Genomic DNA, 115,343 nt, shown 5'->3' with positions numbered 1-115,343 from the left:
AAGATGTTTGATCTGACCCTAAATGAATAAAAATATTTTCATCATAAAAACGTTCCCAAACTTCTACAATATTTCCAATGTAAGCAATAGAAACAACCTCTTTATTCTCTTGTGCTTTTTTAGTTCTATCAACTAAATCGTCAATAGAGTCAATTAAAACGTCTACCCAGCCTTGTGTATGTCTTTTGGTGGCAGCTGCAGCATTAACTTCTGCACAAATAGTAATGCAACCAGCTATATTACCAGCTTTTGGTTGTGCGCCACTCATACCGCCCAAACCAGCAGTTAAAAATATTTTTCCAGAAGGTGTTTCATTAGGTTGCAGTACTTTTCTAAAGGCATTCATAACTGTAATTGTGGTTCCGTGTACAATACCTTGTGGGCCAATGTACATATAAGAACCAGCAGTCATTTGTCCGTATTGCGTTACACCAAGTGCATTGTATTTTTCCCAATCATCTGGCTTAGAATAGTTAGGAATCATCATACCATTAGTAACAACAACTCTAGGTGCATCTTTGGTAGAAGGAAAAAGTCCCATTGGATGACCAGAATAGATATGCAGAGTTTGTTCTTCTGTCATTGTTGCTAAATATTGCATAGTTAACAAGTATTGCGCCCAATTCTGAAAAACAGCACCATTACCACCATAGGTAATAAGTTCCTCAGGATGTTGTGCAACTGCAGGGTCTAAGTTATTCATAATCATTAATTGCAATGCAGCAGCTTGTGGTGTTTTTGCTGGATATTCTGATATTGGTCTGGCATAAATATCATATTTGGGCTTAAACCTAAACATATAAATACGTCCATAACTTAGGAGTTCATTAGCAAACTCTTTTGATAATTCTGCGTGCCAAGCAACAGGAAAATAACGCAAGGCATTTTTTAGAGCCAATTTTTTTTCGTCTAAAGAAAGAATGTCTTTTCTTTTTGGAGCGTGATTAGCATTTGTGGTGTAATTTTTTTTTGTAGGTAATAGAGATGGAATACCTTGCAGAATTTGAGATTTAAAATCCATTTTTTATATGTTATAATGAAGCTGAATTCGTTATTTTTTTAAGCTATTTTAGTTCCTTTTTTCCAAACCATATTTGGTTTTAGTTGCCCTTGTTGGTATAAAATTTCTTTATAGTTTGCTGTTGGAAAAGCAATAAAATCTGCCATAAAGCCATTTTCTAACGTGCCTCTATCCTTAAGGTCTAAAGCAGCAGCAGCCCTAAAAGTAATGCCAGACAACACCTCTGCATTACTCAGTTTTTGAAAAGTTCCTAAGATTGAAGCTTGGGTAAGTAAATCTCCCATAGGAGCAGAACCTGGGTTATGGTCACTGGCAATAGCTACTGCACCGCCAGCATCTAATAATTTACGGGCTGGTGTAAAAGCACAACCTAAACCAATACTTGCTCCAGGTAAAGCTGTAGCAATAACATTGCTTTTTGCTAAAATATGTATTTCTTCTGCAGTGCTTGCTTCTAAATGGTCTGCACTTATAGCATTAAAATCTACAGCCACTTTGCTACCACCTGTAGAAAACTGATCTGCATGTACTGTAATTGTAAACCCCATTTCCTTTGCTTTTTTAAAGTAAGGTGCAATTACTTCTGCTGTAAAAGCACCTTCTTCAATAAAAGCATCAATTCTGGTTGTTAAACGTTCTTCTTTTAAAAGGGGGAAAAGGGAGATGCTTATTTCTTCTAAATACTCAGTTGCGGTACCATTATAATCTTTAGGGTGCATATGTGCAGCCAAGCAAGTAGAAATTAAATCGGCTTTAATTTTATTGTCTACATTTTTAATAGCACGCAACATTTTAAGTTCTTCGTAAACAGACAAACCGTAGCCACTTTTTACTTCTATAGTTGTTACACCATTTTTTAAATGTTTATTTGCTCTTTTGGTAATACCCTCTTCTAATTCTAAAATACTAGCTTTTCTGGTTTGTGTAACGGTATCCCAAATGCCGCCGCCAGCTTTAGAAATTTCTAAATAGGTTTTGCCTGCATTACGCATAGCATAATCATTAGCTCTGGTGCCACCAAAACAAATATGTGTATGTGAATCTATAAAACCAGGCAAACAAACGCTATCGCCTTTAACTTCTTCTAGTAAAGTATTTTTAATGTCTATTTGTTTTAATAAGTCTTTGTACGGACCAACAGCAACTATAGTATTGTTTTTAACTATAATACCACCATTTTTTATGACTACCAATTCTTCATCTGTAACGGCTCCTTTAACGGCAATGCCTGTCATTGGTAATAGTTGTGTAAAAGGGCCAATAAGTTTTTGTTTCATATTAGTAGTTTTCAAATTCGTTAGCAAATGGAATCTCCATTTCTAAATTTTCTCGTTCTTTTACCTCTTCAATAGCTTTTAAAATGGTTTGGTTTTGTATCATTTGTATTCCTGCCTCAATGTCTGTTGCAAAGACACGGTCTTTATCAGCAAAGGCAACTTTTTCTCTAATTTTTTTATGTACTTCTTCTAAAAATAAGCCCGATTTTAATGGCTTTCTAAATTCAAATGCCTGTGCAGCAGTTAGCATTTCTATAGCTAATATTTTTTCTACATTGCCAATTACTTGCAAAGCTTTTCGTCCGCCAATAGAACCCATACTTACGTGATCTTCTTGTCCTAAAGACGTTGGTATACTATCTGCGCTAGACGGAAAACAAAGACCTTTATTTTCACTAGCCAAGGCAGCAGTAGTGTATTGCAATATCATATAACCAGAGTTAATTCCGGTTTCATTCATCAGTAATTTAGGCACTCCAGGACTATTACCTTCTAAAGCTAAGTATATTCTTCGGTCAGATATGTTACCAACTTCAGATGCTGCTAAACAAGCATAATCTAATGCCATAGCTAAAGGCTGGCCGTGAAAACTACCGCCACTAATTGTTAGTTCTTCATCTATAATAATAGGGTTGTCTGTAACCGAATTTAATTCAATCTCTAACAATTCTTTTAAATGCAACCACGCATTTCTAGATGCTCCATGCACTTGCGGAATGCAGCGTAAAGAGTAAGGGTCTTGTACACGATTGCAATTGGCATGATCCTCCATTATCTCAGACCCCTTAAGCAAACGTTTTACTTTTTTAGCAACATATAAATTACCCTTAAAAGGTCGTAATGCGTGCAGCTCATTATAAAATGGTTTAATTGAACCTTGCAAGCCTTCAATCATCATTGCACCAATAATATCTGCTTGGGCAAGGCAACTTTGTAATTTGTCTACCACTTTTACTGCGTGTGCAGCAATAAACTGTGTGCCATTAATTAGTGCTAAACCTTCTTTAGGACCTAAGTCTAGGCTTTGCATTTCTGTTTTTTCAAACAAAGAAGAGGCCTCTATAACTTCACCTTTATAATCAACCTTACCCAAGCCAATTAATGGTAAAAATAAATGAGAAAGTGGAGCCAAATCACCAGAAGCACCAACAGAACCTTGAGCAGGCACAACAGGAATAGCATCAGTATTTATATGCCATAAAATACGGTCTAAAGTTGCTTCTGCTATACCAGAATACCCTTGTGCAAGACTATTCATTTTTAAGATAAGCATAAGTTTAGCAATCTCTTTATCTATTGGTTCTCCTACACCAACACTATGACTTTTTAAAATATTAGTTTGTAATATTTTTGTTTCTTCTTTAGATATTTTAGTAGTACATAAAGGTCCAAACCCCGTATTTATACCATAAACAGGATCTCCATTTTCTACAATGTTAGCAACAGTTTTACTGCTGTTTCTTATTTTAATACGAGAAAAATCTGAAATTAACCCTTTTGTAGTGCCTCTTGCAATTGAAAGAGCAATACCAGCCGTTAAATGATCTTCTCCAAAATTAAAAGTCTTAGGTGCGTTACGCATAGCATATATTTTAATACCATAAAATTATTGATTATGTTTGATGATTACCAATATCATATTTATCAATAATTAATAACTATGAGTTATCAAATAGAGTTGCGCCATTTTCATTATTTTTTAGCTGTTGCAGAAGAATTGCACTTTAGAAAAGCAGCAGAACGTTTATTTATATCACAACCCGGATTAAGTAGGCAAATAAAACAAATGGAAGAAATTCTGGAAACACAACTTTTTATAAGGAATAAAAAAAAGGTCACCTTAACAGCTGCCGGAGTTTACTTAAAAGATGAAATAGAATTTATTTTAAATCATTTAGAGTTAACAAAACGGCATATAAAATTGGTAAGTCAGGGTAAGTTTGGAGAGCTTAATATTGGTTTTTTAGGCTCTGCTATGCAAACTGTAATTCCGGATTTGTTATTGAAGCTAAAAGATGCTTTCCCAGAAATCAATACAAGTTTAGAAGAGCTCTCTAATAACGCACAGTTAAATGCAGTTTTAAAAGATGGTTTAGATATTGGTTTTGTACGTATGGTTAGGGTGCCAAAGGGCTTGTGTATTAAACCTGTATTTAATGATACATTTTCTGTGGTTGTTCCAGCAAACCATAATATTACAGCAGCTAATTTTAAAGGAATGAAACAGTTTGAAGGAGAAAACTTTATTCTGTTTTCTCAAGATTACAGTCCGTTGTATTATGATACAGTAATGAGTATTTGTGAAGATGCTGGGTTTACGCCAAAGGTGTCTCACAAGTCTGTGCATGCGCAAACTATTTTTACATTGGTAGAAAACAATTTGGGAGTTGCTATTGTACCTACTTCTTTGCAACAAGGTTTTAATATGAATGTAAAATTTATAGAACTTAAAAAAATACCACAACGAGCTGTATTATCTGTTATTTGGAAAGAAGATAACAGAAATCCGGTTTTAAAACATTGTATGCAGTTGTTATTGGGTGATAAAAAATAGATATAAACAATTAACAAATACTTTTAAAACGCACATTGTCTTAACTTATATATTTGTAATGCTTAAAATTGAATTATGATTTTTGATATAATAAAGAAGAGAAGATCTGTGTTTCCTGCACAATACAATAGTAAACCAATAGCTAGAGAATTAATTGAAAAAGTATTGGAGGCTGGTAATTGGGCACCATCGCACAAAAAAACAGAACCTTGGCGTTTTAAAGTAATACAAGGAGAAACTAGAGCAAAACTAGGAATGTTTTTATCCTTAAAATATATGGAAAATGATCCTAAGCCCAAGCAGTTTAAGGTTGAAAAACTAATAAACAATCCGCAAAAGGCAGGAGCAATAATAGCTATTTGTATGCAGAGAGACCCTAATGAGTCTGTACCAGAATGGGAAGAAGTTGCGGCAACAGCAATGGCTGTACAAAATATGTGGCTTGCCTGTACAGATTTAGGAATAGGTAGTTATTGGAGTTCTCCTGGCTTAATAAAACATATGGGAGAATTTTTTGCAATGGAAGAAGGGGAGGCTTGTTTAGGTTTCTTTTATATGGGTTACACAGATGATGAATTACAAGAAGGAGAAAGAGGAGCAGTTAAAGATAAAACAGTTTGGTTGTAAGTTTAAAACAGTGGAAAAAAAATACAAATCATTTAATGAAACATTTTGCTACGGTTTTAAGAACTCAAGCAAGAGGAAAGCAAACAGAACTAACAATAGATAAAACTATTACAAAGTATTTGTCACGAAAGGAACTGATTGAAATTATTAAAAAGAAGTTCAATGGTTCTATTTCAAAAGAACATAATTTGTTGGAACTAGAAAACTAAGAATTTTAACGCTTATTGGAGACGAGTTATTTATTACTCTTTTGTAACTGAGAAATAGAGCAAAGAAGGCATTAAAACAACACCTCCTGTTTCTATTAAATTGGAAGATAATAAAAAGAAGAAATCAAAAAGCTACTTGCTAAGCCGGACTCTAAAAAATAGATTATGGAAGAATTTTTTAGATTTTTTTAATACTAAAGAGAAAGCGATTGATCATGCGATGTGGTTAAACTTCAAATACCGAATTGCTAAAATTAAGTTTGGAGTCATTCATGGACCTGAAAACAATTGGGCAGTATTAGAAGAAGCAACTGTTGAAGAGATGGAGATGCCATTTTTGAAATAATCACGACTATTGATGGCGAATTATTACGCTTTATCATCCAAACTAAATTGGCACTTTCAGAAGTAAGTCTAATTTTTAAAAATACAAGCACTAAAAAGTACCTTTGAATACAATTTTTGAGTTTTTTTTTGTTTTAAGGGCTGATTTGAGATTATTCGTTTATTTTTTCTTGTTTTGGATGCTCTGTGGAGCTGTGTATTCCAAGGTTTTTTTTCTAATAGTTTACTTAGGCTACTTCTTGTAGTGAAGCTGCCATACGTCTACCGATTTCTAGTGCGTTAGAGGTATGGATGCCGAAGAATATCCATAGTGTTTCGGTCTGTTTGGTTCTAGCCTTGATTTTCTTTAGATAGTAGGTGTTCTTTTTCTTTGCCAAAACTACATTCTAGCCGTGTTGCTCTTTCTTTTTGGATCATCGTTGCCATTTGCTTTCTTTGCTTCTCGTGTTTTCCTGCTCTTTCTTTTCTTTTAAAGTCTGTTTTGATGTTGTATTTAGTGGTAAACCTCCTGTTTTTATTTGTTGCGGAAATGGCATCTGCCCCTGTTAGTAGGGTCTTGGCTCTTGTTAATCGTTGAGCCTTAAAAATAGTGTCCAGAAAACGGTTGCCCTTATGAAAGGCGTTGAAGTCCAAATGCTCAATAAAACTAATACCATCGATTTGATATTTGTTTACTTTTGCACCAAACTCTACAGGCTTTATTTCTTTGCTACGAACAATTGGGCGCAGATAGTCTTTGGCGATACTAACAATACGTTCTTTTTGTTTTTCTCCTGTATGGAAGATTTGGTGCTGATGCACATATATCTTTTTAATGGTTGACTTACGCCTGTGATTCATCTTTGGCATTTGAAGGTCATAATGTTTTTCTAAAGTATCTAGTTTACCATTAATCTTGGCAAGAAGAAGAAGAAGAAGAAGAAGAAGAAGAAGAAGAAGAAGAAGAAGAAGAAGAGGAAGAAGACTTCGGTCTAGACTCTTGTGTTTTTATTTTGTCTTACGCCGCATTTTACTATAAGATATATCTTTTCTTCCATTTCAGATACTTGGTTTCGAGTGTTTTTATCTTTACAGATTACCTTTATTTGGCAATAACTCTTGTAAGCTTCCCTTAAAACCGAACTGTTTAAAAGAATAACCTTAACTTTAGACAGTATTATGAATAAAAGTAAATTTTCACCGCAACAGATTGCAAAGATTTTAAAGGAGTTCGACAAAGGAAAGAGTGTCGACCAAATAAGCCGAGAGCACGGCGTAAGCCCCGCTGCTTTTTATAAGTGACGTTCCAAGTATGCAGGAGTGAATTCTAAAGAATTAAAACGACTCAAAGAACTTGAACAAGAAAATTATAGGTTAAAACAAATGTATGCAAGTTTAGCTCTAGATCACCAGATGGCCAAGGTGATCATCGAAAAAAAGCTTTAAAACCCTGCCGTAAACGAAGAATCAGCAAAGAGCTTGCTCATTACGGTATCACTAGGGCGTGCCGTGTCCTAGGAATGAGTAAGAGCGTTAATTATTACACCCCGATACCTAAGGATGATTTTGAGGTAGAACAAGTCTTGCAAAAGAAGATCAAAGAGCATTCTGCAGAAGGATTTTGGAAGGCTTACGACCGCTTGCGCGAAGAGGGCAAGCCATGGAACCATAAACGTGTGCACAGGGTTTATGTGTCACTAGGGCTTCCCATAAGAAGAAAAGCAAAGAAACGCTTGCCAGCACAGGTCAAAGCACCTTTGGACGTGCCAAATGAACTTAACCATACCTGGAGTATGGATTTTGTAACGGATGTCTTAGAAAACAAAAGACGATTTAGAGCGTTTAATGTCATCGATGATTTTAACAGGGAGGCGCTCCATATAGAAGTAGACTTTTCATTGACCAGTAGCCGAATCGTTTGGGTGCTCAACCATTTGATTAACAAAAAGGGAAGCCTAAAAAAATGCGAATGGATAATGGCCCAGAATTCATTGCAGAGATTGCTTCTAGGTGAAGCGAGATGCACGAGATAGACAACCCGGAAAGCCAATCCAAAACGCCTTTATAGAGCGTTTTAATGGAAGTTATAGGCGTGGATTCCTGAACAAATACATATTTGAGAATATCGACCAGGTAATGGAACAAACACAGATATGGATTGATGATTACAACAATCATAGGGCACACGATGCCCTGGGAAAAATCCCTCCAATTAAGTATGCACAACTTAATTCTCTTGAGGCTAGCCTCAAGAGAATTAAAAACAGTAATTTTAAACCAGTTTTAGAAAATTAAGCAGTTCTAATATGGGGAAGCTTACACTCCAACCTACCGCTTCCCACAACAATTTCTCATTGGTCGGATACCTGCGTTCACTCTCATAACAGGTGGCGTCAATTACAATACTGTGGTGGTCGTTTACATGTCCTCGCCAAGAATCAAATAGTGTTTGCTGAATTTTTTCAATATTTAATTATTTGCCAAGTTCACAACGAATTTTACTCACTATTTTGTAATTGGTCAGCCGATTGCAGCCTAGATTGATACCACAAAAAAAATGATAATCGATATTACCATTAAGCTGCTCAACCATACGCTTGTCAGGATATACAGTATAATGTTTTAAAATCATCAAGGCTATTTTACCTTGAGGGCTGAAGGTGCAGATTGGACCTTTAGTGGCATCTTTTAGACCAAAATCTGATACCAATTTACCCCAAGGTATGGCAGAATAAATCTTGCACAAATCACTTTCCACAAAACGATTGAAAAATAATTCAAAACCTTCGCTTGGTGTAATAAATGATAAAGTGTGCTGAAAGTTGTCAAATCTGCGTATCTTGTCCATAAATATTTAAGATAATACCCCGTTTTTAGAGCTGTAGACTCATATTTGGGGTTTTGTTTATCTAAAAATACGATTTAATTACTTAATTATCAAATGTTTGAGCTGTTTATGAAAGTGCCTGTCAAGTGTTTGAATTATTTAAGAAAGTGCCTAAATTACCACTAGATAAATTAATTCGTTATGAATTGGCTGGTCGTGGTTATAATGAAAATCATAGGTGGATTGGTTTTGATAAAGTTTCTGATATGTGGTTGAAATAATTGAATACGAAACACTTCTTTTTTAAAAGTGTTTTTAATTAGCAGTTACGATTTCTTGCTTTAAAAAATCTATGAGCAAATTTTTAATTTCATCAGAATCATTAATTACAAACCCATTCTTTTTTAACTTTATTAATATTTCCTTAAAAGTATTCTTACCATCAACTAATTTCAAAATTTGAATTACAGAATCAGCTCCACTAAAATTTCCGTTTGGCAATTTAAGGTTAACTTCATTTTCCTTTATTCCATCTTTTATTACACCTTTTCTTTCATAAGATATAGGTTCTTTAATACTCAAAACCGTATCATCATTTACTTCTATATCCTCTTTTTTGTTTTTTTGAGCTATAAAAAACCAATTTCTATATACTTTGTATGATATAGAGTTAGAGTCTTCCAGATGTGGTGTTTCAACAATTTTATCAACTAGTGTTGTATACCCCTTACTTTCAAAAAACTGCCTAAATTCTTCGGCAGTCAACATTTCTCTCTCATCAGAAAAGAAATAATCCAAAGGGCCAAAATGAATAAACAAACCATTATCAGATAATTTGTCATTAATTTGCTGAAACCATAGTTTAAGCGCTATAACATCGGTAAAATATATTGAGAATATAGCATTTACCGATTTATTTTCGAAAGGAAGGTCTAACACATCTGACACAAAAGCTTCGAATTTGTTTTTAACTTTGTTGAGTTTTTCTTTTGGAATTTCAGCTATATATTTTTGTGCTACATTTTCTAATCTATGAGTATTTTTTTCATGAGGATTATAAAAATTTATTAATTCACCGTTCAATAATTTTTGTAGGTGCCAAATCATAGAAAATGATTTATCAGTAGCATATATTTTTTTATAAACATTTTCGAATTCAAAAGCGATCCTACCTACTCCGCAACCAAGAAATAACGAATTATTATTTTCAAATTTAATTTTAGATAATTCTTGTTTTATAGGATCAATTGTTGTTTTTAATTGTTCTTCTGCTTCTGGCAAGAAACACCAATCTCGTCTTAAATAAATAAAGTCTTTTAATGTTGTTTGAGTATTATTGGTAGAATTAACTTTAAGATTTTCATATGCAGTAATACTAACATTACTTTTTAATGTAGATACAATTTTATTTACGTTTTTGGCATTTTGACTGTATGCGTCATTAAGTAAATTAAAATATTTTTTTCTTTCAGTATTCTCTTGATATGACTTGTATTTATTGAGTCTACTAATTAAGTAGTTTAAATGGTTTTTATATAGAAAATAAGATTCAGCATAATAAAAAGATAATTGATATTCATTAAGATATATAGAAACACTGTCAAGTGTATTGGTTTTGGTTAATAACATATATTGGGTTTATTTAATAGCTAAAAAGCCTTCGAATGAAACATATTTGAAAACACTGGTAATGTCTGTAAAACCAGCCCTTGTTAATAAATCTAAATTGCCTTGAGTAGAAAAAGGCTCTAAAACCCCTTTTAAGCTTCGGGTTTTTGATATAATTTCTTCCTCGGTATAACCTTGCTCTAATTTATAGTCAGTATATAATGCAGTCATCATATCTTGAAACCGTGCATCACAAGCTCTTACTTTTTCAAATAAAATAAATGCACCTCCCCAATTGAGAGACTCGTATATTTTATCAAAAACTAATTGTCGTACTCTAGGTTTTATAAATTGAATTGTATAATAGGATACAATTAAGTCGGATTTTTCTAGCTCAATATTCAATATATCATCACAGATAAAAGACACATTTGCAATGCCATCACACTTTTTATTGGCAACATCAACCATTTCTAGAATTGTATCTATCCCAATGAAATTTACTTTTTTTTGACCATTGTGCCTTGCCAATTTTCTCGTGAGTTCTCCAGTGCTACTACCTATTTCATAACATTTAGAATTATCTGCGACAAAGAAATCACTTAATCTACAAACCAAGTCATGACCTTCTTTATACATAGGTACAGACTTGCCAACATGATTATCAAAGTTTTTTGGAACTTCTCCTGCAAATGACCAATCAGCGTTTTTTGTATTAATATTATCTCCTGTATTCATAAGCTAATTATATTAAATTAGGATTTTGGACTAAGATTTCAATATCTTCTTTTAAAGGGATAGTTCTTTTAGATAAATTCATCCATGTATTAACATTATATTTCCATAGTTCATGGCCAACATTTTGAATATCATCTATACTATTAGGAATAACACCTTGACCTAATAGTATATTGTCAACACCTTTAAGTCCAAAAAGAGAGTCAACAAAGTCAAACCTTAAACTATCAGAAAGGGAGTTGTTCAACATTTGGAGAGGGCCATCAGATTTATATAAATCCAAAATGTGCTGATATTTTGAAACATCAATTTCATTTCTGCAAAATTCCCAAAAGGGAGAATCAAATTTTTTATTATACTTGTAATGTATTGACAAAAACCATTTTAAGTAGTCCCACTTATTTGCAATATGCCTATTTAAATGCCCTTTTAAAGTGCCAGTTCTGTCATTTATTAAAGCATCAAAGCTTTTTGTTAATATTTTTATATGCTCCGTAATCATATGTATCCCTGTTGACTCAAGCGGTTCTACAAAACCATATGAATTCCCAATAGCAGCAACATTACCTTTTATAAAAGAGTTATGCCTTCCTGATTTAAACCTAATGACTTTATAATCTGTTAAATTTGGATATTTTAATTTTAACTCATCTATAATATCATTTTCTGATGAAAGCTTAGAAGAATAAACATACCCTCTATGATCCGAATCTCTTAAAGGTATATTCCAACACCATCCATTTTTCATTGACTCAGCATAAGTATAAGGTTTTATTTCCCCTTTATGATTGACATTAAAAGATATTGCGGTATCTGTTATTAAATTATCATTATAGCTAAAATATTGAGAGTCTAATTTATCTATTAATAGGGACTTGAATCCAGAGCAATCTAAATAATAATCACATTGAAGTTTTTTTCCGTCACTAGTGATCAAGGAACTGACCTGATTATGAGAGTCATTTAATATAACTTTATCAATAGTATTTTGAAGTCTAACAACCCCCAATTCTATTGCTTTATTTTTTAAATAGGTCACGAACTTCCTATTCTCTAAATGAAATGCATATCCTATTCTCCTAGGGTTGGTTAAAGAATAAAAATCCTTTTCATTCTTTCTTAAAATAAAAGAAGAATCTTGTGACATTAGAATTGAGGTTAACGATCCATGATCAATATTTCCATTTATATAACCAGAAACTAAATCATGCTCCCCAAAAGGGTAATTGAACGTATAATCTCCTGATTCTCCCCAATAAAATTTAATACCTAATTTCCAAGTAGGTTCAACTTTCTTATAGAAATCCAGCTTATCCAGCTTAAGATCCTTGAAAAGAAAATCTACTAGATCGGGAGTAGTGGCTTCTCCCACTCCAATTATAGGGATTTTTTCAGATTCAATTAACGTAACTTCGAGTTCAGGATGTTTAGTTTTTAAAGATATTGCTGAAAGATAACCAGCAGTACCGCCACCTACTATTGCAACGGTTTTATTTAAAGTTGATTTATTTAGTAGCTTGAATCTAAAATCTTTTTTTGAAGCATTAATGAAATTAATGTCTTGTATTAATTGAGAATTCTTTTTTTTCTCATAAAAGTCTTCCTTAATTTCTAAAATAGGGTAAACAAATCTCTCATCAAAATTTGATTCTTTTATATTGTAAATCTCTATTTTGTTTATCGAGTTTTTATTCTGTGAAACGTTTTTAAACTCATTAATTTTCTCTGCTAATTTTTGTGTTAGTTTATGTATTCTTTTTATATAAAATTCCTCTCCCAAAATATCTTTAAATAACGGTAGTTTAAGCTTTAATTTAGAATTTATGTCCTCACACTTTTCCTGATAAAGGAAAAACAAAGCCGAATCAAGACCGCTGGTATTATTAGGGCTATAGATAGGTCCAATCAGAATCTTATCGCATTCAAAAGCAGACACAAATAGAATTGTTGTATCTGGTAGGTGTTTTCTAATGTTGGCGCATGTGTTTAAAACACTTTCAAGGTTTTCATTTTGAACAAACCAAATAATTAGATCGTTATTTTTGACGCAACCTAAATCTTTTGTTAGACAGCATGAAAAATTATACTTTTCTTGAAGTTGTTTAATTATACTTTGGCAAATTTTAGATTCTTCGTATTCTATGAAATGTATTGTCATTTATCTTGTGTATTTAATTTTATAGTACTAAAATTTTACTTTAATTAATTTAGTTAAAGATCCCAAACACAAGATAAAAATAATTCCATTTACCAGAGTTAAAAAAAGAGTGTTTTCTCCATATATTGTATTAATTTCTTCTGAACCATAGTTAATAAAGTATTTAGTTAATATTAATGAAGAAATGTTAAATACAATATGAAATAGTATAGGAAAAAAAATATTCTTTGTTCTATCATATAAAAAACAACAGATTATACCAAACACAAAAACACTAAGCATTCTAGTTGGGTTTAAATGTATAACAGAAAAAAAAACACTTGAGATAATAGCTGATAGCAAAAAGGAATATTTTTTTTTAAGATATTTAAAAATGAATCCTCTGAAAATTAATTCTTCAAATAAAGGAGCAATAATCACCGCAGATAATATCACATAAATACTTGGCATTTCCCGTTGTATACTTCCAAGTTCTGAGAAAGTCAAAAAATTAAAAAAATGATAAGAGGGATAAGAAATTCCTATTTGGTAAGAAAAGGAAATAATACACACGCTAAGGAGTAAAAAAAAGTTTATTTTTTTTAAAAAAAGAATTTTTGTGTTTTTAAAGAAGAACTTTTTTGCCAAAAAAAAACCAATATATTTGGTAGCAAACTCAATATCAAATAATAAAAACTATTTTTTCCAAAATATTCGTTTATTAAAAAAGAAGATAAACCTATAGCTATCAAATAGGTTGTAAAAAAAATGATTATGTGTGATATTTTAAATGATATATTATTTTTCAAGAAGTTGAATGATTTTTCAGTTATAAAATTACTATATGCTATATACTACATCCTACATCCTTCCAAGCATATAGTAATTAATAACTTTTAAAGTTTACTGTTATGAATGATCATCATCACACCAAGCATAATGCCAAGCATCAGACCAAACTCCCATACTATCTTCAAAACTGTTAGCTGTATTTTCATAAGTACAATGACATGCGCCTAAAATACCTCCAGACAATTCTTCCAGTTCTTGTTTTTGATTTTCAGCTTTGACTTTGAAAGCTTCTAAATTAAGTCTACTCATAAGTTAAAAAAATTAATTAAACTATTTGATTTTTTGATATTTAAATCGGTTGCAATATATTATAATTTATTAACATCTTTAAATTTTTTATAATTAAAAACATAAGGTTGATTAGAAATATCATATTTAAACAACAGAGATTTATTTCTGTTTTGTATTTCCTCATAGGTTTTATTGAAAAATGTATACCAAGCTAAGCCTTCTTTTTTGTATTTTTTTTTATGATTAAACTTGTTAATGGCAGCAGAGAATCGATTCATATTACTTGTAAAGCGACCTAGTAACTCAAAATGTTTGTCTTCATCAAATATTTTTTCATTAATGCATCTTTCCATACAAATATTGATATTAGTTTGTGTAAAAAGACCATGAAAACGGTCATATAAAACAAATCCTTTATCGCTTTCCTCTTTAGTAAAAAAAGACAAATCGGATGTATGAGGCATATTAAATAGCTCTTTTTTATCTAAAGTTAATGCATTAAAAAAGACATGGGCACATTGATGCATAATATTGTCTAAAAAGAAAACTTCGTTATAATCATCTTTTACATTGAAAAAAGCAATACCATGCGCCTGAATAGTAGCAAAAGAATTGGCTTCCCCTTGATAAAAAACAACTTTTTTAATATATGTTTTAACAAGATTGTAATATTCTGGGTATACTTGGCTAATAACTTCTAATGCATTATTAAAATGTTCAATATGCTTAATGTATAAATCTTCACTAATTATAATGTCTGTTATTTTTCCTTGTTCATTAACATATAAAGGTTTCAACAAAGGATGATTACATTTCAAAAATTCAATACCTTCTTTGTTTTTGGTCAATGGTTTCAATCTAAACTCAAGAAGTTTGTTGTCTTCATCTGAGAGATGAATGGAATCTGATATATATTTAAGTTGAACTTTTTTAGGATATTTTTTATTGAGTTTAATATATCCCAGATTAGGCAAATAAATTATTTGTTCATCTATAGCAGTTGTATAGGTTGTGTTTAATGTTTCCCTATTTTTACTAAGGCTAAAAATAAGCACATCAATCCATTCATCGTATTTACTATTAATACAAGAAAATAATAGCGGCTCCGAAAAAATAGTATCATCATAAAAATCTAGTTTATCGAAAATAGTGCCATCTTTTTGATACAAAATCTTTTTCAAAGTATCTATAACTTTTAAATGGTGATTGTGGTATTGTGTGAAAAAATCCATAGTTAATTAAAAGCTTTTGTTAATGTGTAAACAAAACGTTCTATTAAACGTAAATCCTCAGTAATAATTTCTGCATTGCCATCTATCTTTTGCTTGAATGTAATTTCCTTATTAAAGGTTGTATTTAACCCTTCTGATAAATTTACTTTAACTAAATAAAAATCTTCATTAGGAACATCAGAAATATTAGTTACAGAACCTAGTAACACTCCAAACTGATTTTCTGGAAACCCCAATAATTTAATATTAACGGTTTGCCCTAACTTAACTTTACCTGAGTTTATAATCGGCATTTTAGCAATTCCAAAATAATCATGTTCGCTGTATTTGGGTATAATTGATATTAATTTTTCTGAAGATTCTACATATTGATTATTTGTGAAGTAGTTTAAATAATTAACTTCACCAGAAACCGTACCAACTAACACATGTTTTTTAATCCATTCAACATAAGACAATTCAGTTAACTTTATAGCTTCCAAAATATCTAATTCAGAATTTAAATGACTTTCATCTTCGGTATGTTTTAAATTGCCACCTTGGCTCAATAAAGAAGCTTTTTGAGCTCTAATTTGAGTAATACTTGATATATTACCTTGAACAGACCTAATTGCTTGTAAGTACCTCAATTTTATCGATTCATATTCTTGCAATGCAATAACCCCTTTATCTAATAAATTTTCATGCCTATCTAAATCTATTTTAGCGACTTCTAGTTCTTTTTCAGATATTTCTTTATCTCTTATTGCTCCATTAATAAGACTATTGTATTGATTAACTCTTAAATTATTTAGTTGAGATTGTGTATTGTAATTTCCATCTTCTTCGTGATGTTTAAATTTTGAAACTGCCTTGACTAAGCTATTATAATTTGATTGGATTTCACCTACATCTAAAATTGGAAAATCAATTCCGTGCATTGATTCTAAATCATAATTTAGAGCCTTAATATTTTTTAAAATAGTATCCAATATTTTTATATGTCTAATATTAGCATTGCTTCCTATTATGGCTAACCACTCATTTTTTTCTGCAAATTCCTTGTTCGATTTTAATATAGAATCTATCTTACCTTCAGTTTTTGTTGCCAAATAAATAGGTGGATTATTAGTTGTAATAACCACCTCTGATATAACTACATCAGGATATTTAATAAACCAACTTAATAAAAGAATTAAAAAAACAAAGGCTAAGAAAAAAGTATTTCCCCAACTAATAATGCTATTAGGTGGAGTTTCTAAAATTTCTTTTACAAAATCACTTCGTTCATCCAAAAAATCTATTTTCTTCATTTATTTTCCTAATTCTAATTGGTTTTTTACAAGTCTAAAATAATATCCTTGCTTCTTAATTAAGTCTTCGTGTTTACCAATCTCTACAATCTCACCTTTATCTATAACTATAATTTGGTCTGCATTTTTAACTGTACTTAATCTATGAGCAATAACAATAGCCGTTCTTTGTTTTATATAATCATCTAAATTACTCATTATTGTCTTCTCATTATTTGCATCTAACGCACTCGTTGCCTCATCAAAAAATAAAAACTCCGGAGATTTATAAACAGCTCTTGCAATTAAAACACGTTGTCTTTGACCACCACTTAAACTTGTACCACTAGAACCTGCTGGTCCAATTCTAGTATTGTATCCTGCTGGTAAACGTTCAATCATATCTTCAATATTTGCAATTTGAACAGATTTTATAAGTTTAGCTTTATCTATAATGCCTTCAGAACTTGATTCTGTAATGTTTCTAGCCACTGTGTCTGTAAATATATAGCCATCTTGCATAACAACACCACACAAATCCCTCCATTTAGAGGATGAAATATTATTTAAATTTGAATTACCCAACATAATTTTTCCTTCTGTTGGATTATAAAGTTTGAGTAACAATCTTAATAACGTAGTTTTGCCGCTTCCACTTTCTCCAACTATTGCGGTAACTTTATTGTATGGAATAGTTAAGTTGATGTTTTTAAGAACAAGAGGTGATTTTCTACCTCCATATCTAAATGAAATATTATCAAATATAATATCTTGTCTAGAATTAAATTCATCTTGATAGAGATCCTCTTCATCTTCATTTTCTTCTAAATGAACTTCATTCATTCGTTCAAGGCTAATCTTTGCATCTTGGGCTTGGGTAAAGAAATTTACTAGTGTAATTAAAGGTGCATTTAATTGACCGATAATATACTGAACAGCAAGCATCATTCCTAAGGTCATTTCACCATTAATTACTGAAATTGCAGCAACATATGATATAAAAATGTTTTTCAACTCATTAATTGAACTAGCCCCTATACCTTGAAATTGCGCCAATTTTAACCCTTCTAAAGAAATTTTATATAGCTTTATGCGTATTTCTTCCCAGTCCCAACGTCTTCTTTTTTCAGAATTATTAATTTTAATTTCTTGAATACCATTCACTATTTGTATTAAACTACTTGAGTTACCAGAAGCCTGGTCAAACCGTCTGTATTCTAACTGTGCTCTTTTTTTCATGAAAACTAATATCCATAATATGTATAGTGTCGCACCTCCTAAAAAAATTAAGAATATTATATAATTGTAATACAACAAAATACCCAAAAATATAATCATGTTAAATACAGAGAAGAGCGTATTTGGTGATGAAGTTAAAAATGTTTCTATTCGTCTAGAATCTTGCATTCTTTGCAGTACATCTCCAGTAATTTTGGAGTCAAAAAAGCTTATCGGCAACTTCATCATTTTAATTAAAAAATCAGAAGCCAAAGAAATATTTATTCTTGCACCGATAATTAGTAATAACCAACTTCGTATAATACTTACACCAGCTTGAGATAAAAATAGTGTTAGCTGTGCAGTTAATATAATATGAATAAAATTTAGGTCTCGATAATTTATACCTTTATCAACTACAGATTGTGTTAAAAAAGGTAAAATTAATTGTATTATGCTACCAACAAATAAACCAATAAAAAGTTGAGTGACATACTTTTTATAAGGCTTTAAATATGGAATTAAAGTTCTAAAACCTTTGTTCTTTTTTGTAATCGGTTCTGCATCATGAAATTTAGGTGTTGATTCTAACAAAATAAGTAAACCTTCATGAGCGTTATTTAAATATCTTGTATTTTGCCACCCTTCTAAAAAATCAGTTTTAGAATAAGTTATTAAGCCATGGTCTGGATCTGCAACATAAACTTTATCGTTTTCTACTTTATAAACGATTAAAAAATGCCTTTGCCGCCAATGGGCAATACATGGAAGTGGCACTTGTTTTTCGAGAGATTCCCATGTTACATTTACAGGTAGGGTCTTCAATCCAATGGCTTCTGCTCCTTCAGTAATTCCTGCAACAGAAACACCTTCATTAGTTAGATGACAAACATTCCTTAAATATTCAGGTGAGTAGGTTTTCCCGTAAAACTTTGCAATCATGCGCAAACATGCAGGGCCACAATCTGTCCTGTCATATTGTTTATAAAATGGAAATTTTTTAGTTTTTTTGAACAATGAAAAAAAGTATTAAAAAAAGCACCATGGGTGCTTTAAATCAAATTTATATAAATATGTAATTTAACAACTATGCCCTCCTTCTACATAGTCATGCCATAGTTGATCCAACCAATCCCCACCATTTTCTCCACAATTCATACTAGTACAATGACAAGCACCTAAAATACCGCCAGTTAAATTGTCTAATTCTTGTGCTTTATTTGCTTGTTCTTTGAATGTTTCAAAATCTAATCTTTTCATATATTAAATTAATTTTTAAATATTACATTCGCAATGTAATATTTTTTTATGATAAATTTTAATGAAATTTCTAAAATTGGAATTGGCACATATAGAATGACCTATGAAAGTCAAGAACATATTAATGCATTACAGTATGCTATAGAAAGTGGTGTTAACTTAATAGACACCGCTTCAAATTATCAATTTGGGAATTCAGAAAAATTAATTGGTGATTTATTAAAGAGGACTAAAAGGGATAAAACGTTTATTATTACTAAGGCTGGATATATCAATGGCAATGATATAAATAGATTTTCAAGAATACTAAATTCTTTAAGAACAATAAAAGTGAATAATAATTTTTTGTATTCTATTGAACCTTCATTTTTAGAAGCACAAATCACTGCTTCATTAAAACGTTTAAATACAGATTACATAGATGGGTTTTTAATTCATAACCCAGAGCATTATTTTGATGTTGAGAACCATAATCAAAAACATATATATGAGCATTTAATTGAATCTTGTACTTTTTTGGAAACATTAGTTGATAAAGGGGTGATTAGGTATTATGGAATTAGTTCTAATATATTACCGACAAGAGGGATTGATTTGAAAAAAATTATTAATGATGATAATGATTTTCCAAATTTTAAACTAACCCAATTTCCATATAATTTAGTTGAAAATGAAGCTAACGAGAAAAATGGAGATGAATCATTAATTGATTTTTGTAAAAAAAAAGCGATTAAAACATTTGCTAATCGACCATTAAATACGACATATAATGGTAAAGTTTTACGTTTGGCTGATTATTCTGATGAATTTATAAATGTTAATTTTGAAACTGAAGAAGTTTTATTTAATGAATTTTTATTTTTAATAAAAAAACAGTTAGATAAATTTGGGGAAACATCTAATCCAGAAGATTTTGTTCCTATTAAATTTTTCATTAATAACAGAAAAAATATAGCAAATCCTGAAGCAGTAAATAAAGCATTAAATAGTCATTTATTGCCTTTTATAGAGCAGCTACAGTTTACAGAAGAAAGAATAAAAAAGATTCTTAATGAATTATTAAATTATTGGATCTTGTATTCAAAAAAATCTATTACTGATCGGTCATTAGAAATGAAAAATACTTTAATAAATAAAGGTGTTTTAATTAAAAATGATAAAAGAGATCTCTCACTTTTAGCTTGTGAAAGCTATTTAAAAGATGATATAAATCATGTCTTAGTTGGTATGAGAAATAAAAAGTACGTTGATAACTTATTAAGCTTAGTGTGAAAAAAACGATTAACTTTATTTTAGCTTTTAGCTTTTTACTATTTTTATCCTTAACTATTTGGATTAATTATTTAATGAAAAATAACGTAGGAGATATAGCTTATGATTCTAGCATTGATGACTCTTCATTTGTTGTCTGTAATGAAGAGCAAATTTTTCAGTACTATTCAGTTGGAACAAGCTATGAAGGAGAGCGGAAAGCTATTAGAGAAGAAATTTTCACGGAATTAGAAAATAAAAACCTAGTATTTGGCAACAAATCTGGTTATATTACTTTTAGATTTATTGTAAATTGTAATGGTCAAGCTGGTAGATATCGATTTAAGGAGGTAGATTCGCATTTTTTAGAAACCTCTTCTAAAGAAGACTTGATTAACCAACTAAAAGTTGCGGTTATGAAATTAAATAAATGGAAAGCTGGAACATTAAATAATGACACTCCTGTTGATAGTTATTATCAAATTAATTTCAAAATTATTGAAGGTAAAATTGAAGACATTTTCTAGGTATGAAAAGATTATTGTTCATTATTAAAATTATATTCTCTGTTTTATTTTTATTAGGGACTTTTTTTATTTGTTATCTACTATTCTTCGCTCCAAAAAAGAAACGTTTTTCTTTTGCTGAGCAAACTCAAGGGCAGTATTTATCCCAAAAAACGTTTGATATTTTAATTTTTCAAAATCCTAATTATTCTGATGCTTATTTTGAAAAATCTGTAGCTTTCAATAAACGAGGTGATTATGCTAAAGGATTTGAGTTATTAAATGAAGCTGTAGAATTAAAACCAAAACTACATTTAGGATATCGAGGATGGCTTAAATACCATAAGGTAAAAGATTATCAAGGAAGCATTGATGACTTAAAGCGTTTAGATTCTTTGACACCTAATTTTGTAGATGCACCTTGGGGAGATAATATTCACTATGTTTTAGGATTATCTTATAAAGGTTTAAAACAATATAAAATTGCTTTAGATGAATTTGACAGGAGTATAGAAACAGAAAAAGATTCTTCTTGGGTAAATCCTTATGTATTTCTATATAAAGGAATTATTTATAATAAGTTAGAAAAATATGAGGTAGCTATAAAAAACTTGAATGTTTATCTAAAGCAAAATTATAATAATTCTCCAGAAGCATATTTTCATAAAGGTATTGCGTTTAAAAAACTTAATGACTTAGATAGCTCAAAAGTTTGTTTTAAAAAATCTATAGAACTTTTTAATAAAGGTTACAAAATTAAAGATATTTATAATGAGGTTCAAGATGAATTATATCTTTCAGATATTATAGAAGAACTTAAATATTTTAATGAATAGAATTGAAGCTCTTAAATATTATAAAATTGGACGAAACCTATCTCAAGGCTCAAAAGAATCTCAACATTATTTTGACTTATCTATAAAATCTGACAATACATTTTCATATGCATATTTTGAAAAATCAGTTCCTTTTAACAAACGAGGTGATTATGCTAAAGGATTTGAGTTGTTGAATAAGGCGGTCGAACTTAATCCTAGGATGCACTTAGGATATAGAGGTTGGTTAAGATTGGTTAAATTAAAAGATTATAATGGCTGTATCAACGATTTAAAAGAATTACAAAAGATTAAATCTGAAAATACTTATAATGCTTGGGGACAGAATATAAATTATTTGATAGGGATTTCATTTTTAGGCTTAAAAACTTTTGATAAAGCTATTAAGTGTTTAGATATCGCCATAAATGAGAATGGGAATTTAAATCATTACTTTAGTAAAGCTATTACTTTATTGAGAATAGAAGATTTTGAGAGATCAATTAAATTATTAAAAATCTGTATTAATCAAAACTGTAATTTTACTGAAGCATATTATTATTTGGGGCTCAATTACTCTAAAACAGAAGAACTAAATAAAGCTGAAAACAACTTCAATAAAGCATTAAAATTATATAAACAAGGGTTTAAAAATAGAAATCCTTATAATGAGGTTTTTATGGAAATATATCTTTTTGATTTTGAAATAGCTATAGCTACCCTAATTTAAATTATTACTTTGGTTTACCTAACTTGGTAAATGTTATTTAAAGCTTCATTTCATTTTTTTCTAACTAATCCACATTTCTATTCCTATAACATTAGAGTTATGAGTTTAACTATCCCTTGGAGTTTGGGGTGACATATTAAGATAAAAAAGGAATATGAAATTTATTGATATTAACATAAAGAAAATTCATTTCAAAATTTGCGTCTAAACAGTCACTAATTTTTAATAATTCTCACTTTAGAAGAACCGAAACCAGTATCTACTTTTTATAAGTATATTCCAGCTTTCAAGTCTCGCATATCAATTCTATTATTTTCCAATTTCAATTCAATTTCTTTTCCTGTTAAAGAATATAATTTTACTTCAGTGATAGTATTATTTTCATTTGAAAGCATAAAATAATCAGTTACAGGGTTTGGATATACTGGTACATCATTTTTTTCAAAATCGTCTGTGCTTAAAGTTAGAGTGTTTTCAGTGACCCATACACGCATTGATTGCCAATCTCTAAAGACAAAATCAGTACTGGTTGATGTATCATTTTTTCTCGCTTTCACTACAAAGAAGCGATTCAAACCCACAGGAGCAAAAGGGTCAGTATCCATATTTGCCGCTTGAAGTGTATATCCTGTTGGAATACCAATACTAGAGAACCAATCTGAAGGAATCGTCTCTAAATCGTTTGGTAGAGTAGTTCTTGCCGCTAATGTAAGACACGTATCGTTATATTCTCCGCTTATGAGTTGCGTATTATTATTAAGGTCTAATTTACAGTTTTGACAAAGAGATTCAAATGCTATTTGTGTATCGTTAATTTGTATAAGGTCTGTAGTTCCCGACTCATCAGAATTAAAAACAACAGTATGAAATCCTGTATATGCTCCTGTATTTGATGTACTACTTTCGGGTATAGTAACACCTCCCATGGTTATCATCAGCACCTTCTTGATCGCCATAAGCATCGTAATGGGCACCAATAATTAACCGTTCTTTATGTTCAGTACCAATAGAGGCAAGAACATTTTTATAAGTTTCATTCTTAGCTTTATATTCTTGGTAAGCGGTAGTGTCGCACACCTTAGCAAGTTCAACTTTAATGTAGCTAGCAATTGAGTTAAGAGTTTTTATGTTTTTATAATTCCTGCTATTTTGTGTTTTTGTAATTCTTAGCAAGTCTTTTTTAATACGTACTGTATCTATATTAGATGCAGTTTGGGTGCCGTTCCTTGTTTGTGCGCAAGAAATTAAAGAGGTAAGTAGTATAAGCGTTGATAGTATTTTTTTCATACGTATAATTTTAACTATAAAAAAACGGAAACAACTCTTCACTGTATTCCCATACTTTAGAAATAAACAGTCCTATATATACTATAGCAACCATAAATTTTAAAAAAGTACCAGTTAAAAAGCCAATAAAAGAACCAAAAGCAGCTTTAAATGCTGTTTTTTGGTCTGCTTTGTTTAATAATTCGCCAACCAAAGCACCCACAAAAGGCCAAACTACAATACCAAATATACCAAGTACAGGAAAAAATATAGCAACAAGTAAACCAACAGTTGTTCCTATCATACCTGCTTTTGTACCTCCAAATTTTTTAGTTCCTATTGCAGGGATAATATAATCTAAGGCAAAAACTATTAGTGCTACAGCTAAGGTTATGCCAAGAAAAAGCCAGTCGTTTGGTATGGCTTTGGTTAAATAAAGCACAAGCAAGCCCAACCAACTAATTGGAGGACCTGGTAAAACAGGTAAAAAACTACCAATTATACCTGTTAACATTAGAATAAAACCAATTACTAAAAGCGCTATATCCATTCTTTAATTTACTTGTTTGACGAAGATAACAACAATTTGTTACAAATTTTTCACCTAAAATATTAGTTTAAACTAAAATATTAGTTATATTAGCATGAGAATATAAGATAAATAGTACTAAATTTATATTCACAATATTCTAGAATATACATAAAATAAAAGAGAATGAAGCAGTTAACTAAGGCGGAAGAAGAGATTATGCAGGTGTTATGGGAGTTAGAGAAAACGAGCGTAGCAGATGTAATAGAGAAGTTGCCAACACCAAAGCCAGCATACAATACAGTATCTACTATTGTACGCATTTTAGAAAATAAGGGGTTTGTAGGTCACGAAAAGTTGGGAAGAGGTTATTTGTATTTTCCGTTGATAAAAAAGGCAGATTATAGCAACCAGTCTATTAACAAATTAATGGAGGGTTATTTTCAAGGTTCATTTAAAAGTATGGTATCGTTTTTTATGAAGAAAAATGATATGAGTTTATCTGAATTGGAATCTATTTTAAAAGATATTAAAGAAGACGATAAAAAAGAATAGTTATGATACAGTATATAGTTTTAGTAATCACATTTCAGTTGTTGTTTTTGGCAATTTATGATTTGTTTTTAAAGAAAGAAACCTTTTTTCAGAGCAACAGAGTGTATTTAATAGGCACGTTTTTAGTGTCGTTATTTTTACCTTTTGTAAAGTTGCCAGTATTTAAAACTATAGTATCACAGCAATATGCAGCCATTGTTTTAGATGAAATTGTATTAACAGCAAATTCACCACAGGCAGCAGCAGAGGGTAGTTTTCCTTGGCTTAGAGTAGTGTTTGTAATTGGCGTAGTAGTAGCGTTTGCTTTGTTTGTTTATAAAATTTATAAGATTGTAAAATTGAAGCAAGCGGGAGAAAAGCAAAAATTTGCAGACTATATAAAAGTTACAATTCCTAAAAGTAATAATGCATTTTCATTTTACAATACTGTTTTTATGGGCGATGCGGTTACAAAAGAAAACGAAGAAGGCATTTTAGAGCACGAGTTAGTACATGTGAAGCAAAAACATACTTTAGATTTATTATTTTTTGAGGTAATGCGCATTGCCCTTTGGTTTAATCCACTAGTATATATTTATCAAAACAGAATAGCAGAAGTACACGAGTTTATAGCCGATTCTAATGTTAAAAAAACGAGTAAAAAAGAACAATACGAGTTATTATTATCTCAAATTTTTGAGACAAAAAATATCTCATTCATCAACCATTTTTATAAATCATCATTAATTAAAAAACGAATAGTTATGTTACAAAAATCAAAATCTGGTAAAGTTTTAAAGCTAAAATATTTAGCATTGGTACCATTAGTTTCTGGTATGTTATTTTACACATCGTGCGAAACAGAAAACGACGCTAAAATTGATGCAGTAGAAGCAAAAAGTAGTGTTGATGAGGTAGAGGCATTAGATGAGGTTGTTATTGTAGGTTATGCTGCAGACCCAAGTACAATACAAACAAATTCTGATGTTAAGCTTATTAAGTATTCAAGCGATGAAGAAGCTGATAATTCTAGTGTTTTTGATGACGAAGAAGGTGATTTAGTGGCATTTTCAACAATAGGTACACCACCAGCTTTTCCTGGTAATGAAAATGCAGAAAATCCTAGAGAAAATTTTAATGAGTTGTTAAATAAGCACATTAGAAAAAACTTTAGATACCCAGATGAAGCTCAAGAAAAAGGCATACAAGGTAGGGTAAGTATTAGGTTTATTATAGAAGAGGATGGCTCTGTAAAAAACTTGCAAATGCGTGGTCCAGATAAACTTTTGGTAAATGAGGCTGCACGTATTATTAGCAGACTACCTAAGTTTTATCCAGGAATGGAAAATGGTAAGGCAGTTAAAGTTCCTTTTTCATTACCAATTACCTTTAGATTAAAGTAATAAAAATTTAAATAAGGATGATACAGTATATAGTTTTAGTGGTAACATTTCAGTTGTTGTTTTTGGCAATTTATGATTTGTTTTTAAAGAAAGAAACCTTTTTTCAGAGCAACAGAGTGTATTTAATAGGCACGTTTTTAGTGTCGTTATTTTTACCTTTTGTAAAGTTGCCAGTATTTAAAACTATAGTATCACAGCAATATGCAGCCATTGTTTTAGATGAAATTGTATTAACAGCAAATTCACCGCAGACTGCAGCAGAGAGCAGTTTTCCTTGGCTTAGAGTAGTGTTTGTAATTGGCGTAGTACTAGCGTTTGCTTTGTTTGTTTATAAAATTTATCAGATACTAAAACTGAATAAACTAGGAGAGAAGCAAAAATTTGCAGACTATATAAAGGTTACAATACCTGAAAGTAATAATGCATTTTCATTTTACAATACTGTTTTTATGGGCGATGCGGTTACAAAAGAAAACGAAGAAGGCATTTTAGAGCACGAGTTAGTGCATGTGAAACAAAAACACACACTAGATTTATTATTTTTTGAGGTAATGCGCATTACCCTTTGGTTTAATCCACTAGTATATATTTATCAAAACAGAATAGCAGAAGTACACGAGTTTATAGCCGACTCTAATGTTAAAAAAACGAGTAAAAAAGAACAATACGCGTTATTATTATCTCAAATTTTTGAGACAAAAAATATCTCATTCATCAACCATTTTTATAAATCATCATTAATTAAAAAACGAATAGTTATGTTACAAAAATCAAAATCGGGTAAAGTTTTAAAGCTAAAATATTTAGCATTGGTGCCATTAGTTGCAGGTATGTTATTTTACACATCATGCGAAACAGAAAACAATGCTGAAATAGATGCTGTAGAGGCAAAAAGTAGTGTAAAAGTTGAAGAATTAAAAGAAACAACAATAGTTGCTCTTGCAGATCCTGACAAATTAGCTTTAATTTCTGAACAAGAGATTATAGAGGATTCAAAAGATAAGTTTGATTATAGCAAATATAGCTCTAAGGATTTGGTGGCTTTTTCGGCTTTAGAAGTGAGTCCTACTTTTCCAGGAGACGAAAATGCTGAAAATGGAAAACAAAGTTTTGATAAAGCTATAAATAAACACATAAGAAGGTATTTTATGTATCCAGAAGATGCACAAAAAAGAAGTGTTCAAGGAAAAATAAACGTAGGGTTTGTAATACAGGAAAATGGTTCTATTACAAATTTGGAAGCCTTTGGAGATGATGAGTCTCTAAAAGCAGAGGCAGTAAGAATTATTAGTAAATTACCTAAAATGAATCCTGGTATAAAAGACGGTAAGCCAGTTAAAGTTCCATTTGTTGTTCCAATTACATTTAAACTACAGTAATAAATATAAAAAACGATGGTACAGTACGTAATAGAATGTCTTGCTTTTCAGTTAGTATTCCTTATTATTTATGATGTGTTTTTAAGAAGAGAAACCTTTTTTCAATGGAACAGATTGTATTTATTAGGTACGAGTGTGCTATCGTTTTTATTGCCGCTAATAGCTTTAGATATATTTAAAAGTAAGGTGCCAGATGCAGTTGCCGTTTACACACCATTTATGTTTTCTAATTACGATTTAGAAACAAATACAGCTCTTTTAAGTGATACCAATATAGCCCAAAAATTAACAATGCCTTGGTATAGTATTCTTTTTAGTATTGGAGTGGTAGTAGCACTTTTTTTATTTTTATTTAAAATACGCCAGCTGCATAAGTTACGTAAAAGAGGAGAAAAAATTGTTTATAAAGATTTTACAGAGGTTATTTTAAAAGAAAGTAATAGCGCTTTCTCGTTCTTTAAAACCATTTTTCTGGGCGATAAAATAAAAACAAAAGAGTACCCTAATATTATTGCGCACGAGCTAGTACATATTAGACAAAAACATACTTTAGATTTATTATTTTTTGAAGTAATGCGCATAGCTTTTTGGTTTAATCCACTAGTGTATATTTATCAAAGTAGAATAGCAGAAGTACACGAGTTTATTGCAGACGCAAAAGTGGCTAAGACCCATAGAAAAGAACAGTATGAGTTATTGTTATCTCAAGTTTTTCAAACAGAAAATATCTCATTTATAAATCACTTTTTTTCATCATCATTAATTAAAAAACGAATTAAAATGTTACAAAAAAATCAGTCTAAAAAAATATGGGCAAGCAAGTATTTGTTATTGTTGCCAACTATAGTATGTATTCTTTTTTATACATCCTCTAAAGGGCAAGAAAAAGATACAGATACAGAAAACGAAATTATAGAAGTAAAAGATACTCCAGTTAAACAGGTTGAAATAGCAGATGTGCCTTTTTCAGTTGTAGAAGATGTACCAGTATTTCCTGGTTGTGAAGATGCCACAGATAAAAGAGCTTGTTTTAATGAACAAATGACTAAACATATAAGAAAACACTTTACATACCCAAAAGACGCATCAGAAAAAGGAATAGAAGGTAGAGTTTCTTCACGCTTTGTAATTATGGAAGATGGCAAAATAGGTGAGTTGCAAACGCGTGGGCCGTCTGTAATACTAGAGGAAGAAGCAATTCGTATTATAAAATTATTACCAAATTTTAAACCAGGTAAGCAAAGAGGAAAAGCAGTAAGAGTTCCTTTTGTATTACCAATTACATTTAGGTTAACGCCAGAAAGTGATAAAGAAAAGTTAACTAAAGATGTAAAATCGGCCTTGTTACGTAAAGAACAAGAAGAAAAGGATAGGTTGTATAAAGATGCTAAAGAGGTTCCTTTTTCTGTAATAGATGAAGTTCCTGTTTTTCCGGGTTGTGAAAATGCTACAGATAAAAAAGCTTGTTTTAATGATAAAATAAATGAACATATTAGAAAACATTTTAGTTATCCAGAATCTGCACAAAAAGAAGGAGTACAAGGTAGAGTTTCTGTGCGTTTTGTTATGATGGAGGACGGTAGCATTGGTAAAATTCAGATGCGTGGTCCGGATGTTAGGTTAGAAGAAGTTGCGTTGAATATTATAAAAAAATTACCAAATGTTACGCCAGGGATGCATAATGGTAAGGCTGTAAAAGTTCCTTTTGTATTACCAATTACATTTAAGCTGCAGAAAAAAAATGACTAAATTTTTTTATGCAATACAATTAATTGTTCTGTTTTTAACTTTAAAAGCTGAGGCACAACCTTCGGCTTTTAAAATTGCAGACAGTTTATATAATACTGGTAACTATACTGCAGCTATTAACCAGTATGCTAAAATAAATAATACTAATGCAAATCTTCAAATTGCAAAAGCATATAATGCTATTGGTAATTATGACAAAGCTATTGCTCAATATAATGATGTTGTAACAAAAGACACAAGTTTATTGGTTGCTAGATTCAACTTAGGTAAGCTGTATTTAAAAACTAATAAGTTTAAACAAGCAAGTAGTCTTTTTGCTAAACTTGTAACTATATCTAAAACTAATCCAGAGTACAGTTATAATCTAGCTAGGTCTTACAATGCTATAGGGGAAGATAAGAAAAGTGTATTGTGGTATAAAAAAACACTTGATGTAGATAGTACCCACTTACGAGCATTACAGCGTTTAAGTATACATTATGTGGGTGAACATGAAAACCATTTTGCATTAAAATATGCAGATAAAGGATTAAGTTTTTTTGAGAACGATCCTGTGCTTATAAATGTAAAGGCATTAGCATTATTTCATATGGGTAGTTATAAATTGTCTATTAAATGTTATGAAAAACTACTAAGCCTAGGTAAAAAAGATCAAAAGGTGTACAACAGATTAGGCTACGCCTATAATAGTATAGGAAATTATGAGAAGTCTATAGAAAACTACAAACAACTACTAGAATACGATTTAGAAAACATAAAAGTTTTACGTATGATTAGTGAGGTGTATATGAAAGATAAAAAGTTAGATAGTGCAACGGTGTATATAAAAAAGGCAATACAAGCACATTCTTATAAATTAGATCAAGAGTATGAGGTTGCTGCTCGTATTGCTGTAAGTAAGCAAGATTATAAAACGGCAATAAATTACTATAATATGGCTTATACTGAAAATCCTACTAAAGTATTGTATTTGTATCAAGCCAGTATTTACGCAGACAAATATTATAAAGACCCTAAGCTAAAACTTAATTATTACACTAAGTTAAAGCAAAAATCAGAGTCTAAAGGTACTAATAGTCAGTATTTTGTAGTGTTTGCAGAAAAACGAATTTCAGAATTAAAGAGCGAGATTTTTGCGAAAGGCGAATAAATTTTAGCAGATAATTGTCAATTTCTTCAATCTAAGACAAATTTAAAATCACAATCTGCTTTTATTATTTTAGAATATTGTTTTTTATATGTACATTCATCTGTTAGAAAAAACAAAGTTCATTTTGAAAAAAGTTATCACCCTAAAGCACATAGCAAGAGAGTTAGAAGTGTCTATATCTACTGTTTCCAAGGCACTTAAAAATAGTGAAGAAATTAGCCGAGATACTAAAGAGCGTATACAGGCTTATGCTAAACTTTACAACTACAGACCTAACAATATTGCTATTAGTTTAAAAAACAAGCGAACCAAAAATATAGGTGTAATTATTCCAGACATTGTGCACCACTTTTTTACAACTGTGGTACGTGGTATAGAGAGTTATGCCAACTCTAAAGGGTATAATGTTATTGTGTGCTTGTCCGATGAGTCTTTTGATAAAGAAGTAATAAATATGGAAATGCTTGCCAATGGCAGTATAGACGGTTTTATAATGTCTTTGTCTGTAGGAACACAATTAAAAAACGATTACAATCACCTAAAAGAAATTACAGACCAAGGTATTCCTTTAGTGATGTTTGATAGGGTTACAGATGAAATTGAGTGCGATAAAGTAATTATTAACGATAGGGAAGGTGCTTATTTAGCAGTTAAAAAGTTAATAGCTAACGGACGCAAAAAAATAGCGCTAATTACCACAGATAATTATTTAAGCATTGGAAAACAACGTACAGATGGGTATTGTGATGCTTTACGTGACCACGGTCTTGAGGTAAATGAAAACCTAATTTTAAGTTTGCCTCAAATGAAAATGGATGAAAAGGCCATTAGTGATTTTTATGATAGAGAAGAGGTAGATGCAGTTTTATGTGTGCATGAGTTATTTGCTATGTATAGTATGCGTGTAGCACTTAAAAAAGGATTAAATGTACCGCAAGATATAGAGTTTATTGGGTTTACTGATGGAGATTTATCTAAATATGCTTATCCAAGTTTAACCGCAATAGCACAACACGGTGAGCAAATGGGTGAAATAGCTTCTAAAATGCTAATAGAAAAAATTGAAAGCGAAAAAGAAGAAGAAACATACGTAACAGAAGTGTTACAGTCTACATTGGTAGAACGCGAGTCTACTAAAAATTAAAAATAATACATATTTATAAAAGGACTAAAGTTTTGTTTTAGTCCTTTTTTTATGCAGTTTTTTTACAATTTTACTTTGTGTATTTTTACTGTAAATACTTGTTTGTATGACTAAAAAATTACTTGTTATTGGCCATAGAGGAGCAATGGGTCATGAGACCGAAAATACCATAGCATCTATAAAAAAAGCCTTAGAATTAAAGGTTGATATGATAGAGATTGATGTTTTTAAAATTAAAAGCGGAGAAATTATTGTGTTTCATGATGATGAAGTAAATAGGCTAACAAATGGTACAGGTAATGTTGAAGATTATACGTGGCAAAAACTACAAGAACTTACCCTTATTGGTAATCATAAAATACCACTATTAACTACAGTTTTAGATACTATTAATGCTAAAGTTCCTGTAAATATTGAGCTTAAAGGTGCAGGCACAGCAAAAGATGTAAACACAATACTAGAAGAATATATCAGTACTAAAAACTGGAAATTAGAGCAGTTTATTATCTCTAGCTTTAATTGGCAAGAGTTAACTATTATGCGTAACCTTAATAGCAAAATTGCTATTGGTGTGTTAACAGAAGAAGATCCGTTACAAGCAATACCTATGGCAAAACAACTGCAAGCAATAAGTATAAATCCAGATGAAAAAGATGTTACAGTAGCTGTTGTAACGGCAATAAAAGCAGAAGGTTTTAAACTGTATACGTACACTGTTAATGCACCAGAAAATATAATAAAAATGAAAAATTTACTTGTAGATGGTATATTTACAAATTATCCAGAACGTGTACACTAATGTTTGATGTTATTATAATTGGCGGAGGCGCTGCAGGTTTTTTTACAGCAATACAAATTGCAGAACAAAATAGTAGTTTAAAAGTTGCTATTTTAGAGCGTGGTAAAACAGTTTTAGCCAAAGTAAAAGTTTCTGGTGGTGGTAGATGTAATGTAACGCATGCCGAGTTTAATCCGGCAGACTTGGTACTTAATTACCCGCGTGGAGAAAAAGAGCTATTAGGACCTTTTCATAGTTTTTGCACAGGAGATACTATGGCCTTTTTTGAAGAAAGAGGTGTGCCATTAAAAATAGAAGAAGACGGTCGTATTTTTCCGCAAAGCGACTCATCGCAAAGTATTATAGACTGTTTTATTAATGAAACAGAACGTTTAGGCATTAAAGTAATGAAACTTTGTCCGGTTTCTAATATCGCCTATGAAGATAAAAACAAGCCAGAATTGGGCTTTTTAGTAACTACTCCTAAAAAAGAATTTAAAGCTAAAAAAGTAGTTGTAGCTACAGGTAGTAATCCTAAAATATGGAATTTACTAGAGGGTTTGGGACACAAAATTGTATCACCAGTACCATCGCTTTTTACATTTAATATAAAAGATAGTCGTATTACAGGCATTCCAGGTGTAAGTACCACAGCTAGGGTAACTGTTTATGAGTCTAAAAAAGGCAAAACAAAGGTGTCTAGCAAAATAAAAACTACGGTTAGTAAAAAACCATTGTTAGAGGCAGAAGGTCCATTGCTAATTACACATTGGGGAATGAGCGGACCTGCAATTTTAAAATTATCTGCTTGGGGAGCAACGCTATTGCACGCAAAAAATTACCAATTTGTAGTACAAGTAAATTGGTTGCCAGATATGGTTCCGGGTGCAGTTTTAGAGTATTTAAATTCGGTAAAAGAAACAGATCCTAAAAAAACAATTTTACGTACAAAAATATTAGATATTCCTAGGCGTTTGTGGGTAAACTTGGTTAAAGCAGCAGATATAGACGAAACTGTAAAATGGGCTACAGCTACCAAAATACAGTTGCAAAATTTAGTAGACCAATTAACCGAAAGTGAGTTTTCTGTAAATGGTAAAAGTACTTTTAAAGAGGAATTTGTAACCGCTGGCGGTATAGATTTAAAAGAGGTAAACTTTAAAACTTATGAGAGTAAAGTGGTTAAAAATTTATTTTTTGCAGGTGAAGTTATAAATGTAGATGCCATTACTGGCGGATTTAATTTTCAGAACGCGTGGACAGGTGGTTTTATAGCAGCACAAACAATAGCTAAATTATGATAACTTATATAGCGCTTTTAAGAGGTATAAACGTTAGCGGAAAAAATAAAATTTTAATGGCAGATTTAAAGCAAATGCTATTGCAATTAGGACTCTCTAATATTACAACCTACATACAAAGTGGTAATGTTGTTTTTACTTCTGATGAGGTTGATGCAACTGTTTTATCAGAAAAAATACATACCCAAATTTTAAACACTTTTAAGTTAGATGTTCCAGTTTTGGTGGTAGCCTCATCAACCTTACAAACAATTTTTAATAACAATCCGTTTTTGTCTGAAGAAGAAAAAGAAATTTACTTTGTATTGTTGGCAACTACGCCAAACGCAACGTTAGTATCAGAAATAAATAAAGGAACATATGCTACAGAAAAGTTTACAATTACAGACCATTGTGTGTATTTGCATTGCTTAAACGGTTTTGGTAAGGCAAAATGTAACAATAACTTTTTTGAGCGTAAACTAAAAGTGCAAGCCACAACTAGAAACTACAAAACAATAGCTAAGCTTATAGAAATAAGCAAAAATATAGAAGCTTAAATTATATTTTTATATTGCTATATAACCCAAATCTACTGGGAATTTTCTTTTTATATTTGCTAAAATTTTAAAATATGACCCAAGAGGAGTTTGTGCCTAAAGCGTATACAAATACAGTTTTAGAAGGTACGGTAAAATGGAAATCGCCCAGTAATATTGCTTTGGTAAAATATTGGGGTAAAAAAGATAATCAAATTCCTGCAAACCCATCTATTAGTTTTACGTTAGATGCCTGCGCTACAACAACCTCTGTTACGTATAAAAAGTTAGATAGTAAGGCAGATAATTTTTCATTCGATTTATTTTTTGAAGGAAAACCTAAAGAAGATTTTAAACCAAAAATTGAAACTTTTTTAACTAGAATTGAAGCTTATCTTCCGTTTTTAAAGGAGTATCATTTTAAGATAGAAACATCAAACTCTTTTCCGCACAGTAGTGGTATAGCGTCATCTGCAAGTGGTATGTCTGCTTTGGCATTGTGTTTAATGAGTGTAGAGAAAGAATTAAATCCATCTATAACAACCGCATTTTTTAATAACAAAGCATCATTTTTAGCACGTTTGGGCTCTGGTAGTGCTTGCCGTAGTATAGAGGGTCCGTTGGTACAATGGGGAAACCACGCAAATACAGAAGGCAGTACAGATTTGTTTGGTATAAAATACCCAAACGAGGTACACTCGGTTTTTAAAAATTACCATGATACTATTTTGTTAGTAGACAAAGGTCAAAAACAAGTAAGCAGTACAGTTGGTCATAATTTAATGCACAACCACCCATTTGCTAAAGAACGTTTTGCACAAGCGCATACAAATTTAGATGATTTGCAAACAGTTTTTAAAGAGGGTAATTTAAAAAGATTTGTAGAAATTGTAGAGAGTGAGGCATTAACGCTGCACGCTATGATGATGACAAGTATGCCGTATTTTATTTTGATGAAACCCAATACTTTGCAGATTATCAATAAGATATGGGAATTTAGGGCAATAAATAAGTCAAATATTTGTTTTACCTTAGATGCTGGCGCCAATGTACACGTTTTGTATCCAGAGAGCGAGAAAGAACAAGTATACCAGTTTATTAAAGATGAGCTTGTTGCATATTGCGAAAACGAGCAGTATCTTTGTGATAGAATTGGTTTAGGCGCTAAACAATTGTAAATTAGTAATAAGATATTTTAAAATGAAAGGACCTTTATTTTACTCAAAAATTTTACTGTTTGGAGAGTACGGAATCATAAAAGATTCTAAAGGACTTTCTATACCTTATAATTTTTTTAAAGGAGCATTAAAATCTTCTGATGAGTTGTCTGAAGAGGCAAAAAAATCTAACGAGAGTTTACAACGTTTTGCTCTTTATTTAGAAAAAGTATCTGCAGAAGATGAGAGTTTTTCTTTTGATATTGAAGCTTTAAAAGCAGACGTAGAGCAAGGTATGTATTTTGATAGCTCTATACCACAAGGGTACGGGGTTGGTAGTAGTGGCGCGCTTGTTGCTGCTGTTTATCATAAATACGCGCACAATAAAATTACAGTTCTAGAGAATTTAACTAAAGATAAATTACTTACACTTAAAGGGATTTTTGGTAAAATGGAATCTTTTTTTCACGGTAAATCTTCTGGTTTAGATCCTTTAAATAGTTACTTAAGTTTACCAATTTTAATTAACTCCAAAGATAATATAGAGTCTACAAGCATACCGTCTCAAAACAACCAAGGTACAGGAGCAGTGTTTTTGTTAGATAGTGGTATAATTGGTGAAACTGCACCAATGGTACAAATATTTATGGAGCGTATGAAAGAAGATGGTTTTAGGCATATGCTTAAAGACCAGTTTATAAAACATACAGATGCTTGTGTAGAGGATTTTATTAGTGGTAACGTAAAATCTTTGTTTGGTAACATAAAGCAACTATCTCATGTTGTGTTAGATCATTTTAAACCAATGATTCCGTCTCAGTTTCATAAACTTTGGAAACACGGTATAGATACTAATAAATACTACCTAAAACTTTGTGGTTCTGGCGGTGGTGGTTATATTTTAGGTTTTACAGAAGATATAGATGGCGCACGTAAAGAACTTAAAGACTACAACCTAGAAGTGGTATACAACTTCTAAAAAAACATATATTTATTTTATGCTTAACAGAAAGAACAAACTTATAGTTTTAAAGTTCTTAAGTCTGTTTTCTGTGGTTAGAGGTTACAATATTTTGGTAATTGCTCTGGCTCAATATTTGGCATCAATTTATATATTGGCACCAAACTTACCATTGCGTAAAGTAGTTTTTGATCTTAATTTATTCATAATAGTGCTTGTCTCAGCAATGGTTATAGCATCGGGCTACATTATAAATAATTTTTACGATTCAGAGAAAGACCTTATTAACAAACCTAAAAAAACAATGTTAGACAGGTTGGTAAGTCAGCGTACCAAATTAACAACTTACTTTGTACTTAACTTTTTGGCTGTTTTTTTTGCTAGTTATGTGTCATTTAAAGCAGTACTTTTTTTCTCGTCTTACATTTTCGGAATTTGGTTTTATTCGCATAAATTAAAGAAAGTACCTTTTTTAGGTAATTTTGTTTCTGCAACATTGGCAATAACACCATTTTTTGTGGTTTTTGTGTATTATAAAAATTTTGAACCAGTAATTTTTGTACACGCAATTTTCTTGTTTTTACTCATTTTAGCACGTGAAATGATAAAAGATTTAGAAAACATAGCAGGAGATTTAGCCCAAAATTACAAAACTGTACCTGTACTTTACGGCGCAAAAACATCTAAAATTGCAATTACTATTCTTATAGCATCTAGTCTTGTACCATCATTATTGCTTATTTATAATTTTGATGTTGGCCATATGCACTACTACTTTAAATTGGCGGTTTTACTATTAATTATTTTTTTAATATTTCTGTGGAAATCAGACACCAAAAAGCAATACAATACATTACATAATATCTTAAAGTTTGTAATTATAAGCGGTGTTTTTAGTATTTTGTTGGTCGATATAAATCTCGTCCTAAACAGAATTTTATAATGAACAACATTTTAAAAGTTGGTTTGGCTCAAATTTCTCCGGTTTGGCTAGACAAAGAAGCTACATTAAAAAAAATTGAACATACAATTGTTGCAGCCGCAGAACAAAAAACAGAACTTTTAGTTTTTGGAGAAGCATTGTTACCTGGTTATCCTTTTTGGTTGGCGCACACCAATGGTGCTTCATGGGATTTAAAAGTAAATAAAGAAATACACGCACATTACGTCCGTAATTCTATACAAGTAGAGGCAGGAGAGTTAAACAACATATGTGCATTAGCTAAAACTCATAAAATGGCTATTTATTTGGGTATTATGGAACGTGCTAAAGACAGAGGCGGACACAGTATTTATTGTTCTTTAGTATACATAAATGAAAAAGGTGAAATAAAATCTGTACACAGAAAATTACAACCCACGTATGATGAGCGCTTAACTTGGGCACCAGGAGATGGTAATGGTTTGCAAGTACACCCTTTAAAAGATTTTACAGTAGGCGGCTTAAATTGCTGGGAAAATTGGATGCCTTTACCAAGAGCAGCATTGTATGGTTTAGGAGAGAATTTGCACATAGCAGTTTGGCCAGGTAGTGATTATAATACCAAAGATATTACAAGGTTTATAGCACGTGAATCTCGTAGTTTTGTTATTTCTGTATCATCTTTAATGAGAAAAGAAGATTTTCCTAAAAGTACACCACATTTAAGTAAGATTTTAGAAAATGCTCCAGATGTTTTAGCTAATGGAGGCTCTTGTATTGCAGGTCCAGATGGCGAGTGGGTAGTAGCACCTATTTTACACAAAGAAGGAGTAATATGCCAAAAAATAGACTTTAATAGAGTGTATGAAGAACGACAAAACTTTGATCCTGTTGGGCATTACTCAAGACCAGATGTTACTAATTTACAAGTAAATAGAGAACGACAAAGCACTGTTACGTTTAAAGATTAATTTTTCAGTTTAAATATTTGGTTAACAACACAAGCAAGATGCTTGCGCTAGCGGGGACTACTAATAAAGTTAGTGGAAAAAACAGAGTTTTTAGAAATGATAGAGTTTAGTGATGATGCGTTGTTTAAATTTATAAAAGTAGAATAATAGCTATGTATAAGTTTGTGAAAAAAGAAGAAAAAATCACAGGTATAAAGTGTATTGATAATAATAGTTATTTTACAAAAAAAAATAATTTAGTATGTGATAATGAAAATATAATAAAAGGTGTAGAGGGTTTTTCTTTTTGGCTTTTAGATAAAGGTATTTATTTTCATAATAATGAAGGGGAGGAGTTTTTAAAAAGAGATAATAAAAATTATAAGATTACATACCCTTTTTTTGTTAAATCAAACCTTGATTATAAAGTTTTTTGTGCGGTTAATTATAGAAGAGAAAATAGGAAATGGATGTGGTCTTTAGGGCTTTTTGATTTAACTTCTTTAAGTTTAATAAAAGAATTCCCTTTTGAAAATTATACTGTAGAATCTGTAGTAGATAATAATAGCATAGGTTATTTTGAAAAAAATAAAATATCGGCTTTTAACATTGATAATTGTAAAATTAATTGGGAATTAGATTTAGCTACTATTTTTAATAGTAGGCTTATACATTTTATAGGCGTCTATGAAAATCAGTTATTAATAGCTTGTAGAAATCATTTATTATTATCAGTAGATATTAATACAGGTGAGATACTTCATAAATGGCAAGAATTAGTTGGTTTTGAGGTAGGTTCTCTATATAAAGATGTATTACCAGACCCAACAAACTTTGTATTAGATAAACAAGATTCTAAATTAATAGGTGTTTTTGATACCTACTATTTTGAAATTGATTTGAATACAAAAGAAATCAGTTATTATCAATTAAAAGAAGAGTTGTCTAAATATAATATCAGGTCATTTCGTTCTTTTAATGATAATCCTTTTACATCAGAGTATCTTTTTTTAACAGCACATACTTTTTTAAAGGAAGTTCCAAATGTTAATTTCAGTTCAGTACTTTCTTTAAATAAGAAAACAAAAAAAGTAGATTGGGTTCATACTTTTAAAGATGTAGGTCTTGGTACAAACGTTCCCCAGATTACAGATACACACTTGTATATACTAGATTTAGAAGGAACTCTCCACATTTTTGAAAAAGAAGTAGAAAAAGAATCAATATAGCAACAAAACATAACCCTACTAGAGCGAGCGTCACGCTAGTGCCGTAAAGAGTAAGCAGAGCTACAAAACAATATAAAAGTAATAACCAATAGAATTATGTAGTACAAAAGTTATTCAACAAAAAATAGATTATATACGCAACAACCCTGTAGAATCTGGTTTTGTAACTAGTCCTGTAGATTGGGAATATAGTAGCGCTAGAAATTACCAAGATGACCAAACCATTTTAAATATTGATATATGATTATTAGTAAAACTTTTAGTTTGTTTAACGGCACAAGCAAGATGCTTGCGCTAGCGGGGGAATTATATAGAAGATGCTTGGAAAGCATATTATCCTCAAATCTTTTTTGAAAGAAAGCTCTTTGAAGATATGATGGGCAATTACAGGTATTTAAAAACTTCTGGATGGGGACATACAGATGAAATTGCAAGTAATTTTAAAGCCATTGATTTTTATAAAAATGGAACTTCTTCTGGTAATAATATTTTTACAGAGACCGTAGTTTCTATGAAAACTACAACAATTACAGATGTAAATAAATGGTTAGAATCTAATGCAATAAAGAATAACTTAGATAATCTTATTGCAGGTAAAGGGGCTAATAATGGTATTACTTGGAATGGTAAAACAATTATTTATAATAAAGTAGAAGTTCATATTTATATGCCAAAAGAAAAATTTAAAGATGCCATTAAAAATGAATGGTAAAACACTTTAAAGGTGGAAAGACCAACAATAGATTTTAAGATTAATGCTTTAGAAGAATTTATCCCATAATGAAAATATCAGACCCTTGGATATCCAAAGAGAAATTTAAGAATATTTCTAAAATAAAAGAGAAAATATCTTACGATGCTTATATCGAATTTATAGATACTCATCAAGACTATTTTACTTGGGAAGAAGAAACTGAACAAGGTAAAAATACTTTAAAGAATTTAGATGAAATACCAAAGGCCTTTAGAGATGGTATATTGAAGAGTCATAGTAAACAAAAAGCTAATGCTGAATTTAATTTAAAAAAGAGGTATTATGAAGTTGTTGTTCAATTCAATGAAGAACTTGGAGTGATTAGAACTACTTTTCAAAAAAAAATTAAGAAGCATCATTTAGAATTGTTATTAGAGATGGCAAATTATTTAGATGCTTTGCTTCTTGTTGATGGCACAAAGATTATAAATAAAGAAACTTTGAAAAATGAAATTTCTTAAATTCATAAAAAATATATTTCTTACTCTTAACCTCCAGCTAGCCCTGCTAGCGCGAGCGTCACGCTCGTGCCATAAAGAGTAAGCAGAGCTACAAAACAATATAAAAGTAATAACCAATAGAATTATGGAGTACAAAAGTTATTCAACAAAAAATAGATTATATACACAACAACCCTGTAGAATCTGGTTTTGTAACTAGTTCCGTAGATTGGGAATATAGTAGCGCTAGAAATTACCAAGATGACCAAACCATTTTAAATATTGATATATGATTATTAGTAAAACTTTTAGTTGGTTTAACAGCACAAGCAAGATGCTTGCGCTAGCGGGAGACTAACTAAGACACAGATTTTTAATAATATGAATGACGAATTAAAGGAATTTTTAAGTATTCGAAGAATTTCTGATTTAACAGATTCTAAAATCGATGAAATATTAAATTCAATTATAAAAACTGAATAATGAAATTTAATACAATAGACAAAAAGAAAAACGTTAGAGGATACGCTTTAAAAGAAAATGAAGTTTGGTGGAATTCAGATTTTGAAGTATTTAATAATAAGGGTATATCAGTTATAAAATCGAATATTCATTTACAGAAAATAAATTCAGACAACAATTCTCTATTTATTTCTGATATAGAGGGCAGTTCTTTTTTAATAGATAAAAATGTACTTTTTTTAAAAGATGTATTTATTCTAAAAAAAATATGTAAAAATGAGTTATTAGTAGAACATTTAAATAGAGTTGGTACAGAAATATTAGACATTAAGAATAATAAATTTAAGAAAATTATTAATGAAAGATTATTTGGATTCTTAATTAAGAAAAACACTCTTTTTTATAAAAAAGATAAAATTCAAATTAATTCAATTTCTATTCTAAAAGCCAAACTTAAATGGCAATATAATCTAGAAGATTTAGCCCAATATCAAGACAGAAACGGTAAGATGCAAAATTATGAAGTTGATAAATTTATAGGTGTTTGGAAAGACTCTTTGCTAGTAGCTTGTTCAGGTCAAATGATTCTTGACATTAATATTCAAACAGGTGAACTAAATAGAAAATGGCAAGTATTGCCTGGTTACGGAAGTTCTGCTTTCCAAGGGCGTTTGCAACATAAACTACCTTCTACTGATGGTTTTCAGCTAGATATTTCTAAATCGTATCTATACCATTTAGCAGGTGCTTATTTAGTAACAATAGATTTAGTTACTGGCAAAGCAGATTATCAGTCATTAAAAAATACTTTAGAAGAGCACGTCTTTTCTGGCTTTAGGAGGAGTACTGGCTATGCAGAAGGTGAAACTCACATTTATACTATAGCAGAAATGAACCGTTTAGAGTTAGGTTTAGACTATATACCGCAATGTATTGTTGCTTTTAATAAAAAAACACTAAAAATAGATTGGCATTATAGGTTTGAAGGAGATTGGGTAAAAACTGATATTCCTCAACTAGCCAATAATAAACTATATCAACTTAGCGGAGATAACACATTGTATATTTTTGAAAAAGAAGAATAAATCAGCTTAACTAAAGTGTAGTAGGAGCGTTGTAAATTCAGTAAAATAAAATTGTATTCCAACTCAGATGTTACTAATTTACAAGTAAATAGAGAACAACAAAGCACTGTTACGTTTAAAGATTAATTAGTTAAACTATTATATAGTTATTCAAATTCCTTTGCTACCTTTGCAAAAAATATAATACAATGGGTAGATCTGACTATAATAAGGACAGAAAATCTTCAGGAAAGGATAATGGAGGAACAAGAAAGAGGAATTTTACTGGTTCAGGTAAACCAAAAAGTACTCAAAAACCTTCAGATCCTAATTCTATAAGGTTAAATAAATATGTAGCTAATTCTGGAGTATGTTCTAGAAGAGAAGCAGATGTTTTTATTGCTGCTGGTAGTGTTACCGTAAATGGTAAAGTAGTATCAGAAATGGGGTATAAAGTTAAGCTTGATGATGTTGTTAAGTTTGATGGTAGACACCTTAATCCGGAAAAAAGAGAATACGTTTTACTAAATAAGCCAAAAGATTTTAGCACAACCGTTAGAAATGAACACGGTAAAAGAAATGTTGCAGGTTTAATTTCTAGCGCTTCTAAAGCTACTTTATTACCGGTAGATAAAATGACTAAAGCATCTACAGGTTTATTGTTGTTTACTAACGACAAAGAACTTACAAGACGCTTGGTAAGTCCTAAAAACGGTTTGCGTAAAATTTACCATGTAGAATTATCTAGACCATTAAGTGCTGCAGATTTAAAAAAGATTCAAGACGGTATTGCTATTGATGAAAAAGTAGTAAACGTACACGATATTAGTTATGTAGATAATGCTCCTAAAAACCAAGTTGGTATAGAACTTTTTAGTAGTAGAAGTAATATTGTAACTAAAATTTTTGAACACTTAGACTATGAAGTTGTAAAGTTAGATAGGGTTGTTTACGGAGGTTTAACTAAAAAAGATTTACCACGTGGACACTGGCGTTACTTAACAAAACAAGAAGTTGTTAACCTAGGTATGGTTAATTAATATAAAAGCTGTGTTTTTAACACAGCTTTTTTTTATTCCTAGTTTTTTATAAGCTGATATTTTTAAATAAAATTAAAACCCCTAATATTTTGATGTTAGGGGTTTTATCTTTTTTTTGGGGAAAAAGGATTAAAATTTTAATCAATTAATTTATCTCTAATTTCTTGCAAGCATAAATTACCTAAACTGCCTTGGTGTGTGTGTTTAATATCTTTTTTAGGGGCAAAAGTACCTTCATTAATTTCTTTGCCCATTTTTTTATAAGCATCTCTAAATGGTATTCCGCTTAAAACCAACTCGTTTAACGTGTCTACACTAAATAAATAATCGTATTTAGGGTCTTCTAAAATGGCTTCATTTACACGTACTTCTTTTAAGCTAAAAGTCAGTATTTCTAAACAAGCTTTAATGTCTTGTATTGCAGGTATAATAACCTCTTTTACCAATTGTAAATCTCTGTGGTAGCCACTAGGTAAGTTGTTTGTTATTAAAATTAACTGGTTAGGTATAGCTTGTAATTTATTGCATTTACCACGTATAAGCTCAAACACATCTGGGTTTTTCTTATGCGGCATAATGCTAGAACCCGTTGTAAGTTCATCCGGAAAAGAAATAAAATTAAAATTCTGACTCATATACAAACAAATATCCATTGCCATTTTAGATAAGGTAGCAGCAACGTTACTAATACCAAAGGCAGCAGCTTTTTCTACTTTACCACGGCCCATTTGCGCAGCTACAACATTGTATTTTTGAGTAGCAAAGCCCATTTCTTTTGTAGTAAAATCTCTGTCTATAGGAAAAGAACTGCCGTAACCAGCAGCACTACCAAGCGGATTTTGATCTGCTATTTTGTAGGCGGCATCAACAAAATACAAATCATCTATTAAGCTTTCTGCATAGGCAGAAAACCAAAGTCCAAATGAAGAGGGCATAGCAATTTGCAAATGTGTATAACCAGGCAATAACACATTTTTATATTTATTAGCAAGATTTAAAAGTAGGTTAAATAAAACTTTAACTTCGCTCTTAATTTCTTGTAATTCATCTTTTAAATACAAATGCATAGCCACTAAAACCTGATCATTTCTAGAACGTGCTGTGTGTATTTTTTTTCCGGTGTCACCTAATTTTTCGGTTAATACAAACTCTATTTTAGAGTGCATATCCTCAAAAGAATCTTCAATAACAAAAGAGCCTTCTTCTATGGTTTTTGCAATAGCACTAAGCTCTTTAACCAAATTCTCTGCTTCTTGCGCTGTAATAAGTCCTATTTTGCCAAGCATTTTTGCGTGTGCTTTAGACGCAATAACATCGTACTTAGCAAGTAGTAAGTCTAACTCCCTGTCATTACCAACTGTAAAATGATCTATTTTTTTATCGGTACTAAATCCTTTGTCCCAAAGTTTCATAATCTTTTTGTTTTTTTAGGTGCTTACTTATTGCAGAAACCCATTTAATATTTTAATGTATAAATCTATACCTTCTTCAATCTCATTCACATAAATAAACTCATCTGCAGAATGTGACCTTGTACTGTCTCCTGGTCCTAATTTTAAAGACTGACACGTAAGTGCCGCTTGGTCTGATAGTGTTGGAGAACCATACGTTTTTCTCCCTAAAGCAATACCAGCTTGTACTAGAGGATGACTTATGTCTATAGCTGAAGAATTTAACTTTAAACCACGAGGAGTAAGCTTGCAAGGAGCTTCTTTTTGTAACATTTCTGCAACCTCTTTATTGGTATATTTATCATTTACCCTAACATCTATTACTAAGTCTACTTTTGCGGGTACAACATTGTGTTGTTTGCCAGCATTAATTTGGGTAACGGTAAGTTTTACTTCGCCTAAAACATCAGAGACTTTAGAAAAAGAATAGTTTTTAAACCACTCTAACACTTTTATAGTGTTGTAAATAGAATTGTCATTATTTGGGTGCGCTGCATGAGATGGTGTTCCTTTAACTTCGGCATCAAAAACAATAAGTCCTTTTTCTGCAATAGCCAACTGCATTAATGTAGGTTCACCAACAATAGCAACATCAATTTGTGGTAACTTAGGTAGTAAACCTCTTAAGCTATTTGGTCCGGCAGATTCTTCTTCCATAGAAGCTACCATAAGTATATTATGCTTTAGGTTTTCGGCATTGTAAAAATGAGAAAATGTAGCCAATAAAGAGACTAAGCAACCACCAGCATCATTGCTTCCTAAACCATACAATTTACCGTCTTCTATATGCGGATTAAATGGGTCTTTAGTGTAAGCAGAATTTGGTTTTACAGTGTCATGATGCGAGTTTAAAAGCAAGGTTGGTTTGCTAGCATCCCAATGCTTGTTTTTAGCATAAACATTATTATTATCTCTAGTAAACGGAATATTAAAACTTGTAAACCAGTTTTCAATTGCATCTGCAGTTTTATCCTCTTCAGATGAAAATGATTGTATAGCTATTAATTCTTTTAATAAATCTATAGCTTTTTCTGTAAGCTGTTTTTGTTCCATTTTTATAGTGTTATTGTGGTGTAAAGTGTTTCATTTTTATCTAACATAGAAACATCTCCTATGCAAACCGTAGTTACTTTTTTCTGTAAAGCATTAAAGCAGTTTTCAAGTTTGGGTAACATACCATCTGCAATTACCTTACTATCTAAAAGTTCTTTATAGGTTTCTGTATTTATTTTTTTTACTACAGAATTTTCATTTGTTATGTCTAATAAAACACCTTTTTTCTCAAAGCAATAATACAATGTAGTGTCATACAAACTACTCATAGCAATAGCAATTTCAGAGGCAATGGTATCTGCATTGGTGTTTAGTAATTGCCCGAATTTATTATGTGTAAGTGCACAAAAAACAGGCGTCCAGTTGTTTTGTAGCATAGCATGTATAGTATTACTGTTAACAGCTACAATATCGCCAGCAAAGCCATAATCTATGTCTTTTACTGGTCTTTTTACTGCTTGTATAACATTAGCATCTGCACCGCTTAAACCAATAGCGTTACAGTTTAGTGACTGCAATTCTACAACAATATTTTTGTTGGCTAACCCACCGTAAACCATAGTAATTAGTTCTAAACTTTGTGCGTCTGTAATACGCCTTCCGTTTATAAGTGTAGATTCAATTCCCAGTTTTTTTCCAAGTTCGGTAGCTAATTTTCCGCCACCGTGAACTAATATTTTTAGACCTTCAATTTTAGAAAAAGCAATTAAAAACTTACTCAGTTCTTTTTTGTTTTCTATTACGTTACCGCCAATTTTTACAATGGATAATTTTTGTGCCATAGTTATTGGTTTTCTAATATTTTTTTTAATGCTATTTGTGCAGCAAAAGTTCTGTTGTTGGCTTGTTCTATTACTAAAGATTGGTTGCTGTCTAAAACAGCATCTTCTACAATTACATTTCTACGTACAGGTAAGCAGTGCATAAATTTAGCTGCTCCTAATTTTTTTAAAGTAATTGTCCAGTTTTTATCTTGATTTAAAACCTCACCATAATTTTGGTAACTACTCCAGTTTTTAACGTAAACAAAATCGGCATTTTCTAAAGCCTTTTCTTGGTCATATTCTATAGTAGCACCTTTTGTAATATTAGTATTTAACTCGTACCCTTTTGGGTGTGTAATTACAAAGTCAGCATCTTGTAAATGCATCATTTCTATAAAAGAATTTGCCACCGCATGTGGTAAAGCCTTAGGATGTGGAGCCCAAGAAAGTACAACTTTAGGTTTAGGTTTTGTGTTGTTTTCTGCCAAAGTAATAGCATCTGCCAATGCTTGTAACGGATGTCCAACAGAGCTTTCCATATTTAAAATAGGAACAGTAGCGTGTTTTATAAAGCCGTTAATAACCAACTCTGCCTCGTCTTCTTCTTTATCTTGTAAATTGGCAAAGGCTCTAATGCCAATAACATCGCAGTACTGAGAAACTACTTGTGCAGCCTCTTTTACGTGTTCAGATTTGCCTTGGTCCATAACAGTGCCATCTGTAAATTCAAGTGTCCAGCCCTCTGCACCAAAATTCATAACAATAACCTCCATACCCAAGTTTTGGGCAGCTTTTTGTGTGCTAAGCCGTGTTCTTAAGCTGTTATTAAAAAACAATAAAACAATGGTTTTATTTTCCCCTAAGTATTTATATTTCTTAGGGTTTTTCTTCAATTCTATGGCTTCATCAACCCAATTGGGAAGCGAATTTATATCTGTTATGGAAATGTAATTCTTCATTATAATTCTTTTAATTCGGCTTGTAAAGCATCAAAAAACACATCTATTAAAGCTGTGGTTATGTTTAGCGCAGGCAGAATACGCAATAAGGTTTTATCCTTAGCTCCGCCAGTAAATACAAACTGGTTGTATATCATTTTTTTTCTAAGATCACCAACTTCAAAATCAAATTGAAGTCCTAGCATTAATCCGCGACCTTTTACTTTTTTTATTTGTGGTACGCTAGTGGCCTTTTGCAAAAAGTAAGCATTCATTTTAGCAGCATTACGTAGTAAATCTTCTTGCTCTATAACTTCTAAAACAGCTAAACAAGCAGCACAAGCTAAATGGTTGCCACCAAAAGTAGTACCTAATAAACCGTAAGAGGCTTTTATTTTTTCTTGAATTAGAACACCGCCCACAGGAAAACCATTACCCATTCCTTTGGCAATTGTTACAATATCTGGTTTTATATTATGATGCTGATAAGCAAAAAACTCGCCAGTTCTTCCGTAGCCAGACTGTACTTCATCTGCAATTAAAACCACATTGTGCTTTTTGCATAAAGCTTCTATTTTTTGGTAAAACTCTGTAGTAGGTTCATCTAAACCACCAACGCCTTGTACTGCCTCTAAAATAACAGCACAAACATCATCTTTTTCAATTTCAGTAGTAAAAGATTCAATATCATTAAATGCTAAAAAAGTTACTTTTTGTTGTTTATTTATTGGCGCATTTATGGCGGCATTATCTGTAGCTGCAACAGCAGCAGATGTTCTGCCATGAAACCCGTTATTAAAAGCAATAACTCTAGATTTGTTGGTGTAGAATGATGCTAATTTCAGTGCATTTTCATTGGCTTCTGCGCCAGAATTACACAAAAATAAATTGTAATCTTGACAATTAGATAACTCTACAAGTTTTTCTGCCAACTCACCTTGTAGAGGGTTTTGCACTGCGTTGCTATAAAAGGCAATTTTATCTAATTGCTCTTTAATTCTGCGTACGTAATGCGGGTGCGAATGTCCTATAGAAATTACTGCATGGCCACCATAAAAATCTAAATATTCTTGACCTTTATCATCTATTACCTGGCTGCCTTTTGCAGAAACCGGAGTGACATTATACAAAGGGTATACATCAAATAAATTCATCCTTAATTTTTTACTTTAAACTCACTTATTTTATCAAACGAAGCTACAATTCCTCTAATTAAAGAAGAGCTTAATCCTTGGTGCTCCATCTCGTTTAAACCTTTAATGGTACAGCCCATAGGTGTTGTTACACGGTCTATTTCTTGCTCTGGGTGGTTGCCAGATTCTATTAATAAACTAGCAGCACCGTTACAGGTATACATTGCTAGTTCTTGTGCTTCTTTAGCATCAAAACCTAGTTGTATAGCTCCTTGTGTAGTAGCACGTATTAGTCGCATCCAAAAAGCAATTCCGCTTGCACAAATTACTGTTGCCGCTTGCATTTGACTTTCAGGAATTTCTAAAGAGTGTCCCATTCTGTTAAAAATGGCTTTGGCTAATTCTATTCGTTTTTTACCCATTTCATTGCTACAAACGCAGGTCATAGACTGTCCTACAGAAATAGCTGTGTTAGGCATACTTCTAATAATATAGGTGTCTTTACCAAGGATAGCTTCAATTTTTTTAATACTAAAACCAGTTATGGTAGATATTACAATGTGTTTTTCTGTAAGCAAATCTTTAACATCATTTAAAATAGCTTCAAAATGATTAGGCTGTACAGCAAAAATTAAGACATCAGAATTTTTTACAGCCTCTCTATTGTCTGCAGTAACAGTTACGTTGCCATAAGTTTTATACTCTTCAATACTTTCTGTACTTCTTTTTGTTAAGTACATTGTAGTTGCACCGTTAGAATTTAAAATACCTTTTGCAATAGATAATCCTAAATTTCCGGCACCTATAATAGCTAGTTTCATAGTTGGTTTTTTTATTTTTTAGATTGATGTTAAAATGCGGTTGCTTTTAGTTTTAAACCTTCATCTTCATTAAAACCGTACATTAAATTCATATTCTGTACCGCTTGCCCAGATGCACCTTTTAGTAAATTATCTATGGCAGATGTAACTAGTAAATTGCCGTTATGTAAGTGCAAGTGCAAATGGCATTGGTTGGTGTTTACTACTTGTTTTAAATGAATTTCTGAGTCTGATACATTTGTAAATTTCGCATCTGCATAAAAATTAGTGTACAGCTCATAAGCATCTTCTAAACTCCCTTTATATTTTGTGTAAGCAGTAGCAAAAATACCTCTGGCAAAGTTTCCTCTTTGCGGAAGAAACAGTAACTCTCCAATTTCATTTTTAAAAGACTGTAAACTTTCACCTATTTCACCTAAATGTTGGTGTGTAAAAGGTTTGTACCATGATACATTGTTGTTACGCCAGCTAAAATGGGTAGAGTCACTTGGTTTTACGCCAGCGCCAGTACTACCAGTTACAGCATTTATATGCACATCATTATGTAAAATATTTGCTTTTGCCAATGGTAGTAATGCAAGCTGAATTGCTGTAGCAAAGCAACCCGGATTTGCAATGTAATTTGCTGTTTTTATTTTTTCTTTATTGGTTTCTGGTAAGCCGTAAATAAATTCTTTTCCGTTTAAAATAGCATCATTTTGCAGCCTAAAATCATTACTTAAATCTATAATTTTAGTGTTACTTGAAAATGAATTTTCTGTTAAGAAAGTGGTAGAGTTACCGTGACCAAGGCACAAAAAAACAAGATCTACATTTAAATTTACTGTACCCGTAAATTTAAGATCTGTTTGTCCTAATAAATCAGGATGTGCAGTTGCAATGCTTTTACCTGCTCTAGTTGTACTGTAAATAAAATTAATATTTGCTTTAGGGTGATTTAAAAGTAACCTTATTAACTCCCCACCTGTATACCCAGAACCACCAATAATACCTATGTTAATCATCCTATTTTAATTTTTATTTACGTGATTGTATATTTTACCTGAGTTAGATAAAATTTTAATAAATCCTTTAGCATCGTCAGCTGTCCATCCTTTATTCATTTCACCGTAACTACCAAAAGAAGCGTTCATAAGGTCGTGTTTGGAGGCAATACCATTAAGCTCAAACCTGTACGGGTGTAGTGTAACAAATACATCTCCAGAAACATTTTTTTGCGTGTCTTTTAAAAAGGCTTCAATGTTACGCATAACTTCATCTAGGTAGTTACCTTCATGTAATAGCATACCATAAAAGTTACCCTGTTGTTCTTTTTGGTATTGTTGCCATTTTGTAAGCGTATGTTTTTCTAGTAAATGGTGTGCTTTTATAATTAGTAATGATGCAGCAGCCTCAAAGCCAACTCTACCTTTAATACCAATAATTGTATCGCCAACGTGTATGTCTCTACCTATAGCAAATTTTGAGGCAACATCATTTAACTTAGTAATATTGTTAATTGGTTTGTCTTGCTCATCATTAATTGCTGTAATTTCTCCTTTGGTAAAAGTTAACTTTACATCCAAAGGGTTTCTTTCTTCAAGCTGACTAGGATATGCGGTATCTGGTAATGGAGAATGTGATGTTAGCGTTTCATCGCCACCAACAGAAGTTCCCCATAGTCCTTTATTAATAGAGTATTTGGCTTTTTCCCAAGGATAGTCTACACCATTTTCTTTTAAATATGCAATTTCTACTTCTCTAGATAATTGGTTGTCTCTAATAGGAGTAATAATTTCTATTTCTGGTGCAATGATCTGAAAAATCATATCAAACCTAACCTGGTCATTACCTGCCCCTGTACTGCCATGAGCAATGTATTTGGCGCCTATTTTTTTTGCGTGATTTACAATTTCTATAGCCTGTACAATACGCTCTGCACTAACTGATAATGGATATGTATTATTTTTTAAAACATTCCCAAAAATTAAATATTTTACAACCTTGTTGTAAAATGTTTGTACAGCATCTATAGAAGTATAGCTGGATGCCCCCAATTCTAGAGCTTTCTTTTTAATATTAGTAATTTCTTGTTTAGTAAAACCACCAGTATTTACACTAACAGCGTGTACTTCAAAACCTTTGTCTTTTGATAAATATTTTGCGCAGTAAGACGTATCTAAACCACCACTATATGCTAAAACTAATTTACTCATCTTTATTTTTCTTTTTTAAGAACAATTGCTCTTTTATACTTTTTAATCTTTTAAATACTTTGCCATCTACCTCTTTTTTATCGGTAGCTTTTGGTTTTGCAGCAGGATCATATAACATACCTGTACAAAGACACATTTTTTGTTCTGTTCTAGTTAGTACATCAAAATTTTTACAAGTTTGGCATCCTTTCCAAAATTCAGGGTCATCTGTAAGTTCAGAAAAAGTAACTGGTTTGTAACCAAGTTCATAGTTCATTTTCATAACAGCAAGACCTGTTGTAATACCAAATATTTTTGCGTCAGGGAATTTTTCTCTTGATAGTTTAAAAATGCGCTCTTTTATTTTTTTTGCAAGCCCAAGATTCCTAAAATCTGGATGCACAATTAGTCCAGAATTGGCAACAAATTTATTGTGTCCCCAAACCTCTATATAGCAAAAACCAGCAAACTTTTCTCCGTCTAAGGCAATAACCGCATTACCATTTTGCAGCCTTTTTAGAATGTATTCTGGCGTACGCTTAGCAATTCCGGTACCGCGTACTTTAGCAGATTCTGTTATTGTATCAGAAATTATTTGCGCATATTTAATATGCGATGCATTAGCAATTACAATTCTCATTGAATGTTGCTTTAATGTTAGTATTGTAAAAATTTATGTCTTGAAAAACGGAATTGGACTCACCTAATTCCAAAATAGAAGTAATACCCTTACGGGCGGCGGCGTGTAGGAACAAGCGTAGCTAAGGGTGTAGAAACCCTGCTAAAAAATAATATGTTTGTGTTCTTGTTCATTACAAGACCAAATGTACAAATTAAATTAAGCTAGCCTAATTTGCAAGTTTATTTTTTTGAATAAAGTAAGTTTTGTCTATTAAGTCTGAGTAATTCGTAAATTACAAAGCTAAAAATTGTAATATACTCAATTGCTAGTATACCTAAATGTTCTTTAAAATCTGGGTTAGAGTATGCCCAATAACTTAAAAATACTAATGCAGACCATAAAATTGCAAATCTAAACTTAGTAAATACACTAAGTAATGCTATAAAAATTATATACCAAGGGTGCACAGTAGTAGATATAAAATAGTATATAGTTAGTACCCAAAGCATACTAGTAAATAAGCTAGTAATGGTTTTGTTATTTTTTAAAAGAGAGAAAAGAAAAACCATTGCTATAGTTATATATGGAGATATTTTTCCGAATGCCCTAATGGTTTCCCAGTCTTTACTACCATTAATTTCGGCAACTTTTTTAATAATGTTATAGATGCTAGCATTAAACTCAAAATTACTAAACCAAAGTCCTATAGTTGTGGTGTAATTATTTATAAATTCTGATGAATAAAATGGTACTAAAAGAGCAAGTATAGTAACACCAATTATAGTGTAAAAAGGAATTACTTTTTTTAAACCTAAATGTCTTATAAATAATGGTAAAAACATTAGTGGTACAAGTTTTACAGCTATTGATAGTGCTAAAATAGGAGCGGCAAGCAAATATTTTTTTTGAGAAAGTAAATGCATACTCCAAATAAAAAAGAAAAGCATTACACCTTCAAAATGAAGATTTCCTGTAAGCTCTATAATTACTAGTGGATTTAAAAAGTACCAAAATAGTAAGTGTGACGATAAGTTTAGTTTTGCCAGTAATTTGCGGCCAAAATATAGAATGCCAATATCTGCAAGTATAATTACAAGACGCATTGTTAGTATACTGCCAAGCATACTTTTGCCACTAAACAATGCTGCTAGTGCAAATATAAACTGATTTAATGGTGGATAATTACTAAAGTTTTTTGCGCTAATTTCTCCCATACTTGCGTATAAATGAGCAGCATTATTTATATGAACTTTTCCTAGTTCTACAATAGTATTTGGTGTTTGTAAATATGGGTTTTGGCCTTGTAGAACTAATTCGCCATCCCAAATAAACCTATAAAAATCTTGAGATAGCATTGGCTCTACAAATAAAAAAATAAGCCTAAATAAAATGCCCGCAGCGAGTAAAAATTTAAAGTTCCATTTTTCAAATTGTATAAGCTTGTAGCATAAAAAAAATAGTGCCGCAGCTAAAGTAATTAACTTAGGAAAATCTGTGCGTACTAAATGGTATGCAAAAGTGTAATAAAAAAGTAGGCTAGCAAGTAGTAATAATATAGGTATTTTGTGTAACCTATAATATGATAAAATTTTTACTTGCATTACAAAAAATATAATTTACATTAAGTCTTCTAATGTACTAAAAAATATACAATTCACTTTTTTTACAATAGTGTTTAAGAAATGAAGTGTGTAAATGTAACAGTCATTAAAAATACACTAATTTAATAAAGGTAGAGTGTAAAAACTTAATAGTAAATATAACGTTTAAGGCTTAATTTAAGCCTTTGCTGTAAGTGAGTTAAAGAAAACGTAGCCAAACCCTAAAAACAACATAAAATGGAATGGAAACAGACCAAAATCGTTTAGAGGAATTGCAGAGTACATACCAAACAAGAAATATAACATTAGTCCAAATTCTAAAATCATATTTGGAGATAATTTTTTAGTAAGGTATTTATTTCCTTTCCAACTATCAGAAATATTATTGATATTAAATTTAGGAGTACGTACAAACTCACTTCTTTTACCTCTGTGACCTTCTAATACAGCTAATGTGTTGTGTAAAGAAAAACCAAGGGCTACAGAAAAGAATGTAAAAAAGAGTCTTATATAGTCTATAAACTTACTAAAACTACTGCCTTGTATGCTTTTAAAAGTAAACCAGTAGCATACAAATAATATTACCGTACTTAAAATAAAAAAGCTAGTTACCTCAAAAACCCATCCTAAAGATTCGTTCCTGTTTTTAATATAAAGCATTGGTATACTTAGTAGTGCAACTAAAAATACGCATAAAAACATTGAACTGTTTAGGAGGTGCATAACACCGTGAAACTTAGTTTTAAAGGAGATATTTTTAGCGGTAACAACACTAACTACAGATTTTCTAAAGTTTTCTGCACCACCTTTGTTCCATCTAAATTGTTGAGAACGAGCAGCAGAAATAACAACAGGTAATTCTGCAGGTGTTTCTACGTCTTCTAAATATTTAAACTTCCAGTTTTTTAATTGTGCACGGTAGCTTAAATCTAAATCTTCTGTTAACGTGTCGCCTTCCCAGTTACCAGCATCAATAATGCAAGTTTTTCGCCAGATACCAGCAGTACCGTTAAAGTTTATAAAGTGTCCTTTTGCATTACGGCCTACTTGTTCTAAAGTAAAGTGAGCATCTAAAGCAAAAGCTTGTATTCTTGTTAAAACAGAATAATCCCTGTTAATATGTCCCCATCTGGTTTGTACAACACCTATTTCTTCATCTTTAAAGTAAATAACAGTTTTCTTTAACCAGTCTGAATCCGGTAAAAAATCGGCATCAAAAATGGCAATAAAATCACCTTTTGCAGATGTTAGTCCTTCTTTTAAAGCACCAGCTTTGTATCCTTGTCTGTTGGTTCTTCTAATATGTTGTATATCTAAACCAGTTTCTTGTAAAGCTTTTATTTGTCTTTCGGTTTCTATTACAGAGTCGTCTGTAGAGTCATCTAAAACCTGAATTTCCAGTTTGTTACTAGGGTATTCTATTTTTGCAATGTTCTCTAATAACCTTTCAACAACGTATTCTTCATTATATATTGGAAGTTGTATAGTTACATAAGGAACTTCTTTAGCGTCTAAAAGGTTGTATTTAGGAGCTTCTTTATTTCTTCTTCTGTAACCTAAATAATTAACAAGTAAATTAAGTTGAGCTAAACTGTAAAAAAATATTAACAATAAAGCTAAACTGTATATACCAATAATTATGTATGTAATTGCAATTTCCATATTACTTAAAACTATATTTAAATATCCATCCAAGGATCTTTACACCGGCAAATATAGTACCTTTTACTGTGCCTGAGACCTTTGATACGCCAATTCTTTTTTTATAACGTACAGGAACCTCTAAATATTTTAACTTTTTCTTTAGAATTTTAAGTTGCATTTCAACAGTCCAACCATAAGTTTTGTCTTGCATATCTAGGTTTAACAGTGTTTTGTACTTAATTGCTCTAAACGGCCCTAAATCTGTAAACTTTGCATTAAAAAAAATTTTCATTAATACCGTTGCAAGCCTGTTTCCAAACACTTGTTGGGGAGTCATACTACCTTTTTCTCTTCCTTTTTTTGTTCTGGCGCCTACTACAAAGTCTACTTTGTTGTCTATTATTGGTGCAACAATTTTTACTAATTCCTCTGGATAATCAGAGTAATCTCCGTCTAGAAATACGATAATATCTGGTTTGTTGGATTTTTTAGCAATGTAATCCATACCTTTTAAACAGGCATAACCGTACCCTTTTCTGTTTTCTGTTAGCACAGTAGCGCCTGCTTTTTCTGCATTACTAACAGTGTTGTCTGTAGAATTGTTGTTTACAACTATAATTTCGGAAACAATTGCGGGTATATCTTTTATAACCTTAGCTATAGAGTTGGCTTCATTATAAGCCGGAATAATTACATTAATTTTTGCCATTACCTTAAGTCGGATAAATTGTTTTCCTTTTTAAAGCCTGCAAAACTAAACCATTCTTTAATTTTTTTACCATTTTTATATTTTTCGGCAGAAGAAAGCTTTTCGTTCTTGTATTTTAGGCAATAGCCATTTTTAACATCATTAGATAATTGGCATTTATGGTTTATTTTTCCGTCACTTGTATAAAATAACCACCAACCAGTTTTGCTATTATTTTTATAATGTCCTTCTTTTTCTATTTTACCATTAAGGTTGTAAAAGTACCAATAGTTTTCTTTTTTATTGTTGGTGTAATGTCCTTGTTTGGCAAGAGTTTTATTCTCATTGTAAAATTTCCAAAAACCATTTTTAGAACCATTGCTTAGCCAGCCTTCTGCCTTTAGAGCTCCAGATGCGTAATATTGCTTGCTATACTCTTTATAATCTAAGCTGTTTATGCTTAGCACTATGGTAAAAGAAACAAGAAGTAATCGTAAAAGCATCATTTATTTTTTATTTACTAGTTCCATTAAATCTACATCGTTACCCAATAAAACTTCAGTAGGGTTAATACGTCCTTCTTCTGGTCCGTTTTCTAATTTTAAAACGCCACGTGGACAAACAGCAGAGCATACACCGCAACCAACACAACTAGAGCGTACAATGTTTTCGCCTTTTTGGGCATAGGCACGTACATCTATACCTTGTTCACAGTAAGTAGAACAGTTACCGCAAGAAATACATTGACCGCCATTTGTAGTAATTCTAAACCTAGACTTAAAACGTTGCACAAAACCTAAGTAAGCGGCTAACGGGCAACCAAATCTACACCACACTCTATTACCAAAAATTGGATAAAAACCAGTGCCAATAACACCAGCAAAAATAGCACCTATTAAAAGGCTGTATATATTTTGTACGGTTTGTGTTTTTATACCTAGAACCGTACTAGATTCGGCAAAAAAGCTATAAAGAGTCATAAGCGTCATACCTACAGCAAAAACTAACACTGCGTGTATTAACCAGCGTTCTACTTTCCAAGAGAATAAAGATTTGCTAGAGTGTTGTCTGTAAGGGTCTCCAAGTGTTTCTGCTAAACCACCACAGCCACATACCCAAGAGCAATACCATCTTTTACCAAAGAAATAGACCATTATTGGTACAATTACAAGGGTTAGTGCTATACCCCAAACAAGTATAAAAATACCAATACCACCGTTAGCAATAAGATCTTTTAAATTCCATTGAAAAAAGAAATCATAATCTAAAGGAAATGCATTTTTAAAATCGTAATAAGGCATTTGCAAGCGCACCATAATTTCTGGTATTAAGAATGCAAATACTATTTGAAAAAATAATACAGATGTTGTACGGAATATTTGGTACATATTATGTCTGTATTTTATGTACATACGTACAGCCATAACCGTCATAACCACACAATACATAAAACCATATACAAACCAATGTCCCGCAGGATTTCCGCTAAGGGCTTCACTAATAGGGTCTACTAAAAATGTCCAGTTTACCGCGTATTCAGAATAAAAATAAAGTATAATATAAAAGCTTACCAGAAAAAAGAAAACTAACCAAGCAATTATACCTCGGTTGGTGGCACTTTGTAAATAAATACCATCATTTTTTATACCTTTTTTGCCTAGTAAAACTACATTAGGTAGTATAAACATTAGAGCTCCAATAATACCTAAGCCAAAGGTTAAAAACCACATTGTACCTTTGTTTTCTGGTATAAAACCATAACTAGAAGCTTTACGAATTGCTGCCGCCATATTGTCACCACTAGCATATGTTTTTTTGCCCCATTCTTTATTTTTTATGTGTGTGGCATTTGCTTTGTCTATAGCATCATCAAGCACGGGAGCTAAAAAAGTTGAGCTAGAAAAATCTTTACCAACTAATTTAGATTCAAGATCTTTAATTAATAGTTCGCTTTTAACACCTTGACTACTAATTGTTTCGTTAAAAGTTTTTTGGTCTAATTTAAAATTTCCTAAAAAAGGAGTAGCTGCAAAAATGCCCAATCCTACTAAAAATATAACAAGGCCTAAATATTTAATTGTTTTCATTTTTTTATTAATTAAGCTATGTTGAATATTCTTTTTAAACTTTTCTTTTTAGCTGATAAATTTGTGCTAAATTCAGCATTGTATCTTGCTATAATTTCGGTTTCATATTGTTTATAAAACTCGGGATCAAAATTGGCATCTTTTAAATGCTGAAGCACATACTCTAAACCTTTTTTATTGGAAAGCCATTTGTTAAAAACCTCGTGGCGCATACGTATGCCAAAGGTGTTAATACCTAAAAATTCTTTAGTGTCTTTATGGTAAGCAATTGTTATGCAAATATTTTCTGTGGCGTGTCTCCAATGAAAATGTGCTTCGTATTCTTGTTTGTTTCTTTCACTAAACACCCAACCGTAGGTTTGGTACTCTATGTCTAAAAATTTAGCAGAGTTAAACCAGTGTCCTGGTTTATATTCTATTCTATTGCCACAAATGGTTTGCGCTAGGGTTTCACCCATCATTCTGCCGGTATACCAAACAGCCTCTATAGGTCTTCTGTTGCCTATACCTTGGTGTTGTTCTGCACAGTCTCCAATAGCATAAATATCTTTAATATTTGTTTCTAAAAACCTGTTTACTTTAACACCACGACCTAACTCTATACCAGAATCCTTTAAAAAATCTACGTTGGGAGATACACCTGCCGTTAAACCAACAACGGTACAAGCTATGGTTTCACCTTTATCTGTAGTAATAGCTTTAGCTCGTCCATTTTCATCTGCAATAATTTCTACTAAATTGGTGTTTAGGCGTAAATCTATATGGTGGTCTAAAATATGTTCATTTATAAGTTCAGATTCTCCTTTTGGCAAAACACCGTTCCAAAAACTTGTTTCTCTTACCAAAAAAGTAACAGGTATTTTACGGCTACGTAACATTTCTGCCATTTCTATACCAATTAAGCCGCCGCCAACTATTACTGCTCTTTTACAAGTTTTGTTGTCCGGAGCATTTTGTTGTAATTGTTCTAAATCTTGTTTAGAGTATAAGCCTTGTACGCCTTTTAAATCTTGACCTGGCCAACCAAATTTATTGGGTTTAGAGCCTGTTGCAATAATAAGTTTATCATAAGAAATAGATGAGTTTTCTAAATCTACCTTTTTGTTAGCGTGGTCTACATTGTTAACATAACCGTTTACAAGCTCTATTCTGTTTTTTTTCCAAAACCAGTTTTCATAAGGTTGTGTATGCTCAAACTTCATATGTCCCATATAAACGTACATAAGCGCAGTTCTAGAAAAGAAATATTCAGATTCGGCAGAAATAATTGTGATCTTTTTATCTGATAACTTTCTAATGTGTCTTGCTGCCGTTACGCCTGCAATACCATTACCAATAATAACAATGTGCTCCATAGTTTTAAAAATATTAAAGTTTCTGTCGGGTTAAAAGTTTTAACCTTAACGCAGAATGGATTATTTATATGGTTTCTAAATAAGAATAAACTTGATTTTTTTTTGTTATCAAAATGTGATATTTAACAAGTTACTTTGCTTAAAATAAATTTAAGATGCTGTTTGTATGTTTTAATAAAATACAACGACACACTTATTAAATAATACCAAATGTAATATGAAAAATACTATTAAAATATCAATTTTACTTATTCTATTTAGTGTAACAACTGGTTTTTCTCAGGATGCTAATACCTTTTTTACTAAAGCTAATGCTTTTTTTAATACCAATGTTAAAAATGGTAAAGTAGCATACAAGAGTATTAAAGAATCTCCTAAAGATTTAAATGATTTAGTGGCGCAAATGAAAACTATAAAAGTGTATAAGAGCGATGTTGCTACATACCAGGCATTTTGGATTAACGCATACAATATTAGTGTTATTAAAAATGTAGTAGAAAATTATCCTTTAAAATCTCCTTTAGATAAGGCTGGTTTTTTTGATAAAATAAAGCATAATGTAGCAGGTAAAGAGCTTACGTTAAATGATATGGAACATAAAATGTTGCGTGCCGTTTTTCCTAAAGAAGCCCGTTTTCATTTTGTTTTGGTGTGTGCAGGTTTAGGCTGTCCTCCAATAATTAATATGGCTTATATGCCTAATAGCTTAGAAAATCAGTTGCAAAAACAAACAGAAATAGCCATTAATAATCCAAGCTTTATTATGGTTAATAAAAACAAGGTAAAGCTTTCTCAAATTTTTGAGTGGTATAAAGGAGATTTTACACAAGACGGAAAATCTTTAATAGATTTTGTAAATATTTACAGAAAAGAAAAAATAGATGCTAAAGTAAAAGTTTCTTTTTACCCATATGATTGGACGTTAAATAAGCAATAAAAAAATTAAGATAAAAAAATAATAATTAACTATTATAATATGAAAAAATTACAATCATTAGCTCTAGCATTAGGTTTGTTAACAGCCTTTGCAGGTTACGCACAAGAAGAGGAAACGGATACACAAAAAAGTAACATACAACAGTATACGCCATCTAAATTAATAGGTAAGGGTAAGTTAGATATTAAGTGGTTTAACAATATTTACACAGAAACTAAAAGCACATTTGCAGATGGTAAGCAGCCAAGACAAACATTTTTTACCTCTACGTTAGAAGCTTATACAGGTGTTGGTGAAAACAATAGATGGAATGTGGGTGTAATTTTAAAAATACGCTCTAACTCCATAGGAGGAACAAAAACGTTAGATGCTTTAAAATTTAAGAATGAAGACGGAGTAGCTAGAGCTGGTTTAACATCTTTTGCGCCGTCTGTAAAGTTTGTGCCTTTTGAGTCTGTTGGGAATTTTTCTATACAAAGTTCTTTGTATATACCTTTAGTAGATAATGAAACTGAAAATGGTGTTTTTTTAGATCAAAATGGATTTATATGGCAAAACAGATTTTTTTATGATTATACTTTTCCAGGAGACAAATGGCAAATATTCTCTGAGTTAAATACAGAGCTTAATTTTGGCGAAGAAGAAAAAAGTTTTGCAAATAACAGTTTAAATTTAACTCCAGGTATTTTTCTAAGTTATTTTCCTACAAGTAAATTTACAGTTTTGGCATTGGCACAACACTCACAACGTATAGATTTAGGTAATAATTTTAGCCAGAATTATACAGCATTAGGTGGTGGCACAAAATACCAGCTAACAAACGCACTAAACTTAGAGTTGTTGTATACAAATTTTGTTGGAGGAGATAATACAGGTTTGGGAGAAACATTTAACTTAGGGTTAAGAGCAATTTTTTAGGTCTAAACTTAAATAGCTTATTTTAGTTACCTTAAAACATAGTTTGTGAAAAAAATTGGTATACTATTATTATGCTTTTTGCAGTTTTCTTGCAATAGCCAAGTTTCTAAAAAAATTAATGGGGTAAGCTTTGTGTCTTCTAGGGACAAGGTTACACAAAAAAATATAACGCCTATTTTGGCTATAAACGCAAACGCAGCATCTGTTATGCCATTTGGTTTTATAAGAGATGTTAATGATCCACAATTAATTTTTAATTCGGATAGGCAGTGGTTTGGAGAGCGTAAAGATGGTATAAAGCATTATGTAGATATTTTGCATGCTAACAAAATGAGTATACTATTAAAACCGCAAATATGGATTAGAGATGGCAAGTTTACTGGTACTTTAGAAATGGATTCAGAAGCGCACTGGCAGATGTTAGAGAAGTCTTATTCAGATTTTATTTTAACCTACGCCGCTTTAGCAGAAGAGGTAAATGTAGATATTTTTTGTATTGGTACCGAACTTGAAAAATTTGTGCTGCAAAGACCAGATTTTTGGAGCAAGCTTATTGTAGAGGTAAAAAAAGTATATAAAGGTAAATTAACTTATGCAGCCAATTGGGATGAGTACACAAGAGTGCCTTTTTGGGAAAAATTAGATTATGTAGGTGTAGATGCATATTTTCCGTTATCTAAAGATAAACACCCTACTGTAGCACAATTAAAAACGGGTTGGCAGCCACATAAAAAGGCACTAAACCAAATGTCTGTAAATTTAAGTAAACCAATTTTGTTTACCGAATATGGTTACAGAAGTATGGATTACACAGGAGAAAAACCTTGGCTGGTAGACCGTAATAAAACAAATGTAAACCTAGAGGCGCAATCTAACGCTACAAAAGCAATTCTAGAAATGTTTTGGGACGAAGATTGGTTTGCTGGGGGCTATGTATGGAAATGGTTTATAGATCATGAAAACGTTGGAGGTAAAGATGATAATAGGTTTACGCCGCAAAATAAGCCAGCAGAATTGGTTTTAAAACAATATTATGGACTTAAATAAATTAAATTATTGTTTTCTTTTTTTAATTTTAATAATCTACGGTTGTTCTGAAGATAAATTAAGCAGTATATCTTCATTACAGGCAGTTTTAGATAATGAAATTGTAGTAAAAGATAATGTTATTGCTTGTGCTGCTAGTGCAGATAAACAAGGAGAAGTAAATGTATTTTTTTATCCTAGAGAGGGCGCAACTAATTTTAGATATTTTGAAACCCAAACCATTAATGTAGATAAAAATAATTTTGAAGATTATACAGAAAAAACACCAGAGATATTAGATGTTTTTAATGGAAAAATAAAGCGCTTTGTTATTAACAGTACTCAGGAAAAGTGGGTGATTGTGAGTTTTGTTGAAGATGGAAAAATACATATTTGTAATCCAATTTATTTAAAACATATAACTAAACCTACAGAAAAAATAAATACATTAGCTATTGATGACGTAATGCCTACAATGCCAATTTTTTCTTGGCAAGATGGTTTATATGCAGATTCTGCTATTTATTTTCAGGTAGTAACAGATAGTGAAAACAATTTTTTATCAGGCACTTATACTTATGATAAAATGTTTCAGTACTACAAACTAAACAATGTAGTGCTAAATATAACAACCAAGCAACCACCAACTTTAAATAAATCACTAACCTATGGTTTTACGTTAATGGCAGTTAGCCAAGATAATTGGGTAAATATGCTTACAGAAACCAACTTTTCTCCCTAAATTATGAAAAAGCTAATTTACTTGTTTTGTTTTGTTTTATGTAACACTTTGTTTTCTCAGGAATTAAAAATAACGGATGTTAGTTTTACTGGTACAAAAAAAACTAAAGTATCATTTTTAAAAAAAGTAGTACCAATTGTTGCTGGTTCTGTTACAGATTCTACAACCATATTAGAAACTGTAAACCAATTAAAAAGGCTTCCGTCTATAGCAAATGCTACTTTTAAGTTAAGCAAAAACAATGTAGATAATAGCTATAATTTGGTGTTTATGGTAGAAGAAAATTTTACTATAATTCCGTTTGCCAATTTGTACACATCTTCTAATGACGAATTTGCTTTTAGGGTTGGTATACAAGAGTTTAATTTTACTGGGAGAAATATTACCATTGGTGGTTTTTATCAAAAAGATATATTTAACTCTTATGGCTTATTATTTAGAGCGCCCTATTTATTTAGTGCAAAGGCGGGTTTGGCATTAAGTTATAATAACCTTAAAACACAAGAACCTATTTTTTTTGATGATACAACGGCAGATTATAAGTACCATAATGAAGCTATAGAAGTTTTAGGGTTGTATCAATTTAACCAGCGACATAGTGTAGATTTAGGAATTAATTTTTTCACAGAAAAATACAATTACATACGTGGTGCAACTAACCCAAATGTGCCACAGGCATTAGATGTTAACAAATTCTCGTACAAGGCTATATATAAATACAGCAATATAAAATACCATTACCAATATTTAGACGGGTTTAAAAGTACTTTAAACTCACAATACGTAAATAGTTCTACAAAAGAATTAGATAATTTTTTTGTAGCGTTTAATGACTTTGTGTATTACAAAAGAATAGGCGAGCGTGGTAACTGGGCTAATAGGTTGCGAGTTGGTTTGGCTACAAATAATGATACGCCTTTTGCGCCATTTTCTGTAGATAATAATGTTAATTTAAGAGGTGTAGGTAATATTATAGATAGAGGCACTGGCTCTATAGTTTTAAATACCGAGTACAGGTACACTTTAGTTGATAAAAATTGGTTTGTATTGCAAGGAAATACATTTGTAGATGCTGGTACATGGCGTAATCCTGGAGGAGAATTAAATGACTTTGTAGATTCTGATAATTTAAGAGTGTATCCGGGTTTGGGTGTGCGTTTTATTCATAAAAAGATTTTTAATGCCATTTTTAGGATAGATTATGGGTATGGAGTAACAAAAAATGCATCAAAAGGGTTGGTTTTTGGAATTGGGCAGTATTTTTGATAATATTTGCTTAAAAGACCATTAAATGATATTGAAAAAAACACTTGTTTTAGTTGTAATGCTAGTATTAAGTAGTGTTGAGCTATATTCTCAAGATAAAGAAAAAACAGTTGTGGCTCAAAAAGGAGAAGGTATTTATACTTTACTTCGTAAGTTTAATATGAGTCCGTCTAAATATTATTCAGATTTTATTGCCCTAAATAAAGATAATTTAAGAAACGGTAAATATTTGTATGAAGGTAAAACATACATAATACCAGACAGGTTAATAAAAGTAGATGGAAAAGAAGAGTTGCCAGCTATTGTAAACGGATATCCAATTTTTGGAAAAAAACACGCTACAGTACAACGTAAAAGCAATAAACTTAAGGGTGCTGTTTATTATTTAATTTCTGGTCACGGTGGTCCAGACCCAGGAGCTGTTACCAAATACGGTAAAAAGTTAATATCTGAAGATGAGTATGCGTATGATATAACATTGCGCTTGGGAAGAGAGTTAATATCTCACGGGGCTTTAGTTTATATTATAATTAGAGATGAAAATGATGGTATTAGAGATGGCAAATTGCTACCTGTAGATTATGATGAGGTTTGTTATCCAAACAAAACTATACCGTTAAACCAAGTAGCTCGCTTAAAACAACGTGTAGATGCTGTAAACGACTTGTATATGCAAAATAAAGGCAAATACCAAAGGCTAATAGTTACGCATATAGATAGTAGAAGTGTTGGTCAAAATATAGATGTTTTCTTTTACCATCATGAAAAAAGTAGTAACGGCAAAAGATTGGCAGAGAGTATACATAAAACGTTTGATTCTAAATACAGAGAATACCAGCCTAACAGAGATTATACAGGAACTTTTTTAGATAGAAGTGGCTTGTATTTGGTAAAGAACACTATACCTGCAATGGCATATATAGAGATAGGGAATATTAAAAATAAAAAGGATCAAAAAAGGATACTTGTAGCAGAAAACAGGCAGGCACTTGCAAAATGGATTAGTGAGGGTGTGTTGCTAGATTATTCCAGAAATAAAAACTAGTTAGCTATATTTTTTTTATAATAATTGTATAAATCTTCTGGGCTTTTGCCTAATAATTTTTTTAAATGAATTACCCCAAAATGGTATTGTAACTTTACGGTACCTTTTTGTTGGTATTTACGTGCAGATGTAGTTACCTTATCTTGTATAACACTAAAATTTGTTGCTTTGTAAAGCCGCTCTATAAACTCGCCATCTTCATAAATTATGTACTCTTCATTAAAACCATTTAGTTTAACAAATAAATTTTTGGTAATAAATAAAGATTGGTCTCCACCCCTGCAAACTTTATGATTTATACGTGTAAACCAAGCAAAAAATTTTAGAAAAAAACTGTCACTATCAAACTGCATTCTAAAGCTACCAGCAGCTTTTTGGTTTGTTATGGTTTTTAATATTTTACAGTCAAAATTATAAGGAGGTATGGTGTCTGCGTGCAGAAAATAGAGAATTTCTCCTTTGGCAACTTTTGCGCCAGCATTCATTTGTTTGGCACGTCCTTTTTCTGAAGAAATTACAGTACTATTTAAATTGGTTGCAATAGCAATTGTATTGTCTGTGCTGCCACCATCTACTACTATTATTTCATCAATTTGTTTAAGGGTGCTACGTGTGTTAATTTCATTAATTAGTTTGGCTATAGAGGCCTCTTCATTAAAAACAGGTATTATAATGCTTAGCTTATTTTGCTTCATTTAAGCTCCAGTTATAATCAATATATTTAACCTTAGCATTGTCATTTACCTGTATTGCAGAGTATTTGTTTATAAAGCCAATTAGAGTTGTGTTCTCTGTAAAATCACCCTTAAACCATTTAAAAATTTCAGACAACTCTACTTTGTTAGCGCTAATAATATTACGCTTTTTATCAGCAATAAAATCTAAAGCAGCATTTTCTAACTGTGCTTCTATAGTATCTGCTAAAAATGCTTTGTTAACTAATTTAGGGCAAGAGTATGATGCGCAATTTATAGCAAAATGTATGCGAGGTTCATTCATTTTACGTAACACTTTGTGTTCTACATATCCTAAAGAATACATTTTGTCTCCAATGGCAACAACATCTTTATCCCAAGGAGACCTAATGTCTTTAATGCTTTTAACAGGGTAGTTGTCTACTATTAGTTTAACAGTGCCTGCATTGTAAAGGTTTATATAATAAGCAAGCTTATCGTTTTTAGACCAATTTTTGGCAGGAGAATTATCTTGCAATAGTTTAAGATAGGCCTCTAATTCTGCTTTGTTTTTTACAAAAGCTTTGTAGTTAACATCACCATTAGAGTTTACATTTTTTTGTAATAAAGCATTCCACTTTTGGTGACTAGGTACCTCGCTAAAATTTTCTTCTATAATTTTAGGTGTAGATCCAAAATAAAAGAGCCCTATTATTGATAAAAATGCAGCTGCCGCAGATATTTTATAAACCATTTTCAAAATGTATTTTTATAGTTTGTCCTTTTCAAGCTTTAAAACTTACAATGTTTTAAGTAATTCTCTAAAAAGCTTAATCATTTGTGGTTCTGTTTCTCCAGCAATTTTAATTATTTCTTTAATATTTGCAGGCTCAAGGTTGTCTGGGTCGCATTCATCTGTTAAGACAGAAACAGCCACTATAGGTAATTTTAGGTGGTTTGCTACAATTACTTCGGGTACGGTACTCATACCTACGGCATCAGCGCCAATAATTTTTAGCATTCTGTATTCTGCTTTAGTTTCTAGTTGTGGACCAAGTACAGCTGCGTAAACACCGGTGTGCATAGTTATATTTTCTTTTTTCGCAATGTTTTTTATAGTATTCCTCATTTCAGTGTCATACGGGTTTCCCATATCTACAAAACGCTCGCCAAACTGAGAAACACCTTTAAAAGCAAGGGGAGAACCTCCTAAAAGGTTTATGTGGTCTTCTAAAAGCATAATGTCTCCTTTTTTAAAGTCTAAGTTAATAGCTCCGGCAGCATTAGATATAAACAATTTTTTTATACCAAGCTTGTGCATTACGCGTATTGGGTAGGTAACATCTTGCAGGTCATACCCCTCATACATATGAAAACGCCCTTGCATAACAACAACTGTTTTACCTTCTAGTGTGCCGTAAATTAATTTTCCTGAGTGAAATTCTACAGTTGCTAAAGGAAAAAAAGGAATATGGTTGTAATGTGCTTCAATAGGATTTTCTATTTCATTTGCTAAATTTCCTAATCCGGTACCTAAAACTATTCCAATTTCGGGAGCATTAAAGCCTTTATTTTGTAAATATGCTACAGAATCTTCAATTTCTTGTTTAATCATTTTTTATATTTTTTAAAAAAGGTTTAAAAGCATCAATGTCTTTTATATCTTCATAATAATCAACATCGTTTTTTGCTTCAAGTAACTTTATTTTTTCGTCTTTTAAGTTGTTTAGTGTGTCTTTAAGCACAGTATTGGTTCCCCAATCTTTATTCTCAAAAACCGCATGATTAAGTTTTTTCATTCCTAATAAATAATAACCGCCATCAGTTGCTGGGCCTACAACAAAATCATTATTAAGTAAATGGTTAAAAGCATCTTGTATGTCTGCTGTATTTAAATCATATAAATCACTACCAATTATAATAATGTTTTTATAACCATCTGCAAATCCTTGTTTAAAAGCATTCATCATACGAGTACCTAAATTACTTCCATCTTGTAACTTTTTTTGATAGATGGTACTGTCCCAGATATCATTTTCTCTAATAGCTACAGAGTAATGTACTTGTTTGTCTGCGTTTAGTTTAGTAGTAATGGAAACTGTGTGGTTTAATAGAAACTTGTAAATATCTAATGCAATTTTGTCTCCAGTTTTAGCTGCCAAACGTGTTTTGCATTTTCCTAATTCTGGGTTACGGGTAAAAATTAACAGTAAGTTTTTATTCAATTTTTTCAAAATATAATTAATAAATTTTCTCGGCATTGGTCACTAATTTAGACCAATACTTACTGTGTGTATGTATTTTGTTTGTTTCTAAACTGTCTTTAGAGTAAACGGGATTATTCTTGTTTTTCCATTCAAAAATGCCTCCATAAAGGTTTTTTATGTTAGTATAGCCAGCAGCGGCTAGTTTTTCTCCAACATCTTCAGACCGTATGCCAATAGAGCAATAAACTATTATCTCTGTGTCCTTATTTTTTATTTTTGATGTTACTTTGTTAATATCAAAAAAATCATATCCAACACAAATGGCATTTTTAATATGACTAACGTTATATTCCTTTTCTTCTCTGGTGTCTAGCAAAATTGCATTTTGTTTAGTTAAAAGAGAATCTACAGAAATGTAAGTAACACTTTGTTTATTGTGTTTTTTTAAGAGTTTTTTTATTGTTGGTTGTGCAGAACTATAAATTGGTGCCAACAGAAAGAGGTATAATAGTAATATTAGTTTTTTAATCACAAGTATGCTTATTTTAGGTAAAGATAAGATTTTGTGTTTTGTAATAAAACTGATAAAATTAAAATAATGTTGAGTTTTGGTAAACTTAAATTATTGATATGATTTTTAACCTATTTTTAAGATTAGAAGTTTCTCCAATATAGAATCTATCAATAGATTTACTGTATAGAAAATAGATAAAGTGCTGTTGCATAGGGTAAAGAAAAGAAAAAACCCGAACATTTCTGATCGGGTTTTTAAAGTGGTGCCTCCAGGAATCGAACCAGGGACACATGGATTTTCAGTCCATTGCTCTACCAACTGAGCTAAGGCACCATGCCGTTAAGCGGGTGCAAATATAATTTCTATTTTCGTATATCCAAACAAAAATTGAAAAAAAGATTAAACTTTTTTTAAGTTTTATAATATTTGTAAAATGAATTTAATTGTAGATGCAGGTAATACCTCAGTAAAACTGGCGGTTTATAAAGGAAAACAACTAATTTTTTCTGATGTTGTTGTGCTTAAAAATTTTTTAGATTTAGTAAAAGAAACTTTTTTAGAGTATCCAAACATTAAAGATGCTATTGTTTCATCAGTTGGCCATTTAGGAGAAGATGAAATAACTAAGCTTGCGGTATATTGTAATGTGCATACTTTAAGTGTATCAACAAAAATACCTTTTAAAAACTTATACAGTACACCAAATACCTTGGGTGTAGATCGTATAGCACTTGCAACAGCTGCTTTTTACAATAATACAGGTAATAACACTTTAGTGATAGATGCTGGTACTTGTGTAACTTATGATTTTATAAATGAAAATGGCGCTTATTTAGGAGGTGCTATATCTCCAGGTGTAGCAATGAGGTTTAAAGCTATGCATAACCAAACGGCTAAATTGCCGTTATTAGATAAAAATGGTGAAATTGAGTTAATTGGGAATTCTACAACATCTTGCATAAAAAGTGGCGTAATTAATGGAATTTGTTTAGAAATAGATGGGGTTATTAAAGAATATAAGGTTAGATTTGCAGATTTAACAGTTATTTTAACAGGCGGCGACGCTCATTTTTTGTCAAAACGATTAAAAAATACCATATTTGCGCATTCCAATTTTCTCCTAGACGGACTTAATTATTTGCTGGAATACAACAAAGACTAAATGATAAGAAAAATAATTATTGCAATAGTATGCTGTATGGCAGGTACTATTTACGCTCAAAACGGCACAGTTTCTCCATACTCTTATTTTGGAATTGGAGATTTAAGATCTATAGGTTCAGTAGAAAATCAAATGATGGGTGGTATTAGTATGTATGCAGATAGTATACATATAAACCTAAATAACCCAGCGGCTTATGCTAGGTTAAGACAAACTACGTACACTGCTTCTTTATCTAGAAAAGATATCAACTTTAAAGGGCAAAATTTATCAGATAACTCATCTGTAACTAATTTAGATTATTTAGCAATTGGTTTTCCAATTATTGATGACAGGTTGGGAATTGGTTTTGGTATAAAGCCATTTACTTCCTCTGGTTATGAAATAGAGGAGAGCCTTACCAGCGCAGACAACGGAGAAATTACAAATGTTTTTTCTGGAGATGGAGGTGTAAATTCGGTTTTCTTCTCAGCAGGTGTTAAAGTATTAGAAGATTTTACCGTTGGTGTTACTGCTAATTATTATTTTGGTGTTGTGGACAGTAGAAGAGTACAGGATGTAGAAGATGTACAATATGGTACTTTTGATTTTAGAAACTCTAGGGTAAACGGTGCAAATTTTAAAATATCTGCTAATTATACTCCAATGCTTACAGATAAAATAAGAATGAATACTTATTTTGGTGTAGAAACACAAAACAATTTATCATCAGAAAATACTAAAACTATTGGGTCTTTTTCGTCTAGTACAGGGCAAGAAATAGAAACTATAGAAGTAGACTTAGATAATGCAGGTTTAGCTAACAGAGGTGTTACAATACCAACAACAACTACAGTTGGCTTAGGTTTTGGACAAGACAGAAAATGGTTTTTAGGAGCGGAGTATAGCGCACAAAAATTAGAAGATTACAGAGCCCCGTTTTTTGTGGTTAACAATTTAGCGTACAAGGATGCTTCAAAAATTGCTTTTGGCGGGTTTTATATACCAGATTATACTTCTTTTACAAATTACTTTAATAGAATAACATATAGAGCAGGAGCAAGGTTTGAGAACACTGGCATGGTTGTAAATAACGAAGACATTAAAGACTTTGGCATAACTTTTGGATTAGGACTACCATTGAATGCAGTTAACGATCCTTTTTCTAATATAAACATTGGTTTTGAAATTGGAAAAAGAGGAACAACAAATGCAGACCTTATTCAGGAAAACTATTTTAAAGTTAACCTAGGAATATCTCTAAACTCTAAGTGGTTTAGAAAAAGAACAATAAATTAAAAAGAGTTTATAACCATTAATAATAAAAACCAATTAAGATGAAAAAGAAACTTTACTTTATAGCGATTGCTTTTATAAGCGTTATGGGTGTAAGCTATGCTCAGGAAACGGCTGCTGCTACAGTTGATAAGTCGGAATGCCCAAATAACTTTCAATTATATGCACAGGATGCAAAAGTTAAAAACTATGATGCTGCATACGGGCCTTGGAAAAAGGTTTATGATGCATGTCCAGATTGGCACGTAGCTAATTACCAATACGGAGAGCGTATTTTAAAGCATAAAATTAAAAATGCTTCCGGAGCAGAAAAAACAGAATTTATAAATATGTTATTAGGGTTGTATGATAATTACATTAAATATTATCCTACAAAAACATCTAAGGCAGAAGTTATTATAGATAAGCAGTTGTTAAAGTATGATAACAAATTGTCTACAGATGAAGAAGATTACGCTGCATTAAGTAAGGCTTTTACAGAAGATAGAGCTCACTTTAAAAGTGTAAAAGCATTATACTTATATTTTTCTAGCCTTGTAGATTTACATAAAGCTGGTAAAGAAGAATTGCAGACTGTTTTTGATGTATATGACGATGTAACAGAAAAAATTGAAGAAGATAACAAAGCTTTAACTGCTAAAATTAGTAAATTGTTAGCTAAGGAAGATGCTGGTACAATTACTAAAAAAGAAGCTAATAACTTAAGAGTTTACAGTGCAAACTCTGGTAACTATGGTAAAGTATCTGGTAGTATAGATTCTAAATTAGGAGATTTAGCTAACTGTGAAAACCTAATACCATTATACGAGAAAAATTTTGAGGCTAAACAAAATGATCTTAAGTGGGTAAAAAGAGCAGTTGGAAGAATGTACTCTAAAGATTGTTTAGATTCTCCAATGTTTAAAAAATTATTTGAAAAGCAATTGGCAATGGAGCCATCTGCAAGTGCTTACTTATATTCTGCTTCTTTAAAATTAAAAGCTGGTGATAGTAAAGGTGCATTAAGTGATTTTACGCAAGCTAGTGAGTTAGAGACAGATCCTTATAAAAAAGCAGATATCTTATATAAAATAGCAGCAAGGTATAGTAGAATTAGTAAGTCTACATCATACAGATACGCAGGTAAGTCTTTAGAGGCAAACCCATCTAACGGAAAAGCTTACTTATTAATGGCTAGCTTAGTATCTAGTAGTGCTAACGATTGTGGTTCTACTAAATTTGAAAAATTAGCTGTAAACTGGAAAGCTGCAGAATTGGCAAGAAAAGCAGGTAGGGTAGATCCTTCATTAGGTTCTGCTGCAAGTTCTGCTGCAAGTAGATACTTACAAAGAGCGCCTACTAAAACAGAAATTTTTTCTAACAACATGCAAGGCAAAACAGTTAGCTTTAAATGTTGGGTTGGTGGTAGTGTAAAGGTGCCTAACCTATAAGATGATTACAGTAAATACATATAAATTTTTTAAGAGCATTGCCATAATTTGTTTTATGGCAATGCTTTTTTCGTGTAAAGATAATTACAAACGTGTAGGGGTAGAGGCAACTAAGTTGGTGTATCCGCAAGGTGTTGCAAATGATTTGGTTTTTACCTATACAGAAACAAAAGAACCCGTTAAGGATAAGCAAGAAATAACTACTAAAGTTTTAGCTATTTTAACAGCACCTGTTAGGGAAGATTTTAATAACTTAACATTTCCTAAAGAAGTATTTCCTGAGGGATTACAGGTAGAATTTTTTGATGACAAAAATCAAAAAAGCATTATAACGGCAGATTATGGCATTAGTTATTCTTCTACAAAATTAATAAGTTTACAAGGTAATGTGGTTATAAATACACATGATGGTAAACAGTTTAAAACACCACAGCTGTTTTATGATCAGGTTAATAAATGGATTTTTACCCAAGAAAAATTTGAATTTATAAACCCAGAAGACGAATCTGTTATGTATGGTGAAGGTTTTGATTCTGATAAAGACTTAAAGCAAGTAAATGCGCATAAAACAACAGGCTTAAAAACAATAAAAGACGAAGAAATATGATGAAAATTTTAAGGTATACAGAGGTTTTATATTTGGTAGTAGCTATACTAGCAAGTTTTAAAATGTATACACTTTGGCGTGCTAATGAAGACTTTTACTTATTTGCTTTTTTTGCGGTTATTTCTATTGGTATGTATTTTTTTAGAAGACATTACCGTAAAAAGTTTGAGAAGAGAAAACAAGATAATAATTCGTAACTCTTGGTAACATCAATCATCATTATTGTTGTGTCATTATTGCTTTCTGCATTTTTTTCAGGAATGGAGATTGCTTTTATATCTGCCAATAGAATACACTTAGAGATAGAAAAAAAACAAGAAGGTATTTTGCCAACTGTTTTGTCTAAACTAACAGCAAAACCATCTAAGTTTATTGCAACTATGCTAATAGGTAACAACATAGCATTGGTTGTGTATGGTATGTATATGGGAGATTTACTCATGAACTGGTTTGTAAGACTATTACCAACAAATAACAGTTTTTTAGATTTACTACTCACAGACTTTGGTCTGCTTTCGCAAACCATTATATCTACATTAGTAATTTTAATTACAGCAGAGTTTTTACCAAAGGTATTTTTTCAAATTTATGCCAATTCATTTTTAAAAGTATTGGCAATACCTGCATATTTTTTCTACGGATTATTCTCTTGGATTTCCAATTTTGTAATTAGTGTGTCAGATTTTATCTTAAAAACATTTTTTAAAACGGATGGCGATCATAGTCAGCTTGCATTTAGTAAGGTAGAGCTAGGAGATTACATTACAGAACAACTAGAGACCGTTAATACTGAAGATGAGGTAGATTCTGAAATTCAAATTTTTCAGAATGCATTAGAGTTTGCTGCTGTAAAAGCAAGAGAGGTTATGGTGCCACGTACAGAAATTGTAGCCGTAGAACTGCATGATACACCTAAAAACTTAACTAAATTATTTACAGAAACTGGTTTTTCAAAAATAATGGTGTATAAAGAAACCATAGATAATATAATAGGCTATGTGCACTCTTTTGAGCTTTTTAAAAAACCAAAAACCATTAAAAGTATTTTACTACCAATAGAATTTGTGCCCGAGACTATGTTGGTTAGTGATATTTTGGACTCACTTACCAAAAAAAGGAAAAGTGTAGCTGTTGTGTTAGATGAATATGGTGGTACAGCAGGTATAATGACGGTAGAAGACATTGTAGAAGAATTATTTGGGGAAATTGAAGATGAACACGATACTACAGATTTGGTAGAAGAGCAGTTGGCAGAAGACACCTATAAATTTTCTGCAAGGTTAGATGTAGACTATATAAACGAAAATTATAAGCTAGAACTTCCCGAGAGTGATGAGTATGAAACTCTAGGAGGTTTAATAGTAAACGAAACAGGAGAAATACCCGAAAAAGATTCGGAAATTAAAATTGAAAACTTCAATTTTAAAATAATAGAAGTGTCAAATACTAAGATAGATTTGGTAACCCTACATATACTTGAAAAAGAGTAGGTTTTTAGTGTTAAAAATTTGATAAAAATTAAATTTTAAAACCCAAAAAGAAATGGTATTTTTGCCCACTGATTTTAAACATTTTATAAAATGGCGATTTTAGAGAACATAAGAAAGAGAACAACTGTATTAATCCTAATTATAGGTTTAGCCTTATTTGCATTTGTAATCTCTGGTATTTTTAGTGCAGATGGTATGTCTGGTGTAAAAACAGGTACTACCGTTGCAGAAATTAACGGAAAAGATATTTCTATAGACAAATTTAGAAGAGAGGTTGAGGCTGCTTCTAATCGTTTTGGTGCTGGTGCAACTTCTATGCAAGTGGTAAACAGTGTATGGGATCAAGAAGTGAAAAACGCTATTTTAAGTGAAGAGTTTGATGATTTAGGGATTTCTATAGAGCAAGACCAAATTATAAACTTTGTAGCATCTACTCCAGGTTTTTCTCAAAACCCACAATACCAGAATGAAAACGGTGTGTTTGATGAGTATATTTTTAAAGAGTTTATTTCTAATTTAAAAACAGAAAACCCTGCACAATATGCTTTGTGGCTTCAGCAAGAGCAGGCTATTATACAAGCGGCTAAAGAACAAACTTATTTTAATTTAATTAAAGCTGGTTTAGGAGCTACTTTAAAAGAAGGTGAGTTAGATTATAAATTAGCTAATGATAAAATTGACATTAAATACGTAAGAGTTCCTTATACTTCTATAGCAGATAGCTCTGTTGCGGTAAGTAAAGATGAAATTGCAGCTTATATAAAGGATCATAAAGAAGATTTTAAGCAAGAAAAAGCAAGAGATTTTCAGTTTGTATACTTTGAAGAAAAGCCATCTTTAGAAGATGAAAAAGCTGTAGAAGCTAAAGTAGTTTCTTTATTAAATGATAAAGTAGAGTATAATGACACTATTTTAGGTTTTAAAAACACTAAAAATGTAGAAGAGTTTTTAGATCGTAATTCAGATTTAAAGTATGACACTATTTACAAAACTAAAAACCTACTATCTCCAAAATTTGCAGATACTATAATGGCGTTAAACATTGGTGATGTTTACGGTCCTTATCGTGATGGTAACTACTTTAAAGTTACTAAAATGATGGATAAGAAAAAAGATGGTAATGTAAAAGCTAGTCATATACTTGTTGCATGGGAAGGTGCAGAGAGAGCAAATCCAGAAGTAAAAAGAACAAAAGAAGAGGCTAAAAAAATTGCAGATGATTTATTAAAAGATGCTAAAAAAGGAGATGTTGAGTTTTCAGTTTTAGCTCGTGATAATTCAGATGGACCTTCTGCATCTAGAGGTGGAGACTTAGGTTATAGCCAGCAAGGTAGAATGACACCAAAGTTTGATGAATTTATGTTTAGTAATAATGTTGGTACTATTGGCTTGGTAGAAACAGAGTTTGGTTACCACATTGTAAAAATTGATGACAAGCAAGACCTAGTTCGTGTTGCAACTTTAGCAAGAGCTATAGAAGCTTCAGAAGCTACAATAAACTCTTTATTTACCCAAGCCACGCAATTTGAAAGTGATGCTAAAGATTCTGATAAAACATTTTTAGAATTATCTAAAGAAAGAAAATACATTGCAAGACCAGTTAATAAAATTAAAGCTATGGATGAAAATCTTCCTGGCTTAGCTGCACAAAGAGCAATTGTACAATGGGCTTTTAATGAGGATTCTAATGTGGGTGATATTAAACGTTTTCCTGTAAACAATGGTTATGCTGTTGTACAGTTAACAGGTAAATATAAAGAAGGTTTAATGTCTGTAGAGGATGCTTCATTTATGGTGTTGCCTAAATTAAGAAAAGAGAAAAAAGCAGCACAAATTATAGCAGCAAATAAAGGAAAAACTATAGATGCTATAGCTAAGGACAACAAAGTGTCTGCATCTACAGCTTCTGCATTAACTATGAAATCGCCAACAATACCAGGTGCTGGTAGAGAGCCGTTTGTTGTAGGTAATGCTTTTAGTTTAAACCAAGGTGATACTTCTGGTTTGTTAGAAGGAGAAACAGGTGTATTTATGTTAACTGTTACCAACAAGGAAGAAGCTCCTAAATTAGAGAATTATAGTACTTATGCTAATATGGTACAAACAACAGCTATGCAGAGAGCTAATTCTACAGTAATAAATGCGTTAAAAAAGTCTGCTGAAATTGAAGATAACAGAGCAATGTTCTACTAGTAGAAATTGTTTAATAATCATATTTAAAAAAAGCCTCCTAGTGGAGGCTTTTTTTTATTTTATTAAATCTGTATATTTAAAAATGGTACTATACCCTTTTTTCTTAAAGTAGTTAGGAGTTTCCTTAGTTCCGGTAGCTAATATAAAATCTCCGCCCCAAGCACCCAAGCTTTTTATAGCGCCAGTAAAGTCTTTAAATAGTATGTCTTTAACTGTTTTTGTTTTTAAGGCTGTAGATAGTAGTTCTTCGTGTTTAGTAATAAGTGTTTCAAAAGAAGATAAAGAACTTGTATTAGCTATCTTTTTACTTATTTCAGTAATGTTTTTAACTAGTTCATCTTTATTAAAGGAACATTTTTTATAGGCAACAATAGCTTCTCTACTATTCTGCTTTTTGTTTAAATGAATAAAGTATAAATTGTCAACAAAAAGGGGATTAAAATTTATAGTAGTAGTGGTTGGTATTTTGTTTATTTTCTGATAAAAAATAGGTGTATTGTTTTTTGCGCAAGCAATGTCATACCCACTACCACCCATTGTATTTTCTAATAATTTAAAAGCATCTACATTTGCCCAGTTAGCAATGTTGTTTATTAGAGTAGATGAAGATCCAAGTCCCCAATCTCTATTAAAATCTAATTTTGTTTCTACAGCTAACCCTTTTGTATTTTTTAAAAAGTTAGGGTTTAGTAGTTGTGCTTCTTTTAAAATTTGTTGTAAAGTTTTTGCTGTATTAATCCAAGCTTCATCGTTTGGTTTATCATTTAAAACAGTAAAAGTATCGCTGTTAAAAGTTGCGTTAAACCAAGTGTTATTAGCTGCGTCTATACTGCTCCAAGTAATGCTATTGCTATTAGTTTGTGTTACTCTTAAATTTTGACCATAAATTGTTGGTACTGCTAAGCTAAGTGCACCATCTAAAACAACATATTCTCCTGTGAGTAATAGTTTTCCGTTACTGTAAAATTCTTTAGTCATTTTTTAAATTGTTGTATGCAGTAACTACAGCACTATGCGTAACAGTGTTGGTTTTAAAGTGTGCTGTTAGTGTCTTTTTATCACTATCTGTGGCGCCAAGTTGGTTTAGTATATTTAGTAAATGCATTTTCATATGTCCTTCTTGTATACCAGTTGTTACCAAAGAGCGTACAGCAGCAAAGTTTTGAGCCAATCCGGTGGCAGCTACAATTTGCATTAATTCTGTGGCAGAAGGTTTTTGTAAAATTTCTAAAGCAGTTTTTACTAATGGATGTAAGTTTGTTAAGCCGCCTACAGTGCCTAAAGCTAAAGGTACATCTAACCAAAACTTAAACACCCCATTTTCTACGCTAGCATTAGTTAGGCTGCTGTATTTTCCGTTTCTACTTGCATAGGCATGAACACCAGCTTCTATAGCTCTAAAATCGTTTCCAGTAGCTAAAATTACAGCGTCTATTCCGTTCATAATTCCTTTATTATGTGTAACGGCTCTGTAAGGTTCTATTTTAGCAATGTTAACGGCTTGTACAATTTTCTCTGCTAAATGTTGTGCCTCTTCAATGCTTCCTTCACTAAGTTCTTCAACTGTACAACTAACTTCTGCTCTAACAACACAATTAGGAACGTAGTTAGATAAAATACTCATTACAACTTCTATATTTTTTTCTTCATCAGAAAAATCAGTGTAGGCCAATGCTTCTCTTTTTAGTGTTTTTGCAAATTGCTCTAAACAAGAGTTTATAAAGTTGGCGCCCATTGCATCTAGTGTTTCAAAAGTGCAGTGTAACTGGTAATAGTGTTCTAAATCTTCAGTTTTATTACGTAGCTCTATATTTGTAATTCCTCCACCACGTTTTTTCATACTGGTGGTAATACTATCAGAATCATTAAAAAGTGCAGGTTTAATACTAGTAAAAAATGATTCTAATTTTTTTTCATCACCCTTAAAAATAAAGTGCACTTGTCCAACTTTTTCAGTTCCCAAAATGGTGGTTTTAAATCCGCCACGTGTTAACCAAAATTTAGCAGCTTTACTAGCGGCAGCAACTACAGAGCTTTCTTCTATAGCCATTGGTACAGCATAAAGCTTGTTGTTAATTAAAAAGTTTGGAGCAATACCTAAAGGCAGGTAATAATTTGTTATCGTATTTTCTATAAATTCGTCATGCAGTTTTTGCAGTTCAGCATCAGAATTCCAATACACTTTTAACACCTCTTTTGTTTGTTGGGTATTGTGTGTGTAATTGCTAGCAATCCAGTTTATTTTTTCGTCTTTACTTAGTTTAGAAAATCCTTGTATTGGGGTAATCATAGTTGGTTTTTTACAAGTACCAAAGATAAACATAATGTGGCAACTTTTTTTGACTGATATATATGTGAGTTTTGCCTTTATAATTGCAATTTTTAAGATAAAAAGTTTACTATTTATTAACATTATTAGCAAACTTGAAATTTTTATCTCATTTTTGATAAAATCGTAATAGTGTAGATTTATATACTGTATCAATGGGATGTAGTTTTGCTAATGGTTTTAGTTTATTACAACCCCACTAATAAATTAATTTTTTATAATTATGGAAAACACTGTTAAATCAGTTGAAGAACAAGAGCTTTTTGGACATCCAAAAGGATTGTTTTATTTATTTTTTGCGGAGCTATGGGAGCGTTTTAGCTTCTATGGAATGCGTGCTTTGCTAACACTATATATGGTAGATGTTGTTTTTGCAGCTTTAGCATCTAGAGATTTTGCAGCAGCAGCAGTATACGCATCTTACGGCTCTTTGGTTTATGCTTCTACGGTAATTGGAGGTAGAATCTCTGATAAGATATTGGGAATGCGAAAGTCTATTTTTTTAGGAGGTATTTTAATGTCTGTAGGACATTTTGTTTTAGCCATAGAACATGATATTACTTTCTTTTTAGCACTTGCACTAATTGTTGTTGGTAATGGTTTTTTTAAACCAAATATATCAACATTTGTTGGCTCGTTATACAAGGACGGTGATAGTAGAAAAGATTCTGGTTTTGTAATTTTTTATATGGGGATTAATATCGGAGGTTTTGTTGCACCTTTAATTTGTGGTTATTTAGGTAAAACTTTTGGATGGCATTATGGATTTGGACTGGCAGGTATTGGTATGCTTTTGGGGCTTATATTCTTTTATAGTGGAATTAAAAAGAATGTTTTTGGTGATAGAGGTTTGCCGCCTGTTAAAGGAGTTTTGGAAAAGACAATTTTGGGTGTTAAACAAGGTATAATGATTCCTATTTTAGCTGTTTTATCTGCACCTGTTATTGCTTATTTACTGGCTTCTTATAAGTCTTTGGGAGAAAAGGGTACTTTTTTAGAAGATGATAACATTGTTAATATTATATTTTATTTAATTGCTATTGGTATTGCGGTTTTTTTAATAAATGTTTTGATAAAAGCTACAGTAGATGAGCGTAAAAAGCTAGTTGTGGCTATTTTGATTACGTTTTTTATGACACTTTTCTGGGGTTTTCATGAGCTTTCTGGTAGTGTAATAACGTTGTTTGCAGAAAGAAATGTGAATCTTACCTTTATAGACGCTTCACAAACTAATGCGTTAAACTCAATGTTCATAATTATATTATCAATTCCAATATCAATGCTTTTTGCTTACTTGAGGAAAAAGAAAATGGATCCTAGAACACCATACAAATTTGGTTTAGGACTTGCTTTTGCTGGTATAAGTTTCTTTATACTTTCATTAAGCAGTGGTAGTGCAGATGCAGACGGGATGGTTCCTTTTTCTTATTTGTTAATTATGTATTTTCTAATTTCTGTTGGGGAGTTGTTCATGTCTCCAGTAGGTTTATCTAAAATTACAGACCTTTCTCCAAAGCGTATTGTAGCTTTTATGATGGGAATTTGGTTTTTAGCTTCAGCATTTGCATTTCAAATTGTTGGTTTTATTAGTAAGCAATTGGCTGTTGAAAGTGATGATAAAAACGTAGGAGGATTAGATACCTTAGGTATTTACACAGACGGTTTCTTGTTAATATCTAAATATGCACTAGGGGCAGCTGTTATTGTTTTGGTGCTTTCTCCTTTAATTAAAAAGCTAATGGGTAAAGTTCATTAATATTTATAAATACAATAAAAAAATCCCTTTTTACAGACAGTAAAAAGGGATTTTTAGTTTAAATAAGCTTATTTATTAGCTTAAAGCAAGCATTAGGAAAGCTGCTAGTGAAGCACCTAAAATAGGGCCCACTACAGGTATCCAAGCATAGCTCCAATCACTTTTAGCTTTATTTTTAATAGGAAGTAGTGCGTGTATAATTCTAGGTCCTAAATCTCTAGCAGGATTAATAGCATAACCTGTAGTACCGCCTAAAGACAAACCAATTGCCCAGACTAAAAATGCTACGGGTATAGCGCCAACAGAGCCTAGTCCAATTATAGTATTAGGTTTTGTTAGTGTGGCATCTGTAAAATAGAAAATAGTAAGTAACAGCACAAAAGTGCCTATGGCCTCACTAAATAAGTTGCTAAATGTATTTTTAATGACAGGAGCAGTGCAAAAAACAGCCTTTTTAGCATCTTTATCTTCTGTTTCATTAAAATGGTGTTTGTATGTAAGCCAAACAAAAGTAGCGCCAACCATAGTACCAATAAATTGCGCAAGTGCATACATAGGTACTTTATACCATTCAAATTTGTTTGCAATAGCCAAACCAATACTAACAGCAGGATTTAGATGAGCACCACTATAGGGCCCAGCTATAACCACACCTACATAAACTGCAAGTGCCCAGCCAGTGGTAATCACAATCCAGCCGCTGTTATTGCCGTTCGTTTTATTTAATACCACATTTGCAACTATGCCACCACCAAGTAAAATTAGAATGGCACTACCAATAATTTCTGCAATAAAAGGAGTCATTTTTTTAGTTTAAGGTTGTCCAATACTCAAGTGCTTTAATGGCCTTGTACCAACCTTTAATGCCTTCTAAAATTTCTTCATTTTCTGTAACTGGTTCAAAACGTTCATCTGTTTGCCAAATTTCTTCAATTTCTTTTGGACTATCCCAGTAGCCCACAGCTAGGCCTGCTAAAAAAGCAGCTCCCATAGCGGTGGTCTCTACTACTTTAGGTCTTATAGTAGTAGTTTGTAAAACATTTGCCTGAAACTGCATTAGTAAATTATTTACAGTAGCTCCACCATCTACTCGTAACTCTTTAATTAAAATGTCAGAATCTGCCTCCATAGCTTTTAAAATATCCATTGTTTGGTAGGCAATAGATTCTAAAGCTGCTCTTGCAATATGTGCATCTGTGCTGCCTCTTGTTAATCCAAAAATAGTACCTTGTGCTTGTTGGTTCCAATGAGGAGCTCCCAAACCAGCAAAAGAAGGAACAAAGTAAACCCCTTCTGAGCTTTTAATGCTGTTAGCTAAGGTTTCTGCCTCTGCAGATGTTCTAATAATTTTTAAAGAATCTCTAAGCCATTGTACAACAGCTCCTCCTATAAAAATACTACCTTCCAATGCATACTGCGTTTCTCCGTTAATTTTCCAACCTATAGTGGTGAGTAAGTTATTTTTAGATAACGTTGGTTTTTTACCAATATTCATAAGCATAAAACAACCTGTGCCGTATGTGTTTTTTACCATTCCGGGCTTGGTGCACATTTGTCCAAATAAGGCAGCTTGCTGGTCTCCTGCAATACCAGAAATAGGAATTTTAGAATCATAAAAAACAGATTGTGTGTGACCGTAAACCTCGCTAGATTCTTTTACCTCTGGTAACATACTTTTAGGAATGGTAAGTAGGTCTAGTAGCTCATCATCCCATTGTAAAGTATTAATATTAAATAGTAATGTTCTAGACGCATTACTAACATCTGTAACGTGTTTCTTTCCTTTTGTAAAGTTCCAAATAAGCCAAGAGTCTATGGTTCCCATTAATAGGTCACCAGCCTCTGCACGTTCTCTGGCGCCTTCTACGTTATCTAAAATCCATTTTATTTTAGTTCCAGAAAAGTAAGAGTCTATTACAAGGCCTGTTTTTTGTTTAATAAGATCTGTGTGTCCGGCTTTTTTAAGTTCTTCACAATATTGAGATGTTCTTTTGTCTTGCTAAACAATAGCGTTGTAAACAGGTTTACCTGTTTTTTTATCCCAAACAACTACAGTTTCTCTTTGGTTTGTAATGCCAATTGCAGCAATATTTTTTACATCTAGTCCTTTTTTTGTAATAGCTTCTGTAGCAACACCAGCTTGTGTAGACCAAATTTCGTCAGGGTCATGTTCTACCCAGCCTGGTTTAGGAAAGTACTGTGTAAACTCTTTTTGAGCAACAGATATAATGTTACCCATTTTATTAAATACAATTGCTCTAGAGCTAGTTGTGCCTTGGTCTAATGCTAATATATATTTTTCCATGTTGTTGTTTGTAAGGTTGTTTGGTTTTAAGTAAAATTTTAATGTTTTAGAACATAAACATTGGCAACTTTTCTAAAGCTTTCAATTTGATTTTGCTTCCAGGCATCATCTTTATTTAGTTCCTTAGCTATAATATCTGCAACTAATGGCGCTATTTTTATTGCGGCTTTGGCGTCTAAAAATAATACTCGTACACGCCTAGCTAATACATCTTCAATGGTTCTTGCCATTTCATTTTTAACTGCCCAAACTACTTCGGCTTTTACAAACTCTAAATTAGGATGTAATTTTTCACCTAATGTGGGATTGTGCTTTACCATTTCTAAAATACTATCCTGGTCCGACCCATAAAAAGATAAATGGTTTATAATTTCTTTATTTAAAGTAGCGCCATGCAATTGAAGATCTTTTGTTGCACATGGCCTTTTGGTAAGCTGTCCTACTTGTATAGCTTTGTCTATGGTGTCTTGCGCCATTCTTCTGTAGGTTGTCCATTTACCGCCTGTAATTGTAATTAATTTAGAGTCAGAAACTAACACTTTATGACTTCTAGATATTTCTTTTGTTTTTTCAGATTTGTCTTTTGGAGCAGCTAAAGGACGTAAGCCAGAGTACATACTTAACACGTCTTCACGGCTAACATTTTTGTTTAAATACTCGTTAGCATTTGCTAGTATAAAATCTATTTCTTCTTCTAAAGGTTTAGGTTCTAAACTATGACTGTCTATAAGGGTATCTGTTGTTCCTAAAATTACTCTGCTATGCCAAGGCACTAAAAATAATACCCTACCATCTGTAGTTTTTGGTATCATTATGGCTTCATTGCCTGGTAAAAATGACCTGTCTACAACTAAGTGAATACCTTGACTTGGACGTACAAGGTTTTTAGAAGCAGCATCATCCATTTTTAATATTTCATCGGTAAAAACACCTGTAGCATTTATTATTGTTTTGGCAAAAACAGTATACTCTGTATTTGTTTCTGTATCTAAAACTACCACACCATTGGTATTGCCATTAGTGTTTTTTGTAAGCTTTATAACTTTAAAGTAATTTAAAAGTGTTGCGCCTTTTTCAATAGCTGTTTGTGCTATATTAATAGCAAGTCTAGAATCGTCAAACTGACCATCATGGTATAAAACACCACCTTTTAGTCCGTCTGTTTTTATTGTTTTTAATTTCTGAATAGTTTTTTTTCTAGAAAGTGAAAACGATTTTCCAAAGCTTAATCTACCAGATAAAATATCATATACTTTTAAACCAATGGTGTAAAACGGAGTTCCCCACCATTTATAATTTGGAATTATAAATGAGAGGTTGCTAACCAAATGCGGTGCATTTTTAGCTAATAAGCCTCTTTCATGCAAAGCCTCTCTTACCAAATCTACATTGCCCTGAGCCAAATACCGAACCCCACCGTGTACTAGTTTGGTACTACGGCTACTAGTTCCTTTTGCGTAATCTATCTGTTCAAACAATACTGTTTTGTACCCTCTAGTAGCACTATCTAGTGCAGCTCCTAAACCAGAAGCACCACCACCAATAATTAATACATCCCAGTTTTTTTCCTGTTGTAATTGTGCTATTAATGCTTCCCTTTTAAATATGTTTTTTGTCACTTTCTTTTGATTTTGATCAAATCTAATAAAATTATAAAACAAAACGAAAGTAAACGAAACTAAATTGCGTTATTTTTTTTTCATTTTTTAACTATATTTGATCATTCTATGAAAAGACATCAGATTATATTAGATATTCTTGCCAGAGAAAAACATGTAGAAGTTGTAGATTTATGTGAGCAACTTAATGTTTCTGCGGTAACAATTAGGAAAGATTTACGCCTGCTTGAAGAAAAGGGGTTACTTTTTAGAACCCACGGCGGAGCATCATTAGAAAATCCGTATATAAATGAAAGGGCAGTTGATGAAAAAGAAAAAATTTCGGTAGAAGAAAAAAACGGTATAGCGCAAACCGCATCTACATTAATAGATGAAAACGATTCTATAATGATTGCGTCTGGAACAACTGTGCAAGCTTTGGCTAAATTTATTCAACCAAAAAAGAAACTAACCGTAATTACTTCTTCTTTACATGTTGTTTTGCATTTAATACATAACAAAGACATTCAAATTTTACAATTGGGTGGTTATGTTAGGCATAATTCGGCTTCGGTTATTGGTAATTATGCGTTACAAATTTTAGATAATATTTCATGTAGCAAATTTTTTTTAGGTGTAGATGGTATAGATTTAGAGTATGGTTTATCTACCTCTAGTTTAGAAGAAGCACAACTTAATAGGAAAATGTTAGGTGCTGCTCAAAAAATTATTGTTTTAGCAGATTCATCTAAGTTTGGTAAAAAAAGCTTTGCAAAAATTTGCAATTTACACCAGATAGATGAAATTATAACAGATAGCGGAATAGCTCCTAGTATGGTAAAAAACCTAGAAAATAAGGGTGTAAAAGTAAGTATTTGTGATTAATTAAATGTGTAATAGCCTTTTTCCCCTGTGTAATAAAAAGGTATTTTTCTTTTTAAACAAGTTGACCTCCATAACGCAACTGTACTTTTATAATTACTACCATCCGCAATTATTTGTTTAGGCTTAATTTCTGTAATTAATCTATTTAAATTTAACTTAGTAGATTGTGTAAGTAGCACAATACTATTTTTGTTTTTAGGGTAAGTAGCTAAACTATCTACAATAATTAATAAGTTATTATTGTAGTTATAATTATTTTTTAATTTATAGTTGGTTACGTTATTAATGCGTTCTGCAATTTTAATATTTTGGATAGTATTTTTATTTATGATACTATCACTACTATGCACTTTTAACTCTTTGCCAGATTGGTGAATTACTACAGTATTTTTGTTTTGATGTAATATTAGCAACTCTTCTTTGTTAAAAGCTTGGTGGTTATAATAAATTAGACACGTTTGATAAATTAAAATAATACTTAGCATCCAAGCTGTTCTTTTAAAGGATTTTTTAGCTAAAAATAAAAACAACAAGGTTATAAAGATATAGCTAAAAAGCATTTGAATTTTATTAAAGGATATGGCTTTTATTAAAAAAGCTTCTTGTGTGGCAACCCATTTAATAACACTATTCATACTAAAAATAATAGTGTTGTAAAATGTAACTAAAAAGTTTGGCAATGCACTGCACAATGCTAAAATTATAACTACAATACCAATGCTTAAAATAATTCCTAAAAAAGGAATAATAGCTAAATTGGTAATAAAAAATAACGTAGGGAACTGATGAAAATAATACAAACTAATTGGTAATACACCTAATTGTGCCGCCGCGCTAACGGTTAACAATTGCCATATTTTATTGGTGAGATAATATTTTGGTTCCCACATTTTTTTTAATAACGGATTAAACAGCACAATTGAAAATACAGCAGAATAGCTCATTTGTAATCCAACAGAAAATAATAAGTTGGGCTTGCATAACAGTATAAAAAATAATGATAATGCCAAGATGTTAAAAGAACTAGTTGGCCTGTTCAAAAACATTGCATAAGCAACAAAAGTAAACATTGTTACAGCCCTAATTAGGGAGCTAGATAAGCCAGCAATAAAAGCAAATCCCCATAATAATAAAACAACAATTATAAGTTTAATTGTTTTGCCTTTTGGTAAATACTCTAAAGGAGAAAGTAAAAATTGCAAAACCACTAAAAGTATTCCAATATGTAAACCAGATAAGGCTAAAATATGTACAGCTCCTGCATTTTTATAAGCATCTAAAGTTTCTGTTTGTACGGTGTTACGCTCTCCTAATAACAATGCTTTAATTATACTTAATTCTTCTGCTCCAAAACCAACATTATTAAGTTTTTTAATAATGTTATTTTTTATTAATGCAGCTGTACCTCTTATAGTTTTTTTGCTATTAGAAAGTAATTTGTAATTATTTTCAGCTTCAATTTTATGATAAATGCCTAAGTCTTTTAAATACAAAGCGTAATTAAATTGGTGTGGATTTAAAGGTTTATTTATAGGTGTGGCATTGGCAAATACAGCAATTTCATCATCTACATTTAACTCTTTTGTATTTTTGTTTATTGGTAGGTTTAATAAAAAATTACCTGTAGCATTTTGGTTATCTAGGTTAATAAGTGTGGCAATGTATTTGTGGTCATAGGTGTTGGATTTTAAGACTTCATTTACCTTTAAATGCCACAAATGTTGGTTAACAAAATTTTTGTTGTTATAATGTAAGGTGTTGTTTTTTGGGTTTGCTATATTAGTTATAAATACACCTAATAATATTACGGTAAAAGCAGCAATAGCACCAAAAGTTACAGTTCTTTTTTTTGAAGTTTTAAATAAAATACCTAACGTAAATAATGAGGCAGAAAGTGCAAAAAAGCTAATGTAAAAAGGTAAATTTAATGCTGTTTGTATCAGTATTCCAGTAATTATGCAAAGCGTTAATTTTACTGAAATAAACTGAAAGGGTTTCATAAATTATAGTACTCTAGTAGCTTTAACAAATGCATAATTCCAATACCCTTCTCGTAAAGATGAAACAATTACACCTCTAGATGTGCTTGCGTGTATAAATTTAATTTCGTCATTGTCTGTTGCAACAACTAAACCTACGTGGTTAATACGCTTTCTTTTTTTTGAGGTTCTAAAAAAAAGTAAATCTCCTTTTTCTACATCTTTAACTCTTATTTCTTTACCTTCTTGTGCCATATTGTATGATACTCTAGGCAGCGTAATATTGTGTTCAGAAAAAGCAACATAGAGTAAGCCAGAGCAATCCATTCCTCTTCTGGTAGTGCCACCAAACTTGTAAGGCGTACCAGAAAATGCTAAGGCAGAGTTTATAATTTGGTCTGCTTTACGTTCTACAGCAACTTCTTCAGCTTTTTTTTCGGCTCTAGAAGGTCTTCCTTTTTTAATAATTACTTTAGATGGAGCTACGCTAACTTTACGCTCTTTACTGTAGGTGGTTTTCTTTTTAGAGACACAACTCCCTAAAGAAAGAAGTAGTAGAAAAATAGTTGCTTTACGAATCATTCCAAGAAAAATTTAGGACACTTGGTTACCAAATTTAGTAAATTTTATTGGTTTTTTAAGCTTTAACTTTTGTGTTGGAAACAATTAATTCTGCTGCTTTTTTACTGGCACCAACACCACCAAGTTTTTTTTCGAGCTGGTAATATTCTTCAAAAACTTTGGTTCTGGTGTCTTTAGAGAGTATTTTGTTTAATTCTAAAGTAAGATTTTTGCTATTTAAATCGTCTTGTATTAGTTCTTTAATAACTTCTTTATCCATTATTAAATTTACTAATGAAATGTATTTTAGTGTAATAATTTTTTTAGCAATGTAGTAAGACAGCCAATGCGCTTTATAGCAAACAACTTGCGGAACTTTAAACAAAGCTGTTTCTAGAGTCGCGGTACCACTAGTAACCAATGCGGCAGTAGATAAAGTTAATAAATTATATGTTTGATTTGTAACAAAACCTACTTGCGGATTTTTAAAATAAGGTTTGTAAAACTCTAAATCTAAGCTTGGTGCTCCAGCAATTACAAATTGGTAATTTGTAAAATGTTTTGTTACAGATAACATAACATCTAACATTTTTTGTACTTCTTGTTTTCTGCTGCCAGGCAAAAGTGCTATAATTTGTTTTTTAGGGTCTAAATTATTTTTTGCTCTAAATTCTGCCTCATTGGGTAGTTTTTGTTTACTTATTGCATCTAACAAAGGGTGGCCAACAAAATGTACTGGGTAATTGTGTTTTTTTTCGTAGAAATCTTTTTCAAACGGAAGAATAACGTGCATAGCATCTATATCTCGTTTTATTTTAGAAATTCTACCTTCTCTAGAAGCCCAAATTTGTGGAGATATATAATAATTAGTGCGGTAATTATTTTCTTTTGCCCATTTGGCAATGCGTAAATTAAAGCCAGAATAGTCTATAAAAACAATAGCATCTGGTTTAAAAGCATCAATATCTTCTTTACAAAATTTTAAATTTTTAGATATTTTATTAATATTGCTTATAACCTCAATAAAGCCCATAAAAGCCATACTCTTGTAATGTTTTACAAGATCTCCACCAGCTTGTTGCATAAGGTCTCCACCCCAACACCTAATATTTGCGTTAGTGTCTGCAATTTTTATAGCTTTTATAAGGTTAGAGCCGTGTAAATCGCCAGAAGCCTCGCCAGCAATAATGTAGTATTTCATTTAGTAAGTTACTTTTTTAAAAAACTTTGTAATATAAAATTACAAGAGCAGTTAATAATGTAGCAATAAGTACACCTCTAGCTCTATAATCTCTTCTAATTTTTAAAAATAGAAAAAAAGCAATTAAATTTAATATAGCTCCAAGTGCTAGTAGACTGCCAATATGGTCACTTTCTACTGCTGCTTTATATGTTTCTACAATACCCAAATCAGAAAAAAGTAAAATATAAGCTAGTGTACCAATGGTATTCGCAATTATACCTACAAAAAATCCAATTATAACTTCTTTTTTAGTGTTCATTTAAATTCCAGTTGTTTAGTTGTTGTATTGTGTGGTGCGCAGTTAAATCAAACTGGGTTGGCACCACAGATATATAGTTGTTTGCAAGTGCAAATTCGTCTGTGTCTTCTCCTTTGTCTAGCAGTTCAAATTCACCAGTTAACCAATAGTAATCTTTACCCATAGGGTTGGTTCTTTTGTCAAATTTTTCTTTCCAGTTGGCACGTGCTTGTCTGCAAATTTTAATTCCTTTTATTTTTTCATTTTCTATTGCAGGGATGTTTACATTTAGCACCACACCTTTAGGTATGCCATTTGCAATTGCTTGTTTTACAATTTTTTGGACATAAGGTTTGGCATCTTCAAAATCTGCCTCCCATGAAAAATCACATAAAGAAAAACCAATAGCTGGTATGCCTTCTATGCCAGCTTCTATGGCAGCACTCATTGTACCAGAGTAAATTACATTTATAGATGAGTTAGAGCCATGATTAATACCGCTAACGCATAAGTCTGGTTTGCGATCTAAAAGCTCCTGAAGTCCCATTTTTACACAGTCTGCCGGCGTTCCACTACAGCTATATTCTTGTTCTGCACCGTTAATATCATCTATAGTAACTAGGTTTGCATGTAATGTGTTGTTTATGGTTATTGCGTGTCCCATTCCAGACTGCGGACTATCTGGTGCAACAACAACAACATCACCTATTTCTTTCATGAATTTTACCAAAAATCTTAAACCTGGAGCTGTAATTCCGTCATCATTGGTAACTAATATTAATGGTTTTTGCATACAAAGTATAATTTATACCGTAAAAATACGTTTTTATACTGTTTGCAAGAATGCTTTTTAAAAATGTATCTTATAATTATCATAAAAAGGTTAAAAAACTGCTGCTAACATATAATGTGGCATAGTTTTTTCAGTATCTTGGTAAAATAAATAAGATTTACATTAAATTAATGTAATTTTAAAAGTCCAAATTCTACTAAAGTAAAAATAATAATAGATGAAAAAGAATTTAATTTTAATGTTATTGGGGATGCTATTTGCAGTTGCATCTTGCAGTTTCACAAATAAATCTTTAGATACTGTTAATGACGGTGATAAAGATAAATTATTGATTGAGATAATTGCTTATATGCTAGAAAAGGGACATTATGAGCCTAAAGACATTAATGACGATTTTTCAGTATCAGTTTTTGAAGAGTTTATAGATGTTTTAGATCCTACAAAAAGGTACTTTTTAGAAAGCGATATTAAAGAGTTTGAAAAGTACAAATTTCAGATAGATGACCAAATAAAAAATACAGACATAAGCTTTTTTGATTTGGTTCATAAAAGATTAATGAAGCGTATGAGTGAAGCCTCTGATATCTATAAAGACATATTAAGTAAACCTTTTAATTTTGATACAGCTGAGAAGATAGATATTAACTATGAAGATCAAACTTTTGTTGCATCAAAAAAAGAACTTAGAGAAAGATGGAGAAAGCAATTAAAATACGCCACAATTAGTACTTTTGATGATAAGCTAACAGATAAAGAAAAGCCATTGTCTAAAGCTGAAGCGGAAAAGGCTGCAAGAGAATTAACAAAGTCTACTTTAGATGATTTCTTTGATTTTGTGAACAATGAGTATGACCGAGAAGATTGGTTTGGACAATATATTAATACAATTGTAGAAGGTTTTGATCCGCATACATACTATTTTGCCCCAGAAGATAAAGATAAGTTTGATGTAAGTATGTCTGGTAAATTTGAAGGTATTGGAGCTAGATTACAGAAAAAGAAAGATCAGATTAAGATTGTAGAAGTAATTTCTGGCGGTCCAATTTGGAGAGATCAAACAATAGAGGTTGGAGATGAAATTATTAAAGTAGGTCAAAAACCAAATGAAGAGCCTGTAGATGTTACAGGAATGCAATTAAACGATGCAATTAAATTAATGAAAGGCCCTAAAGGGACTAATGTTTATTTAACTGTTAAAAAAGTAGATGGCTCTACGCAAGTTGTAAAAATTACAAGAGATTTGGTAGAGATGGAAGAATCTTATGCTAAGTCTGCTACAGTAAAAAAAGAAGATCATACCTACGGAATAATTAACCTACCTAAGTTTTATGTAGATTTTAAAGATTACAGTAACCGTAATGCTGCTTCTGATGTTGCAAAAGAAATTGAAAGGCTAAAACAAGCCGGTATGGAAGGTTTAGTTTTAGATTTAAGAGATAACGGAGGAGGGTCTTTACGCACTGTTGTAGAAATGGCTGGTTTGTTTATTAAAGATGGACCTGTTGTACAAGTAAAATCTTCTGGTAACACAGAAGAAAAAGTAGTGCATGAAGACAAAGACGAACGTATTCAATGGGATGGTCCATTGGTTTTATTAGTGAATGAATTATCTGCTTCTGCATCCGAAATTTTAGCAGCTGCAATGCAAGACTATAAAAGAGGTGTTGTAATTGGTAGTAAGCAAACTTTTGGTAAAGGAACTGTACAAAATCTTTGGTCTTTGTCTGATATTGTGCGTAACAATGAGCACGGAGATTTAGGAGCTTTAAAAGTAACTACGCAAAAGTTTTACAGAATTAATGGTGGGTCTACTCAGTTAGAAGGTGTTAAGAGTGATGTAGTAGTTCCAGACAAATATAGCTATATAGATTTGGGCGAAAGAGATCAGCAAAATCCATTGGCTTGGGATAAAATTAGTCCTGCAAATTATAAAACGTGGGATGGTTATATAGACTATAAGCAAACAATTGCAAATAGTGCTAAACGTATGGCAGCAAATTCTCAGTTAAAGCTAATTGAAGAAAATGCAAAATGGTTAAAAGAACAGCAAGATGAAAATGTAGTGTCTTTAAGTTATAGTGACTATAAAAAGGAAAAAGAAAAGCTTTTAGAAAAATCTAAGCACTTTAAAGGTATTTATGATTATAAAACTGGCTTAACTTTTGAATCTTTAAAATATGAAAAAGACTTATTTGTAAAGGATACTATTTTAAAAGAAAAAAGAGAAAGATGGCACAAGGATTTAGCTAGGGATGTTTATGTAGAAGAGGCTATAAGTGTGCTTAAAGATTTAAAACTTAACAATATTAAAAATAACAATAAGTTAGCAGCAATTAAAGGATAAGCTGTTATAACTCTATAAAAAAAGCCTAGTTGTTAAACTAGGCTTTTTTTATTTATACTATTGTAAAAATAAACACGTTAAAGCTTTATAATTAATCTAAACCATAATTTATTTTGAAAAAACTATTCCTTATTTTATTTGCCGTTGTATTAACAACTAGTTGTTCTAAAGACGATAATTCATCTGATATTGTAGGTACTTGGGCAAATGATTTTTCTGTCTCTTTTGAAGGACAAGAATCACAAACCTCTAGAGATGAATGGAAATTTAGCTCAGATAAAATGGGTACTTATAAAGAGTATACCAACGGAGATTTAAAATCTAGCACATCATTTACTTGGTCTCAAAGCGGAGAAAAATATACGGTGGTATATGCTGAAGGTAGATCTAACGATGTTTTTAAAATTGTAAAGCTAGTAGGCTATACAACTTTAGAAGATGCTAATGGTTATACAGCTGCTATTAAAGAGTAGGTAATTTACAAGCATTATACCATAAAAGCTTCCAAGGTTTACTTTGGAAGCTTTATTTTTAATTTAGATTTTACAATAGAAATGAATAAAAAAACTACGTACTTAATTTTAATGCTAATTTGCACTATTGGTTTCTGGTTGTTTAATAATTTTTATACTCCAGGTACTTATACAGATACCAGTGTTATTAAAGATAAAGAACAAGTTAGTTTAGATAACTATTTACAACCATCTTCTACAACTGGCGATATAATAAAACATAATTATTATACTTTATCTTACAATGAAAAATATGAACAGGCAGAGTGGGTGGCGTATTTTTTAAAGAAGGAACATTTATCTTATGATGATAGAAAAAGACCTTATTTTATTGAGGATCCTAAAGTAAAAACAAAATCTGCAGATTGGCGTAATTATAAACGCTCTGGGTACGATAGAGGACACCTTTGCCCTGCTGGTGACCGTAGGTTTTCATTACAGGCTTATAATGAAACTTTTTACACTAGTAATATAGTGCCTCAAAAAAACGATTTTAATGCTGGTATATGGAATAGGTTAGAGAAGAAAATACGGCAATGGGTAAAAAAGGATAAACAGCTTTACGTTGTTACAGGAGGTATTTTAAAAGGTAATATGGATGAAATAGGAGATGAAGATGTTGCGGTGCCAAATTATTTTTATAAGATTGTAGCAAAGGGTAAAGGAGAGAACTTAAAGGTCATAGCTTTTTTATTTCCACATCAAGAGAGTACTAAACCACTTAGTTCATTTGTTGTTACGGTAGATAAAGTAGAGCAGGAAACCGGCATCAATTTTTTTAGAGCATTACCAAAACCGACTCAAGATAAGCTAGAGGCTAAAGTAAATGCTACAAATTGGGCTCTTTAACCCCATTCCTTTAAACGGTTAGCATCTAACTTTAAAAAGATAAAAAGCAACAATGTAAACCCAATTAATCCAGATCCTCCATAGCTCATAAAAGGTAATGGTATTCCAATGGTTGGTACTAAGCCAATAACCATACCTATATTAATTAAATAGTGTACAAATAAAATAGAAATAACACCATAACCATATATCCGGCTAAAGGCATTTTTTTGTCGTTCTGCAATATACACAAGTCGTAATAATAGTATTGAAAATAATAAAACCACAGTTGCAGTGCCTAAAAAGCCCCATTCTTCTCCTACAGTAGTAAAAATATAGTCTGAATGTTGTTCTGGTACAAAGTCACCTTTTGTTCTTGTTCCTTGTAAAAAACCTTTTCCTGTAAAACCACCAGATTCTATAGCTTTTTCAGATTGGTAAGTGTTGTAACCTATAGACCTTCTAATTTCTTCTAGTTTTTTAGGATCTTTTTCTAATCGTAACCAAAGGTTAAATCTGTCTCTATGGTGTTGTTTTAAAACAGAATCAAAAACAACCCTAACCGATAATGAAATGGTTACAGATACTATAAAAAACAGTATTATTGGTAGGGGAGAAATTTTAACTCTTTCTTTTTTAGTTAGGTAAAATAGAGCAATTAAAATACTAACCGCTATAACAACCCAAATAGTGCCAAATTTAAGTGTAGCAATAAATATGATAAACATTACTAACCCAATGGCTAAATAATAAAGAGGTAATCCTTCTCTAAATAATACAAAAGTTAGAGCTAAAAAAACCACACCACTACCAGGGTCTGGTTGTAATATAATTAATACAGCAGGTATTATTAAAATACCAAAAGCATACATTTTGTCTTTTTGTTTTTTTAGGTCTGTTTGTATGTCACTAAGGTATTTGGCCAAAGCAAGTGCTGTAGCTACCTTGGCTATTTCTGATGGTTGAAGGTTAAAAAATCCTAAATTATACCATGAGGTAGCTCCTGCAATAGTTTTTCCAAACGGAAATAAGCCAACTAATAAAACAATACTTATAGCGTAAATAATACCAGAAAACCGTTCAAAAATATTTGCTTCTGTAGCAAAAATAAAAACAACAGTTAGTATGCTTACACCTATAAAAAAGGCTTGCTTGCCATAAAAAGTACCAAAATCTAATATTGAAGGGTTGCTTTCAGAAAACGTGCTGGAATATATGCTTACCCAACCAATAATGGTTAGAGCTAGGTAAATAAAAATACTAAGCCAATCTATTCTTTTTAAAAAAGTGTTTCCAGACATAAAGGAGTTTTCTAATTTTTAGCTTGTTAAAAAGTTACCAAACTCTTTCGTTAATAGGAAAAGGTTCGCCGCTATATGGTTTAGCATATTCTTTTTCTAAAGTTTTTTCAAGCATTTTCTTTTCTAAGTCTTTGCGGGTAATTTCTCCTTTTAAATATTTTTCAATCATTAATGATGCTATATGTCCTGCGTATCTTCCGCCAAAATAACCGTGTTCTATAAAAATAGCTAAAGCAATTTTTGGATTTTCTACGGGTGCAAAAGCAACAAATATAGAGTGGTCTGTAAGTTGCGTTCTAACACCATTAATTCTAGTAAAGTTTTCTACAGTACCTGTTTTTCCGGCAATGTTAATGCCAGGAACTTGTAACCAGTGCGCTGTACCCCCCGGTGTTTTATACACAGCTTCCATCCCTTTAATTACAGGATCAAAATTTTCTTTGTCTATTGTAGTGTATTTTCTTTGTGTGTATTTTGGGTCTGTAATAGGCTTGCCTTCAACTTTTTTTAATATATGTGGTGTGTAATAATACCCTTTATTGGCAATTGCAGCAGTCATATTTGCTAATTGTATTGGTGTTACAGCAACCTCTCCTTGTCCAAACGATATAGAAACTATGTATGACCACGACCATCTATTGTCGCCATAAACCCTGTCGTAATACTCTTTACCAGGAATTCTGCCTCTACTTCCTGTTGGTAAATCGGTTCCTAAATACTCCCCAAGTCCAAAGCTTTTAACGTGTTTTTGCCACACATCCATAGCTTCATCGGTAGTATCAAACTTATCAAAAATTTGTTTAAATGTGCCTGCAAAATATGCGTTACATGATTTGTAAATACCGCTATTCATGTCTCTTAAACCTCCTCCGCAATGGCAACCTCTTTTTGTTCTGTTTTTACCAACATAAAAACCATTGTAACAGCGTATTTTGTCATCTGGTGTCATAACGTCCTCTTGTAAGGCTACAAGTGCGTTAATTACTTTAAAAGGAGATCCAGGAGATTCTTGGGCAAGTAAACTTCTGTCCCAAGTTGGTTTTGCTATACTATCATAATATAATTTGCTGTAATTTGCAGATCGTTTTCTACCTACCAAAAGAGCAGGATCATAAGTTGGGCCAGATATTAGAGATAGTATTTCACCTGATGTTGGGTCTAGTGCAACTATACCTCCGTGCTTACCAACCATTAGTTTTTCACCGTATTCCTGCAGTTCTTTATCTATAGTTAATTGTATTTCTTTACCAGGCTCAGGTAAAGTGTCTAAAGCACCATTTTTATATGGACCAATATCTCTATTAAACCTGTCTTTTTGTATGTATTTTACTCCTTTTCTACCTCTTAGTACATCTTCATACTGCTTTTCTACACCTGTTTTTCCTTTTAATTCACCTTGGCTGTAGTACGGAAATTTTTTTAAATCATCAGGAGTAACCTGACTAATATATCCCAGGGCGTTTGCGGCGCTTTTTGTGTCGTAATATCTTTGTGATCTTTTTTGAATATAAAAGCCTTCATACTTACGCATTTTTTCTTGTAGCCTAGCATAATCTTCTTTAGACAGTTGTGAAACCATTACATATGGTAGTCTAGGAGAATGTTTACGAGCATTTTTAATGTTTTCTATAAAAGTACTTTTGTCTATTCCAATTAAATTACAGAATTCTAAAGTGTCTAAAGGTTTAACTTCTCTAGGAATTACCATAACATCATAGGCAGCTTGGTTAGCTACAAGTAATTTTCCGTTTCGATCGTAAATATAACCGCGCTCCGGAAAATTATATAAAGTTTTTATAGCAGGGTCTTCTAATATTTGATTAGGAGAAAAACTAAAAATTTGTAAATATGATAACCTTCCTAAAAAGGATATTCCTATTAAGATAATGAAAGATGATAGTAGGATTTTTTTCATTTATTTTGGGTACTAAACAATGATTTTATTAGTAGGCAAAGAAGTAGGGTTGCACTACCAACAATTAAAACTTTCTTTAAAATTAGTAACAAATTACTGAAACTAAAAATTTCTAGAGAAAAGAAAATTAAATGATGGAATAATATTAACAAAGCTATAAAAGTAACCTGTTGTAATGTAGTGGTGGAAGTCATTTTAAAGTTTTGAAAATCGTAGTTAACACCAAAACAAAAACGCATAATACCAGATCTTAAGTAAGCAATTGTAAGGCAGGACGCTGTGTGTATTGCCATTGTGTCTGAGAAAAAATCTATGGTAAGACCAAATAAAAAACTAACAATAAATAAAATAGATTTATTTTCTTTTACAGGGTACCAATAAAAAAATAATATATAAACCATAGGGTTTATAAAACCTAAAAAGTTTAGGTTGTTAAAAACTAGTACTTGCGCAAGAACAAGAAAGAAAAACCTAATAATATGTATGGTAAATTTATTATTTAGCATTATTTAATTTTCTTTTCTAATTCTTTAATTTCTACAATATCTTTGTTTTTTATTATGTACACGTTTTTAATATTTGCCATATCCTGAAAAAGGCTAATATTAATGTGGTAAACATTCTCTGATTTTTTTAAACTATAGTCTTTAATTACTCCTATAGGTATGTCTTTTGGAAAAATACTAGAGCTAGCACCGGTTACAACTGTGTCTCCTATTTTTAGTTTAACTAGTCTAGGTATATCTGTAAGTTGCGCGGTGTTAAAATCTTTAGTGTCCCAAGTTAAAGAGCCAAAATATGCTTCGTTTTTAAGTTTAGCGTTTATTGTAGATTTGGTATTTAAAATACTTTGCACTAAAGAAAAGTTGTTAGATGTATGGTCTACAATACCTAAAATACCATTAGATGTTATAACACCCATATCTTCTTTTATGTTTTGGTTTTTACCTGCATTTATGGTAATGTAATTTTTAGATAGTGAGTAACTATTTTTTATAACATTGGCAGTGACTATATTGTAGGTAGAAGAAGAATCAGTTTTTATACTGTCTGGAGCAACAATGTTTTTATTAAAAAGTAAGTTGCGTAGTCTTTTATTTTCCTCTAATAAAGTGTTGTTTTCTTTTTGTAAAGAAAAATATGTAGATATGTTAGTAGACGTTTGGTAAATATTGCCAGTTAGCCAACTAGAAGAATTTAAAAATTTAGATTGATGATAAGAGTTTGCTTGTACAGTAAATCCCAACGCAATTAGTAATAAAAAAACATACAGCAGTCCGTTTTTGTTTTTTATTAAAAAGTTGATAATTTGTTGCATTCATTTTACATATTTGGCGGTATAAACTTAAGCTTATACTTATGTTATAAAAACATCCTAATTAATTATTTAATTAGGATATTCTTATAACGTTCTAAGTTTTTAAGCGCAATACCTGTTCCTCTAACAACTGCACGTAAAGGATCTTCTGCTATATATACGGGTAAATCTGTCTTTTGGGATAACCTACGGTCTAATCCTCTTAACATAGATCCACCACCAGCTAGGTAAATACCTGTATTATAGATATCTGCAGCTAATTCAGGCGGAGTTTGTGATAAAGTTTCCATTACCGCATCTTCAATTCTTAAAATAGATTTGTCCAAAGCTTTAGCAATTTCTCTGTAAGAAATAGACACTTGTTTTGGTTTACCTGTTAATAAATCTCTACCTTGTACAGACATTTCTTCTGGCGGCTCTTGTAAATCTTCTGTAGCAGAACCTATTGTTATTTTAATGTTCTCGGCTGTACTTTCGCCAACATATAAGTTGTGTTGTGTACGCATGTAATAAATAATGTCATTTGTAAATACATCACCTGCAATTTTTACAGACTTATCACAAACAATACCACCTAGTGCAATAACAGCAATTTCTGTTGTACCACCACCTATATCTACAATCATATTACCTTTAGGCTGCATAATGTCTAATCCAATACCAATAGCTGCAGCCATAGGTTCATGAATTAAATAAACCTCTTTACCGTTTACACGTTCACAAGATTCTTTTACTGCTCGCATTTCTACTTCAGTAATACCAGAAGGAATACAAACAACCATACGTAATGCAGGCGGAAACCATTTCTTTTTTAATGCCGGTATGTTTTTAATAAACATATTTATCATTTTTTCCGAAGCATCAAAATCTGCAATTACACCATCTTTAAGTGGTCTAATTGTTTTTATATTTTCATGGGTTTTACCTTGCATCATATTGGCATCTTTACCAACTGCAATTATTTTTCCGCTAATTCTATCTCTAGCAACAATAGAAGGGCTATCTACAACAACTTTGTCTAAATGTATTATTAGTGTATTAGCTGTTCCAAGATCTATAGCTATCTCTTCTGTAAAAAAATCAAAAAATCCCATGTATTATAAATTGGTTTCTGGACTAAAAGTAAGTTTAATCGACGAATGTAACAAAATTAATGTTTAAAATGACGTGTGCCAGTCATTACCATAGAAATTTTGTTTTCATTGCAATAATCTATGCTTAATTGGTCTTTTATAGAACCTCCAGGCTGTATAACACTTGTAATACCATTATTTCCTGCAATTTCTACACAGTCTGGGAAAGGAAAAAATGCGTCACTAGCCATAACAGCTCCGTTTAAATCAAAATTAAAAGACTTTGCTTTATGTATTGCCTGGTTTAAAGCATCTACCCTAGAGGTTTGTCCTGTACCACTAGCACATAATTGTTTTCCTTTGGCAAGTACAATTGTGTTAGATTTTGTATGCTTACATAATTTAGATGCAAATAGTAAATCTTCAATTTCTTCTGCTGTTGGTTTTTTGTCTGTTGCATTTTGCAAATCTGCAGCAGTATCAGTTTTATGATCTTTATCTTGTACTAGTACACCATTTAAACAAGTTCTTACCAATGTTTCTGGTAAGGCTACATCATTCTGCACTAAAATAATTCTGTTCTTTTTACCTTTTAATACTTCTAAAGCATCTGCTGCATAGCTAGGAGCTATAACAACCTCACAAAATAATTTGTGTATTTCTTCTGCAGTTGCAAGGTCTATTTCTTTGTTAGCTATTAATACCCCACCAAAAGCAGAAACAGGATCGCCAGCTAAAGCATCTACATATGCTTGGTGTAAAGTACTTCTAGAGGCTAAACCACAAGCATTATTATGTTTTAAAATGGCAAACGTAGGTTCATCATTTTTAAATTCACCTATTAAGTTTACAGCAGCATCTACATCTAATAAGTTGTTGTAGCTTAGTTCTTTACCGTGTAATTTGTTGAACATTGCTTCAAAATCTCCAAAAAAGAATCCTTTTTGGTGCGGATTTTCTCCGTAGCGTAAAACTTTACCGTTTGTTTCACTAATTTTTAAAACTGTTTCTTCCTTGTCTTTGTTAAAGTAGTTAAATATGGCAGTATCGTAATGAGAAGATACATTAAAAGATTTGGCAGCAAAACGCTTACGATCTTCTAAAGTAGTTGTGCCATTACCAGTAGTAATTATATCTAAAACCTCACTGTAATCTTCCATAGAAGAAACGCAAAGTACATCTTTAAAATTTTTGGCAGCAGCTCTAATTAGAGAAATACCACCTATATCAATTTTTTCAATAATGTCTTGCTCAGGAGCACCACTTGCAACTGTTTTTTCAAACGGGTATAAGTCTACAATTACAATATCTAACTGAGGAATATCAAACTCAGCTAACTGTGCTTGGTCGTTCTCATTTTCTTGTCTGTTTAAAATACCACCAAAAACTTTAGGGTGTAGTGTTTTTACGCGTCCTCCTAAAATAGATGGGTAGCTAGTTACATCTTCTACAGGTATAACATCAATTCCTAATTCTTTAATAAATTTTTCTGTGCCTCCAGTAGAATAAATTGTTATTCCTAGTTCGCTAAACTTTTTTACTAAAGGTTCTAAACCGTCTTTATGAAAAACAGAAATTAATGCCGATGTAGCTTTTTTTGTGGTACTCATTTTATGTGCTTATTGTTAAAAGATTGAATAAGGACACAAAAGTAATTTTTTTGCGATTAAGAACGGCAATGGTTTATTAACAAAAACGTAAAGTTTTAAAGAATTTTAGCAACTTCTGCGCATACAAACTCTAAAAAGTCTTCATCTTCTTTAGAAAAAGGGTCTGGTGTATTAGAGTCTATATCTATTTGGCCAATATTTTCTCCGTTAACAAAAATGGGAATTACTATTTCGGCTTTTACAGTTATACTACAAGCTATATAGTTGTCTTGAGCTTGTACATCTGGTACAACAAAATTTTTGTTAGAAACAGCAACTTGCCCGCAAATACCTTTGCCAAAAGGAATAATTACATGATCTGTTGGTTCTCCTACGTACGGACCCAATTTTAATTCGTTTTTGTCACCATTTTTAAAATAAAAACCTACCCAGTTGTAGTAGGGTACGTTTTCTTCTAATAATTCACAAATAGCTAAAAGACTTTGGTCTTTGTTGCCTTTATTGTCTTCTATAATCTTTAGAACTGATGGTTTTAGATCTTGTAACATTTGCTGTAAGCTAAAAATTTTGTGCAAAAATATACCTTAATTTTTAAATCTGCATTATTATTTATTTTAATAAAGTAGTTTTTAAATAACAAAACTTACAGTGCATACCACATTTAACGTTGGTTTGGCAACCTAAAGTGTGTAAATATTAGTTTTTTATTTACTTTTGTTATTGTAATGAAACAACTACTACATAAAATAACAACTTTTGCACTTGCTTTTTTAGTGCTTATTTCTACAGTATCCTTTGCTGTAGAAAAGCATTTTTGTTGTGGTGAGTTAGTTTCTGTATCTGTTTATCCAGAAGATTTTGGTTGCGGAGAAAGTGCTTTTATACAAACAGAAAACACTACAGAAGACAGCTGTTGTAAAGGTATATTAGAGGCCGTAAAGGGCCAAGATAGATTAACATTTGGTACAGATAAAAAAGAGAAAGTAATAACACAGTATGTTGTTACTTCAATTTTAAATATAGTCACTAGTAATGTAAGTGTTTTAGAACAAAAAACTAGTGAAAAAAAATACGCACCACCACTTCTGGTGCAAAATATACAGGTTGCTCATCAGGTTTTTATAATTTGATTTTTTTATAACTGATTATCTTACAACATAATACTATTACTGCATTATGTTGAGAAAGTTTGTGTTCTATAAACTTTTAAAATATGTTTTAAGTTTTAAAAAATCGATTTAAAAAATGAGAAAAATAATATTTATTCTTCTTTTACTACCAATTTTTAATTTTGCACAGGACAAAGTTAGTGGCGTAATAAATGAAGAGACTGCTAGTGGTGAAGTAGTGCCTTTGTCTGGTGCAAATGTGTACTGGCATAATACTAGTGTAGGTGTAATTACTGGTACAGACGGTACTTTTACTGTGCCTTACAAAAAAGAATATTCTAAATTAATAATTAGTTATGTTGGGTTTAAGACAGATACCCTTAATATAGCTAAGCCGGGTAATATAGCTCATACATTAAAGTCTGTAAGTACATTAGATGAGGTTACAATAACGGCAAAAAAAGAGGCTACAACTAAACTTTACTTAAAGGCAGAAAACACTATGGTGGTTAGTAGTGATGAGCTTTTAAAAGCTGCCTGTTGCAATTTATCTGAGAGTTTTGAGACAAATCCATCTATAGATGTAAATTTTGCAGATGCTGTTTCTGGTACAAGGCAAATTAAAATGTTAGGTTTAACTAGTCCTTATATATTAATTGCAACAGAAAATATACCATCTGTACGTGGTGCATCACAAGCATATGGGTTAAGTTTTATACCTGGTACCTGGGTAGAGAGTATACAAATTACCAAAGGTATGGGCAGTGTTATTAATGGGTATGAGAGTATAGCCGGACAAATTAACGCAGAGCTAAAAAAGCCTATTACAGATGACGCCTTGTTTGTAAACCTTTATGCTGCAAGCAGTGAGCGTTTGGAGTTAAATACTCATTTTAACACTAAGGTTAGTGATAAATGGAGTACTGGTTTGTATGTACATGGTAATAGGCACAACAAAAAACATGATGTTAATAATGATGGTTTTATGGATATGCCATTGTATAACCAAGTTAATATTATGAACAGGTGGCAGTATATAGATATGGAAAAAGGAATTGGATCCTTTTTTAATATTAGGTACTTAAATGATGAAAAACAGACGGGAGAGTTAGATTTTGATCCAGATACAGATAAGCTAACTAACAATGTTTGGGGAAGTGAAATTAATACAGAGCGTTTAGATTTTTCTGCAAAGTTTGGCTATGTTAATCCAGAATTACCTTGGCAAGTTTTAGGTGCGCAGTTTGCTGTAAGTAACCACAAGCAGGATTCTTATTTTGGTTTAAATGTGTATGATATAGAGCATAGTAGTGTATATTCTAACATTAATTACAATTCTATAATAGGAGACTCTAGACATAAAGTTAAAACCGGGATTAATTTTACATATGATAAGTATGATGAGTTAGTACTTACAGATAATTATGCGCGTATAGATAATTCTATTGGAGGGTATTTTGAGTATGGTTTTGATAATTTAGAAAAGCTAAACATTACAGCGGGAGTACGTGTGGATAACCATAACAGACTTGGATTTTTTGTAACTCCAAGATTTCATTTACGTTATTCTCCTTGGGAAAAATCTGCTCTTAGAGCTTCTTTTGGTAGAGGTAAGCGTACTGCTAATATTTTTGCCGAAAACCAACGTATGTTTGCTACCGGCAGAACTATTAATATTGAAGATGCTGGTGGTAATATTTATGGTTTAGACCCAGAAATTGCCTGGAATTATGGAGTGTCTTTTTTGCAAGGCTTTAATTTATTTGATAGAAAAGGAGATATCTCTGTAGATTTTTACAGAACAGATTTTCAAAATCAGATAGTGGTAGATTGGGAAAACCCGCAAGAGGTTAATTTTTACAATTTAGAAGGAGATAGTTACGCTAATAGTTTTCAGACAGAATTAAACTACAATGTTGTTGGTAATTTAGATTTACGGGTTGCTTACAAGTTGTACGACATTAAAACACAATACAAATCTGCAAAATTAGAAAGATCTTTAACACCTAAGCATCGTTTTTTTGCAAACGCATCATACCAAACAAAAGGCCACGGTTTTATTAAAAAATGGAAATTTGACGCTACTTTTAACTGGCTAGGTGCACAGCGTTTTTCATCTACAGAAAGTAACCCGCAACAATATCAGTTGCCAGAATACTCTCCAGAAGTAGCTACTTTAAATGCGCAAATTACTAAGGTGTTTTCTCCTAAGTTTGAGGTGTATGTAGGAGGAGAAAATATAACTAACGTTAGGCAAAGTATGCCAATTGTAGGGGCAGATAATCCTTTTGGCTCTAATTTTGATACTACATTTGTATACGGGCCAGTTTTTGGAAGTATGTATTACGCAGGATTGCGATTTAAAATAAATAAGTTTAAAAAATAAATATAAAAATTATGAAAAAAATAGCTGTTATTGTAATGATGTTGTTTGCTTATGTGTCTTTTGGGCAAAACAAAAATGCAAAGGCAAGTTTAGAAGTAAATGGTGTGTGCTTAATGTGTAAAGAACGCATAGAAAAAGCCTGTGTAAAAACCAAGGGTGTTAAAAGTGCTATTTGGAATGTAAAAACGCATGAGCTTAAAGTAATTTATGATGAGCGTAAAACAAATTTAAACACTATAGAGAGTAGTGTTGCGGCTGTAGGTCATGATACTAAAAACCTAAAAGCTCCAGATGAAGTTTACAACAGTTTACACGCGTGTTGTTTTTACAGAAATAAAGATGTGCAAGAAGAACATAAAGAATAGTTTAAATACTTTATATAAAAAACGCTCCAATGAAAATTGGAGCGTTTTTAGTATTCTTATCTTTTGAAGATTACATCATACCTGGCATACCACCACCCATTGGAGGTGCAGCAGCAGGTGTATCTTCTTTAATGTCTGTTAATGCACATTCTGTAGTTAAGATCATACCAGAAACCGAAGCAGCGTTTTCTAATGCAACTCTAGTTACTTTTTTAGGATCTATAATACCAGCTTTAAGCATATCTGTATAAGTTTCAGACTTAGCATCGTAACCAAAATCTCCTTTACCTTCAATAACTTTAGCAACAACAACAGAGCCTTCTCCGCCAGCATTTTCTACAATTGTACGTAATGGAGCTTCTATTGCTCTAGCAACAATTTGTAAACCAGTTTCTTCGTCTGCGTTCTCTGCTTTTATTTTAGATAAAACAGCTTTAGCTCTAACTAAAGCAACACCACCACCAGCAACAATACCTTCTTCTACGGCAGCTCTTGTAGCGTGTAATGCATCATCAACTCTATCTTTTTTCTCTTTCATTTCTACCTCAGATGCAGCACCAACATAAAGTACAGCAACACCACCAGCTAATTTAGCTAAGCGCTCTTGTAGTTTTTCTTTATCGTAGTCAGATGTAGTAGTCTCTATCTGAGATTTAATTTGGTTAACTCTTGTGTTAATTGTAGCAGCATCACCAGAACCATTTACTATAGTAGTGTTATCTTTATCTATAGATACTTTTTCACAAGTACCAAGCATATCTAAAGTAGCGCTTTCTAAAGAGAAACCTCTTTCTTCAGAAATAACTGTACCACCAGTTAAAATAGCAATATCTTCTAACATTGCCTTACGTCTATCTCCAAAACCAGGAGCTTTAACAGCAGCAATTTTTAAAGATCCACGTAACTTGTTAACGACTAAAGTAGCTAAAGCTTCTCCATCTACATCTTCAGAGATAATTAATAATGGTTTACCAGACTGAGCTACAGGTTCTAATACTGGTAAAAGATCTTTCATTGCAGATATTTTTTTATCAAACAATAAAATATATGGGTTCTCTAGCTCAGCAACCATTTTTTCAGAATCTGTTACAAAGTAAGGAGAAAGGTAACCTCTGTCAAACTGCATACCTTCTACAACATCTACATAAGTATCTGTTCCTTTAGCTTCTTCTACAGTAATAACACCCTCTTTACCAACTTTACCAAAAGCTTGTGCAATTAGTTCGCCAATAGTTTCGTCGTTATTTGCAGAGATAGATGCAACTTGTTTAATTTTATCAGATGAATCTCCAACTTTTTTAGATTGTTTAGCAAGGTCTTCTACAATAGCTTCTACAGCTTTGTCTATACCTCTTTTTAAATCCATTGGATTTGCACCTGCAGCAACGTTTTTAAGACCTTCTTTTACTATAGATTGTGCTAAAACTGTAGCGGTTGTGGTACCGTCACCAGCTAAATCGTTAGTTTTAGAAGCAACTTCTTTAACCATTTGTGCTCCCATATTTTCTAAAGGATCTGCAAGCTCTATTTCTTTAGCTACAGATACACCATCTTTAGTTACTGTTGGTGCACCAAATGATTTGCTAATAATTACGTTTCTTCCTTTTGGGCCTAATGTTACTTTTACTGCGTTTGCTAAAGCATCTACACCTCTTTTAAGGCCGTCTCTAGCTTCAATGTCAAATTTAATATCTTTTGCCATTTTTGTTTATATGTTTTTAAGTTTAGTCTTTAGTAAGCAACTAAAGACACAAGTTTGATTATTAATTTAGAGCTAAAAGCCTTAGGCAATTAGCAAATAGCTGTTTTTTAGATAATAGCTAAAATGTCGCTTTCTCTCATCATTAAATAGTCAGAACCTTCTAACTTTAACTCTGTACCAGCATACTTACCGTAAAGTACAGTGTCGCCAATTTTTACAGTTATTTTTTCATCTTTTGTTCCTGGGCCAACAGCAACTACTTTACCTTGTTGAGGTTTTTCTTTAGCAGTGTCTGGAATTATTAATCCAGAAGCTGTTTTAGTTTCTGCTGCCATCGGTTCAATTAGCACTCTATCTGCCAATGGTTTAATGTTAACTTTAGCCATATTTTATGATTTTTAATATTAATTTTTCTGCAGTTACATAGGCAGAAATTGTGCCATAGCGTAAAACTGACAAGTTGTAAAACAAAAAATGCCAGCTTGTCATAAGCTGGCATTTTTAATATGTTTTAACGGTACGTTCTTAATTAATACTATCTGTTAAATTAGTATCTGTACTTGTAGGAGCTTGTGTGTTTGTTACAGGAGCTTCTGTACTTTTTTCTTGTAATAATTTAGAGTCAGAGTTGCCACCTTTACCTGGTAATGCAACATTAGACATTAAAATTAATACAACTAGTAACGCAGCTAAAGTCCAAGTACTTTTATCTAAAAAATCCCCAGTCTTTTTAACTCCACCAACTACTTGGTTGCCACCGCCACCAAAAGAAGAAGATAAACCACCACCTTTTGGGTTTTGTACCATAATTACCAACATTAGTAAAAGTGATACTATAATAATAAGAACTAAAAATATTGTAAACGTACTCATCTGTTATATGTTTTCTTTTTGAATTTTTTCTACCGATTTTATTCGGTTTGCAAAGAAACTACTTTTTTCTGGATATTTCAAACTTAAAATCTTATAAGCTTGAATTGCTTTTTTGTATTTTTTTTGTTCTAAATACACCTTAGCAAGTGTCTCGGTCATTAGTTCGTCTTTATTAAGTTTTACCGAACTGGAAATATCTACCTTGGTTTCTATGTTTTTTGCTGGAGTAATTTTAGGATTTGTTTTTATAAACTTATCTATTAAGTCAAACTTCTTATTTTTTTTTTGCTTTGGTTCTTTTTTTTCTAAAGAAGTTTTGGGTGCTTTATTTTGTTTTAAGTCTGCCTTAGTGTTTAAAGGCGTAACTTTCTCTATTTCTTTTTCTTCTTGGGCTTGTTCTTTTACTTCTTCCTCTTTTGTTGTTGGTTTAGGGTTTGTGAGTTCTAGCCATTGTGCAAAAGAGTATTTTTCGTTTTTTGTAAAGTGTAAAGGAGCACCAATATTTAATTTTTCAGCTTCAGTTTTTTCTTCTTCAAGCTTTTCTGTTGGTATAACGAGTGTGTTTTTCTCAGTAATATTCTCAAAAGCATCTTCTTTGCTTTTAATCTCTAACTCTTCATTAGTAATAGAAATTTCTAATTCATCCTTTACTTCAGTTTCTGTTATGGATGTGCTTGTTTTTTGAGTTGTTTCTGGGTTTGCTTGTTGTATTTCAACTTCAGGTGATTTTTCAATAGCCTTTTTTGTTTCTTCTTTTTTGGTGACTTCTTTAGTTTCAAAAAGCGAATCATCTAAAATCTTTTCCGCGTCATTTATGTTTTGTGGTAAAGGATTATCTTCACTTTCTTCTAACATATTAGGAGGAGAGGCAACTTCTTCAGAAATTACATTCAACTTTTTAAGATTAGCATTTTCTCTAATCTCCTTTACAGTAGTTGTATTATTTAAAAATTCTGGTGATGTAATAAAATCAAATAAAACATCTCTGTTTGCTGTGTGTGCAGCAGTAACCTTTAGTGCGTTATTGTATTTAAAACTATTGGTGTTTTTTAGTCCTTTTAAATGTATAGCGCGTGCGGCTTGAAAATATGGGTAGTCTGTAATAATTTCTTCAAGCTGATTTATTTGTGCTACAGAACTAATACTTTCTGGTTTTTGTAGTAAATATGTAAAATCTGTTACTTTCATAAAACTACCAGTCTGCTAATGATTTGCTAAAAATATCTTGTGTAATACGCTCAAATAGTTCTGCGTGTGCTTCAGATTTTACAGATGCTAATAAAGAGTTTGCATCATAATCGTAAAAGAATGAAAAACGCTGTTCAAAATCCGAGTCTTCTTTTGTTTTATTGTAAAAACGTACATTAACCGTCATTGTTAGCCTGTTTTGTGCGGCAGTTTGTGCCGCTGTAGCTGTCATAGGAGAAATACGGTATTCTACAATTTCACCTTCGTACACTAAATCTCCGTTAGATGGAGTTAGACTAAGGCTAGTTTGACTTCCTAATAAATCTTGTAAGGCATTTGTAAAGTCTCTGTCTAAACCTGGTTCTACTGTAGACCCTGGGCTTTGCGAAGCATAATTTTGAAAAAAGTTTACCTGAAAAGATTTTGCGTCTCCAGTGCTACCACCGGTAAAATTGTATCCAACACTTTTTAGTCCGCAGGCTTGTACAGTACAAACTATAAGTAGTATTGCAAAAATGTTTTTTATGTTTTTCATCAAATTATAAATCAAACTGTTTTATTTTTCTATATAAAGTACGCTCAGAAATTCCTAATTCTGCAGCTGCGGCTTTTCTTTTCCCTCTGTTTCTTTCTAAAGATTTTTTAATAAGCTCTATTTCTTTGTCTTGTAAAGATAGCGTTTCTTCCTCTTCTATTTCTTCTGCAAAATGGTATTTATCATCTTGTGGTAATATAGGAGAAACAACTTCCTCTCTTTCTCTAGTTGGGTTAGGTAGGTGTAGTATTTCTGATGGTGTGCTTTCTGCTTCTTCAAAAGCGTCATCATCATGATCGCCGTATATTTTTTGTATTAAATGTTCATTTTCTTCCTGTACTTTTTCACTATCATTATTTTTCATTAACTCTAGTGTTAATTTTTTTAGATCGTTTAGATCTGCTTTCATATCAAAAAGAACTTTGTATAAAATTTCTCTTTCATTGCTAAAATCGCTCTCTTTTTTTTCTTGATTTACAACAGCAGGTAAATTGGTATTTCCTCCGTTTGGCAAGTAAGAGTGTAGGGTAGTGGCAGAGATATTACGATCTGATTCTAAAACAGAAACTTGTTCTGCAACATTTCGTAATTGTCTTATGTTACCAGCCCAGCGGTATTTTTGTAGTATTTGCACTGCATCATCAGACAAACGTATTGTTGGCATTTTGTATTTCTGACTAAAATCTGATGCAAATTTTCTAAAAAGTAAATGAATATCTTCTAAACGCTCTCGTAAAGGCGGAAGGTTTATTTCTACAGTGCTTAACCTATAGTACAAATCTTCTCTAAATCTATTTTTTTTAATAGCTTCAAACATATTTACGTTTGTAGCAGCAACAATACGTACATTGGTTTTTTGCGTTTGTGAAGAGCCAACTTTTAAAAATTCCCCGTTTTCTAATACACGTAGCAAACGTACTTGTGTTGTTAAGGGCAACTCTCCAACTTCATCTAAAAAAATGGTGCCGCCATCTGCAACTTCAAAATATCCTTTACGGGTAGTTGTAGCACCTGTAAAGGCTCCTTTTTCATGGCCAAAAAGTTCACTGTCTATTGTGCCCTCTGGAATTGCACCACAGTTTACAGCAATATATTTTGCGTGTTTTCTATGAGATAATGAGTGTATTATTTTAGGAATAGACTCTTTACCAACACCACTTTCACCAGTAACTAATACAGAGATATCTGTAGGTGCAACTTGTATCGCTTTTTCTATAGCTCTATTAAGTTGTACATCGTTCCCAATAATTTCAAATCGTTGTTTTATTGCTTGTACAGATTCCATGATATTTAATTTTTTACAATACTACCTAAAAGGGTTCCTGTTGTGCAATCTTCAATTTTTACATTTACAAACGTTCCTACTTGGCTACCTTCTTCTTTAGGGAATACAACAACAGCATTTTGTGAGTTTCTTCCCATCCAGTGTTCTGTAGATCTTTTAGATTCTCCTTCAATTAAAACTTCATCAATTTTACCTAAACGTTGTTGTAGTCTGTAGCCAGAGTGTTGTCTTTGCAGTGCTATAATTTCTGCTAATCTTCTTTTTTTGTCTGCTTCAGGTACATCATCTTCTAGTTTACGTGCAGCCATTGTACCTGGTCTTTCAGAATAAGAATACATGTAGCCAAAATCGTACTTTACGTATTCTAATAAAGAAAGTGTGTCTTTATGGTCTTCTTCAGTTTCTGTTGGGAAGCCGGCAATCATATCTTGTGAAATAGCACAATCAGGAATAATTTGTCTAATATTATCTATTAATGTAAAATATTCTTCCCTGGTGTGTAAACGGTTCATAGCTTTTAAAATTCTATCGCTTCCGCTTTGTACTGGTAAATGAATGTGTTTGCAAATGTTATTATACTTGGCCATTGTTTTAACCACGTCTAACGTTAAGTCTTGTGGGTTAGATGTAGAAAAACGAATTCTCATTTTAGGCTGTGCAACTGCAGTCATCTCTAATAAATTTGCAAAATTAACAGCCGTTGCTTTTTGCATTTCTGTAGCTTGATTAAAATCTTTTTTTAATCCGCCACCATACCATAGGTAACTGTCTACATTTTGTCCTAACAGAGTTATTTCTTTATAGCCTCTGTTCCAAAGATCATTTACTTCTTCTAAAATAGATTGTGGCTCTCTACTGCGTTCTCTACCACGTGTAAAAGGTACAACACAAAACGTGCACATATTATCGCAACCGCGAGTAATAGATACGTAAGCAGAAATTCCGTTTGTATTTAAACGTACAGGAGCAACATCACCATAAGTTTCTTCTTTAGATAAAATTACGTTTATTGCGTTACGGCCTTCGTCTACTTCCTTAATTAAGTTAGGTAAATCTTTATAGGCGTCTGGACCTACAACCATATCTACAATTTTTTCTTGTTCTAAAAATTGACTTTTTAAGCGCTCTGCCATACAGCCTAAAACTCCAACCTTTAAATGTGGTCTTGTTCTTTTAACGGCATTAAATTTCTCTAACCTTTTGCGTATGGTTAGTTCTGCTTTTTCTCTAATAGAGCAAGTATTAACTAAAACAAGATCTGCATCTTCTAATACCTTGGTAGTGTTAAAGCCTTCTTTTGATAAAATAGAAGCAACAATTTCACTGTCAGAAAAATTCATAGCGCAACCATAACTTTCTATGTATAGTTTGCGCGTGTTATCTTTTTTGTTCTTTAGAGTTAAAGAATTACCCTGTATTGTTTCGTCTATTACTTTCTCTTCTGCCATATCTAAATCTACTACTAGCTTGTAAAAGCACAAAGATAGTACTAAATATAAAAAAGTGACAATTTGACAGTTAAATTTAATAGTTTTTTAGTGCTATAATCCCAGTTAAGTTTATTTTTGCTTTTATAATACAAATTAAAGAGATGAATTTTTACGACGTAGAAGGGAAAATTATTACAAAACCAGCATTAGATTTTGGTGATATTTTTAATAAAAGTATGGAACTGTTTAAAGTGGTTTGGTTGCCGGGGTTTGTTACGGTACTGTTTACTACGTTGCTAACATTATTGCTTGTTTTAGTTATGTACACGCCTTTAATAGCACTTGGTATTTTTAATGCAGAAGCATTTGAAAGACAAGAGCCGCCTATTATTTATACTTTTTTTTCAATGGTTTTAATGCCAATTATAATGATGTGTATTTTTGCTGTTAACCTGTTATTAATGGCTGGCTTCTATAGAATATGCAGGGCTAAAGATGTACAACTAAACACAGATGGTCATTTTTACTACTTTAAAAAACATTATATGATTAAAGCTTTTATTTTAGCTTCTATAACTATTGGTTTAGCTATAGTAGGTATGCTTACTTGTGGTGTAGGTTTAATTTATTTAGGTGTGCCATTGGCTTTATTTCCTGTTTTTTTAGCTTTTGAAGAAGAATTGTCTGCCCTAGAAATAGTAAAGGCAAGTTTTGCTTTAGGAAATAAAAATTGGTTTGTGCTTTTTGGAGTTACCTTTGTAATGGGGTTAATAGCACAACTTGGTGTAATACTGTGTGTAGTAGGAGTTTTGTTTACGGCAATGCTAGCAAGAATTCCTATTTATTATGCATATAAAAATGGAGTTGGTTTTGCAGATGAAACAGAAGATAGGTTAAAAGCGCTTGCTTCATCTAATTTGTAAGTAATTGCGCAACCTTTGCGTTTGTTCTGTATCTATTTTGTAACAACCAAAAAAGATATAAGAATGAAAAAGCATTTCTTTTTATTACTAAGCCTTGTAAGTGTATTTTGTAGTTGTACAGATCACGAAGATGATGGTAAATATGCAAATTTTTTAGTGGCTAAGCCATTAAAAATTAGCTTGTCTGAGTTTGAAGACAGCGGCGATATTATTGCCCCTAAACCTATAGAAGAATCTGGTAAAATATATGCCTATAACAACTATATTTTTGTGAACGATAAATACAAAGGTGTACACGTAATAGATAATAAAAATCCAGAAAACCCTATAAAAATTGCCTTTATAAAAATAGCAGGTAATGTAGATATTTCAGTAAAAGACAACTATTTGTACGCCGATAGTCTAAGAGATTTACTGGTTTTTAATATAGCTAATAAAGATAATATTAAACTTGTAAATAGGTTAAAAAATGTGCTGCAGGACAATATTATTTGGCCTATGGCCGATATTTATGAGTGGGAAAATGCAACTACAGAAGATGAGGTGTTAGTAGGCTGGGAAGTGGTTACAGAACGTAGGTTAAAAGAAGAGGTGCAATTAATGTTTGAAGATGTAGCATTAAACAACACAGCAGACGCTCGCAATACGGGTCAAGGAGGTTCATTGGCACGTTTTAAAATTGTAGAAGATTATTTATATGCAGTAGATAACCATAATATTAATGTATTTAATATTCAAAATTTAGAAAACCCTTTAGACTTAGATGATATATATGCTGGTTTTGATATAGAAACTATTTTTAATAGAGATAATCATTTATTTTTAGGAAGCAAAAGTGGTATGTATATATATGATATTACAAATCCACAAACACCAACGTTTGTCTCAGAATTTCAGCACGGTACAGCTTGTGATCCTGTTGTTGTAGACGGAGATTATGCATATGTAACTTTACGCGGTGGTAATACCTGCGGGGCAACAGAAAGTGGTTTATACATAGTAGATATAAGTACTATTACAGATCCGGTTTTAACAAAGCAATACCCTTTAGACGGCCCTTATGGGTTGGGAATAAAAGGTAATACTTTATTTATATGCGATGGAGAGTCTGGTTTAAAAGTTTATGATAAAACAGATGTAGACAAGCTAAAAGAAATTAATCATTTTAAAGATATAGTTGCTTTTGATGTAATACCTAAAGAAAATAACTTGTTAATGGTAGGAGATAATATTCTGTATCAATACAAATATTTAAAAAATAATATAAGCTTGTTAAGTAGCTTAAATCTAGATTAATTTAATACAAAAACAGACAAAAGATCGCTAATTTATGCGGTCTTTTTTTGTTGGTTTCTACCTTATAACGTATTAAATAAAAAAATTGCTATACTTTTGTACAACCAAAAACCAAAAAATGGCGAAGAATTTAGTAATTGTAGAGTCACCTGCAAAAGCAAAAACAATAGAGAAATTTTTAGGAAAAGATTACAAGGTAGAGTCTAGCTTTGGACACATTGCGGATTTACCGTCTAAAGAGTTAGGAGTAGACGTAGAAAACGATTTTACCCCTAAGTATGTTGTAGACAGTGAAAAGAAAAAACTTGTAAAAAAACTTAAAGATTTAGCAGACAAAGCAGAAGTTATTTGGCTTGCAAGTGATGAGGATCGTGAGGGAGAAGCTATTTCTTGGCATTTGGCAGAAGAATTAAAACTAGATAAAAATA

110 protein-coding genes, 1 tRNA gene and 3 pseudogenes (2 of these 114 cut by a window edge) are annotated in these 115,343 nt (G+C 31.7%); 52 read left to right on the top strand and 62 right to left on the bottom strand.

Annotation, left to right across the window (positions count from 1 at the left end; translation table 11 throughout):
* The 3 genes in view from BFJ87_RS02045 to hutH are tightly spaced (at most 38 nt apart) and all read right to left on the bottom strand, a layout consistent with a single transcriptional unit that may run on beyond the window.
* A protein-coding gene (locus BFJ87_RS02045; RefSeq protein WP_077399174.1) for a urocanate hydratase crosses the window boundary here: on the bottom strand, positions 1-1,021 show its 5' portion. The gene continues 983 nt to the left of window position 1, outside the view; the window shows 1,021 of its 2,004 coding nt (coding positions 1-1,021); it begins with the start codon at positions 1,019-1,021; the stop codon falls past the left edge of the window.
* A 38-nt stretch (positions 1,022-1,059) separates the two neighbouring features.
* The gene (hutI, locus tag BFJ87_RS02040) at positions 1,060-2,298 is read right to left on the bottom strand and encodes an imidazolonepropionase (RefSeq protein ID WP_077399171.1); all 1,239 of its coding nucleotides are present in this window, start codon (positions 2,296-2,298) and stop codon (positions 1,060-1,062) included.
* A gap of 1 nt (position 2,299) precedes the next feature.
* Positions 2,300-3,880, bottom strand: a complete 1,581-nt coding sequence (hutH, locus tag BFJ87_RS02035) for a histidine ammonia-lyase (RefSeq protein WP_077399168.1) — start codon at positions 3,878-3,880, stop codon at positions 2,300-2,302.
* Between the two features lie 78 nt (positions 3,881-3,958).
* Between hutH and BFJ87_RS02030 the strand changes: the two genes are divergently transcribed.
* The 4 genes from BFJ87_RS02030 (at position 3,959) to BFJ87_RS02015 (ending at position 6,034) form a co-directional block, all read left to right on the top strand.
* The gene (locus tag BFJ87_RS02030; protein ID WP_077399165.1) at positions 3,959-4,852 is read left to right on the top strand and encodes a LysR family transcriptional regulator; all 894 of its coding nucleotides are present in this window, start codon (positions 3,959-3,961) and stop codon (positions 4,850-4,852) included.
* A gap of 75 nt (positions 4,853-4,927) precedes the next feature.
* Complete coding sequence (locus BFJ87_RS02025; RefSeq protein ID WP_077399162.1) at positions 4,928-5,479, top strand: nitroreductase family protein; 552 nt, start codon at positions 4,928-4,930, stop codon at positions 5,477-5,479.
* 35 nt (positions 5,480-5,514) lie between these two features.
* Entirely contained in the window at positions 5,515-5,688 is a 174-nt protein-coding gene (locus BFJ87_RS16850) for a hypothetical protein (protein ID WP_171974454.1), read from the top strand.
* 100 nt (positions 5,689-5,788) lie between these two features.
* Positions 5,789-6,034, top strand: coding sequence for a hypothetical protein (locus BFJ87_RS02015; protein ID WP_077399156.1), 246 nt, complete (start codon positions 5,789-5,791; stop codon positions 6,032-6,034).
* Between the two features lie 329 nt (positions 6,035-6,363).
* Here the strand turns inward: BFJ87_RS02015 and BFJ87_RS16955 are convergent, their stop codons facing one another.
* Positions 6,364-6,882: a hypothetical protein gene (locus tag BFJ87_RS16955; RefSeq protein WP_216352833.1), complete on the bottom strand. Its 519-nt coding sequence runs from the start codon at positions 6,880-6,882 to the stop codon at positions 6,364-6,366.
* Between the two features lie 309 nt (positions 6,883-7,191).
* Here BFJ87_RS16955 and BFJ87_RS02005 point away from each other — a divergent pair.
* Positions 7,192-8,307, top strand: a pseudogene (locus tag BFJ87_RS02005) (IS3 family transposase).
* 178 nt (positions 8,308-8,485) lie between these two features.
* On the opposite strand, the gene BFJ87_RS02000 reads toward BFJ87_RS02005, so the two are convergent.
* From BFJ87_RS02000 to BFJ87_RS01955, 10 genes are all read right to left on the bottom strand, one after another.
* Entirely contained in the window at positions 8,486-8,860 is a 375-nt protein-coding gene (locus tag BFJ87_RS02000; RefSeq protein ID WP_077399153.1) for a transposase, read from the bottom strand.
* 294 nt (positions 8,861-9,154) lie between these two features.
* The gene (locus BFJ87_RS01995) at positions 9,155-10,468 is read right to left on the bottom strand and encodes a methyltransferase domain-containing protein (protein WP_077399150.1); all 1,314 of its coding nucleotides are present in this window, start codon (positions 10,466-10,468) and stop codon (positions 9,155-9,157) included.
* A gap of 9 nt (positions 10,469-10,477) precedes the next feature.
* Entirely contained in the window at positions 10,478-11,185 is a 708-nt protein-coding gene (locus tag BFJ87_RS01990; protein WP_077399148.1) for a methyltransferase domain-containing protein, read from the bottom strand.
* Positions 11,186-11,192: 7 nt separating this feature from the next.
* Complete coding sequence (locus BFJ87_RS01985) at positions 11,193-13,343, bottom strand: tryptophan 7-halogenase (protein WP_077399145.1); 2,151 nt, start codon at positions 13,341-13,343, stop codon at positions 11,193-11,195.
* A 27-nt stretch (positions 13,344-13,370) separates the two neighbouring features.
* The gene (locus BFJ87_RS17155; protein ID WP_077399142.1) at positions 13,371-13,793 is read right to left on the bottom strand and encodes a CPBP family intramembrane glutamic endopeptidase; all 423 of its coding nucleotides are present in this window, start codon (positions 13,791-13,793) and stop codon (positions 13,371-13,373) included.
* 438 nt (positions 13,794-14,231) lie between these two features.
* Positions 14,232-14,423 carry a hypothetical protein gene (locus tag BFJ87_RS01975; RefSeq protein WP_077399139.1) on the bottom strand — a complete coding sequence of 64 codons (192 nt, stop codon included), beginning with the start codon at positions 14,421-14,423 and terminating at the stop codon, positions 14,232-14,234.
* 59 nt (positions 14,424-14,482) lie between these two features.
* Positions 14,483-15,637, bottom strand: a complete 1,155-nt coding sequence (locus BFJ87_RS01970) for a hypothetical protein (protein WP_077399136.1) — start codon at positions 15,635-15,637, stop codon at positions 14,483-14,485.
* Between the two features lie 2 nt (positions 15,638-15,639).
* On the bottom strand, positions 15,640-16,929 hold the full coding sequence (locus BFJ87_RS01965; RefSeq protein WP_077399134.1) for an HlyD family secretion protein: 1,290 nt from the start codon (positions 16,927-16,929) through the stop codon (positions 15,640-15,642).
* Entirely contained in the window at positions 16,930-19,068 is a 2,139-nt protein-coding gene (locus tag BFJ87_RS01960) for a peptidase domain-containing ABC transporter (RefSeq protein WP_245799572.1), read from the bottom strand.
* Between the two features lie 138 nt (positions 19,069-19,206).
* Positions 19,207-19,386: a hypothetical protein gene (locus tag BFJ87_RS01955; protein ID WP_077399131.1), complete on the bottom strand. Its 180-nt coding sequence runs from the start codon at positions 19,384-19,386 to the stop codon at positions 19,207-19,209.
* Between the two features lie 48 nt (positions 19,387-19,434).
* Here BFJ87_RS01955 and BFJ87_RS01950 point away from each other — a divergent pair, with 48 nt between their 5' ends.
* Genes BFJ87_RS01950 through BFJ87_RS01935 form a run of 4 tightly spaced genes read left to right on the top strand, consistent with a single transcriptional unit; the run spans position 19,435 to position 22,688 of the window.
* Positions 19,435-20,658, top strand: a complete 1,224-nt coding sequence (locus BFJ87_RS01950; RefSeq protein WP_077399128.1) for an aldo/keto reductase — start codon at positions 19,435-19,437, stop codon at positions 20,656-20,658.
* On the top strand, positions 20,655-21,164 hold the full coding sequence (locus BFJ87_RS01945) for a hypothetical protein (protein WP_077399125.1): 510 nt from the start codon (positions 20,655-20,657) through the stop codon (positions 21,162-21,164). Before BFJ87_RS01950 ends, BFJ87_RS01945 begins: the two co-directional genes overlap by 4 nt.
* 2 nt (positions 21,165-21,166) lie before the next feature.
* Positions 21,167-21,979, top strand: a complete 813-nt coding sequence (locus tag BFJ87_RS01940; RefSeq protein ID WP_077399122.1) for a tetratricopeptide repeat protein — start codon at positions 21,167-21,169, stop codon at positions 21,977-21,979.
* Positions 21,972-22,688: a tetratricopeptide repeat protein gene (locus tag BFJ87_RS01935; RefSeq protein ID WP_077399118.1), complete on the top strand. Its 717-nt coding sequence runs from the start codon at positions 21,972-21,974 to the stop codon at positions 22,686-22,688. The genes BFJ87_RS01940 and BFJ87_RS01935 overlap by 8 nt, the downstream gene beginning before the upstream one ends.
* A 266-nt stretch (positions 22,689-22,954) precedes the next feature.
* Here BFJ87_RS01935 and BFJ87_RS01930 read toward each other — a convergent pair whose 3' ends face one another.
* The 3 genes from BFJ87_RS01930 to BFJ87_RS01920 are packed head-to-tail and all read right to left on the bottom strand — an operon-like array spanning position 22,955 to position 24,504.
* Complete coding sequence (locus tag BFJ87_RS01930) at positions 22,955-23,644, bottom strand: T9SS type A sorting domain-containing protein (protein ID WP_171974453.1); 690 nt, start codon at positions 23,642-23,644, stop codon at positions 22,955-22,957.
* A complete protein-coding gene (locus tag BFJ87_RS01925; RefSeq protein ID WP_216352831.1) occupies positions 23,586-23,975 on the bottom strand; it encodes a Zn-dependent exopeptidase M28 in 390 nt (129 codons plus the stop codon). Before BFJ87_RS01925 ends, BFJ87_RS01930 begins: the two co-directional genes overlap by 59 nt.
* A gap of 10 nt (positions 23,976-23,985) precedes the next feature.
* Positions 23,986-24,504 carry a DUF456 domain-containing protein gene (locus BFJ87_RS01920; RefSeq protein WP_077399112.1) on the bottom strand — a complete coding sequence of 173 codons (519 nt, stop codon included), beginning with the start codon at positions 24,502-24,504 and terminating at the stop codon, positions 23,986-23,988.
* A gap of 165 nt (positions 24,505-24,669) precedes the next feature.
* Here BFJ87_RS01920 and BFJ87_RS01915 point away from each other — a divergent pair, with 165 nt between their 5' ends.
* The 19 genes and pseudogenes from BFJ87_RS01915 to BFJ87_RS01825 all read left to right on the top strand — a co-directional run bounded on the left by BFJ87_RS01915 (position 24,670) and on the right by BFJ87_RS01825 (position 43,418).
* Positions 24,670-25,038: a BlaI/MecI/CopY family transcriptional regulator gene (locus BFJ87_RS01915; RefSeq protein ID WP_077399109.1), complete on the top strand. Its 369-nt coding sequence runs from the start codon at positions 24,670-24,672 to the stop codon at positions 25,036-25,038.
* A gap of 2 nt (positions 25,039-25,040) precedes the next feature.
* Positions 25,041-26,420 (top strand): M56 family metallopeptidase, encoded by a 1,380-nt coding sequence (locus tag BFJ87_RS01910; protein ID WP_077399105.1) that lies wholly within the window; start codon positions 25,041-25,043, stop codon positions 26,418-26,420.
* Positions 26,421-26,437: 17 nt separating this feature from the next.
* Positions 26,438-27,799, top strand: a complete 1,362-nt coding sequence (locus tag BFJ87_RS01905) for a M56 family metallopeptidase (RefSeq protein WP_077399102.1) — start codon at positions 26,438-26,440, stop codon at positions 27,797-27,799.
* A 15-nt stretch (positions 27,800-27,814) separates the two neighbouring features.
* Positions 27,815-29,548 carry a M56 family metallopeptidase gene (locus BFJ87_RS01900; protein ID WP_077399099.1) on the top strand — a complete coding sequence of 578 codons (1,734 nt, stop codon included), beginning with the start codon at positions 27,815-27,817 and terminating at the stop codon, positions 29,546-29,548.
* Positions 29,541-30,698, top strand: coding sequence for a tetratricopeptide repeat protein (locus tag BFJ87_RS01895; RefSeq protein WP_077399096.1), 1,158 nt, complete (start codon positions 29,541-29,543; stop codon positions 30,696-30,698). The genes BFJ87_RS01900 and BFJ87_RS01895 overlap by 8 nt, the downstream gene beginning before the upstream one ends.
* Positions 30,699-30,822: 124 nt before the next feature.
* Entirely contained in the window at positions 30,823-31,842 is a 1,020-nt protein-coding gene (locus BFJ87_RS01890; protein ID WP_077399093.1) for a LacI family DNA-binding transcriptional regulator, read from the top strand.
* A 106-nt stretch (positions 31,843-31,948) separates the two neighbouring features.
* Entirely contained in the window at positions 31,949-32,641 is a 693-nt protein-coding gene (locus BFJ87_RS01885) for a glycerophosphodiester phosphodiesterase (RefSeq protein WP_077399090.1), read from the top strand.
* Positions 32,641-33,921 carry a BaiN/RdsA family NAD(P)/FAD-dependent oxidoreductase gene (locus BFJ87_RS01880; protein ID WP_077399087.1) on the top strand — a complete coding sequence of 427 codons (1,281 nt, stop codon included), beginning with the start codon at positions 32,641-32,643 and terminating at the stop codon, positions 33,919-33,921. Before BFJ87_RS01885 ends, BFJ87_RS01880 begins: the two co-directional genes overlap by 1 nt.
* A complete protein-coding gene (locus BFJ87_RS01875; protein ID WP_077399084.1) occupies positions 33,918-34,460 on the top strand; it encodes a DUF1697 domain-containing protein in 543 nt (180 codons plus the stop codon). Before BFJ87_RS01880 ends, BFJ87_RS01875 begins: the two co-directional genes overlap by 4 nt.
* Before the next feature lie 74 nt (positions 34,461-34,534).
* Positions 34,535-35,617, top strand: coding sequence for a diphosphomevalonate decarboxylase (gene mvaD / locus BFJ87_RS01870; RefSeq protein ID WP_077399081.1), 1,083 nt, complete (start codon positions 34,535-34,537; stop codon positions 35,615-35,617).
* A 22-nt stretch (positions 35,618-35,639) separates the two neighbouring features.
* Positions 35,640-36,575 (top strand): mevalonate kinase family protein, encoded by a 936-nt coding sequence (locus BFJ87_RS01865; RefSeq protein WP_077399078.1) that lies wholly within the window; start codon positions 35,640-35,642, stop codon positions 36,573-36,575.
* A 19-nt stretch (positions 36,576-36,594) separates the two neighbouring features.
* On the top strand, positions 36,595-37,500 hold the full coding sequence (locus tag BFJ87_RS01860) for a geranylgeranylglycerol-phosphate geranylgeranyltransferase (RefSeq protein ID WP_077399076.1): 906 nt from the start codon (positions 36,595-36,597) through the stop codon (positions 37,498-37,500).
* Positions 37,500-38,450: a carbon-nitrogen hydrolase family protein gene (locus BFJ87_RS01855; RefSeq protein WP_077399073.1), complete on the top strand. Its 951-nt coding sequence runs from the start codon at positions 37,500-37,502 to the stop codon at positions 38,448-38,450. Before BFJ87_RS01860 ends, BFJ87_RS01855 begins: the two co-directional genes overlap by 1 nt.
* A 164-nt stretch (positions 38,451-38,614) precedes the next feature.
* Positions 38,615-39,658, top strand: a complete 1,044-nt coding sequence (locus tag BFJ87_RS01850; protein WP_139344196.1) for a hypothetical protein — start codon at positions 38,615-38,617, stop codon at positions 39,656-39,658.
* 373 nt (positions 39,659-40,031) lie between these two features.
* Positions 40,032-40,370: a hypothetical protein gene (locus tag BFJ87_RS01845; protein ID WP_139344195.1), complete on the top strand. Its 339-nt coding sequence runs from the start codon at positions 40,032-40,034 to the stop codon at positions 40,368-40,370.
* 68 nt (positions 40,371-40,438) lie between these two features.
* On the top strand, positions 40,439-40,873 hold the full coding sequence (locus BFJ87_RS01840; protein ID WP_077399065.1) for a hypothetical protein: 435 nt from the start codon (positions 40,439-40,441) through the stop codon (positions 40,871-40,873).
* 113 nt (positions 40,874-40,986) lie between these two features.
* Positions 40,987-41,145: pseudogene (locus BFJ87_RS17150) on the top strand (transposase); the annotation flags it as partial.
* 189 nt (positions 41,146-41,334) lie between these two features.
* Complete coding sequence (locus BFJ87_RS01830; RefSeq protein WP_077399063.1) at positions 41,335-42,399, top strand: hypothetical protein; 1,065 nt, start codon at positions 41,335-41,337, stop codon at positions 42,397-42,399.
* A gap of 188 nt (positions 42,400-42,587) precedes the next feature.
* Entirely contained in the window at positions 42,588-43,418 is an 831-nt protein-coding gene (locus BFJ87_RS01825) for a pseudouridine synthase (protein WP_077399061.1), read from the top strand.
* A gap of 137 nt (positions 43,419-43,555) precedes the next feature.
* Here the strand turns inward: BFJ87_RS01825 and argH are convergent, their stop codons facing one another.
* The 15 genes from argH to BFJ87_RS01750 all read right to left on the bottom strand — a co-directional run bounded on the left by argH (position 43,556) and on the right by BFJ87_RS01750 (position 59,749).
* On the bottom strand, positions 43,556-44,830 hold the full coding sequence (gene argH / locus BFJ87_RS01820) for an argininosuccinate lyase (protein ID WP_077399058.1): 1,275 nt from the start codon (positions 44,828-44,830) through the stop codon (positions 43,556-43,558).
* A 27-nt stretch (positions 44,831-44,857) separates the two neighbouring features.
* Positions 44,858-45,922, bottom strand: coding sequence for a M20 family metallo-hydrolase (locus tag BFJ87_RS01815; RefSeq protein WP_077399055.1), 1,065 nt, complete (start codon positions 45,920-45,922; stop codon positions 44,858-44,860).
* 2 nt (positions 45,923-45,924) lie between these two features.
* Positions 45,925-46,704, bottom strand: a complete 780-nt coding sequence (gene argB, locus BFJ87_RS01810) for an acetylglutamate kinase (protein WP_077399052.1) — start codon at positions 46,702-46,704, stop codon at positions 45,925-45,927.
* 2 nt (positions 46,705-46,706) lie between these two features.
* On the bottom strand, positions 46,707-47,645 hold the full coding sequence (locus BFJ87_RS01805) for a Rossmann-fold NAD(P)-binding domain-containing protein (RefSeq protein ID WP_077399049.1): 939 nt from the start codon (positions 47,643-47,645) through the stop codon (positions 46,707-46,709).
* Positions 47,645-48,778 (bottom strand): aspartate aminotransferase family protein, encoded by a 1,134-nt coding sequence (locus BFJ87_RS01800; protein WP_077399047.1) that lies wholly within the window; start codon positions 48,776-48,778, stop codon positions 47,645-47,647. The genes BFJ87_RS01805 and BFJ87_RS01800 overlap by 1 nt, the downstream gene beginning before the upstream one ends.
* Before the next feature lie 2 nt (positions 48,779-48,780).
* Complete coding sequence (gene proC, locus BFJ87_RS01795; protein ID WP_077399044.1) at positions 48,781-49,578, bottom strand: pyrroline-5-carboxylate reductase; 798 nt, start codon at positions 49,576-49,578, stop codon at positions 48,781-48,783.
* 29 nt (positions 49,579-49,607) lie between these two features.
* Entirely contained in the window at positions 49,608-50,582 is a 975-nt protein-coding gene (argC, locus tag BFJ87_RS01790; protein ID WP_077399041.1) for an N-acetyl-gamma-glutamyl-phosphate reductase, read from the bottom strand.
* Positions 50,583-50,588: 6 nt separating this feature from the next.
* On the bottom strand, positions 50,589-51,773 hold the full coding sequence (locus BFJ87_RS01785) for an argininosuccinate synthase (protein ID WP_077399038.1): 1,185 nt from the start codon (positions 51,771-51,773) through the stop codon (positions 50,589-50,591).
* Positions 51,766-52,392, bottom strand: coding sequence for a GNAT family N-acetyltransferase (locus BFJ87_RS01780; RefSeq protein ID WP_077399035.1), 627 nt, complete (start codon positions 52,390-52,392; stop codon positions 51,766-51,768). The genes BFJ87_RS01785 and BFJ87_RS01780 overlap by 8 nt, the downstream gene beginning before the upstream one ends.
* Before the next feature lie 221 nt (positions 52,393-52,613).
* Entirely contained in the window at positions 52,614-53,975 is a 1,362-nt protein-coding gene (gene mptB, locus BFJ87_RS01775; protein ID WP_077399032.1) for a polyprenol phosphomannose-dependent alpha 1,6 mannosyltransferase MptB, read from the bottom strand.
* A 177-nt stretch (positions 53,976-54,152) separates the two neighbouring features.
* Positions 54,153-55,637, bottom strand: a complete 1,485-nt coding sequence (locus BFJ87_RS01770; RefSeq protein WP_077399282.1) for a cellulose synthase family protein — start codon at positions 55,635-55,637, stop codon at positions 54,153-54,155.
* Position 55,638: 1 nt separating this feature from the next.
* Positions 55,639-56,328 (bottom strand): glycosyltransferase family 2 protein, encoded by a 690-nt coding sequence (locus tag BFJ87_RS01765; RefSeq protein WP_077399029.1) that lies wholly within the window; start codon positions 56,326-56,328, stop codon positions 55,639-55,641.
* Positions 56,328-56,813 (bottom strand): toxin-antitoxin system YwqK family antitoxin, encoded by a 486-nt coding sequence (locus BFJ87_RS01760; protein ID WP_338064776.1) that lies wholly within the window; start codon positions 56,811-56,813, stop codon positions 56,328-56,330. The genes BFJ87_RS01765 and BFJ87_RS01760 overlap by 1 nt, the downstream gene beginning before the upstream one ends.
* The gene (locus BFJ87_RS01755; RefSeq protein WP_077399027.1) at positions 56,814-58,394 is read right to left on the bottom strand and encodes a 4Fe-4S binding protein; all 1,581 of its coding nucleotides are present in this window, start codon (positions 58,392-58,394) and stop codon (positions 56,814-56,816) included.
* 11 nt (positions 58,395-58,405) lie between these two features.
* Entirely contained in the window at positions 58,406-59,749 is a 1,344-nt protein-coding gene (locus tag BFJ87_RS01750; RefSeq protein WP_077399025.1) for an NAD(P)/FAD-dependent oxidoreductase, read from the bottom strand.
* A 217-nt stretch (positions 59,750-59,966) separates the two neighbouring features.
* Between BFJ87_RS01750 and BFJ87_RS01745 the strand changes: the two genes are divergently transcribed.
* From BFJ87_RS01745 to BFJ87_RS01720, 6 genes are read left to right on the top strand one after another with little or no spacing between them, the layout of a single operon-like run.
* Positions 59,967-60,686, top strand: coding sequence for a DUF547 domain-containing protein (locus BFJ87_RS01745; protein ID WP_077399023.1), 720 nt, complete (start codon positions 59,967-59,969; stop codon positions 60,684-60,686).
* Between the two features lie 39 nt (positions 60,687-60,725).
* Complete coding sequence (locus BFJ87_RS01740; protein ID WP_077399021.1) at positions 60,726-61,604, top strand: hypothetical protein; 879 nt, start codon at positions 60,726-60,728, stop codon at positions 61,602-61,604.
* A 45-nt stretch (positions 61,605-61,649) separates the two neighbouring features.
* Entirely contained in the window at positions 61,650-62,651 is a 1,002-nt protein-coding gene (locus BFJ87_RS01735) for a glycoside hydrolase family 113 (protein ID WP_077399018.1), read from the top strand.
* Positions 62,638-63,372, top strand: a complete 735-nt coding sequence (locus tag BFJ87_RS01730) for a hypothetical protein (RefSeq protein WP_077399016.1) — start codon at positions 62,638-62,640, stop codon at positions 63,370-63,372. The genes BFJ87_RS01735 and BFJ87_RS01730 overlap by 14 nt, the downstream gene beginning before the upstream one ends.
* Before the next feature lie 3 nt (positions 63,373-63,375).
* The gene (locus BFJ87_RS01725; RefSeq protein ID WP_077399014.1) at positions 63,376-64,638 is read left to right on the top strand and encodes a POTRA domain-containing protein; all 1,263 of its coding nucleotides are present in this window, start codon (positions 63,376-63,378) and stop codon (positions 64,636-64,638) included.
* Positions 64,639-64,663: 25 nt separating this feature from the next.
* Complete coding sequence (locus BFJ87_RS01720; RefSeq protein WP_077399012.1) at positions 64,664-65,683, top strand: N-acetylmuramoyl-L-alanine amidase family protein; 1,020 nt, start codon at positions 64,664-64,666, stop codon at positions 65,681-65,683.
* Here the strand turns inward: BFJ87_RS01720 and BFJ87_RS01715 are convergent.
* From BFJ87_RS01715 to BFJ87_RS01685, 7 genes are all read right to left on the bottom strand, one after another.
* Positions 65,680-66,378 (bottom strand): TIGR04283 family arsenosugar biosynthesis glycosyltransferase, encoded by a 699-nt coding sequence (locus BFJ87_RS01715; protein ID WP_077399010.1) that lies wholly within the window; start codon positions 66,376-66,378, stop codon positions 65,680-65,682. The genes BFJ87_RS01720 and BFJ87_RS01715 overlap by 4 nt on opposite strands.
* A complete protein-coding gene (locus BFJ87_RS01710) occupies positions 66,365-67,111 on the bottom strand; it encodes a DUF547 domain-containing protein (protein WP_077399008.1) in 747 nt (248 codons plus the stop codon). Before BFJ87_RS01710 ends, BFJ87_RS01715 begins: the two co-directional genes overlap by 14 nt.
* Before the next feature lie 45 nt (positions 67,112-67,156).
* Positions 67,157-67,972 (bottom strand): purine-nucleoside phosphorylase, encoded by an 816-nt coding sequence (locus tag BFJ87_RS01705; protein WP_077399006.1) that lies wholly within the window; start codon positions 67,970-67,972, stop codon positions 67,157-67,159.
* Complete coding sequence (locus tag BFJ87_RS01700; protein ID WP_171974452.1) at positions 67,965-68,618, bottom strand: TIGR04282 family arsenosugar biosynthesis glycosyltransferase; 654 nt, start codon at positions 68,616-68,618, stop codon at positions 67,965-67,967. Before BFJ87_RS01700 ends, BFJ87_RS01705 begins: the two co-directional genes overlap by 8 nt.
* Positions 68,599-69,096, bottom strand: coding sequence for a rhodanese-like domain-containing protein (locus BFJ87_RS01695; protein ID WP_338064775.1), 498 nt, complete (start codon positions 69,094-69,096; stop codon positions 68,599-68,601). The genes BFJ87_RS01700 and BFJ87_RS01695 overlap by 20 nt, the downstream gene beginning before the upstream one ends.
* A gap of 85 nt (positions 69,097-69,181) precedes the next feature.
* Entirely contained in the window at positions 69,182-69,289 is a 108-nt protein-coding gene (locus BFJ87_RS01690) for a GIY-YIG nuclease family protein (protein ID WP_139344194.1), read from the bottom strand.
* 49 nt (positions 69,290-69,338) lie between these two features.
* Positions 69,339-69,411: transfer RNA gene (locus tag BFJ87_RS01685), tRNA-Phe, on the bottom strand.
* 100 nt (positions 69,412-69,511) lie between these two features.
* Between BFJ87_RS01685 and BFJ87_RS01680 the strand changes: the two genes are divergently transcribed.
* From BFJ87_RS01680 to BFJ87_RS01650, 7 genes are all read left to right on the top strand, one after another.
* A complete protein-coding gene (locus BFJ87_RS01680) occupies positions 69,512-70,240 on the top strand; it encodes a type III pantothenate kinase (RefSeq protein ID WP_077399004.1) in 729 nt (242 codons plus the stop codon).
* Positions 70,241-71,518 carry a BamG family beta-barrel-assembly machinery protein gene (gene bamG / locus BFJ87_RS01675; RefSeq protein WP_077399002.1) on the top strand — a complete coding sequence of 426 codons (1,278 nt, stop codon included), beginning with the start codon at positions 70,241-70,243 and terminating at the stop codon, positions 71,516-71,518.
* 38 nt (positions 71,519-71,556) lie between these two features.
* On the top strand, positions 71,557-72,945 hold the full coding sequence (locus BFJ87_RS01670; protein ID WP_077399000.1) for a hypothetical protein: 1,389 nt from the start codon (positions 71,557-71,559) through the stop codon (positions 72,943-72,945).
* A gap of 1 nt (position 72,946) precedes the next feature.
* A complete protein-coding gene (gene lptC, locus BFJ87_RS01665) occupies positions 72,947-73,552 on the top strand; it encodes an LPS export ABC transporter periplasmic protein LptC (RefSeq protein ID WP_245799569.1) in 606 nt (201 codons plus the stop codon).
* Positions 73,549-73,749: a hypothetical protein gene (locus BFJ87_RS01660; RefSeq protein WP_077398998.1), complete on the top strand. Its 201-nt coding sequence runs from the start codon at positions 73,549-73,551 to the stop codon at positions 73,747-73,749. The genes lptC and BFJ87_RS01660 overlap by 4 nt, the downstream gene beginning before the upstream one ends.
* Before the next feature lie 3 nt (positions 73,750-73,752).
* Entirely contained in the window at positions 73,753-75,042 is a 1,290-nt protein-coding gene (locus BFJ87_RS01655; protein WP_077398996.1) for a hemolysin family protein, read from the top strand.
* Positions 75,043-75,132: 90 nt separating this feature from the next.
* On the top strand, positions 75,133-77,235 hold the full coding sequence (locus BFJ87_RS01650; protein WP_077398994.1) for a peptidylprolyl isomerase: 2,103 nt from the start codon (positions 75,133-75,135) through the stop codon (positions 77,233-77,235).
* 54 nt (positions 77,236-77,289) lie between these two features.
* Here the strand turns inward: BFJ87_RS01650 and BFJ87_RS01645 are convergent, their stop codons facing one another.
* Positions 77,290-78,213 carry a GYDIA family GHMP kinase gene (locus BFJ87_RS01645; protein ID WP_077398992.1) on the bottom strand — a complete coding sequence of 308 codons (924 nt, stop codon included), beginning with the start codon at positions 78,211-78,213 and terminating at the stop codon, positions 77,290-77,292.
* Positions 78,206-79,525 (bottom strand): hydroxymethylglutaryl-CoA reductase, degradative, encoded by a 1,320-nt coding sequence (locus tag BFJ87_RS01640; protein WP_077399267.1) that lies wholly within the window; start codon positions 79,523-79,525, stop codon positions 78,206-78,208. The genes BFJ87_RS01645 and BFJ87_RS01640 overlap by 8 nt, the downstream gene beginning before the upstream one ends.
* Positions 79,526-79,787: 262 nt before the next feature.
* On the opposite strand from BFJ87_RS01640, the gene BFJ87_RS01635 reads away from it, so the two are divergent.
* The gene (locus BFJ87_RS01635; RefSeq protein ID WP_077398990.1) at positions 79,788-81,320 is read left to right on the top strand and encodes a peptide MFS transporter; all 1,533 of its coding nucleotides are present in this window, start codon (positions 79,788-79,790) and stop codon (positions 81,318-81,320) included.
* A 75-nt stretch (positions 81,321-81,395) separates the two neighbouring features.
* Here BFJ87_RS01635 and BFJ87_RS01630 read toward each other — a convergent pair whose 3' ends face one another.
* From BFJ87_RS01630 to BFJ87_RS01620, 3 genes and pseudogenes are all read right to left on the bottom strand, one after another.
* Complete coding sequence (locus BFJ87_RS01630) at positions 81,396-82,124, bottom strand: MIP/aquaporin family protein (RefSeq protein ID WP_077398988.1); 729 nt, start codon at positions 82,122-82,124, stop codon at positions 81,396-81,398.
* A 4-nt stretch (positions 82,125-82,128) separates the two neighbouring features.
* A pseudogene (gene glpK / locus BFJ87_RS01625) lies at positions 82,129-83,625 on the bottom strand (glycerol kinase GlpK).
* Between the two features lie 38 nt (positions 83,626-83,663).
* Positions 83,664-85,244: a glycerol-3-phosphate dehydrogenase/oxidase gene (locus BFJ87_RS01620; protein WP_077398986.1), complete on the bottom strand. Its 1,581-nt coding sequence runs from the start codon at positions 85,242-85,244 to the stop codon at positions 83,664-83,666.
* A gap of 108 nt (positions 85,245-85,352) precedes the next feature.
* On the opposite strand from BFJ87_RS01620, the gene BFJ87_RS01615 reads away from it, so the two are divergent.
* Positions 85,353-86,108: a DeoR/GlpR family DNA-binding transcription regulator gene (locus BFJ87_RS01615; RefSeq protein WP_077398984.1), complete on the top strand. Its 756-nt coding sequence runs from the start codon at positions 85,353-85,355 to the stop codon at positions 86,106-86,108.
* On the opposite strand, the gene BFJ87_RS01610 is transcribed toward BFJ87_RS01615, so the two are convergent.
* From BFJ87_RS01610 to surE, 5 genes are read right to left on the bottom strand one after another with little or no spacing between them, the layout of a single operon-like run.
* Positions 86,105-88,108, bottom strand: coding sequence for a ComEC/Rec2 family competence protein (locus BFJ87_RS01610; RefSeq protein WP_077398982.1), 2,004 nt, complete (start codon positions 88,106-88,108; stop codon positions 86,105-86,107). The genes BFJ87_RS01615 and BFJ87_RS01610 overlap by 4 nt on opposite strands.
* A gap of 3 nt (positions 88,109-88,111) precedes the next feature.
* Positions 88,112-88,669: a C40 family peptidase gene (locus tag BFJ87_RS01605; RefSeq protein ID WP_077398980.1), complete on the bottom strand. Its 558-nt coding sequence runs from the start codon at positions 88,667-88,669 to the stop codon at positions 88,112-88,114.
* A gap of 55 nt (positions 88,670-88,724) precedes the next feature.
* On the bottom strand, positions 88,725-89,849 hold the full coding sequence (gene lpxB, locus BFJ87_RS01600; protein WP_077398978.1) for a lipid-A-disaccharide synthase: 1,125 nt from the start codon (positions 89,847-89,849) through the stop codon (positions 88,725-88,727).
* Between the two features lie 16 nt (positions 89,850-89,865).
* The gene (locus BFJ87_RS01595; protein WP_077398976.1) at positions 89,866-90,150 is read right to left on the bottom strand and encodes a hypothetical protein; all 285 of its coding nucleotides are present in this window, start codon (positions 90,148-90,150) and stop codon (positions 89,866-89,868) included.
* Positions 90,140-90,922 carry a 5'/3'-nucleotidase SurE gene (gene surE, locus BFJ87_RS01590; RefSeq protein ID WP_077398974.1) on the bottom strand — a complete coding sequence of 261 codons (783 nt, stop codon included), beginning with the start codon at positions 90,920-90,922 and terminating at the stop codon, positions 90,140-90,142. Before surE ends, BFJ87_RS01595 begins: the two co-directional genes overlap by 11 nt.
* Before the next feature lie 217 nt (positions 90,923-91,139).
* Between surE and BFJ87_RS01585 the strand changes: the two genes are divergently transcribed.
* The 3 genes from BFJ87_RS01585 to BFJ87_RS01575 all read left to right on the top strand — a co-directional run bounded on the left by BFJ87_RS01585 (position 91,140) and on the right by BFJ87_RS01575 (position 94,627).
* On the top strand, positions 91,140-93,266 hold the full coding sequence (locus BFJ87_RS01585; protein WP_077398972.1) for a carboxy terminal-processing peptidase: 2,127 nt from the start codon (positions 91,140-91,142) through the stop codon (positions 93,264-93,266).
* A 113-nt stretch (positions 93,267-93,379) separates the two neighbouring features.
* Positions 93,380-93,739, top strand: coding sequence for a lipocalin family protein (locus BFJ87_RS01580; protein ID WP_171974451.1), 360 nt, complete (start codon positions 93,380-93,382; stop codon positions 93,737-93,739).
* Between the two features lie 81 nt (positions 93,740-93,820).
* Positions 93,821-94,627, top strand: a complete 807-nt coding sequence (locus BFJ87_RS01575) for a DNA/RNA non-specific endonuclease (protein ID WP_077398968.1) — start codon at positions 93,821-93,823, stop codon at positions 94,625-94,627.
* Here BFJ87_RS01575 and rodA read toward each other — a convergent pair.
* The 6 genes from rodA to BFJ87_RS01540 form a co-directional block, all read right to left on the bottom strand.
* Positions 94,624-95,907, bottom strand: a complete 1,284-nt coding sequence (rodA, locus tag BFJ87_RS01570; protein ID WP_077398966.1) for a rod shape-determining protein RodA — start codon at positions 95,905-95,907, stop codon at positions 94,624-94,626. The two genes, BFJ87_RS01575 and rodA, sit on opposite strands and share 4 nt — an antisense overlap.
* A gap of 34 nt (positions 95,908-95,941) precedes the next feature.
* Positions 95,942-97,822 carry a peptidoglycan D,D-transpeptidase FtsI family protein gene (locus BFJ87_RS01565; RefSeq protein WP_077398964.1) on the bottom strand — a complete coding sequence of 627 codons (1,881 nt, stop codon included), beginning with the start codon at positions 97,820-97,822 and terminating at the stop codon, positions 95,942-95,944.
* A gap of 505 nt (positions 97,823-98,327) precedes the next feature.
* The gene (mreC, locus tag BFJ87_RS01555; RefSeq protein WP_077398960.1) at positions 98,328-99,140 is read right to left on the bottom strand and encodes a rod shape-determining protein MreC; all 813 of its coding nucleotides are present in this window, start codon (positions 99,138-99,140) and stop codon (positions 98,328-98,330) included.
* A 65-nt stretch (positions 99,141-99,205) separates the two neighbouring features.
* Positions 99,206-100,234, bottom strand: coding sequence for a rod shape-determining protein (locus BFJ87_RS01550; protein ID WP_013620356.1), 1,029 nt, complete (start codon positions 100,232-100,234; stop codon positions 99,206-99,208).
* Between the two features lie 56 nt (positions 100,235-100,290).
* Positions 100,291-101,823 carry a bifunctional phosphoribosylaminoimidazolecarboxamide formyltransferase/IMP cyclohydrolase gene (gene purH / locus BFJ87_RS01545; RefSeq protein ID WP_077398958.1) on the bottom strand — a complete coding sequence of 511 codons (1,533 nt, stop codon included), beginning with the start codon at positions 101,821-101,823 and terminating at the stop codon, positions 100,291-100,293.
* A gap of 95 nt (positions 101,824-101,918) precedes the next feature.
* The gene (locus tag BFJ87_RS01540; protein WP_075694513.1) at positions 101,919-102,371 is read right to left on the bottom strand and encodes a GAF domain-containing protein; all 453 of its coding nucleotides are present in this window, start codon (positions 102,369-102,371) and stop codon (positions 101,919-101,921) included.
* 177 nt (positions 102,372-102,548) lie between these two features.
* Between BFJ87_RS01540 and BFJ87_RS01535 the strand changes: the two genes are divergently transcribed.
* The 3 genes from BFJ87_RS01535 (at position 102,549) to BFJ87_RS01525 (ending at position 105,683) form a co-directional block, all read left to right on the top strand.
* Positions 102,549-102,953: an HYC_CC_PP family protein gene (locus BFJ87_RS01535; RefSeq protein WP_075694512.1), complete on the top strand. Its 405-nt coding sequence runs from the start codon at positions 102,549-102,551 to the stop codon at positions 102,951-102,953.
* A gap of 115 nt (positions 102,954-103,068) precedes the next feature.
* On the top strand, positions 103,069-105,318 hold the full coding sequence (locus tag BFJ87_RS01530) for a TonB-dependent receptor (RefSeq protein WP_075694511.1): 2,250 nt from the start codon (positions 103,069-103,071) through the stop codon (positions 105,316-105,318).
* Between the two features lie 11 nt (positions 105,319-105,329).
* Positions 105,330-105,683, top strand: a complete 354-nt coding sequence (locus tag BFJ87_RS01525) for a heavy-metal-associated domain-containing protein (protein WP_077398956.1) — start codon at positions 105,330-105,332, stop codon at positions 105,681-105,683.
* A gap of 70 nt (positions 105,684-105,753) precedes the next feature.
* On the opposite strand, the gene groL is transcribed toward BFJ87_RS01525, so the two are convergent.
* The 7 genes from groL to miaB all read right to left on the bottom strand — a co-directional run bounded on the left by groL (position 105,754) and on the right by miaB (position 112,714).
* Entirely contained in the window at positions 105,754-107,385 is a 1,632-nt protein-coding gene (groL, locus tag BFJ87_RS01520; protein ID WP_077398954.1) for a chaperonin GroEL, read from the bottom strand.
* A 107-nt stretch (positions 107,386-107,492) separates the two neighbouring features.
* Entirely contained in the window at positions 107,493-107,771 is a 279-nt protein-coding gene (locus tag BFJ87_RS01515; protein WP_013620349.1) for a co-chaperone GroES, read from the bottom strand.
* A 139-nt stretch (positions 107,772-107,910) separates the two neighbouring features.
* Positions 107,911-108,258 carry a preprotein translocase subunit SecG gene (gene secG / locus BFJ87_RS01510; RefSeq protein WP_077398952.1) on the bottom strand — a complete coding sequence of 116 codons (348 nt, stop codon included), beginning with the start codon at positions 108,256-108,258 and terminating at the stop codon, positions 107,911-107,913.
* Positions 108,259-108,261: 3 nt separating this feature from the next.
* Positions 108,262-109,446: a hypothetical protein gene (locus BFJ87_RS01505; protein ID WP_077398950.1), complete on the bottom strand. Its 1,185-nt coding sequence runs from the start codon at positions 109,444-109,446 to the stop codon at positions 108,262-108,264.
* Between the two features lie 4 nt (positions 109,447-109,450).
* Positions 109,451-109,981, bottom strand: coding sequence for an LptE family protein (locus BFJ87_RS01500; RefSeq protein ID WP_077398948.1), 531 nt, complete (start codon positions 109,979-109,981; stop codon positions 109,451-109,453).
* A gap of 4 nt (positions 109,982-109,985) precedes the next feature.
* Complete coding sequence (locus BFJ87_RS01495; RefSeq protein WP_077398946.1) at positions 109,986-111,266, bottom strand: sigma-54 interaction domain-containing protein; 1,281 nt, start codon at positions 111,264-111,266, stop codon at positions 109,986-109,988.
* Positions 111,267-111,271: 5 nt separating this feature from the next.
* Entirely contained in the window at positions 111,272-112,714 is a 1,443-nt protein-coding gene (gene miaB / locus BFJ87_RS01490; protein WP_077398944.1) for a tRNA (N6-isopentenyl adenosine(37)-C2)-methylthiotransferase MiaB, read from the bottom strand.
* Positions 112,715-112,857: 143 nt separating this feature from the next.
* Here miaB and BFJ87_RS01485 point away from each other — a divergent pair, with 143 nt between their 5' ends.
* The 3 genes from BFJ87_RS01485 to topA form a co-directional block, all read left to right on the top strand.
* Entirely contained in the window at positions 112,858-113,619 is a 762-nt protein-coding gene (locus BFJ87_RS01485; protein WP_077398942.1) for a hypothetical protein, read from the top strand.
* 63 nt (positions 113,620-113,682) lie between these two features.
* Positions 113,683-114,915: an LVIVD repeat-containing protein gene (locus BFJ87_RS01480; protein WP_077398940.1), complete on the top strand. Its 1,233-nt coding sequence runs from the start codon at positions 113,683-113,685 to the stop codon at positions 114,913-114,915.
* Between the two features lie 118 nt (positions 114,916-115,033).
* A protein-coding gene (gene topA / locus BFJ87_RS01475; protein WP_077398938.1) for a type I DNA topoisomerase crosses the window boundary here: on the top strand, positions 115,034-115,343 show its 5' end (the start). 2,207 nt of this gene lie beyond the right edge of the window; only the first 310 of its 2,517 coding nucleotides appear in the window; the start codon lies at positions 115,034-115,036; its stop codon lies off the right edge, out of view.

Source organism: Cellulophaga omnivescoria (assembly GCF_001999725.1).
Lineage (GTDB): Bacteria > Bacteroidota > Bacteroidia > Flavobacteriales > Flavobacteriaceae > Cellulophaga > Cellulophaga omnivescoria.
Note: the sequence above shows the minus strand (reverse complement) of the source record. Positions and strands in the feature narration are given on the sequence as shown.

What these genes read in the sequence shown, in the direction of transcription:
- BFJ87_RS01900 (WP_077399099.1), top strand. Translation starts at nt 27,815, where the DNA reads ATGGTACAGTACGTAATAGAATGTCTTGCTTTTCAGTTAGTATTCCTT.
- BFJ87_RS01885 (WP_077399090.1), top strand. Translation starts at nt 31,949, where the DNA reads ATGACTAAAAAATTACTTGTTATTGGCCATAGAGGAGCAATGGGTCAT.
- BFJ87_RS01740 (WP_077399021.1), top strand. Translation starts at nt 60,726, where the DNA reads ATGAAAAAATTACAATCATTAGCTCTAGCATTAGGTTTGTTAACAGCC.
- BFJ87_RS16850 (WP_171974454.1), top strand. Translation starts at nt 5,515, where the DNA reads ATGAAACATTTTGCTACGGTTTTAAGAACTCAAGCAAGAGGAAAGCAA.
- BFJ87_RS01700 (WP_171974452.1), bottom strand. Translation starts at nt 68,618, where the DNA reads ATGCCGAGAAAATTTATTAATTATATTTTGAAAAAATTGAATAAAAAC.
- BFJ87_RS01830 (WP_077399063.1), top strand. Translation starts at nt 41,335, where the DNA reads ATGAAATTTAATACAATAGACAAAAAGAAAAACGTTAGAGGATACGCT.
- BFJ87_RS01485 (WP_077398942.1), top strand. Translation starts at nt 112,858, where the DNA reads ATGAATTTTTACGACGTAGAAGGGAAAATTATTACAAAACCAGCATTA.
- BFJ87_RS01645 (WP_077398992.1), bottom strand. Translation starts at nt 78,213, where the DNA reads ATGACTAAAGAATTTTACAGTAACGGAAAACTATTACTCACAGGAGAA.
- lpxB (WP_077398978.1), bottom strand. Translation starts at nt 89,849, where the DNA reads ATGAAATACTACATTATTGCTGGCGAGGCTTCTGGCGATTTACACGGC.
- BFJ87_RS01630 (WP_077398988.1), bottom strand. Translation starts at nt 82,124, where the DNA reads ATGACTCCTTTTATTGCAGAAATTATTGGTAGTGCCATTCTAATTTTA.
- BFJ87_RS01705 (WP_077399006.1), bottom strand. Translation starts at nt 67,972, where the DNA reads ATGATTAAACAAGAAATTGAAGATTCTGTAGCATATTTACAAAATAAA.
- BFJ87_RS01550 (WP_013620356.1), bottom strand. Translation starts at nt 100,234, where the DNA reads ATGGGATTTTTTGATTTTTTTACAGAAGAGATAGCTATAGATCTTGGA.
- BFJ87_RS01575 (WP_077398968.1), top strand. Translation starts at nt 93,821, where the DNA reads ATGAATAAAAAAACTACGTACTTAATTTTAATGCTAATTTGCACTATT.
- BFJ87_RS01880 (WP_077399087.1), top strand. Translation starts at nt 32,641, where the DNA reads ATGTTTGATGTTATTATAATTGGCGGAGGCGCTGCAGGTTTTTTTACA.
- BFJ87_RS01725 (WP_077399014.1), top strand. Translation starts at nt 63,376, where the DNA reads ATGAAAAAGCTAATTTACTTGTTTTGTTTTGTTTTATGTAACACTTTG.
- BFJ87_RS17155 (WP_077399142.1), bottom strand. Translation starts at nt 13,793, where the DNA reads ATGCCAAGTATTTATGTGATATTATCTGCGGTGATTATTGCTCCTTTA.
- BFJ87_RS01825 (WP_077399061.1), top strand. Translation starts at nt 42,588, where the DNA reads ATGGGTAGATCTGACTATAATAAGGACAGAAAATCTTCAGGAAAGGAT.
- BFJ87_RS01715 (WP_077399010.1), bottom strand. Translation starts at nt 66,378, where the DNA reads ATGAAGCAAAATAAGCTAAGCATTATAATACCTGTTTTTAATGAAGAG.
- BFJ87_RS01845 (WP_139344195.1), top strand. Translation starts at nt 40,032, where the DNA reads ATGATGGGCAATTACAGGTATTTAAAAACTTCTGGATGGGGACATACA.
- BFJ87_RS01500 (WP_077398948.1), bottom strand. Translation starts at nt 109,981, where the DNA reads ATGAAAAACATAAAAAACATTTTTGCAATACTACTTATAGTTTGTACT.
- BFJ87_RS01730 (WP_077399016.1), top strand. Translation starts at nt 62,638, where the DNA reads ATGGACTTAAATAAATTAAATTATTGTTTTCTTTTTTTAATTTTAATA.
- BFJ87_RS01770 (WP_077399282.1), bottom strand. Translation starts at nt 55,637, where the DNA reads ATGGAAATTGCAATTACATACATAATTATTGGTATATACAGTTTAGCT.
- BFJ87_RS01720 (WP_077399012.1), top strand. Translation starts at nt 64,664, where the DNA reads ATGATATTGAAAAAAACACTTGTTTTAGTTGTAATGCTAGTATTAAGT.
- BFJ87_RS01875 (WP_077399084.1), top strand. Translation starts at nt 33,918, where the DNA reads ATGATAACTTATATAGCGCTTTTAAGAGGTATAAACGTTAGCGGAAAA.
- rodA (WP_077398966.1), bottom strand. Translation starts at nt 95,907, where the DNA reads ATGTCTGGAAACACTTTTTTAAAAAGAATAGATTGGCTTAGTATTTTT.
- argC (WP_077399041.1), bottom strand. Translation starts at nt 50,582, where the DNA reads ATGATTAACATAGGTATTATTGGTGGTTCTGGGTATACAGGTGGGGAG.
- lptC (WP_245799569.1), top strand. Translation starts at nt 72,947, where the DNA reads ATGATTACAGTAAATACATATAAATTTTTTAAGAGCATTGCCATAATT.
- BFJ87_RS01785 (WP_077399038.1), bottom strand. Translation starts at nt 51,773, where the DNA reads ATGAGTAAATTAGTTTTAGCATATAGTGGTGGTTTAGATACGTCTTAC.
- BFJ87_RS01660 (WP_077398998.1), top strand. Translation starts at nt 73,549, where the DNA reads ATGATGAAAATTTTAAGGTATACAGAGGTTTTATATTTGGTAGTAGCT.
- BFJ87_RS01540 (WP_075694513.1), bottom strand. Translation starts at nt 102,371, where the DNA reads ATGTTACAAGATCTAAAACCATCAGTTCTAAAGATTATAGAAGACAAT.
- BFJ87_RS02000 (WP_077399153.1), bottom strand. Translation starts at nt 8,860, where the DNA reads ATGGACAAGATACGCAGATTTGACAACTTTCAGCACACTTTATCATTT.
- BFJ87_RS01800 (WP_077399047.1), bottom strand. Translation starts at nt 48,778, where the DNA reads ATGAATTTATTTGATGTATACCCTTTGTATAATGTCACTCCGGTTTCT.
- BFJ87_RS01935 (WP_077399118.1), top strand. Translation starts at nt 21,972, where the DNA reads ATGAATAGAATTGAAGCTCTTAAATATTATAAAATTGGACGAAACCTA.
- BFJ87_RS01995 (WP_077399150.1), bottom strand. Translation starts at nt 10,468, where the DNA reads ATGTTATTAACCAAAACCAATACACTTGACAGTGTTTCTATATATCTT.
- mptB (WP_077399032.1), bottom strand. Translation starts at nt 53,975, where the DNA reads ATGCAAGTAAAAATTTTATCATATTATAGGTTACACAAAATACCTATA.
- mreC (WP_077398960.1), bottom strand. Translation starts at nt 99,140, where the DNA reads ATGCAACAAATTATCAACTTTTTAATAAAAAACAAAAACGGACTGCTG.
- BFJ87_RS01605 (WP_077398980.1), bottom strand. Translation starts at nt 88,669, where the DNA reads ATGATTCGTAAAGCAACTATTTTTCTACTACTTCTTTCTTTAGGGAGT.
- secG (WP_077398952.1), bottom strand. Translation starts at nt 108,258, where the DNA reads ATGAGTACGTTTACAATATTTTTAGTTCTTATTATTATAGTATCACTT.
- BFJ87_RS01640 (WP_077399267.1), bottom strand. Translation starts at nt 79,525, where the DNA reads ATGATTACCCCAATACAAGGATTTTCTAAACTAAGTAAAGACGAAAAA.
- BFJ87_RS01480 (WP_077398940.1), top strand. Translation starts at nt 113,683, where the DNA reads ATGAAAAAGCATTTCTTTTTATTACTAAGCCTTGTAAGTGTATTTTGT.
- BFJ87_RS01530 (WP_075694511.1), top strand. Translation starts at nt 103,069, where the DNA reads ATGAGAAAAATAATATTTATTCTTCTTTTACTACCAATTTTTAATTTT.
- BFJ87_RS01690 (WP_139344194.1), bottom strand. Translation starts at nt 69,289, where the DNA reads ATGCAACAGCACTTTATCTATTTTCTATACAGTAAATCTATTGATAGA.
- BFJ87_RS01585 (WP_077398972.1), top strand. Translation starts at nt 91,140, where the DNA reads ATGAAAAAGAATTTAATTTTAATGTTATTGGGGATGCTATTTGCAGTT.
- BFJ87_RS01615 (WP_077398984.1), top strand. Translation starts at nt 85,353, where the DNA reads ATGAAAAGACATCAGATTATATTAGATATTCTTGCCAGAGAAAAACAT.
- BFJ87_RS01670 (WP_077399000.1), top strand. Translation starts at nt 71,557, where the DNA reads ATGAAAAAGAAACTTTACTTTATAGCGATTGCTTTTATAAGCGTTATG.
- BFJ87_RS01650 (WP_077398994.1), top strand. Translation starts at nt 75,133, where the DNA reads ATGGCGATTTTAGAGAACATAAGAAAGAGAACAACTGTATTAATCCTA.
- BFJ87_RS01780 (WP_077399035.1), bottom strand. Translation starts at nt 52,392, where the DNA reads ATGAGAATTGTAATTGCTAATGCATCGCATATTAAATATGCGCAAATA.
- BFJ87_RS01905 (WP_077399102.1), top strand. Translation starts at nt 26,438, where the DNA reads ATGATACAGTATATAGTTTTAGTGGTAACATTTCAGTTGTTGTTTTTG.
- BFJ87_RS01840 (WP_077399065.1), top strand. Translation starts at nt 40,439, where the DNA reads ATGAAAATATCAGACCCTTGGATATCCAAAGAGAAATTTAAGAATATT.
- groL (WP_077398954.1), bottom strand. Translation starts at nt 107,385, where the DNA reads ATGGCAAAAGATATTAAATTTGACATTGAAGCTAGAGACGGCCTTAAA.
- surE (WP_077398974.1), bottom strand. Translation starts at nt 90,922, where the DNA reads ATGCAAAAACCATTAATATTAGTTACCAATGATGACGGAATTACAGCT.
- mvaD (WP_077399081.1), top strand. Translation starts at nt 34,535, where the DNA reads ATGACCCAAGAGGAGTTTGTGCCTAAAGCGTATACAAATACAGTTTTA.
- BFJ87_RS01970 (WP_077399136.1), bottom strand. Translation starts at nt 15,637, where the DNA reads ATGGATTTTTTCACACAATACCACAATCACCATTTAAAAGTTATAGAT.
- BFJ87_RS01985 (WP_077399145.1), bottom strand. Translation starts at nt 13,343, where the DNA reads ATGACAATACATTTCATAGAATACGAAGAATCTAAAATTTGCCAAAGT.
- BFJ87_RS01950 (WP_077399128.1), top strand. Translation starts at nt 19,435, where the DNA reads ATGATAAATTTTAATGAAATTTCTAAAATTGGAATTGGCACATATAGA.
- BFJ87_RS01960 (WP_245799572.1), bottom strand. Translation starts at nt 19,068, where the DNA reads ATGATTGCAAAGTTTTACGGGAAAACCTACTCACCTGAATATTTAAGG.
- BFJ87_RS01745 (WP_077399023.1), top strand. Translation starts at nt 59,967, where the DNA reads ATGAAAAATACTATTAAAATATCAATTTTACTTATTCTATTTAGTGTA.
- BFJ87_RS01755 (WP_077399027.1), bottom strand. Translation starts at nt 58,394, where the DNA reads ATGAAAACAATTAAATATTTAGGCCTTGTTATATTTTTAGTAGGATTG.
- BFJ87_RS01680 (WP_077399004.1), top strand. Translation starts at nt 69,512, where the DNA reads ATGAATTTAATTGTAGATGCAGGTAATACCTCAGTAAAACTGGCGGTT.
- BFJ87_RS01975 (WP_077399139.1), bottom strand. Translation starts at nt 14,423, where the DNA reads ATGAGTAGACTTAATTTAGAAGCTTTCAAAGTCAAAGCTGAAAATCAA.
- BFJ87_RS01940 (WP_077399122.1), top strand. Translation starts at nt 21,167, where the DNA reads ATGAAAAGATTATTGTTCATTATTAAAATTATATTCTCTGTTTTATTT.
- BFJ87_RS01635 (WP_077398990.1), top strand. Translation starts at nt 79,788, where the DNA reads ATGGAAAACACTGTTAAATCAGTTGAAGAACAAGAGCTTTTTGGACAT.
- BFJ87_RS01910 (WP_077399105.1), top strand. Translation starts at nt 25,041, where the DNA reads ATGATACAGTATATAGTTTTAGTAATCACATTTCAGTTGTTGTTTTTG.
- BFJ87_RS16955 (WP_216352833.1), bottom strand. Translation starts at nt 6,882, where the DNA reads ATGCCAAAGATGAATCACAGGCGTAAGTCAACCATTAAAAAGATATAT.
- BFJ87_RS01860 (WP_077399076.1), top strand. Translation starts at nt 36,595, where the DNA reads ATGCTTAACAGAAAGAACAAACTTATAGTTTTAAAGTTCTTAAGTCTG.
- BFJ87_RS01610 (WP_077398982.1), bottom strand. Translation starts at nt 88,108, where the DNA reads ATGAAACCCTTTCAGTTTATTTCAGTAAAATTAACGCTTTGCATAATT.
- BFJ87_RS01925 (WP_216352831.1), bottom strand. Translation starts at nt 23,975, where the DNA reads ATGAAAAAAATACTATCAACGCTTATACTACTTACCTCTTTAATTTCT.
- BFJ87_RS02025 (WP_077399162.1), top strand. Translation starts at nt 4,928, where the DNA reads ATGATTTTTGATATAATAAAGAAGAGAAGATCTGTGTTTCCTGCACAA.
- argH (WP_077399058.1), bottom strand. Translation starts at nt 44,830, where the DNA reads ATGAAACTTTGGGACAAAGGATTTAGTACCGATAAAAAAATAGATCAT.
- BFJ87_RS01565 (WP_077398964.1), bottom strand. Translation starts at nt 97,822, where the DNA reads ATGAAAAAAATCCTACTATCATCTTTCATTATCTTAATAGGAATATCC.
- BFJ87_RS01855 (WP_077399073.1), top strand. Translation starts at nt 37,500, where the DNA reads ATGAACAACATTTTAAAAGTTGGTTTGGCTCAAATTTCTCCGGTTTGG.
- BFJ87_RS01895 (WP_077399096.1), top strand. Translation starts at nt 29,541, where the DNA reads ATGACTAAATTTTTTTATGCAATACAATTAATTGTTCTGTTTTTAACT.
- argB (WP_077399052.1), bottom strand. Translation starts at nt 46,704, where the DNA reads ATGGCACAAAAATTATCCATTGTAAAAATTGGCGGTAACGTAATAGAA.
- BFJ87_RS01965 (WP_077399134.1), bottom strand. Translation starts at nt 16,929, where the DNA reads ATGAAGAAAATAGATTTTTTGGATGAACGAAGTGATTTTGTAAAAGAA.
- BFJ87_RS01915 (WP_077399109.1), top strand. Translation starts at nt 24,670, where the DNA reads ATGAAGCAGTTAACTAAGGCGGAAGAAGAGATTATGCAGGTGTTATGG.
- BFJ87_RS01760 (WP_338064776.1), bottom strand. Translation starts at nt 56,813, where the DNA reads ATGATGCTTTTACGATTACTTCTTGTTTCTTTTACCATAGTGCTAAGC.
- purH (WP_077398958.1), bottom strand. Translation starts at nt 101,823, where the DNA reads ATGAGTACCACAAAAAAAGCTACATCGGCATTAATTTCTGTTTTTCAT.
- BFJ87_RS02030 (WP_077399165.1), top strand. Translation starts at nt 3,959, where the DNA reads ATGAGTTATCAAATAGAGTTGCGCCATTTTCATTATTTTTTAGCTGTT.
- hutI (WP_077399171.1), bottom strand. Translation starts at nt 2,298, where the DNA reads ATGAAACAAAAACTTATTGGCCCTTTTACACAACTATTACCAATGACA.
- BFJ87_RS01515 (WP_013620349.1), bottom strand. Translation starts at nt 107,771, where the DNA reads ATGGCTAAAGTTAACATTAAACCATTGGCAGATAGAGTGCTAATTGAA.
- BFJ87_RS01805 (WP_077399049.1), bottom strand. Translation starts at nt 47,645, where the DNA reads ATGAAGAATTACATTTCCATAACAGATATAAATTCGCTTCCCAATTGG.
- BFJ87_RS01750 (WP_077399025.1), bottom strand. Translation starts at nt 59,749, where the DNA reads ATGGAGCACATTGTTATTATTGGTAATGGTATTGCAGGCGTAACGGCA.
- miaB (WP_077398944.1), bottom strand. Translation starts at nt 112,714, where the DNA reads ATGGCAGAAGAGAAAGTAATAGACGAAACAATACAGGGTAATTCTTTA.
- BFJ87_RS01765 (WP_077399029.1), bottom strand. Translation starts at nt 56,328, where the DNA reads ATGGCAAAAATTAATGTAATTATTCCGGCTTATAATGAAGCCAACTCT.
- BFJ87_RS01535 (WP_075694512.1), top strand. Translation starts at nt 102,549, where the DNA reads ATGAAACAACTACTACATAAAATAACAACTTTTGCACTTGCTTTTTTA.
- bamG (WP_077399002.1), top strand. Translation starts at nt 70,241, where the DNA reads ATGATAAGAAAAATAATTATTGCAATAGTATGCTGTATGGCAGGTACT.
- BFJ87_RS01920 (WP_077399112.1), bottom strand. Translation starts at nt 24,504, where the DNA reads ATGGATATAGCGCTTTTAGTAATTGGTTTTATTCTAATGTTAACAGGT.
- BFJ87_RS01955 (WP_077399131.1), bottom strand. Translation starts at nt 19,386, where the DNA reads ATGAAAAGATTAGATTTTGAAACATTCAAAGAACAAGCAAATAAAGCA.
- BFJ87_RS01865 (WP_077399078.1), top strand. Translation starts at nt 35,640, where the DNA reads ATGAAAGGACCTTTATTTTACTCAAAAATTTTACTGTTTGGAGAGTAC.
- hutH (WP_077399168.1), bottom strand. Translation starts at nt 3,880, where the DNA reads ATGCGTAACGCACCTAAGACTTTTAATTTTGGAGAAGATCATTTAACG.
- BFJ87_RS01815 (WP_077399055.1), bottom strand. Translation starts at nt 45,922, where the DNA reads ATGGAACAAAAACAGCTTACAGAAAAAGCTATAGATTTATTAAAAGAA.
- BFJ87_RS01525 (WP_077398956.1), top strand. Translation starts at nt 105,330, where the DNA reads ATGAAAAAAATAGCTGTTATTGTAATGATGTTGTTTGCTTATGTGTCT.
- BFJ87_RS01495 (WP_077398946.1), bottom strand. Translation starts at nt 111,266, where the DNA reads ATGGAATCTGTACAAGCAATAAAACAACGATTTGAAATTATTGGGAAC.
- BFJ87_RS01930 (WP_171974453.1), bottom strand. Translation starts at nt 23,644, where the DNA reads ATGGCGATCAAGAAGGTGCTGATGATAACCATGGGAGGTGTTACTATA.
- BFJ87_RS01710 (WP_077399008.1), bottom strand. Translation starts at nt 67,111, where the DNA reads ATGGTTTATAAAATATCTGCGGCAGCTGCATTTTTATCAATAATAGGG.
- BFJ87_RS01990 (WP_077399148.1), bottom strand. Translation starts at nt 11,185, where the DNA reads ATGAATACAGGAGATAATATTAATACAAAAAACGCTGATTGGTCATTT.
- BFJ87_RS01505 (WP_077398950.1), bottom strand. Translation starts at nt 109,446, where the DNA reads ATGAAAGTAACAGATTTTACATATTTACTACAAAAACCAGAAAGTATT.
- BFJ87_RS01595 (WP_077398976.1), bottom strand. Translation starts at nt 90,150, where the DNA reads ATGAACACTAAAAAAGAAGTTATAATTGGATTTTTTGTAGGTATAATT.
- proC (WP_077399044.1), bottom strand. Translation starts at nt 49,578, where the DNA reads ATGAAACTAGCTATTATAGGTGCCGGAAATTTAGGATTATCTATTGCA.